Annotated in this window: 101 protein-coding genes, 1 other RNA gene and 1 pseudogene (2 of these 103 only partly in view); 80 read left to right on the top strand and 23 right to left on the bottom strand. The window is 61.4% G+C overall.

Annotation, left to right across the window (positions count from 1 at the left end):
* The 55 genes and pseudogenes from FX982_RS24050 to FX982_RS23780 all read left to right on the top strand — a co-directional run.
* Window positions 1-1,525, top strand: the 3' portion of a protein-coding gene (locus FX982_RS24050; RefSeq protein ID WP_172612877.1) for a flagellar hook-associated protein 3. It extends 80 nt beyond the left edge of the window; only the last 1,525 of its 1,605 coding nucleotides appear in the window; the start codon falls outside the window, past its left edge; its stop codon occupies window positions 1,523-1,525.
* A 123-nt stretch (window positions 1,526-1,648) separates the two neighbouring features.
* A complete protein-coding gene (locus FX982_RS24045) occupies window positions 1,649-5,230 on the top strand; it encodes a glycosyltransferase (protein ID WP_172612876.1) in 3,582 nt (1,193 codons plus the stop codon).
* Between the two features lie 249 nt (window positions 5,231-5,479).
* Window positions 5,480-8,374, top strand: a complete 2,895-nt coding sequence (locus FX982_RS24040; protein WP_367948766.1) for a TIGR00180 family glycosyltransferase — start codon at window positions 5,480-5,482, stop codon at window positions 8,372-8,374.
* Between the two features lie 76 nt (window positions 8,375-8,450).
* Complete coding sequence (gene pseB, locus FX982_RS24035) at window positions 8,451-9,452, top strand: UDP-N-acetylglucosamine 4,6-dehydratase (inverting) (protein WP_172612874.1); 1,002 nt, start codon at window positions 8,451-8,453, stop codon at window positions 9,450-9,452.
* Window positions 9,449-10,627 (top strand): UDP-4-amino-4,6-dideoxy-N-acetyl-beta-L-altrosamine transaminase, encoded by a 1,179-nt coding sequence (gene pseC, locus FX982_RS24030; RefSeq protein ID WP_172612873.1) that lies wholly within the window; start codon window positions 9,449-9,451, stop codon window positions 10,625-10,627. Before pseB ends, pseC begins: the two co-directional genes overlap by 4 nt.
* Window positions 10,628-10,657: 30 nt before the next feature.
* A complete protein-coding gene (pseF, locus tag FX982_RS24025) occupies window positions 10,658-11,356 on the top strand; it encodes a pseudaminic acid cytidylyltransferase (RefSeq protein WP_172612872.1) in 699 nt (232 codons plus the stop codon).
* Complete coding sequence (gene pseG / locus FX982_RS24020) at window positions 11,356-12,444, top strand: UDP-2,4-diacetamido-2,4,6-trideoxy-beta-L-altropyranose hydrolase (RefSeq protein WP_172612871.1); 1,089 nt, start codon at window positions 11,356-11,358, stop codon at window positions 12,442-12,444. The genes pseF and pseG overlap by 1 nt, the downstream gene beginning before the upstream one ends.
* Window positions 12,445-12,514: 70 nt before the next feature.
* Window positions 12,515-13,567: a pseudaminic acid synthase gene (gene pseI / locus FX982_RS24015; protein ID WP_172612870.1), complete on the top strand. Its 1,053-nt coding sequence runs from the start codon at window positions 12,515-12,517 to the stop codon at window positions 13,565-13,567.
* 530 nt (window positions 13,568-14,097) lie between these two features.
* Window positions 14,098-15,030: a ketoacyl-ACP synthase III gene (locus FX982_RS24010; RefSeq protein ID WP_172613172.1), complete on the top strand. Its 933-nt coding sequence runs from the start codon at window positions 14,098-14,100 to the stop codon at window positions 15,028-15,030.
* A gap of 101 nt (window positions 15,031-15,131) precedes the next feature.
* Window positions 15,132-16,427 carry a motility associated factor glycosyltransferase family protein gene (locus FX982_RS24005; RefSeq protein WP_172612869.1) on the top strand — a complete coding sequence of 432 codons (1,296 nt, stop codon included), beginning with the start codon at window positions 15,132-15,134 and terminating at the stop codon, window positions 16,425-16,427.
* Entirely contained in the window at window positions 16,424-16,672 is a 249-nt protein-coding gene (locus tag FX982_RS24000; protein WP_172612868.1) for a hypothetical protein, read from the top strand. The genes FX982_RS24005 and FX982_RS24000 overlap by 4 nt, the downstream gene beginning before the upstream one ends.
* A 287-nt stretch (window positions 16,673-16,959) precedes the next feature.
* On the top strand, window positions 16,960-17,970 hold the full coding sequence (locus FX982_RS24960; RefSeq protein ID WP_122534868.1) for a flagellin: 1,011 nt from the start codon (window positions 16,960-16,962) through the stop codon (window positions 17,968-17,970).
* Window positions 17,971-18,265: 295 nt separating this feature from the next.
* The gene (locus FX982_RS23990; protein ID WP_037011586.1) at window positions 18,266-19,114 is read left to right on the top strand and encodes a flagellin domain-containing protein; all 849 of its coding nucleotides are present in this window, start codon (window positions 18,266-18,268) and stop codon (window positions 19,112-19,114) included.
* A gap of 72 nt (window positions 19,115-19,186) precedes the next feature.
* A complete protein-coding gene (locus tag FX982_RS23985; protein ID WP_172612867.1) occupies window positions 19,187-19,576 on the top strand; it encodes a flagellar protein FlaG in 390 nt (129 codons plus the stop codon).
* Between the two features lie 77 nt (window positions 19,577-19,653).
* Window positions 19,654-21,093, top strand: coding sequence for a flagellar filament capping protein FliD (gene fliD, locus FX982_RS23980; RefSeq protein WP_172612866.1), 1,440 nt, complete (start codon window positions 19,654-19,656; stop codon window positions 21,091-21,093).
* A 121-nt stretch (window positions 21,094-21,214) separates the two neighbouring features.
* A complete protein-coding gene (gene fliS, locus FX982_RS23975) occupies window positions 21,215-21,610 on the top strand; it encodes a flagellar export chaperone FliS (RefSeq protein ID WP_122534871.1) in 396 nt (131 codons plus the stop codon).
* Between the two features lie 11 nt (window positions 21,611-21,621).
* Window positions 21,622-21,918 (top strand): flagellar protein FliT, encoded by a 297-nt coding sequence (gene fliT / locus FX982_RS23970; protein WP_172612865.1) that lies wholly within the window; start codon window positions 21,622-21,624, stop codon window positions 21,916-21,918.
* Between the two features lie 169 nt (window positions 21,919-22,087).
* Window positions 22,088-23,563: a transcriptional regulator FleQ gene (gene fleQ / locus FX982_RS23965; protein ID WP_122534873.1), complete on the top strand. Its 1,476-nt coding sequence runs from the start codon at window positions 22,088-22,090 to the stop codon at window positions 23,561-23,563.
* Between the two features lie 121 nt (window positions 23,564-23,684).
* Window positions 23,685-24,938: a sensor histidine kinase gene (locus FX982_RS23960; RefSeq protein ID WP_172612864.1), complete on the top strand. Its 1,254-nt coding sequence runs from the start codon at window positions 23,685-23,687 to the stop codon at window positions 24,936-24,938.
* Entirely contained in the window at window positions 24,935-26,341 is a 1,407-nt protein-coding gene (locus FX982_RS23955; protein ID WP_172612863.1) for a sigma-54-dependent transcriptional regulator, read from the top strand. Before FX982_RS23960 ends, FX982_RS23955 begins: the two co-directional genes overlap by 4 nt.
* Window positions 26,342-26,658: 317 nt before the next feature.
* A complete protein-coding gene (gene fliE / locus FX982_RS23950) occupies window positions 26,659-26,988 on the top strand; it encodes a flagellar hook-basal body complex protein FliE (protein ID WP_065987290.1) in 330 nt (109 codons plus the stop codon).
* A gap of 14 nt (window positions 26,989-27,002) precedes the next feature.
* The gene (gene fliF / locus FX982_RS23945) at window positions 27,003-28,781 is read left to right on the top strand and encodes a flagellar basal-body MS-ring/collar protein FliF (protein WP_172612862.1); all 1,779 of its coding nucleotides are present in this window, start codon (window positions 27,003-27,005) and stop codon (window positions 28,779-28,781) included.
* Window positions 28,774-29,790: a flagellar motor switch protein FliG gene (gene fliG, locus FX982_RS23940; protein ID WP_122534877.1), complete on the top strand. Its 1,017-nt coding sequence runs from the start codon at window positions 28,774-28,776 to the stop codon at window positions 29,788-29,790. The genes fliF and fliG overlap by 8 nt, the downstream gene beginning before the upstream one ends.
* 15 nt (window positions 29,791-29,805) lie before the next feature.
* Complete coding sequence (gene fliH / locus FX982_RS23935; protein WP_172612861.1) at window positions 29,806-30,621, top strand: flagellar assembly protein FliH; 816 nt, start codon at window positions 29,806-29,808, stop codon at window positions 30,619-30,621.
* Window positions 30,611-31,969, top strand: coding sequence for a flagellar protein export ATPase FliI (fliI, locus tag FX982_RS23930; protein ID WP_122534879.1), 1,359 nt, complete (start codon window positions 30,611-30,613; stop codon window positions 31,967-31,969). The genes fliH and fliI overlap by 11 nt, the downstream gene beginning before the upstream one ends.
* 6 nt (window positions 31,970-31,975) lie before the next feature.
* On the top strand, window positions 31,976-32,425 hold the full coding sequence (gene fliJ / locus FX982_RS23925) for a flagellar export protein FliJ (protein ID WP_122534880.1): 450 nt from the start codon (window positions 31,976-31,978) through the stop codon (window positions 32,423-32,425).
* 899 nt (window positions 32,426-33,324) lie between these two features.
* Window positions 33,325-33,627, top strand: a complete 303-nt coding sequence (locus FX982_RS23920) for an STAS domain-containing protein (RefSeq protein ID WP_172612860.1) — start codon at window positions 33,325-33,327, stop codon at window positions 33,625-33,627.
* 2 nt (window positions 33,628-33,629) lie between these two features.
* The gene (locus FX982_RS23915; RefSeq protein WP_301952924.1) at window positions 33,630-35,336 is read left to right on the top strand and encodes an ATP-binding SpoIIE family protein phosphatase; all 1,707 of its coding nucleotides are present in this window, start codon (window positions 33,630-33,632) and stop codon (window positions 35,334-35,336) included.
* 29 nt (window positions 35,337-35,365) lie between these two features.
* The gene (locus FX982_RS23910; protein ID WP_254074862.1) at window positions 35,366-35,758 is read left to right on the top strand and encodes an Hpt domain-containing protein; all 393 of its coding nucleotides are present in this window, start codon (window positions 35,366-35,368) and stop codon (window positions 35,756-35,758) included.
* 139 nt (window positions 35,759-35,897) lie between these two features.
* A complete protein-coding gene (locus tag FX982_RS23905) occupies window positions 35,898-37,322 on the top strand; it encodes a flagellar hook-length control protein FliK (protein WP_172612858.1) in 1,425 nt (474 codons plus the stop codon).
* A gap of 227 nt (window positions 37,323-37,549) precedes the next feature.
* Window positions 37,550-38,056 carry a flagellar basal body-associated protein FliL gene (gene fliL / locus FX982_RS23900; protein WP_122534884.1) on the top strand — a complete coding sequence of 169 codons (507 nt, stop codon included), beginning with the start codon at window positions 37,550-37,552 and terminating at the stop codon, window positions 38,054-38,056.
* A 9-nt stretch (window positions 38,057-38,065) separates the two neighbouring features.
* The gene (gene fliM, locus FX982_RS23895; RefSeq protein WP_074892976.1) at window positions 38,066-39,034 is read left to right on the top strand and encodes a flagellar motor switch protein FliM; all 969 of its coding nucleotides are present in this window, start codon (window positions 38,066-38,068) and stop codon (window positions 39,032-39,034) included.
* Between the two features lie 62 nt (window positions 39,035-39,096).
* A complete protein-coding gene (gene fliN, locus FX982_RS23890) occupies window positions 39,097-39,555 on the top strand; it encodes a flagellar motor switch protein FliN (RefSeq protein ID WP_122534885.1) in 459 nt (152 codons plus the stop codon).
* Between the two features lie 78 nt (window positions 39,556-39,633).
* Window positions 39,634-40,038: pseudogene (gene fliO / locus FX982_RS23885) on the top strand (flagellar biosynthetic protein FliO); the annotation flags it as partial.
* Between the two features lie 119 nt (window positions 40,039-40,157).
* Window positions 40,158-40,901 (top strand): flagellar type III secretion system pore protein FliP, encoded by a 744-nt coding sequence (gene fliP / locus FX982_RS23880; RefSeq protein ID WP_065987303.1) that lies wholly within the window; start codon window positions 40,158-40,160, stop codon window positions 40,899-40,901.
* Between the two features lie 25 nt (window positions 40,902-40,926).
* Entirely contained in the window at window positions 40,927-41,196 is a 270-nt protein-coding gene (gene fliQ / locus FX982_RS23875; protein ID WP_065987304.1) for a flagellar biosynthesis protein FliQ, read from the top strand.
* Between the two features lie 7 nt (window positions 41,197-41,203).
* Complete coding sequence (gene fliR / locus FX982_RS23870) at window positions 41,204-41,989, top strand: flagellar biosynthetic protein FliR (RefSeq protein ID WP_172612857.1); 786 nt, start codon at window positions 41,204-41,206, stop codon at window positions 41,987-41,989.
* A gap of 1 nt (window position 41,990) precedes the next feature.
* Window positions 41,991-43,130, top strand: coding sequence for a flagellar biosynthesis protein FlhB (gene flhB / locus FX982_RS23865; RefSeq protein ID WP_172612856.1), 1,140 nt, complete (start codon window positions 41,991-41,993; stop codon window positions 43,128-43,130).
* A gap of 602 nt (window positions 43,131-43,732) precedes the next feature.
* On the top strand, window positions 43,733-44,275 hold the full coding sequence (locus FX982_RS23860) for a DUF3455 domain-containing protein (protein WP_172612855.1): 543 nt from the start codon (window positions 43,733-43,735) through the stop codon (window positions 44,273-44,275).
* Between the two features lie 111 nt (window positions 44,276-44,386).
* A complete protein-coding gene (locus FX982_RS23855; RefSeq protein WP_172612854.1) occupies window positions 44,387-44,950 on the top strand; it encodes a sigma-70 family RNA polymerase sigma factor in 564 nt (187 codons plus the stop codon).
* Window positions 44,947-45,678, top strand: a complete 732-nt coding sequence (locus FX982_RS23850) for an anti-sigma factor (protein ID WP_172612853.1) — start codon at window positions 44,947-44,949, stop codon at window positions 45,676-45,678. Before FX982_RS23855 ends, FX982_RS23850 begins: the two co-directional genes overlap by 4 nt.
* A 733-nt stretch (window positions 45,679-46,411) precedes the next feature.
* A complete protein-coding gene (gene flhA, locus FX982_RS23845; protein WP_172612852.1) occupies window positions 46,412-48,541 on the top strand; it encodes a flagellar biosynthesis protein FlhA in 2,130 nt (709 codons plus the stop codon).
* Between the two features lie 11 nt (window positions 48,542-48,552).
* Window positions 48,553-49,896: a flagellar biosynthesis protein FlhF gene (gene flhF / locus FX982_RS23840; protein ID WP_172612851.1), complete on the top strand. Its 1,344-nt coding sequence runs from the start codon at window positions 48,553-48,555 to the stop codon at window positions 49,894-49,896.
* A gap of 118 nt (window positions 49,897-50,014) precedes the next feature.
* Window positions 50,015-50,848 (top strand): flagellar synthesis regulator FleN, encoded by an 834-nt coding sequence (fleN, locus tag FX982_RS23835; protein ID WP_062385964.1) that lies wholly within the window; start codon window positions 50,015-50,017, stop codon window positions 50,846-50,848.
* Complete coding sequence (fliA, locus tag FX982_RS23830) at window positions 50,845-51,588, top strand: RNA polymerase sigma factor FliA (protein ID WP_074892894.1); 744 nt, start codon at window positions 50,845-50,847, stop codon at window positions 51,586-51,588. Before fleN ends, fliA begins: the two co-directional genes overlap by 4 nt.
* A 239-nt stretch (window positions 51,589-51,827) precedes the next feature.
* A complete protein-coding gene (locus FX982_RS23825; protein ID WP_172612850.1) occupies window positions 51,828-52,202 on the top strand; it encodes a chemotaxis response regulator CheY in 375 nt (124 codons plus the stop codon).
* A 19-nt stretch (window positions 52,203-52,221) separates the two neighbouring features.
* Window positions 52,222-53,010 carry a protein phosphatase CheZ gene (locus FX982_RS23820; RefSeq protein WP_172612849.1) on the top strand — a complete coding sequence of 263 codons (789 nt, stop codon included), beginning with the start codon at window positions 52,222-52,224 and terminating at the stop codon, window positions 53,008-53,010.
* A gap of 144 nt (window positions 53,011-53,154) precedes the next feature.
* Window positions 53,155-55,467, top strand: coding sequence for a chemotaxis protein CheA (locus FX982_RS23815; RefSeq protein WP_172612848.1), 2,313 nt, complete (start codon window positions 53,155-53,157; stop codon window positions 55,465-55,467).
* Window positions 55,468-55,906: 439 nt separating this feature from the next.
* Complete coding sequence (locus tag FX982_RS23810; protein ID WP_172612847.1) at window positions 55,907-57,058, top strand: protein-glutamate methylesterase/protein-glutamine glutaminase; 1,152 nt, start codon at window positions 55,907-55,909, stop codon at window positions 57,056-57,058.
* Window positions 57,058-57,798 (top strand): flagellar motor protein, encoded by a 741-nt coding sequence (locus FX982_RS23805; RefSeq protein WP_122536801.1) that lies wholly within the window; start codon window positions 57,058-57,060, stop codon window positions 57,796-57,798. The genes FX982_RS23810 and FX982_RS23805 overlap by 1 nt, the downstream gene beginning before the upstream one ends.
* 7 nt (window positions 57,799-57,805) lie before the next feature.
* Window positions 57,806-58,687, top strand: coding sequence for a flagellar motor protein MotD (gene motD / locus FX982_RS23800; RefSeq protein ID WP_122536802.1), 882 nt, complete (start codon window positions 57,806-57,808; stop codon window positions 58,685-58,687).
* Between the two features lie 37 nt (window positions 58,688-58,724).
* A complete protein-coding gene (locus tag FX982_RS23795; protein ID WP_172612846.1) occupies window positions 58,725-59,513 on the top strand; it encodes a ParA family protein in 789 nt (262 codons plus the stop codon).
* 112 nt (window positions 59,514-59,625) lie between these two features.
* Window positions 59,626-60,570: a CheW domain-containing protein gene (locus FX982_RS23790; protein ID WP_172612845.1), complete on the top strand. Its 945-nt coding sequence runs from the start codon at window positions 59,626-59,628 to the stop codon at window positions 60,568-60,570.
* Between the two features lie 72 nt (window positions 60,571-60,642).
* Window positions 60,643-61,122 carry a chemotaxis protein CheW gene (locus FX982_RS23785; RefSeq protein WP_172612844.1) on the top strand — a complete coding sequence of 160 codons (480 nt, stop codon included), beginning with the start codon at window positions 60,643-60,645 and terminating at the stop codon, window positions 61,120-61,122.
* Complete coding sequence (locus FX982_RS23780) at window positions 61,123-61,527, top strand: DUF2802 domain-containing protein (RefSeq protein WP_172612843.1); 405 nt, start codon at window positions 61,123-61,125, stop codon at window positions 61,525-61,527.
* A gap of 131 nt (window positions 61,528-61,658) precedes the next feature.
* Here the strand turns inward: FX982_RS23780 and FX982_RS23775 are convergent, their stop codons facing one another.
* Window positions 61,659-61,979 carry an EscU/YscU/HrcU family type III secretion system export apparatus switch protein gene (locus tag FX982_RS23775; protein WP_122536808.1) on the bottom strand — a complete coding sequence of 107 codons (321 nt, stop codon included), beginning with the start codon at window positions 61,977-61,979 and terminating at the stop codon, window positions 61,659-61,661.
* Window positions 61,979-63,598 carry a flagellar hook-length control protein FliK gene (fliK, locus tag FX982_RS23770; protein WP_172612842.1) on the bottom strand — a complete coding sequence of 540 codons (1,620 nt, stop codon included), beginning with the start codon at window positions 63,596-63,598 and terminating at the stop codon, window positions 61,979-61,981. Before fliK ends, FX982_RS23775 begins: the two co-directional genes overlap by 1 nt.
* 161 nt (window positions 63,599-63,759) lie before the next feature.
* On the opposite strand from fliK, the gene ccmA reads away from it, so the two are divergent.
* From ccmA to FX982_RS23720, 10 genes are all read left to right on the top strand, one after another.
* On the top strand, window positions 63,760-64,395 hold the full coding sequence (gene ccmA, locus FX982_RS23765; RefSeq protein WP_172612841.1) for a cytochrome c biogenesis heme-transporting ATPase CcmA: 636 nt from the start codon (window positions 63,760-63,762) through the stop codon (window positions 64,393-64,395).
* Window positions 64,392-65,063, top strand: a complete 672-nt coding sequence (gene ccmB, locus FX982_RS23760; RefSeq protein ID WP_122536817.1) for a heme exporter protein CcmB — start codon at window positions 64,392-64,394, stop codon at window positions 65,061-65,063. Before ccmA ends, ccmB begins: the two co-directional genes overlap by 4 nt.
* A gap of 180 nt (window positions 65,064-65,243) precedes the next feature.
* Window positions 65,244-66,023 (top strand): heme ABC transporter permease, encoded by a 780-nt coding sequence (locus tag FX982_RS23755; protein ID WP_172613168.1) that lies wholly within the window; start codon window positions 65,244-65,246, stop codon window positions 66,021-66,023.
* On the top strand, window positions 66,020-66,196 hold the full coding sequence (gene ccmD / locus FX982_RS23750; RefSeq protein ID WP_122536811.1) for a heme exporter protein CcmD: 177 nt from the start codon (window positions 66,020-66,022) through the stop codon (window positions 66,194-66,196). The genes FX982_RS23755 and ccmD overlap by 4 nt, the downstream gene beginning before the upstream one ends.
* Entirely contained in the window at window positions 66,193-66,666 is a 474-nt protein-coding gene (gene ccmE / locus FX982_RS23745; protein WP_172612840.1) for a cytochrome c maturation protein CcmE, read from the top strand. The genes ccmD and ccmE overlap by 4 nt, the downstream gene beginning before the upstream one ends.
* 3 nt (window positions 66,667-66,669) lie before the next feature.
* Window positions 66,670-68,643, top strand: coding sequence for a heme lyase CcmF/NrfE family subunit (locus FX982_RS23740; RefSeq protein ID WP_172612839.1), 1,974 nt, complete (start codon window positions 66,670-66,672; stop codon window positions 68,641-68,643).
* Window positions 68,640-69,176, top strand: coding sequence for a DsbE family thiol:disulfide interchange protein (locus tag FX982_RS23735; RefSeq protein WP_172612838.1), 537 nt, complete (start codon window positions 68,640-68,642; stop codon window positions 69,174-69,176). The genes FX982_RS23740 and FX982_RS23735 overlap by 4 nt, the downstream gene beginning before the upstream one ends.
* 62 nt (window positions 69,177-69,238) lie before the next feature.
* The gene (locus FX982_RS23730; protein WP_254074951.1) at window positions 69,239-69,709 is read left to right on the top strand and encodes a cytochrome c-type biogenesis protein; all 471 of its coding nucleotides are present in this window, start codon (window positions 69,239-69,241) and stop codon (window positions 69,707-69,709) included.
* Window positions 69,706-70,911 (top strand): c-type cytochrome biogenesis protein CcmI, encoded by a 1,206-nt coding sequence (ccmI, locus tag FX982_RS23725; protein ID WP_172612836.1) that lies wholly within the window; start codon window positions 69,706-69,708, stop codon window positions 70,909-70,911. The genes FX982_RS23730 and ccmI overlap by 4 nt, the downstream gene beginning before the upstream one ends.
* A 30-nt stretch (window positions 70,912-70,941) precedes the next feature.
* Window positions 70,942-71,370, top strand: coding sequence for a hypothetical protein (locus FX982_RS23720; protein WP_122622861.1), 429 nt, complete (start codon window positions 70,942-70,944; stop codon window positions 71,368-71,370).
* Window positions 71,371-72,334: 964 nt separating this feature from the next.
* On the opposite strand, the gene FX982_RS23715 is transcribed toward FX982_RS23720, so the two are convergent.
* The 4 genes from FX982_RS23715 to FX982_RS23700 all read right to left on the bottom strand — a co-directional run bounded on the left by FX982_RS23715 (window position 72,335) and on the right by FX982_RS23700 (window position 77,385).
* Complete coding sequence (locus FX982_RS23715) at window positions 72,335-73,336, bottom strand: sulfate ABC transporter substrate-binding protein (protein WP_172612835.1); 1,002 nt, start codon at window positions 73,334-73,336, stop codon at window positions 72,335-72,337.
* A gap of 134 nt (window positions 73,337-73,470) precedes the next feature.
* Window positions 73,471-74,337, bottom strand: a complete 867-nt coding sequence (locus FX982_RS23710; RefSeq protein ID WP_172612834.1) for an ion transporter — start codon at window positions 74,335-74,337, stop codon at window positions 73,471-73,473.
* A gap of 45 nt (window positions 74,338-74,382) precedes the next feature.
* Window positions 74,383-75,264: an urea transporter gene (locus tag FX982_RS23705; protein WP_172612833.1), complete on the bottom strand. Its 882-nt coding sequence runs from the start codon at window positions 75,262-75,264 to the stop codon at window positions 74,383-74,385.
* 489 nt (window positions 75,265-75,753) lie between these two features.
* Window positions 75,754-77,385: a methyl-accepting chemotaxis protein gene (locus tag FX982_RS23700; protein WP_172612832.1), complete on the bottom strand. Its 1,632-nt coding sequence runs from the start codon at window positions 77,383-77,385 to the stop codon at window positions 75,754-75,756.
* 542 nt (window positions 77,386-77,927) lie between these two features.
* Here FX982_RS23700 and FX982_RS23695 point away from each other — a divergent pair.
* Complete coding sequence (locus FX982_RS23695) at window positions 77,928-78,326, top strand: response regulator (protein WP_172612831.1); 399 nt, start codon at window positions 77,928-77,930, stop codon at window positions 78,324-78,326.
* A 2-nt stretch (window positions 78,327-78,328) separates the two neighbouring features.
* Here the strand turns inward: FX982_RS23695 and FX982_RS23690 are convergent, their stop codons facing one another.
* Complete coding sequence (locus FX982_RS23690; RefSeq protein ID WP_172612830.1) at window positions 78,329-78,937, bottom strand: TetR/AcrR family transcriptional regulator; 609 nt, start codon at window positions 78,935-78,937, stop codon at window positions 78,329-78,331.
* 224 nt (window positions 78,938-79,161) lie between these two features.
* Here FX982_RS23690 and FX982_RS23685 point away from each other — a divergent pair, with 224 nt between their 5' ends.
* On the top strand, window positions 79,162-79,386 hold the full coding sequence (locus FX982_RS23685) for a hypothetical protein (protein ID WP_065988731.1): 225 nt from the start codon (window positions 79,162-79,164) through the stop codon (window positions 79,384-79,386).
* Window positions 79,387-79,497: 111 nt separating this feature from the next.
* Here FX982_RS23685 and FX982_RS23680 read toward each other — a convergent pair whose 3' ends face one another.
* From FX982_RS23680 to puuE, 8 genes are all read right to left on the bottom strand, one after another.
* Window positions 79,498-80,256 carry a COG4705 family protein gene (locus FX982_RS23680; protein ID WP_172612829.1) on the bottom strand — a complete coding sequence of 253 codons (759 nt, stop codon included), beginning with the start codon at window positions 80,254-80,256 and terminating at the stop codon, window positions 79,498-79,500.
* Window positions 80,257-80,465: 209 nt separating this feature from the next.
* Entirely contained in the window at window positions 80,466-81,254 is a 789-nt protein-coding gene (locus FX982_RS23675) for a hypothetical protein (RefSeq protein ID WP_172612828.1), read from the bottom strand.
* Window positions 81,255-81,611: 357 nt separating this feature from the next.
* Window positions 81,612-82,967, bottom strand: a complete 1,356-nt coding sequence (locus tag FX982_RS23670) for a nucleobase:cation symporter-2 family protein (RefSeq protein ID WP_172612827.1) — start codon at window positions 82,965-82,967, stop codon at window positions 81,612-81,614.
* Between the two features lie 224 nt (window positions 82,968-83,191).
* Window positions 83,192-84,526 carry a urate hydroxylase PuuD gene (locus FX982_RS23665; RefSeq protein ID WP_172612826.1) on the bottom strand — a complete coding sequence of 445 codons (1,335 nt, stop codon included), beginning with the start codon at window positions 84,524-84,526 and terminating at the stop codon, window positions 83,192-83,194.
* Between the two features lie 47 nt (window positions 84,527-84,573).
* Window positions 84,574-85,077 (bottom strand): ureidoglycolate lyase, encoded by a 504-nt coding sequence (locus FX982_RS23660; RefSeq protein ID WP_122622636.1) that lies wholly within the window; start codon window positions 85,075-85,077, stop codon window positions 84,574-84,576.
* A 169-nt stretch (window positions 85,078-85,246) separates the two neighbouring features.
* Window positions 85,247-86,242, bottom strand: coding sequence for an allantoicase (alc, locus tag FX982_RS23655; RefSeq protein ID WP_172612825.1), 996 nt, complete (start codon window positions 86,240-86,242; stop codon window positions 85,247-85,249).
* Between the two features lie 42 nt (window positions 86,243-86,284).
* Window positions 86,285-86,800 carry a 2-oxo-4-hydroxy-4-carboxy-5-ureidoimidazoline decarboxylase gene (gene uraD, locus FX982_RS23650; protein WP_172612824.1) on the bottom strand — a complete coding sequence of 172 codons (516 nt, stop codon included), beginning with the start codon at window positions 86,798-86,800 and terminating at the stop codon, window positions 86,285-86,287.
* Window positions 86,797-87,723 carry an allantoinase PuuE gene (gene puuE / locus FX982_RS23645; protein ID WP_172612823.1) on the bottom strand — a complete coding sequence of 309 codons (927 nt, stop codon included), beginning with the start codon at window positions 87,721-87,723 and terminating at the stop codon, window positions 86,797-86,799. The genes uraD and puuE overlap by 4 nt, the downstream gene beginning before the upstream one ends.
* A gap of 398 nt (window positions 87,724-88,121) precedes the next feature.
* On the opposite strand from puuE, the gene uraH reads away from it, so the two are divergent.
* On the top strand, window positions 88,122-88,475 hold the full coding sequence (gene uraH / locus FX982_RS23640; protein WP_122622640.1) for a hydroxyisourate hydrolase: 354 nt from the start codon (window positions 88,122-88,124) through the stop codon (window positions 88,473-88,475).
* A 100-nt stretch (window positions 88,476-88,575) separates the two neighbouring features.
* On the opposite strand, the gene FX982_RS23635 is transcribed toward uraH, so the two are convergent.
* Together FX982_RS23635 and FX982_RS23630 are read right to left on the bottom strand one after the other, a co-directional pair.
* Complete coding sequence (locus tag FX982_RS23635) at window positions 88,576-89,202, bottom strand: LysE family translocator (protein ID WP_172612822.1); 627 nt, start codon at window positions 89,200-89,202, stop codon at window positions 88,576-88,578.
* A gap of 110 nt (window positions 89,203-89,312) precedes the next feature.
* Window positions 89,313-90,659: an NCS2 family permease gene (locus FX982_RS23630; RefSeq protein WP_172612821.1), complete on the bottom strand. Its 1,347-nt coding sequence runs from the start codon at window positions 90,657-90,659 to the stop codon at window positions 89,313-89,315.
* Window positions 90,660-91,017: 358 nt separating this feature from the next.
* On the opposite strand from FX982_RS23630, the gene FX982_RS23625 reads away from it, so the two are divergent.
* The gene (locus tag FX982_RS23625) at window positions 91,018-91,782 is read left to right on the top strand and encodes a GntR family transcriptional regulator (protein ID WP_172612820.1); all 765 of its coding nucleotides are present in this window, start codon (window positions 91,018-91,020) and stop codon (window positions 91,780-91,782) included.
* A 260-nt stretch (window positions 91,783-92,042) separates the two neighbouring features.
* Here the strand turns inward: FX982_RS23625 and guaD are convergent, their stop codons facing one another.
* From guaD to xdhA, 4 genes are all read right to left on the bottom strand, one after another.
* The gene (gene guaD, locus FX982_RS23620) at window positions 92,043-93,359 is read right to left on the bottom strand and encodes a guanine deaminase (protein ID WP_172612819.1); all 1,317 of its coding nucleotides are present in this window, start codon (window positions 93,357-93,359) and stop codon (window positions 92,043-92,045) included.
* Window positions 93,360-93,383: 24 nt separating this feature from the next.
* Window positions 93,384-94,223 (bottom strand): xanthine dehydrogenase accessory protein XdhC, encoded by an 840-nt coding sequence (xdhC, locus tag FX982_RS23615; RefSeq protein ID WP_172612818.1) that lies wholly within the window; start codon window positions 94,221-94,223, stop codon window positions 93,384-93,386.
* 70 nt (window positions 94,224-94,293) lie between these two features.
* The gene (gene xdhB, locus FX982_RS23610) at window positions 94,294-96,747 is read right to left on the bottom strand and encodes a xanthine dehydrogenase molybdopterin binding subunit (protein ID WP_254074861.1); all 2,454 of its coding nucleotides are present in this window, start codon (window positions 96,745-96,747) and stop codon (window positions 94,294-94,296) included.
* The gene (gene xdhA / locus FX982_RS23605) at window positions 96,740-98,209 is read right to left on the bottom strand and encodes a xanthine dehydrogenase small subunit (protein WP_172612817.1); all 1,470 of its coding nucleotides are present in this window, start codon (window positions 98,207-98,209) and stop codon (window positions 96,740-96,742) included. Before xdhA ends, xdhB begins: the two co-directional genes overlap by 8 nt.
* 318 nt (window positions 98,210-98,527) lie before the next feature.
* On the opposite strand from xdhA, the gene FX982_RS23600 reads away from it, so the two are divergent.
* From FX982_RS23600 to FX982_RS23575, 6 genes are all read left to right on the top strand, one after another.
* On the top strand, window positions 98,528-99,187 hold the full coding sequence (locus FX982_RS23600) for a GntR family transcriptional regulator (protein WP_122537308.1): 660 nt from the start codon (window positions 98,528-98,530) through the stop codon (window positions 99,185-99,187).
* A 3-nt stretch (window positions 99,188-99,190) separates the two neighbouring features.
* Complete coding sequence (gene smc, locus FX982_RS23595; protein ID WP_172612816.1) at window positions 99,191-102,679, top strand: chromosome segregation protein SMC; 3,489 nt, start codon at window positions 99,191-99,193, stop codon at window positions 102,677-102,679.
* 274 nt (window positions 102,680-102,953) lie between these two features.
* Window positions 102,954-103,805: a cell division protein ZipA gene (gene zipA, locus FX982_RS23590; RefSeq protein ID WP_122537306.1), complete on the top strand. Its 852-nt coding sequence runs from the start codon at window positions 102,954-102,956 to the stop codon at window positions 103,803-103,805.
* A 74-nt stretch (window positions 103,806-103,879) separates the two neighbouring features.
* A complete protein-coding gene (gene ligA / locus FX982_RS23585) occupies window positions 103,880-106,228 on the top strand; it encodes an NAD-dependent DNA ligase LigA (protein WP_172612815.1) in 2,349 nt (782 codons plus the stop codon).
* Between the two features lie 987 nt (window positions 106,229-107,215).
* Window positions 107,216-108,382, top strand: coding sequence for a zinc-binding metallopeptidase family protein (locus tag FX982_RS23580; protein ID WP_172612814.1), 1,167 nt, complete (start codon window positions 107,216-107,218; stop codon window positions 108,380-108,382).
* Window positions 108,383-108,554: 172 nt separating this feature from the next.
* Window positions 108,555-110,360 carry a putative bifunctional diguanylate cyclase/phosphodiesterase gene (locus FX982_RS23575; RefSeq protein ID WP_172612813.1) on the top strand — a complete coding sequence of 602 codons (1,806 nt, stop codon included), beginning with the start codon at window positions 108,555-108,557 and terminating at the stop codon, window positions 110,358-110,360.
* Window positions 110,361-110,363: 3 nt separating this feature from the next.
* Here the strand turns inward: FX982_RS23575 and FX982_RS23570 are convergent, their stop codons facing one another.
* Complete coding sequence (locus tag FX982_RS23570; RefSeq protein ID WP_172612812.1) at window positions 110,364-110,858, bottom strand: GNAT family N-acetyltransferase; 495 nt, start codon at window positions 110,856-110,858, stop codon at window positions 110,364-110,366.
* Between the two features lie 234 nt (window positions 110,859-111,092).
* Between FX982_RS23570 and ffs the strand changes: the two genes are divergently transcribed.
* Window positions 111,093-111,189, top strand: an RNA gene (gene ffs, locus FX982_RS23565) — signal recognition particle sRNA small type.
* Window positions 111,190-111,586: 397 nt separating this feature from the next.
* Window positions 111,587-112,669 carry a type I restriction endonuclease gene (locus FX982_RS23560; RefSeq protein WP_172612811.1) on the top strand — a complete coding sequence of 361 codons (1,083 nt, stop codon included), beginning with the start codon at window positions 111,587-111,589 and terminating at the stop codon, window positions 112,667-112,669.
* 351 nt (window positions 112,670-113,020) lie between these two features.
* On the opposite strand, the gene FX982_RS23555 is transcribed toward FX982_RS23560, so the two are convergent.
* Window positions 113,021-113,236: a hypothetical protein gene (locus FX982_RS23555; protein ID WP_172612810.1), complete on the bottom strand. Its 216-nt coding sequence runs from the start codon at window positions 113,234-113,236 to the stop codon at window positions 113,021-113,023.
* 313 nt (window positions 113,237-113,549) lie between these two features.
* Here FX982_RS23555 and coaA point away from each other — a divergent pair, with 313 nt between their 5' ends.
* From coaA to FX982_RS23540, 3 genes are all read left to right on the top strand, one after another.
* Window positions 113,550-114,476: a type I pantothenate kinase gene (gene coaA / locus FX982_RS23550; RefSeq protein WP_074889248.1), complete on the top strand. Its 927-nt coding sequence runs from the start codon at window positions 113,550-113,552 to the stop codon at window positions 114,474-114,476.
* A complete protein-coding gene (locus tag FX982_RS23545; protein WP_172612809.1) occupies window positions 114,476-114,844 on the top strand; it encodes a Rap1a/Tai family immunity protein in 369 nt (122 codons plus the stop codon). The genes coaA and FX982_RS23545 overlap by 1 nt, the downstream gene beginning before the upstream one ends.
* A gap of 99 nt (window positions 114,845-114,943) precedes the next feature.
* Window positions 114,944-115,343, top strand: partial view of an MFS transporter gene (locus FX982_RS23540; protein WP_172612808.1) — the start only. The gene runs 797 nt beyond the window's last position; 400 of the gene's 1,197 nt are visible here — the first part of the coding sequence; it begins with the start codon at window positions 114,944-114,946; its stop codon lies beyond the right edge, outside the window.

Genomic DNA, 115,343 nt, shown 5'->3' with positions numbered 1-115,343 from the left:
CGATGAAGTGGCCAGTCAGGTCAAGCTCAACACCGCTGGCGATGACCCGGTGGGCGCCGGCCGTGTGCTGCAATTGCAGCAAATGGGCACGATGCTCAATCAGTACAAGTCCAACATCGACACCATCAACACCGGTGTCGTGCAGACCGAAACCGCGCTGACCGCCGTGACATCAGCGATTCAACGGGCGCAGGAACTGGTGCTGGCTGCAGGCAACGCGACGTTTACCGACAAAGACCGTCAGGCCAACGCAGCCGAGCTCAAAGAAGTCCAGACGCAGATTCTGGGCCTGATGAACAGCCAGGACGCCGATGGCACCTATCTGTTCTCCGGCTCCAAGGGCACCACGGCGCCCTACGCCCTCAGCACCGACGGCACCTACAGTTATCAGGGCGATCAGACCCGCAATCAGTTGGCAGTCGGCAGTGGCATCACCATGGCCAGCAACACCACTGGCTGGGATGCATTCGAGCAGGCGATCAACACCACGCGCACCTCAATGACCCTGACCTCACCGGCGGTCAATGACAACGTGATCGCGCTGTCCGGTGGCAGCGTGACCAACTCGGCTGAGTACAACACCAAATTCACCCCTGGCGAGCCCTACAGCATCTCGTTCCAGAGCAGCACTCAGTTCAAGATTCTCGACAAGGACGGCACCGACGTCACGGCAGAAGCCTCGTCGGCGGGCAAGTTCACGTCCACCAGCGCCGCCAACCAGACCGTCGGTTTTCGAGGGCTTCAAATTGACCTGAACGTCAATCTGACCGATGCCCAGTACGGCAACTCGGCCCAGGCCGACACCGCCGTGGCCGGCCACACGTTCACGCTGGCGGTGTCCAACAGCACCGTGAGCACGTCGCGTTTGCCGGGAAACCCGTCGACCACGGTGGTCACCGATTCCAAGGTCACCGACCAGACCAAATTCAACGAGACGTTTCCCTCGGGCGGCGCAATCATTCGCTTCAGCAGCGCCACGGATTTTGCGCTGTACGCGGCGCCCTACGATGCTGCCACCAGCAAGCCGGTGTCGAGCGGCACCCTGACCGGCACGCCGGTGGCCAATCAGGCGGTCGCGTCAGGTGTCACGTTCACCTTCAGCGGATCGCCGGTGGCCCTGGCCAGCGGCGACCAGTTCACTGCGCAGCCAGCGAGCCAGCAGAACCAGAACATCCTCAACACCCTGTCCAGCGTCATCACCGCGCTGAACGGCAAGGTCGACGGTGACCCGGTGGCCAAGCAAAAACTGCAGGCCACGCTGACGTCGACGATCGGCAACCTGACCAGCGCTGCCAACCAGATCAACGACGCGGTCAGCGACGGTGGTGCGCGTGCGAAAACAGCGACCGACCAGAGCGTGACCAACCAGAACCTGCTGGACAACGGCTCCAACGAGTCCAGCAGCATCACCGCCTCTGACCCGGTTGACGCCATTGCCCGCCTGACCCTGCAGAAAACCATGTTGCAAGCGTCACAACTGGTCTTCACCCAGCTGTCAGCGCTGAATCTGTTCAGCAAACTGTGATTGCCCCACTGGACGCGCACGGCGGTTGATCCCGGCGTTCGTGTCCGCTGAGCGTCAACCGTTATTGTCAGCGGTTAGGCCGGACCTTTGCGACAAAGGCCGGCGCCGCTCGTGAGTCTGCCCGTGAATTCAGTTCCCCTCGTCAGTATCGTCATCCCTGCCTACAACCCCCATTTTTTCCAGACGGCCCTGGCCAGCGCCTTGACCCAGAGCTACGAGCGTCTTGAAGTCATCGTTTGCGATGATTCGCGTGGCAACGAAATCAGCGACATCGTCGACAGTCTGAAAGCCCTGACCACGGTCGAACTGCGCTACGTGCGCAACCCGCAGCGCCTGGGTTTCGTCGGCAATCTGTTGCACTGCCTGTCTCAGGCCACGGGCGAGTACGTCAAGTTTCTGTGTGACGATGATCGCCTGTTTCCCGGCTGTATCACGATGCAGGCGCAGGCATTTGATGCCAACGCCGACGTCAATCTGGTGCTGGCCCAGCGCTTTCTGTGGGACGCCGACAGCATTCAGTTGCCATCCCGTCTGGAAAACACTCCGGTTGCGCCCAAGAACTCGCTGTTCCTCGGCACGGACATGCTGGCGATTTTCGAGAATTTCCCGTCCAACTTCCTGGGCAGCTTCAGCAGCGCGATGTTTCGCCGCGCGGACCTTGATGAGCTGCTGCCCGCCCTGACCGGCAGCGGCCAGGGCTTCGTCGCCATGCTGGATCTGGCGCTTTACACCTGCCTGCTGCGTCGCGGCAATCTGATCGTGCTCAATCAAGTCCTGAGCGTCGAGCGTCTGCACCCGGAGCGCCTCAGTCGGCAGCAAGCCATGCGTACGGCGGCCGCCAGCGAGCTGACCTGGCTGGTGGACATGCTCAAGGCCCGCACCAGCGAGCCTCCGCCCGCCCAGGGCTGGGTGCGTTACGTTGAATTGGAACACGCTGACCGGCTCCCGCGAGTCTGGGAAGAACTGGCGCTGAGTCGTACGCTGGGCAGCCAGCAAGCGGTGCTGCCCCTCAAAGTGGGTGTCGACAGCCAGAGCTTTGCCGAACTGTACGCACAGTGGCTGGCGTGCCGGACCTTCACGGATCACCAGAAAGTTCTGCTGCCAGACCGGCTCCGCCGATTGCCGATGCAGCCGAAAATCGTTGCCGTTGTCATCGACGAGCACGGCAGCAGCGCGCGACGCAACCTCACGCTTGACAGCCTGGCCGCGCAGTTCTATCCCCCGGAGCTGACGGTGATGCTCACGGGATCGGTCACCGAGCCTGAGCGGGACGAGCGCCTGTTCAAACTGCCATTGCAGGCCGATTGGGCCGAACAGCTGAATGGCGTGCTGGCGCAACTGGAAGGGGCCGACTGGTTTTACCTGCTGCGTGCCGGTGACCGGCTGGTAGCGCCGGCCCTGCTGACGCTGGCCGATCGGATCGCCACCTCGCCCGAGCTGCGCTGCCTGTACAGCGACGAGGGCGCGTTGCGTGAGGGTGAATCGGCAGAGCCGGTGTTCAAGCCGGCGTTCAACCTGGATTTCCTGCGCAGTTACCCGTACGTCGGCCGAGCCCTTGTATTCGAGCGCCAGCGGTTCATCGCGCTGGGCGGGTTCGATGCCGGATTTGGCGAGCTGGCGCCCCACGATGTGATCTGGCGGCTGGTCGAAAGCGATGGCGCCGAGGTCATCGGGCATGTCGCTGATCTGCTGGTGGAAAGCCAGTTTGCACTGGGTCAGTGGCTCGGCTCGGACGGCGTCATCGAGCAAAACCCGCGGGTGGTGCAGGCGCACTTGCAGCGCTGCGGCATTGCTCACCAGATGCGCCAGGGTAACCAACCGCTGCTCAACCGCATTGATTACCTGCATGGGCAGGCGCCACGGGTGTCCATCATCGTCAGCCATCGCAACCAATTGGCGGTGCTGCAGCGCTGTTTCGAAAGCTTGCTGGAAAAAACCGCGTATGCCCATTACGAGCTGCTGATTGCCGACAACGCCAGCGACAGCCCCGAGGCACTGGCCTGGCTGAAGGGGTTGGCGAGCATGGGCAGCGACAAGGTCCGCGTGCTGTACAGCGCCGAACGTCTCAGTCTGACGGCACTGCGTAACTTCGCAGCCGGTCAGGCGCGCGGCGAGTACCTGCTGATGCTCAATCCCTACGCGGTGGTGACCCAGGGCGACTGGCTGGATGAGTTGTTGACCCACGCACAGCGGCCGGAAGTCGGGGTGGTCGGCGGCAAGCTGTTCGATGCCAATGGCGCCATCGTCCACGCCGGGGTGATCCTTGGTCTGCAGAACTCGGCAGCCACGCCTTTCTACGGTGAGTCTCTGGGTGCGTCGGGCTACATGCAACGGCTGCAAGTGGTTCAGGACTTGAGCGCGGTGGGGGGTGACTGCCTGATGGTGCGCACGTCGGTGTTCAAGCAGGTCGGCGCGCTGGACGCCGACGCGTTCGCCGACTCGTTCAGCGAAGTGGACCTGTGCCTGCGCGTGCGCCAGCACGGTTATCTCGTGGTGTGGACACCGTTCGCGGTCATGGCTCTGGGCACCGCGCCGGTCGCAGCAGCCGACGATCAGGCGCAACAGCGCCAGACCCGCGAGCTGGAAACCCTTTACCTGCGCTGGCTGCCGATCATTGCGCGGGATCCTGCGTACAACCCGAGCCTGACCCTGGACGCTTACAGTTTTCGTCTGGACCCCGGCCTGCGCACCGGCTGGTCGACGTTTTCCGAACGCTCGCTGCCCAGCGTACTGGCCTTGCCGATGAACGCCACGGCCGTCGGCCATTACCGGGTGACCCAGCCGTTCATCGAGCTGTCGGCCGCTGACAGGATCATCGGCCAGATCGCGTATGACGCCCCGACCACGATCGAACTGGAGCGCCGCACGCCCGACGTGATTGTGTTGCAGGGCCGCTATCACGAGGCGTCGATGGAGGACACGGTGCGGCTGAAGACCTTCTCCAATGCCCGGCGCATTTTCGAGCTCGATGACTACGTGATCAGCGTTCCGAAGAAAAACGCCCACGGCCGACACATGCCGACCAACCTGGAGGCCGTGGTCAAGCGCGGCATCAGCCTGTGCGACCGGGTCGTGGTGTCCACCCATGCGCTGGGCAACGCGCTGTCGTCCATGCACCACGACATCCGCGTGGTCCCGAACATGCTGGCACCGCACCTGTGGACCGGCCGCCGGGCCCAGCGCCGGACCTCGTTCAAACCCAGGGTCGGTTGGGGTGGCGGTACCAGCCACGGCGGTGACCTGGAGGTGATCGCCCAGGTCATTCGCGAGCTGGCCGACGAGGTGGACTGGGTGTTCTTCGGCATGTGCCCGCAGGAACTGCGCCCCTATCTCAAGGAGTTTCACGCGGCGGTCAGCCTGGAGGCCTATCCGGCCAAGTTGTCCAGCCTGAATCTGGACCTAGCGCTGGCGCCGCTCGAGTACCACATTTTCAACGACTGCAAGAGCAACCTGCGGCTGCTTGAGTACGGCGCCTGTGGCTATCCGGTCATTTGCACTGATACCGAAGCGTACCGGGGCTATTTGCCCTGCACCCGTCTGACGGCCAACACCACGGAAGAGTGGCTGGAAGCGATCCGCATGCACCTGGCAGACCCGCAGGCCAGCTACCGGATGGGCGACGAGTTGCACGACGTGGTGATGCGCGACTTCATGCTGCGCGGCGACAATCTGCAGTATTGGGTCAACGGCTGGCTGGCCGACTGATAAAAACCTCAGGCGGCACCCGCCGGTGCTGTAGGGGGACGATCGGACTCTCTGCCAAATCAGTGACGCGTGCGCCGGGTCAAGCTGGCGCGTTTCCTGCAATCCCACCTTCCAATCTGCTGTCCGTCGCGCTTTTCAGGCGCGAGGGACGGCGCGTGAGGCCGGTAATACCGACCTCGACTTCTATTTGGGTGGGGAAGGGCAATGTCCGGGGTTACGACTGAAGGATCCAGCGTCAAAAAAACAGCTTTGGCCACCGAACAAAATACGTTGGTGGTGCTCACCCGGAATCAGCCTGATTTTCTACGCCGCACCCTGCAGTACTACCGGGCCTATGCCGGTCCGATTTTGGTCCTCGATGCATCGACCGAGGCGCCTGCCGCTGATGACTCGCCGGCCACGAACGTCACTTATCTGCATGTCCCGCAATTTGCCGACGCAACCACCGCTGACACGTTCGCCCATGCATTGGGCTTGGTGACCACGCCGTTCGTCACCCTCGCCGACGTCAATGGCTTCCTGATGGAAGACGCGCTGGCGCAGAGTGTCAGCTTCTTGCAGGACCACCCCGAATATGGGTTTTGCCACGGCTACTCCCTGAGCTATCGCGCCGTCGACAACCAGGTCGATTATTTCCGCCGCGACAAGAAGGTCCGCGAAGAGATCTCTGCCGAGCGAAGCGAAGACCGGATCCAGCAGGCCATGGCCGCGTTCATCTCCCCCTTGCATGCAGTCACGCGGACCGAGCTATTGCGTCACTGGTACAGCGCCGTTCCGAAAACCGCCGCTGCGGTCTGGCAGGACATCGGCCTGGGTTGGTACCTGGCGGCCAGCGGCAAGGGTCGGCTGTTGCCAGTGCCGTATGCCGTCCGGGAGGTGATCGCCGCGCCGGCCCGTCAAAAAGGTCAGGTGATCGCCGCGCTGAATGATGCCGACGCTGTGTCCCGCGCCGCCCGTGAGTCGTTCGCCGACTTCCTCGTGTCAATGTCACCTTCGCCCCTCGGCCATGATTCAACCGGGGCTCGCGCTCTGGTGCTCGACAGTTTTAACACACTGCTTAAATGCGTGCGGGACGACACCGCGGCTGCCCACGAACGGATCGTCGAGTCCAGCTGGAAAAGTCCCCTGAACGGCCCGGTCCGGCGATTCGGCCCCAACCAGTACGTCGAGATGCCGTTTTATAACCAGCCCTTCTTTGATCGGTTGGCCGAGATCGAATTCCTGATCGGCGCGCTCCCCGCCGGGGCCCTACAGCATGACGAACTGGAAGGGATGTGGGTCTCGCAGCAGGAATTGCTCACGCTCCATGACAACGACACCCCGCAAACCATCACCGAGCGATTGTGGGAAGCGCTGGACATCAACGTATTCAACAAGGCTGTGGTCGCCCAGTTGGCCGAGCGACTCGCTCACCTCAACGAACCCGACGAAGCCCGCGGCATGACTGAGTGGCTGCATCGGCTGGAAGCGGTGGGCGCCCAGGATCGACAGCAACTTTTGCACGCCACCGCCTCCGGCCGCTTGCTGAACTGGCTGGAGCTGCGTCGACCAGACGCGGACGTCGTCGCCAGGGGCAATGCGCGCCTGGCGGCCGAGGGTGCTGGCCCGCAGTTCGGCATTTTTCTGCTGGACCTGGACGATGACCTGCGCAAATTGCAGGGCACCCTCGACAGCCTGATCGAGGGTGCCTGCACATCGTTCAGAATCGTTGTGTTCACCACCGGCGAGCCGCCAGTGGCCACCTCCGTGCAGAACACGCTGCACTTCGTCAAAGTCAGCAGAAGCAACTACGTCGACAAACTCAACCAGATTGCGCGGCAGATCGCCTCCGGCTGGCTGCTGCTGGTGGAGGCGGGTGACCGCTTCCTGCCAGGCGGCCTGTTGCGCGCAGCACTTGAATTACAAGGGGCCGATGATGTTCGTGCCGTGGCGGCCGACGAAATCCATCGCCAGCCCAATGGCACCCTGAAGGATGTCATGCGCCCTGGTTTCAACCTCGACCTCTTGCTGCGCAACCCTGCGCAGATGGCGCGCCACTGGCTGATCCGCAAGGAGGTGTTGCTGGAAGCAGGCGGGTATTCGCCGGACTTTACCGGCGCGCTGGAATTCGAGCTGCTGCTGCGAATCATCGAGAAGGGCGGGCCGTCGTGGCTGGCGCACCTGGACGAGCCACTGCTGATCACTGATGCCTGTGAGCCGGCCGATAACGGCGACGAACGCCTGGCACTGACGCGATACCTGACTGCACTGGGCTACAAGGCTCAGGTCACCTCGGCTCGCCCTGGCACCTGGCAGATCGACTATCGGCACAGCGAGCGTCCATTGGTGACGGTGATCCTTCCCAGCCAGGACAATCTCGAGCCGTTGCAGCGTTGCCTGACGGCGGTCCTGCAACGCACGCGCTACATGCGCTACGAAGTGCTGATCGTCGACAACCAGAGCCAGTCGCCGCAGGTTCATGAATGGCTGGACCGCCAGCAGCAAAACCCTCGCATCCGGATCCTGCGCAGCGACGTAGTGCTCAGCGAAGCCGCGCTGTACAACGCAGCCTCGCAGCAGGCGCAAGGGGAATATCTGGTGCTGCTGTCGGCAGACAGCGAAGTGGTCAACCCTAACTGGATCGACGCCCTGCTCAATCATGGCATGCGTCCCGAGGTCGCCGTGGTCGGGCCTAAACTGGTTGATCGGAATGGCGCGGTGACGAACGCGGGCCTGATTCTGGGCATGAACAGCGGCGTCGGCTCGGCCTTTGTCGGTGAGCCCAAAGACGCCAGTGGCTACCTGCAGCGCCTGGTGCTGGAACACAATTACTCGGCGGTATCCGGCGCCTGCGTGATGGTGCGCAAAGCGCTTTTCGAGTCCGTGGGCGGGCTTGATGAGTCGGACTTCGGCGATGCTTACGCAGTGGTGGATTTTTGCCTGAAGATCGGCCAGAACGGCTATTTGACGGTCTGGACGCCGCAGGTCCAGGTCTACCACTCGGGCAGCACGCCCCAGGCGCCCCAGGCACTGGCACGCCTGCAGGGCAAATGGGCCGGGGCCTTCGCTCATGATCTGGCCTATAACCAGAACCTGAGCCTGTCCGGTCGCGGTTTCACGGTCGACACGCCGTCCACTGCAGACTGGTCGCAACTGATCGCTTAAAGCCGCACCCGGTCCGCGCCGCATCCGGTTCGGACCGTCGCAGGCTCAATGTCGCTCCAGGTCAAAGGACTCCCCCATGTTCAACGGCAAATCAGTGTTCATCTCAGGCGCGACCGGCTCGTTCGGTCGCATGTTCATCCGCACGCTGCTGGCGCGTTATCAGCCCCGGCGCGTGGTGGTGTTCTCCCGGGATGAACTCAAGCAGTACGAAATGCAGCAGGAATTCAACGCCCCGTGCATGCGCTACTTCCTCGGCGACGTGCGCGATGCCGATCGCTTGCAGCAGGGCATGCGCGGCATTGATTACGTGGTCCACGCGGCGGCGCTCAAGCACGTGCCGGCGGCGGAGTACAACCCGACTGAATTCATCCGCACCAACGTCAACGGCGCGGAAAACATCATTTCGGCGGCCATCGCCAACGGCGTGACGAAGGTCGTGGCGCTGTCGACCGACAAGGCCGCCAGCCCGATCAACCTGTACGGCGCCACCAAGCTGTTGTCGGACAAGCTTTTTGTTGCCGCCAACAACATCGGTGGCGAGGAGCAGACGCGTTTTTCCGTCGTGCGCTACGGCAACGTCGCCGGCTCCCGGGGCTCTATCGTGCCGTTCTTCAGCAAGCTGCTGGCCGGGGGAGCGGCTGAACTGCCGATCACCGATCCGCGCATGACCCGCTTCTGGATCACCCTCGACCATGGCGTGGATTTCGTCATGCAGAGCTTTGAGCGCATGCACGGCGGCGAAGTGTTCGTGCCGAAGATTCCGTCGGTGCGCATCGTTGATCTGGCCCAGGCCATGGCCCCGGACCTGCCGCACAAGATCGTCGGCATCCGTCCCGGCGAGAAACTCCACGAGCTGATGGTGCCCCAGGACGACGCGCGCATGACCCTGGAATTCGACGACCACTACACCATCGTGCCGTCGATCCGCTTCAACAACGTCGACACCGATTTTGCAGTCGACGCGACAGGCGCACAGGGCAGGGCGGTCCACGACGAGTTTGAATACCGCTCCGACACCAATCCGGACTTCCTGTCGATCCGCCAGATCGGCGAGCTGCACGCTGACGTCAAGCCATGATTCCGTACGGCAGGCAGAGCGTTGATCAGGCCGACATTGATGCCGTCGTCGAGGTGCTGAAGTCAGATTGGCTGACCCAGGGCCCGACCCTGGAGCGCTTTGAAGCCGCCATGGCCGAGCGCTGCGAAGCGGGTTTCGCGGTGGCGGTGTGCAATGCCACGGCAGCGCTGCACATTGCCTGTCTGGCGGCCGGACTGGGGCAGGGCGATTGGCTGTGGACCAGCCCGAATACCTTTCTGGCCTCGGCCAACTGCGGGCGTTATTGCGGCGCTGATGTGGATTTTGTCGACATCGACCCGCTGACCTGGAACCTCGACACCGATGCCCTCGCGCGCAAGCTTGAAGCCGCCGAATCAACCGGCACGCTGCCCAAGGTACTGGTGGCGGTGGCGTTTTCCGGCCAGAGCTGCGACATGCGCGCCATCGGCGAGCTGGCCCGGCGTTATGGGTTTGTGGTGATCGAAGACGCCTCCCACGCGGTCGGCGCGCATTACGCCGGGCGCCCGGTGGGCTGTGGCGAATTCGCCGACATGACGGTGTTCAGCTTTCATCCGGTGAAGATTGTCACCACCGGCGAAGGCGGCATGGTGCTGACCCGTCGCCCTGAACTGGCCGAACATCTGCGCCGCTTGCGCAGCCACGGCATGACCCGTGACCCCGCTCAGATGGACGAACCGTCCCACGGCCCCTGGTATTACCAGCAAGTCGAACTGGGCTTCAATTACCGCATGACTGACATGCAGGCAGCGCTCGGGCTTTCGCAGTTGGGGAAACTGGACGGTTTTCTGGCCCGGCGGCGCGGGCTGGTAGCGCGCTATCAGACGCTCCTGGCTGACCTGCCGCTGACCTTGCCGACCCTTCAGGCCGAGGCCGAGTCAGCGTGGCACCTGTATGTCGTTCGCGTGCAGACTGACGTGCTCTCGGTGAGCCATCGTCAGGTCTTCGAAGGTTTGCGCGCGGCAGGCATCGGCGTGAACGTGCATTACATTCCGGTTCATCTGCAGCGCTATTACCGCGACCTGGGCTTCAAGCCGGGTGATTTCCCGGAAGCCGAGGCTTATTACACCCAGGCCATCAGCCTGCCGCTGTACCCGGCAATGACCGACGCGCAACAGGATTACGTCGTTGATCAGCTGCGTCGTCTGCTCGGCGAAACGACCCCGGCGGCCACTTGATGCGAACGAACCCATGAGAGGCTCACCAGCATGACCGCTGTAGCCATCATCCCCGCGCGGGGTGGCAGCCAGCGCATCCCGCGCAAGAACATCAAGCTGTTCAACGGCGAGCCGATGATCGCCCATTCCATTCGTGCTGCGCTGGCGAGCGGGGTGTTTGATCAGGTTATCGTCAGCACCGACGATGAAGAAATCGCCAACGTCGCCCGTGCCCATGGCGCTGACGTGCCGTTCATGCGCCCGGCAGAGCTGGCCGATGCGTTTACCGGCACAGCGGCGGTGATCCAGCACGCGATCGGCGCCCTGAATGATCCTTTTGATTACGCATGCTGCATTTACGCCACCGCGCCGCTGTTACAGGCGCGATATCTGTGTCAGGGCGTGCAAGCCCTCGAAGCGGCGCCGGAAAAATCCTATGCGTTTTCGGTGTGCAGCTTCGGCTTCCCGGTGCAGCGCGCCCTCTTGATTGGCGACGACGGCAGCCTGAGCGCCATGCACCCGGAATTTCGCAGCGTGCGTTCTCAGGATCTGCCGGTGGCGTATCAGGACGCCGGCCAGTTCTACTGGGGCCGCAGCGATGCCTGGCGGCGCGGTGACACGGTTTTTTCCGAACTCAGCCTGCCGGTGATTCTCCCCCGGCATCTGGTGCAGGACATCGACAGCCCGGAAGACTGGCTGCGCGCGGAGTATCTATACGCCGCGCTCAAGGCCGGCGGGGAGCTGGACTGATGCGCGTGCTGATTCGCGCCGACGCCTCGGTGACTATCGGCAGCGGCCACATCGCCCGCTGCCTGACGCTCGCCAATGTGCTGCGCCGGGATGGCGCTGACGTGCGCTTTGCCTGCCGCGAGTTGCCTGGGCATTTGCTCCAGCGGCTGGCGGATCACGGCTGTGCCACCTATGCGCTGCCGGCACGCTATGGCGCTGAAGAAGATCAGGACATCGAAGCGGCGTTGCCATGGCAGGCGGACCTGTCTGCCTTTGCCGAAGAGATTGAGCATGAGCCGCCCTTTGACTGGCTGATCGTCGACCATTACGGCCTGGATGCGCGATGGGAAAAGGCGGCGCGCGGTCTCGCCGATCGGGTGATGGCCATTGATGATCTTGCCAATCGGCCCCACGCGGTGGATGTGCTGCTGGACCAGAATTACAGCGCTCAAGCGCTGGATCAGCCTTATGCCGCCTGGGTCGGGCCTGATTGCCAGACCTTTCTGGGGCCGCGATTTGCCCTGCTCCGCGATGAGTTTCAATGCGAGCCCATCGCGATCAAGCCGCGTGTGGAGCGGGTGCTGGTCAACTTCGGTGGCTTCGATGCGGCCGGGCAGGTCTACGCCACGATGCAGGCGCTTCAGGGGTTAGATGACATGCAGGTGGATTTCGTCGCCGGTTTGCATAACCCCCACTGGCAAGCGATGAGCGATCTCGCTGCTTCTAGACCTGAGTGGCGTTTGCACAGCCTGACCGGAGATTTTTTCGCGCGGATGCAGGCGGCTGATCTGTTTATCGGCGCCGGTGGCGGCACCACTTGGGAGCGCGCGGCGCTGGGGTTGCCAACGATCTGTATTTCGGTGGCGAACAACCAGCAGCTCAATGCGCAATTGCTGGCCGAGGCCGGCGTGCATGTGTATCTCGGGCCCCATGTGCAGCTTGAGGCCGGGCGTTTGCGCGCCGCCGTCGAGCAGCTTTGCGGCGATGTACCCTTACGCCGGTCGCTCGCCGAGCAATCGAGGTTGTTGGTCGATGGCCTTGGCGCCCGGCGTATCGCTGATGCATTGGCGAAGGTGGCCCATAACGCGGCAAAGGGGCAGGGCGCATGAGCCGCTGCCCGTTCTTATTTCTAGCGTCGGACCCAGTGCCGGCCGACGTCAATGCAGCGAGTGAGCAACGATGAAGTCTTTCAAGATCGGTTCGCGAACCATCGGCCCCGACGCGCCGCCGTTCATCATTGCCGAGATGAGCGGCAACCATAATCAGTCGCTGGATCAGGCATTGCGTATCGTCGAGGCGGCCGCCAAAGCCGGGGCCCATGCCCTCAAACTGCAAACCTATACCGCCGACACCATGACCCTGGACATCGCCGAGGGCGAGTTCTTCATCAAAGACCCCAACAGCTTGTGGGCCGGGACTTCGCTGTATGCGCTGTACGAGCAGGCGCATACGCCGTGGGAATGGCACGCGCCGATCTTCGCACGGGCTAAAGAGTTGGGGCTGCTGGCGTTCTCCACGCCCTTCGACGAGACCGCCGTGGAATTTCTCGAAAGCCTCGACGTGCCGGCCTACAAGATCGCCAGCTTTGAAAACACCGACATCCCGCTGATCCGCAAAGTCGCGGCCACCGGCAAGCCGATGATCATTTCCACCGGCATGGCCAGCATCGCCGAGCTGGACCACAGCGTGCGCGCGGCCCGGGCCGCGGGCTGCAAGGATCTGGTGCTGCTGAAATGCACCAGCACCTACCCGGCCACACCGGCCAACAGCCACGTCCGCACGATTCCGCATATGGCCGGGTTGTTCGGCTGCCAGGTGGGCTTGTCCGATCACACCATGGGCGTTGGCGTGTCGGTCGCTGCGGTGGCCATGGGCGCGACGGTCATCGAAAAGCACTTCACCCTGGACCGCGCCGACGGCGGGGTCGACGCCAGTTTTTCCCTGGAACCGGCGGAAATGGGCAGCCTGGTCATCGAAACCGAACGCGCATGGCAAGGCATGGGCCATGTGCAGTACGGCGCCACCGAAGCCGAACAGAAATCCCTGCAATACCGCCGCTCGTTGTACGTGGTGCGGGACATCGCCGAGGGCGAGGCCTTCACCCCGGACAACATCCGCGCCATCCGCCCCGGCCTTGGCCTGGCACCCAAACACATCTATGCCGTGCTGGGGCGCAAAGCCCGCCACGCGCTGAAATGCGGGACTGCGTTAAGTTGGGATGGGGTGGGTTAGCACTCGCGCGACCGACTGAGCTTGTGAGAGGGACCATTATGTTCAGCGCACGCAAAATCTGTGGGCGCGAGCTTGCTCGCGAAGGAGCCGGTGCATCCGCCGCAGTGGATCTTAATGTGCGGCCGGCTTTAGCCGGGAAGGCGGCATTCGCCACACCTCAGAATCGCGGGTGCAGATCAGGGCCTCTTCCCGGCTGAAGCCGGTCCCACTTAAGCCACGCGGGTGTTCGCCGACCCGCCACAATCCCGTGACATCTTCATGTCAATTACCTGTCTGAGCGGCGATCTGATGTTGCGCAGCACCCGTCGGTCAGCTAAAAGCTTGTAAAACTTTTGGTGACCTGTGGGTCATAACGGGCATCTTCACTGTATCGTGTTGGCGGGCCGTGACGTCGTCGGGCCGATTCCAGAGCGATTCTGGTATCGCTTTGGCGTGTACGTCGCCTTTTTTCAAGCCGCAAGCCCCGGATTTTCAACGCCCCGCTTAACCGCGCCGGGTGATGTTCAGCAGTTTTTTATTGGGAAGCCATGATGATTGGCATCAAGAGCATAGCGAGTTATGTGCCCACAGCCGGCGTCGACAATTACGCCCAGGGTGCCAAATTCGGAAAGGATGAGGACTTCATCCTTGGCAAGATCGGTTCCGCTTTTCTGCCGCGTAAAGACGACACCCAGGAGACTTCGGACCTGTGCGTCGAAGCGGTCAACCAGCTGTTCGCCAACAACCCCGGTCTCTCGCGGGACGCCATCGATGCACTGATCGTCGTCACCCAGAACGGCGACGAAGAAGGCTTGCCGCACACGGCCGCCATCGTTCAACACAAACTCGGCCTGCCGACCCATGTCGCCGCGTTCGACATTTCCCTGGGTTGCTCGGGTTATGTCTACGGTATCTATGCGCTGAAAGGCTTCATGGAAGCGACCGGGTTGAAAAACGGCCTGCTGGTCACCGCCGACCCGTATTCGAAGATCGTCGACCCGGGAGACCGCAACACCACCATGCTCTTCGGCGACGCCGCCACCGCCACCTGGATGAGCGACGACGCCCCGTGGCAGCTGGGCAAATCCAAGTTCGGCACCGACGGCTCGGGGGCGGAGTTCCTCAAGACCACCGACGGCGCGTTCTACATGAACGGGCGTCAGGTGTTCAACTTCGCGCTGGTCAAAGTGCCTGCGCACCTCAATGAATTGCTTGAAGACTCCGGCCTGCAATCCTCCGACGTTGATGCGTTCTGCATTCACCAAGGCAGCGCGGCCATCGTCGATGCGGTCGCCCGTCGGTTCGAGGACGGCACGTCGCCGGAGAAGTTCGTCAAAGACATGCTCGAGACCGGCAACACGGTGTCTTCCAGCATTCCGCTGCTGCTGGAAAAGCACGTCATGAACGCCACGTGGAAGCGCATCGCGGTCAGTGGTTTCGGCGTGGGCTTGTCGTGGGGCTCGGCGATCCTTTATCGTCCCTGACAGCGAATCACCGGGCTGCCTCCAGCCTGCACAACGGCGACGCTGATAACTCAGGTCGCCGTTTTGCTTTCTGCACCTCCCATCGGAAAAGGACTGCCGTCATGAGCGAGATTCTCCAGCGCAACCTCGCCGTGATCGCACAGCGCTGGCCCGACGTGGCCCAGCGGTTGAGCGCCGAAAACGTCGAATCCATTCCTGCGCAGTTGATCGAAGGTCGACAATCGACCCTCAGCATTGGCGGCATCCAGCTCACCAGCCGCCATGATCGCCTCGGCGAAGCGCAAACCCAGGCAAAAAGTCTCCCCACCGACAGCCCCGCCGTGCACCTTTATGGCACCGGCCTCGGTGATCTGCAGAGGGTTTTGCTAGGCGAACATTCTCTGAAAGCGCTGCACGTCCATATCCTCAATGGCGCGCTGTTCTCATTGGTGCTGCAACTGCTGGAACAGGATGACTGGCTGTCCGACCCCCGCGTGAACCTCGCGTACGCAGATGCCCGCAGCGAGATTCAACTGCCGTTCTTCGCGCTGCCCGCCGAGCTGGTGCTGGCCGACGACAGCAGCGCACGGATCCGCGATCGGCTGGTCAGCGAAGTGCACGTCGGCTTCAACAATCAGGCGTTCGCCGCCGATACCCCCGACAACGCGCGCCTGCTGGAACAGGGCAGGGCGCTGCTGCAAGGGGACACCGACGTCGCTGCACTGTTCGGCACTCAGCCCGGGCGCGACGTGTTCGTTATCGCCACGGGGCCGAGTCTGCAACAGCATTTGCCGCGCCTCTTGATCACGTCAAACAGCACGAACCGCCCGCTGATCATTTGCGTCGACACGGCCTACGTGCCGCTGCGCAATCAGGGCATCACACCGGACGTGGTGGTGAGCATCGACCACCGCATCACCCCGCGGCATCTGCCCGCCGAAGGGTCTGCACACATCGCGCTGGTCTACGTGCCGGGACAGGAGGCCGGAATGCTGGAGGCATGGCAAGGCCCGCGCTACGTTGGCTATTCAACCAGCCCGCTCTACGCCCGGCTGCGTGAAGAAATTCCCAGAGCCACGTTGCATGTGGCCGGCAGCGTCATTCACCCGGCGGTAGACCTCGCGGTCAAAATGGGCGCTTCACGGATCACCCTGTTCGGCGCCGACTTCGCCTTCCCCGGCGGCAAGACCCACACCGGCTGGCAGGACGGCGACCTGGGGCCTGCCCTGAGCGTCGCCAAACACTGGGTCCGCGACGGCCGTGGCAACAAGGTCAAGACCCAGCTCAACTTCCGCAGCTATCTGATCGAACTCGAACGCTTCATTGCCCGCCACCCGCAGGTCACGTTCCTCAACACCAGCCGCGACGGTGCGTTGATCGCCGGCGCCCACTTCGACCCCGACTGGACCGCGCCATGACCTTGCCTGCAGACGTCATAGAAGAAGCCCGCGAATGCGCGAAGCTGTTTCGCCTGGGCCGCGATATCGAAGGTGCGCTGAAGATGGTCGAGCTGATCGACCGGTCTATGCCGCTGATGGAGGGGGTCTGTGCCGAGAGACAGGCTGAGTGGGGGAGGGTGTTGGGCGCGATTCTGGCCTGCCAGGAGCGGCAGGATTGGTTGGGGGTGGCGGATTGGCTGGAAGTGGAGTTTGTTGAGATTTGACCTTTTCCAAATGAAGAAAAGTCAGAGAAAGTTCCTACGTTAGTTTCAGTTCTGTCTGAATTGAGTGGCCCGTAAAGGCCTTTTTTTCAGTTTTTTTAATATTCAGTCCAGAGAATAACTTAGCTGTTTTATTACCCTTCAAGTGTAGTGGTGGTACAGCCTGCGGGAAGTGTTTGTTGTTAAAGCCCATGTGCAGATTGTCGATACCGGGACTGTAGGTTCTCCGGGAGAAATGGACTTCCCCGACATCAGAGAACCCTCCGTTTCTATCAACGAGGGAATTAAAAATGGCTTTAACTGTAAACACCAATATTGCGTCGCTGTCTGTTCAGCGGAATCTGGGCCGCTCTTCCGACTCCCTAAGCACCGCCATGACGAGGCTTTCCTCCGGTTTGCGTATCAACAGTGCAAAGGATGACGCAGCTGGCATGCAGATTGCCACCCGGCTTACCACGCAGATTCGAGGGCTCACCGTCGCAGCGAGAAATGCCAACGATGCAATCTCTGTGATTCAAACAACCGAGGGGGCATTGCAAGAGTCGATTGGTATCTTGCAACGTATGCGTGAACTCGCTGTTCAAGCGAAAAATGGCACCAACAGTTCGAGCGATCGTGCTGCATCCAACAAGGAATTTGACGAGAAAGTTGCCGAGCTCAATCGTCTTGCCGGCAGTACGAAGTTTGGGCAGGACTTGAAGCTGCTGGATGGAAGTGCAGGTATCCTTACCTTCCATGTGGGCGCGAACACAGGTCCTGATGAACAGATTGATATCGCGCTTACAGAAGACTTTTCCGGCAAAGCGCTATTCACTGCAAAAGCAGATATTCCAGCGGTCACCGCAGTGCTCCCAGATCCTGCTACTAACACTGCTTTGGTCGTGGGTAACAGGGATGTAAAAATTGGCAATGACATCACCCCCAAAATTGATGGGACCGGTATTTATGAAGGTATAGCGCGAGCGAACCCATTGCAGCCCACTAAGGCAGAACTTGAGTTGGAGTCGGCTGTAACAGCTAAGAACATCGATGATGCGATCATTCAGATCGACAAGGCATTGGCGACGGTTTCAGCAGCCACTGCTGAATTGGGGGCCAAGCAAAACCGGCTGACATCTACTATTTCCAACATTTCCAATATCGTGGAAAACGTGACGGCGTCACGCGGCCGAATTGAAGACGTCGACTTCGCCGCAGAAACCGCCGAGCTCACCAAACAGCAAACCCTTCAACAAGCCTCCACCGCCATCCTGTCCCAAGCCAACCAGCTACCAGCCGCCGTGCTCAAGCTCCTGCAATAACCCAAGCCTCTCTATAGAGAGGGCTACCACACCGGGCGCGCCTCAAGGGGCGCCCGTCTTTTGAGAACTGGTTAACAAATCGCCGGGTCAGGTTAAAGCTTCCGGGGAGTGCGCCGAAACGTTGTGTATCCCCGGACAACAAAATGCGGGGGTGGCGCTCTGGTGGCAAATAAATTTGAAAAAGCCCTCAAGCTCCTGGCAACCGCGACGATAAACATTACGTAGGTTCTCTAGGCCACACCCGGCGCTTGCCAGGGCCGGATAGCCGCAGCAAACAACTCACGAGGAATTCATCATGGCTTTAGGCGTAAACACCAACGTAGCTTCCCTGGCTGTTCAGAAGAACCTGTCCAAAGCTTCCGATGCACTGTCGACTTCGATGACTCGTCTGTCTTCCGGTCTGAAAATCAACAGCGCTAAAGACGACGCAGCCGGCCTGCAGATCGCAACCCGCGAAACGTCGCAAATCCGCGGCCAGACCGTAGCAATCAAGAACGCCAACGACGGCATCTCGATGGCTCAAACCGCTGAAGGCGCTCTGCAAGAGTCCACCAACATCCTGCAGCGTATGCGTGAACTGGCTGTTCAGTCGCGAAACGACACTAACGGCACGGCTGACCGTACCGCTCTGAACGCTGAATTCGGTCAGATGTCCGACGAACTGACTCGTATCTCGTCTTCGACCAACCTCAACGGCAAAAACCTGCTGGACGGTTCGGCTGGCACCATGACCCTGCAAGTAGGTTCGAGCACTGGCTCGGCTAACCGCATCGACCTGGTTCTGAGCTCCAAGTTCGACGCTACTTCCCTGTCGGTTGCAAGCGGTTCTGTTGCGATCACTGGCACCAGCGCCACCGCCAGCACCAACATCGACAACGCAATCACTGCAATTGACGCTGCTCTGGCAACGATCAACAGCACTCGTGCAAACCTCGGTGCTTCGCAAAGCCGTCTGACCAGCACCATTTCCAACCTGCAAAACGTTAACGAAAACGCCACTGCTGCACTGGGCCGTATTCAAGACACCGACTTCGCCGCTGAAACCGCTAACCTGACCAAACAACAGACTCTGCAACAAGCTTCCACCTCTGTTCTGGCCCAGGCTAACCAGCTGCCATCCGCTGTTCTGAAACTGCTTCAGTAATAACGGTTAGAGTTTGGCGGGGGAGTATGCTTGCGTGCTCTCCCGCTTTTTACGTTCAAGAGGTGAGTGGACATGGAAATAAGTAGCAGGCTCAATTTGTCTTATTCGATGGTCCAGTCGTTGCCCGCGGTGCCTGTGGTTGCTGACAAGCCAGCCGTGGCGCCTCAAGTCGTTTCTGCTCCGGCTGCTTCTGCGCAGTCCGAAACGTCGACAAGTAAAGACTCAGACCCAGGCAAGAAGTCAGAAGAACTGGAAGCGGCCGTCAAGCAAATGGAACAGTTCTTTCAGTCGGTTCATCGCAACCTGGAGTTCTCCATCGACGACAAGTCGGGGAAAGTGGTAGTGAAAGTGATCGCCACGGAAACAGGTGAAGTGGTGCGGCAATTGCCGTCTGCTGAAGCGCTGAAACTCGCCGACAGTCTGAAGAACGCAAACAGCCTGTTATTCGACGCGAAAGTTTAAATGGCATAAAACGTGAACGCTGCCTTTGGGCGTAGCGTGCTCGTCAACATGCTGACTACAACTGAAAGGAGATTCACATGGCTAGTCCAATTACACCTGCTACGGGCCTCGGCTCGGGTTTGGCAATCGGTGAAATCGTGACCGCATTGGTCAATTCCGACAAAACCGCCAAGCAAACCCAGATCACCACCCAGACCAAGCTGGTCACCACCAAGCTGTCGGGCATCGGCACGCTGCAATCGGCGATGTCGGCGTTTCAGGCGCTGGTCAATCCGCCGTCCGGCACCACCAGTAAACTGCAATTCACTGGCTACGCGGCGAAGTCTTCCGACGAAACCAAGATGACCGTGAGCTCGGATAACACCGCAGTACCCGGCACCTATTCGATCAACGTCAAGAACATTGCCACCAGTTCGAGCGTCGCCACGGCTGCATTCGCCGGCGGTGCTACCAGTGCCATTCCGAGTGGGGACCTTACCCTCACTCAAAATGGCATTTCCAAGGCTTACACCATTCCGGAGGGGGCCACCCTGGCCTCGGTCGCGGCGCAGATCAACAAAGATACAAAAACCACCAACATCAGTGCCAACATCATCACAGACGACAAAGGCACGCGCCTGGTTTTCGGCTCGACAGTGACTGGTGCTGATTCCGAGATCACCACCACGAGCAGCATTGCCGGGTTCGCCATTGGCAAGACCGACAAGCTTGATGCGAACTCCGCTTCGTCGGCCGGTTACATTGGCGAGCCGCCAGTCAGCGCTTCTTTGACGATCAATGGACTGCAAGTCACGAGCAAAAGCAACACGGTCGACAAAACCCTTGGTGGGGTGACAATGAACTTGTTGCCCGGCAGTAACGGCACCACCACTACGGTGACGGTAAGCACCAACACCGACAACCTGAAGGCGTCACTGCAGGCCTTTGTCGATTCCTACAACGCGGTGCTCAGTGCCGTGACCACGGTGACGAAAGCTTCGGTCAGTGACACCCCGGACAAAACAACCGGGGCTACGGTCACGCCGGCCTCGCTGACCGGCGACGCAATGCCCCGTGCGATCATTTCGGCGTTGCGCAAAGAGTTGGTCACCACGGGTGCGCCAGGCGAGCTGTCGGTATTGGCTCAGTTGGGCATCACGACCGGTCAGAGCGACGGCAAGCTGACACTGGACGACAAGAAATTCACCGCCGCGATGGATGCGGGGCTGGCGGGTGACGTTCAGCAGTTGTTCACCGGTACCGGAGACGGCAAGAACGGTTTGCTGGCCCGGATGAATGCGGCTGTCACCCCTTACACCCAGACTGGCGGCATTTTCGACACCCGCAAGACCAGCCTGAACAAACAGCAGAGCAACCTTCAGGATCAGCAAGCCGCACTCGATTTGCGCGTCACGACCCTGACGGCCACCCTGACCGCCAAATACAACGCGATGGACTTGCTGGTGGGGCAGTTGAAAGCTTCGGCGACCAATATCACCTCGTTCTTCGATTCGCTTAACGCGCAGAAAAACGCGTAAACGTTGGCGCGCAGAAGATGACCCGGCCCTGGTGCCGGGTTTTTGGCATCTGGCCTTAAAGTTTTTTCAGGCCGTGTCGATACCCTCACTATAGAAACTTCGAGTTTTGCGAGGTAAGACAATGAACCGTATGGCAGCCCTTCGTCAGTATCAGAAGGTCAACTCACATGCCCAGACTGCAGTGGCCACCCCACACCGTCTGGTACAGATGCTGATGGAAGCCGGCCTTGACCGTATCGCCCAGGCCAAGGGCGCCATCGAGCGCAAGGACATCCCCGCCAAAGGGCTGTTGATCGGCAAGGCGATTGAAATCATTGGCGGTCTGCGTGAAGGTCTGGACATGGAAAAGCAGGCGGAAGCCCTGGCCCATGTCGACAATCTGTACGTGTACCTGATGAAGCGTCTGGCAGAAGCGAACATCAAATCCGATCCGAAGATCCTTGATGAAGTCAGCGGCCTGCTGACCACGGTCAAGGAAGGCTGGGACGGGATCGGCGAACAACAGCCCGTGCTCTGAAGGAGACCCCCATGAGCGTTGCACTCAAGCGAATCGAAGAAACCCGTGAAGCCTTGGTCGATGCCCTCGAGCAGCGTGACTGGGAGGCAATCGGCCAGCTCGATATGGCCTGCCGGGCCTGCGTCGACGAAGTCATCAACCAGGCGAGCAGCGATGAGCCTGAATTGCGAACCAATCTGGAAGAGCTGCTAGGCGTCTATCGCAAGCTTATTGACGTAGCTGTGGGTGAACGTCAAGCAATCGTCGACGAAATGTCGCAGATCCAGCGAGCGAAAAGCGCGGCAAAGGTTTACCATCTGTTCGGTTGACACTTGGTCCATAGCCAAAATATGTACGCCAAATAATTGACTGTGTACGGTTTTTTGACTTAACTAGTGAAGTTCACTAATTTCGGTGATTGACACGTCTCAACGGACGAAACGAAAGCCAAGCTTGCCCGTGATCGGGCATCGAGTTGACTAGGGAAGTTGCTATTGCATGTGGCGTGAAATCAAAATCCTGCTGATCGATGACGATAGCCAGCGCCGCCGTGACATGGCGGTGATTCTCAATTTTCTGGGTGATGAGAACCTGTCCTGCTCCAGCACAGACTGGCAGCAAGTCGTGGGTTCGTTGACCTCCACCCGAGAAGTGCTCTGCGTGCTGGTCGGCAGCGTGAACGCCCCGGGCAGCCTTCAGGGCCTGCTCAAAACCGTGGCCGCGTGGGACGAGTTTCTTCCGGTCCTGCTGATGGGCGAGAATTCCTCGACCGAGCTGGCGGACGATCTGCGCCGTCGGGTCCTCTCCACCGTCGAGATGCCGCCCAGCTACAGCAAACTGCTGGACTCCCTTCACCGCGCCCAGGTCTATCGCGAGATGTACGACCAGGCCCGTGAACGTGGGCGTCAGCGCGAACCCAATCTTTTCCGCAGCCTCGTCGGCACCAGCCGTGCGATTCAGCACGTGCGCCAGATGATGCAGCAGGTTGCCGACACCGACGCCAGCGTGCTGATCCTTGGTGAATCCGGGACCGGCAAGGAAGTCGTCGCACGTAATCTGCATTACCACTCCAAGCGCCGCGATGCGCCGTTCGTGCCGGTCAACTGTGGCGCGATTCCGGCCGAGTTGCTTGAAAGCGAACTGTTCGGCCACGAGAAGGGCGCTTTTACCGGCGCCATCACCAGTCGGGCAGGGCGCTTCGAACTGGCCAACGGTGGCACGCTGTTTCTCGATGAGATCGGCGATATGCCGCTGCCGATGCAGGTCAAGCTGCTGCGCGTCCTGCAGGAACGCACCTTCGAGCGCGTGGGCAGCAACAAGACCCAGAGCGTTGACGTGCGGATCATCGCTGCGACGCATAAAAATCTTGAAGACATGATCGTGATCGGCAGTTTCCGCGAGGATCTCTACTACCGTCTGAACGTGTTCCCGATTGAAATGGCGCCGTTGCGTGAGCGTGTGGAAGATATTCCGCTGTTGATGAACGAGCTTATTTCGCGGATGGAACACGAAAAGCGTGGGTCGATCCGCTTTAACTCCGCCGCCATCATGTCCCTGTGCCGTCACGGCTGGCCGGGCAACGTGCGTGAACTCGCCAACCTCGTCGAGCGCATGGCGATCATGCACCCGTACGGCGTCATCGGCGTCTCCGAGCTGCCGAAGAAATTCCGCTACGTCGACGACGAAGACGAGCAATTGGTCGACAGCCTGCGCAGCGATCTCGAAGAGCGCGTGGCCATCAACGGTCATACGCCGAACTTCGCCAGCAGCGCGCTGCTGCCGCCTGAAGGCCTGGACTTGAAGGACTACCTCGGTGGCCTGGAACAGGGCTTGATCCAGCAGGCGCTGGATGACGCGAACGGAATCGTGGCACGGGCCGCCGAACGTCTGCGCATCCGCCGCACCACGCTGGTGGAGAAAATGCGCAAGTACGGCATGAGCCGTCGCGAAGGCGACGAGCAGGTCGAAGACTGACTGTCGATTGACGCGCCAAAAATAAACCGCTGATTTTTCAGCGGTTTTTTTTAGGCACGAGGATTGCTATGTCTCTGGGAACATACCGTTTACTGACGGTTCGCTACCCGAGAGATCAACTATGCCCCAGGCCGCTCAGATGTCTTCCGAACCTGCTTTAGCTATGGGTTCGTTAGTGCAGCAGTCCCCGGAAGTGGCGAGCAGGCAAGGGCTCGAACAGGCCTTCGCATTGTTCAGCCAGATGTCGACTCAGCTGACCGACTCCTACGGCCTGCTGGAAGCACGGGTCACTGAGCTCAAGGGCGAGCTGGCCGTGGTCAGCGACCAGCGCATGCAGGAGCTGGCGGAGAAAGAACGCCTGGCGAACCGCCTGCAGAACCTGCTGGACCTGCTGCCCGGCGGCGTCATTGTCATCGACGGCACCGGTCGGGTCCGCGAGGCCAATCCTGCCGCGCTGGATCTGCTGGGCGAGCCATTGATCGGCATGCTCTGGCGCCACGTCATCGCCCGCTGCTTTGCGCCACGCGAAGATGACGGCCACGAAATCTCCCTGAAGGACGGCCGCCGTCTGTCCATTGCCACTCGTTCCCTGGACGCCGAGCCGGGCCAACTGGTGTTGCTCAACGACCTGACCGAAACCCGCCATCTGCAAAGTCAGCTGGCGCGTCATGAGCGTTTGTCGTCCCTGGGCCGCATGGTCGCGTCCCTGGCCCATCAGATCCGCACGCCGCTCTCGGCAGCGATGATCTACGCCAGCCACCTGGCCGAACAGGCCTTGAACGTCGAAACCCAGCAGCGCTTCGCCGGACGTCTTAAAGAGCGTTTGCACGAGCTCGAGCATCAGGTCCGCGACATGCTGGTGTTTGCCCGTGGCGAGTTGCCACTGACTGACCGGGTGACGCCGGCCGCGCTGGTGGCCGCCCTCGAATCCGCCGCCCAGACCCATGTGCGTGACGTGGCCGTGCGCTGGCAGTGCGACAGCCCGTTGGGTGAGCTGCTGTGCAACCGCGACATGCTGGTCGGCGCGCTGCTCAACCTCATTGAAAACGCGGTCCAGGCCAGTGCCGGCCAGAGTAACGGGCGGCGCCGCATCAAGATTCATGCGTATAACCGCGGCAACACGTTGCGGTTGTGTGTGAGCGACAGTGGCAGCGGCATCGAGCCAGCGGCGCTGGCCCGCATCGGCGAGCCTTTCTTCACCACCAAAACCACGGGCACCGGCCTCGGTCTGGCCGTTGTCACCGCCGTGGCGCGGGCCCATCAGGGGCGTCTGGAATTCCGCTCGCGTCCGGGCCGTGGCACTTGCGCGATCGTGTCGTTGCCCCTCGTGCCTGGGGCGGCTGCGTTGACCAGCTCTTCAGGTGAGCGCTCATGACGATCAAGGTGCTGCTGGTTGAGGACGACCCTTCTCTGCGTGAAGCACTGGGCGAAACCCTTGCCCTCGCTGGCCATGCCTATGAAGCGGTCGGGTCGGCGGAAGAGGCGTTGATAGTCGCTGCCAATTCGTCGTTCAGCCTGGTGGTCAGCGACGTCAATATGCCCGGCATGGACGGCCATCAATTGCTGGGCCAGTTGCGCAGTCGCTACCCGCAGTTGCCGGTGCTGCTGATGACCGCCCACGGCACGGTCGACCGCGCGGTGGAGGCGATGCGTCAGGGCGCGGCCGATTATCTGGTTAAACCTTTCGAGCCGAAGGCCCTGTTGGCACTGGTTGCCCGTCATGCGTTGGGTCGGCTCGGGCCGGCCGATGGCGAGGGGCCGATTGCGGTCGAGCCCGCCAGCGTGCAGTTGCTGAGCCTGGCCAGTCGCGTGGCGAAAAGTGATTCGACGGTATTGATATCAGGCGAGTCCGGCACCGGTAAAGAAGTGCTGGCGCGTTTCATTCATCAGCAATCGCCCCGCGCCGACAAACCGTTCATCGCAATCAATTGCGCGGCGATCCCGGACAACATGCTCGAAGCCACGCTGTTCGGCCACGAGAAGGGTTCCTTCACCGGGGCCATTGCCTCCCAGCCTGGCAAGTTCGAACAGGCTGAAGGCGGCACCCTTCTGCTGGACGAGATTTCCGAAATGCCCATGGGCCTGCAGGCCAAGCTGTTGCGTGTGCTGCAGGAGCGGGAAGTGGAGCGGGTCGGCGCGCGCAAGCCCATCGCCCTGGACATCCGCGTAGTGGCGACGACCAATCGCGACCTGGCCGGTGAAGTGGCGGCAGGGCGTTTCCGCGAGGACCTGTTTTATCGGCTGTCGGTGTTCCCGCTCGCGTGGCAATCCTTGCGTCAGCGTCCCGCCGACATTCTGCCGCTGGCCGAGCGTCTGCTGGCCAAGCACGTCAATAAAATGAAGCACGGGCCGGTGCGGCTGTCGGCCGAGGCGCAGAAGTGCCTGATCAGCTACGCCTGGCCGGGCAATGTCCGAGAGCTGGACAACGCGGTGCAGCGGGCGTTGATTCTGCAACAGGGCGGCGTGATTCAGGCCGAGGACTTCTGTCTTGCCGGGCCGGTGACATTCGCCGCCGCGCCGGTGCCTCAGGTGCCCACAGTCGCAACCGGCGCCATGGAAGCGTCGCCCGAGACCGCCGGCGGGGAAGGGGCCGGCGCCCTCGGTGAAGACCTGCGTCGCCGGGAGTTCCAGATGATCATCGACACCCTGCGGGCCGAGCGCGGCCGCCGCAAAGAGGCCGCCGAACGCCTGGGTATCAGCCCGCGTACGTTGCGCTACAAGCTGGCGCAGATGCGCGACGCGGGCATGGATGTCGAAGGGTTTCTGTTTGCATCCTGAGCAGGCACGCCTGTCGGTGAAATGGATGCCTGCCTGATTGGAGCTGACGACAGATATCCGACAACCCGCTGATCTTTCAGTCAGTGTGATGCCGTCTTCGTGAGCAAGCTCACTGCCACAGGGACTGCGTCTGATAGGGCGTCGCGCGGTGTCAATGCGTGAAGCGCCTCTGCGTTTATGTGTCCGTTCAAATACCCATCCGAAGACTTTCATCAAACGTGGCACATTGCCGCTATTGGTCTGGCACCCTTGTTGCTAATGCTTAGGTAACCGCTGAATCCGTGTCAAAAATTTGCGGCCCTTTTGAGAGAAACGTCATGACCCAAGGTGTTGAATTTAATCGCTTGATGTTGGACATGCGCTCCATGCAGATGGATGCCATGGCTCAGCCAAAGGCAATCGCAGCGCCAGAACAGGCGGGTGCGAGCAGTTTTGCTGACATGCTCGGCATGGCGGTGAACAAGGTAAACGACACCCAGCAGGCGTCGAATCAGTTGTCGACCGCTTTCGAAATGGGCAAGAGCGGCGTAGACCTCACCGACGTGATGATCTCATCGCAGAAAGCCAGCGTTTCGTTTCAAGCGCTGACCCAGGTACGCAACAAGCTGGTTCAGGCGTACCAAGACATCATGCAAATGCCGGTTTGAGGACGATTTAAGTCATGGCCGAAGCCGTCGTCGATAACGTACCCGCCAAAACGGGTACGCCAGGAAGCAAGCCGCCGATGTTCGGGCTGGCCTTCCTGCAAAATCTCTCCGAGATGACCATGCTGCGTCAGGTCGGCCTCATGGTCGGTCTGGCTGCCAGCGTGGCGATTGGTTTCGCCGTGGTGCTTTGGTCGCAACAGCCCGATTACAAGCCGCTCTATGGCAGCCTGTCGGGCGTTGATACCAAGCAGGTGATGGACACGCTGGCCCAGGCCGACATTCCCTACACCGTTGAGCCGAACTCCGGCGCGCTGCTGGTAAAGTCTGAGGACCTGTCCCGCGCCCGCATCAAGCTGGCCGGTGCCGGTATTGCGCAGACCGACGGCAACGTTGGCTTCGAAATCCTCGACAAGGATCAAGGCCTGGGCACCAGTCAGTTCATGGAGGCCACTCGTTATCGTCGTGGCCTGGAAGGCGAACTCGCGCGGACGATCTCCAGCCTCAATAACGTCAAGGGCGCTCGCGTTCACCTGGCGATTCCGAAGAGCTCGGTGTTTGTGCGTGACGATCGCAAGCCCAGCGCTTCCATTCTGGTTGAGCTGTATGCCGGTCGTTCGCTGGAGCCGGGTCAGGTGCTGGCCATCATGAACCTGGTCGCTACCAGTGTTCCTGAGCTGAACAAGTCGCAGATTTCCGTCGTCGATCAGAAGGGCAACCTGCTGTCCGATCAGGCCGAGAATTCCGAGCTGTCCATGGCTGGCAAGCAATTTGATTACACCCGCCGCATGGAAAGCATGCTGACCCAACGTGTGCAGAACATCCTGCAGCCCGTGCTGGGCAATGACCGCTACAAGGCCGAAGTGTCGGCAGACGTTGATTTCAGCGCTGTTGAATCCACCGCCGAAAGCTTCAACCCGGACACGCCTGCTCTGCGCAGCGAGCAGACGGTCAACGAACAACGCTCCAGCGGCAGCGGCCCGCAAGGTGTACCCGGTGCGCTGAGTAACCAGCCGCCAGGCCCGGCAACTGCGCCACAGAACGCCGCCGCGGGTGCTGCCGGTGCCGCAGGCGCCATCGCACCGGGCCAACCGCTGCTGGACGCCAACGGTCAACAGATCATGGACCCGGCGACCGGTCAGCCGATGCTGGCGCCGTACCCGGCCGACAAGCGTAACCAGTCGACCAAGAACTTCGAGCTCGACCGTTCCATCAGCCACACCAAGCAGCAGCAGGGCAAGGTTAATCGCCTGTCGGTTGCGGTGGTGGTCGATGATCAAGTCAAAGTCAACCCGGCCAACGGCGAAACGACGATGGTCCCGTGGACCGCTGATCAACTGGCGCGCTTCACCCGTCTGGTGCAGGACGCCGTCGGCTTCGATGCCAGCCGTGGCGACAGCGTCAGCGTGATCAACGTGCCGTTCTCCACCGATCGCGGCGAAGTGATCCCGGACATTCCGTTCTACTCGCAGCCGTGGTTCTGGGACATCGTCAAACAGGCCATGGGCGTGCTCTTTATCCTGGTACTGGTGTTTGGTGTACTGCGTCCGGTGTTGAAGGGCATCACCAATCCCCAAGGCAAGGCCGGCGACAGCGACTCCGAGCTGGGCGGCATGATCGGGATGGACGGTGAATTGGCAAACGACCGCGTCAGTCTGGGCGGTCCGCAAAGTATTCTGTTGCCGAGCCCTACCGAGGGCTATGACGCACAGCTCAACGCAATCAAGAGCCTTGTGGCCGAGGACCCGGCGCGGGTAGCCCAGGTCGTCAAAGAGTGGATCAACGCTGATGAGTGATAGAGCTGCTGCAGTCAAACTGACCCGCGTGGATAAAGCCGCGATTCTGCTCCTCACCCTGGGTGAGACGGACGCCGCTCAGGTATTGCGCCACATGGGCCCCAAAGAGGTTCAGCGGGTGGGCGTGGCCATGGCGCAGATGCGCAACGTGCACCGCGAGCAGGTCGAGCAGGTGATGAGCGAGTTCGTCGACGTGGTCGGCGATCAGACCGGCGTCGGCATCGGCTCGGACGGCTACATCCGCAAGATGCTCACCCAGGCACTGGGCGAGGACAAGGCCAACGGCCTGATCGACCGGATTCTGCTGGGCGGCAACACCAGCGGTCTCGACAGCCTGAAGTGGATGGAACCGCGCGCGGTGGCCGACGTCATCCGTTTCGAGCACCCGCAGATCCAGGCCATCGTCGTCGCTTACCTGGACGCCGATCAGGCCGGCGAAGTGCTGAGCCATTTCGACCACAAGGTGCGCCTGGACATCATCCTGCGCGTGTCGTCATTGAACACCGTACAGCCGGCGGCGCTGAAAGAATTGAACCAGATTCTCGAGAAGCAGTTCTCGGGCAACGCCAACACGTCGCGTACTACCCTGGGTGGTATCAAGCGTGCGGCGGATATCATGAACTTCCTCGACAGCTCGATCGAAGGCCAGCTCATGGACTCGATCCGCGAAGTGGACGAAGACCTGTCGACGCAGATCGAAGACCTCATGTTTGTCTTCAACAACCTGTCCGATGTCGACGACCGTGGTATCCAGGCCTTGCTGCGCGAAGTCTCCTCCGACGTGCTGGTACTGGCACTGAAGGGCTCGGACGACGCCATCAAAGAGAAGATTTTCAAGAACATGTCCAAACGTGCCGCCGAGCTGCTGCGCGACGACCTGGAAGCCAAAGGCCCGGTTCGCGTCAGCGATGTCGAAGGCGCCCAGAAGGAAATTCTCACCATTGCCCGTCGTATGGCGGAGGCCGGGGAGATCGTTCTTGGCGGCAAAGGTGGCGAGGAAATGATTTAAGCGTAGGTGCCGTTGATGTCCAGCTCCGATAAAGCAGCACCCAGTGAGCTCATCCGGGCACAGGATTTGCGCGGGATTGACGTCTGGGCCTTGCCCAGCTTTGACCCGCACGTGGAAGTGCCCGAGCCGGAACCGGTGGTCGAGGAGGCCGAGCTCGCCGAGAGCGAAGAAGTGCCGCTGGAAGAAGTCCAGCCCATGACCCTGGAAGAGTTGGAAAGCATCCGTCAGGACGCCTACAACGAGGGGTTTGCCATCGGTGAAAAAGAGGGTTTCCACAGCACTCAGCTCAAAGTTCGTCAGGAAGCGGAAGTGGCGCTGGCGGCCAAGCTCGACAGCATGGAAGTCCTGATGGGGCATCTGTTCGAGCCGATCGCCGACCAGGACGCGCAGATCGAGAAATCGATGGTGTCACTGGTCGAACATGTGGTTCGCCAGGTCATCCAGCGCGAATTGAAAACCGACTCCAGCCAGATCGGCACGGTGCTGCGCGAAGCCTTGCGGCTGCTGCCGATGGGCGCGGCCAACGTGCGCATTCTGGTCAACCCGCAGGACTTCGCGCTGGTCAAAGCCATGCGTGAGCGTCACGAGGAAACCTGGCGCATTCTCGAGGACGAAACGCTGCAGCCGGGTGGTTGCCGGGTCGAGAGCGAGCACAGCCGCATCGACGCCACCGTCGAGGCGCGGATCAGTCAGGCCCTTGGCAAAATGTTCGATCAGTTGCACGAGCAGGCCCTGCATCCGGCGCCGGCCGATGTGACCATCGAACTGGAAGAGGCGCTTCAGAGCGCCGAGAAAACCACTTACCCGCTGGGTGCTGTCGATGCGCCTTGAACGCACCAGTTTCGCCAAACGCCTGAGCACCTATCCCGACGCTATCTCGTTGCCGGCGCAGCCGATTGTCGAAGGACGGCTACTGCGCATGGTCGGCCTGACCCTCGAAGCCGAGGGCCTGCGCGCGGCCATGGGCAGCCGTTGCATGGTGATCAACGACGGCAGTCATCACCCGGTCGAGGTTGAAGCCGAGGTCATGGGTTTCTCCGGCGGCAAGGTGTTCCTGATGCCGGTCGGCAGCGTCTCCGGCATCGCGCCGGGCGCCCGGGTCGTGCCACTCCCGGACACCGGCCGCCTGCCGATGGGCATGACCATGCTCGGCCGCGTTCTCGACGGCGCCGGTCGCCCCCTCGACGGCAAGGGCGGCATGAAAGCCGAAGACTGGGTGCCGATGGACGGCCCGACCATCAACCCCCTCAAACGCAACCCGATCAGCCAGCCGCTGGACGTGGGTATTCGTTGCATCAACGGTTTATTGACGGTCGGGCGCGGTCAGCGTCTGGGCCTGTTTGCCGGTACCGGCGTCGGCAAGAGCGTCCTGCTGGGGATGATGACCCGCTTCACCGAGGCCGACATCATTGTCGTCGGGCTGATCGGCGAACGGGGCCGCGAGGTGAAGGAATTCATCGAGCACAGCCTGGGCGAGGAGGGCCTCAAGCGTTCGGTCGTCGTGGCCTCTCCGGCGGACGACGCGCCGTTGATGCGGCTGCGCGCCGCGATGTATTGCACGCGCATCGCCGAGTATTTTCGCGACAAGGGCAAGAACGTCCTGTTGCTGATGGATTCGCTGACGCGTTTCGCCCAGGCTCAGCGGGAAATCGCCCTGGCCATCGGCGAGCCGCCGGCGACCAAGGGTTATCCGCCGTCCGTGTTCGCCAAGCTGCCCAAACTGGTGGAGCGCGCCGGTAATGCCGAGGCGGGCGGTGGCTCGATCACGGCGTTCTACACGGTTTTGTCCGAAGGCGACGACCAGCAGGACCCGATTGCCGACTCGGCCCGGGGCGTGCTCGACGGCCACATCGTGCTGTCGCGGCGACTGGCGGAAGAGGGTCATTATCCGGCCATCGACATCGAAGCGTCGATCAGCCGGGTGATGCCGTCCGTGGTCGATCCGCAGCACATGGTTCAGGCCCAGTATTTCAAACAGTTGTGGTCGCGGTACCAGCAGAGCCGTGATCTGATCAGCGTCGGCGCGTACGTGGCCGGCGGCGATCGCGAGACTGACCTGGCGATTTCGCTGCAGCCGCAGTTGGTCAAGTATCTGCGCCAGGGCTTGCAGGAGAACGAGAGCATGCAGAGCAGCGAGGAGCAGTTGGCGAAGATTTTCAATCCTCAGGCCGGCGGTTAACCGATTATGGCAGTCAGTCGCGCAGCCCGTCTGGCGCCGGTGGTCGAGATGGCCGAGAAGGTCGAGAAGGCCGCGGTGCAGCGCCTGGGGCATTTTCAGGGGCAGGTGCGGCTGGCGGAAACCAAGTTGGGTGAGCTGGATAAGTTTCGGTCGGATTATCAGCAGCAGTGGATCGACAAGGGTGCCCATGGGGTGTCGGGTCAGTGGCTGATGAATTATCAACGCTTTCTCAATCAGTTGGAGACGGCGGTGGCGCAGCAGCGTCAGAGTCTGGCGTGGCATCAGAATAATCTGAACAAGGCGCGCGATGAGTGGCAGAAGGCCTATGCGCGGGTGGAGGGACTGCGCAAGCTGGTGCAGCGGTATATCGATGAGGCGCGTGCGCTGGAAGATAAACGCGAGCAGAAACTGCTGGATGAGTTGGTTCAGCGGTTGCCCCGGACAGAGCAATTTTAAGAGCTTGAGATCAAGATCAAGATCCTTAAGATCAAGAGCGTCTGCCTAAGGGCAGACGTTTCGCCTTCGGCGAGTTACTTGGAAAAGCACCCCAAGTAACCAAGGGTGCCTGCTCCTGGTTTGGCCCGACTTCGTCGGGTTCCCTCGCTCCGGTCTTGCTCCGTGGGCCCGCGCCGAACGGACATCCATGTCCTGACGGCGCTCTCGCCGCATCCATGCGGCTCGGCCCACTGCGCAAAACCTGCGCTCGGCCTGCACCCAAGTCGCGTTCTGAGGTGTCTGGACCTTTTGCGTTTGAAGAGCAAAAGCAAAGGCAAAGGCAACGAAAATGGTGATGACGACTACATAGTGGGACCGGCTTTAGCCGGGAAGGCGTGGGAAGGAACACTGCAAAACTGATGGCGACCAAACCGGCCTCTTCCCGGCTGAAGCCGGTCCCACTAAGGCATCGCATGCATCCCGTGGATTGGTTGTGGCTCTGACCGTAGGACTGGCTTTAGCCGGGAAGCTTTTGATCTTGATCTGCTTTTGATCTTCGTACGCAAAAAGCCCAAACACCGCCAATCGCGACTTGGGTGCAGGCCGAACGCAGACGACGCGCAGTGGGCCGAGCGGCATGGATGCCGCGAGAGCGCCGTCAGGACATGGATGTCCGTTCGGCGCGGGCCCACGGAGCGTCGTCGGAGTGAGGGTATTCCGACGAAGGAGGAACCCAACCAGGAGCAAGCACCCTTGGTTACTTGGGGTGCTTTTCCAAGTAACTCGCCGAAGGCGAAAAATCTGCCGTTAGGCAGATGCTCTTGATCCTGAAAGCCAAGTAAAAGCTAACCATTTGCCATGCCTCACAAGGGCTGCTAAAACTCAAGCGTCTGGCGCTGTTTCATACAAGGAATTTGCCAATGTCAGTAACCTCCGAACGCTCCGCCGATGGCCAAGAACTGACCATCACCATCAAGGGACGCTTCGACTTTTCGACGCACCAGGATTTTCGCGGCGCCTACGAAAAAGAAAACCAGGCCAAACGCTATACGGTTGACCTGAACGGCACGACGTACCTCGACAGTTCAGCGCTCGGTATGCTCCTCCTGCTGCGCGACCATGCCGGCGGCGAGAGAGCCGAAGTCCAGTTGGTCAACTGCAACGCCGACGTCCACAAAATCCTCAGCATCTCCAATTTCTCCAAACTCTTCAAAATCGCCTGATGATGCCATCTGCCTCCGATCGCCTGACGGTGCTCATCGCCGATGACAACGTCAGCGACCGCATGCTCCTGTCCGCCATCGTCAGCCGGCAGGGCCATGACGTTCTGACCGCCAGCGACGGCGCCGAAGCCGTCGGGCTGTTCGACCGGCGGCGGCCGCAACTGGTGCTGATGGACGCCATGATGCCGGTCATGGACGGCTTCGAAGCCGCGCGCCAGATTAAGACCCTCGCCGGTGACGCGCTCGTGCCGATCATCTTCCTGACGTCGCTGACCGAAGGCGAAGACCTCGCCCGTTGCCTCGACGCCGGAGGAGACGACTTCATTGCCAAGCCCTATAACCAAGTGGTGCTGGCCGCCAAGATCAACGCCATGAACCGCCTGCGCGTGCTGCAGGAAACCGTCCTGCACCAACGCGACCTGATCACTCGCCACCATAAATACCTGCTCAACGAGCAACGTGTGGCCAAGGCTGTGTTCGACCAGATCGCCCACTCCGGGTGCCTGAGTTCGCGCAACATCCGTTACCTGCAATCGCCCTACGCGCTGTTCAACGGCGACCTGCTACTGGCCGCGTGGTCGCCATCCGGCAACATGCACTTGCTGCTGGGGGACTTCACCGGCCACGGTTTGCCGGCAGCGGTGGGGGCGATGCCGCTGGCCGAAGTGTTCTACGGCATGACGGCAAAGGGATACGGCTTGCCCGAAACCCTGCGAGAAATGAATGCCAAACTCAAACGCATCCTCCCGGTGGACATGTTCTGCTGCGCGGCGCTGCTGTGCCTGAACTTCAAGCAGCAACTGGTCGAGGTCTGGAACGGCGGCCTGCCGGATGGTTACCTGCTGCATGGTGACGGCCGGCCGCATACGCCGCTGATTTCGTCAAACGTGCCCCTCGGTGTGCTGAGCGCCGGCAGCTTTGACGACAATACCCAGGTGTATCCCTTCGGGCCGGGGGACCGGGTGTTTCTGCTGTCCGACGGCGTGGTTGACAGTACCGGCCAGGACGGCGAACTGTTCGGCGCCCGACGCCTGCAGAACGTGCTGGTGAGCAACCGCAACCCGGCGTTGCTGATCGAAGAAGTGCAGTGGGCCCTGGCGCGGTTTCGCGGGCAGGCGCGGGACGATGTGAGCATGGTCGAAGTGGCCTTCACCGAGCCTGACTTGCTCGGCCCACCCTCGGTCATTTATACCGACAGCGGCGATTCCAGTCCGCTGGATTGGTCCGCTTCGTTCGAGTACCGTGCGGCAACACTCAAGCGCTTCAACCCGCTGCCGTATCTGCTGCAGCTGCTGCAAGAAGTGCACGGCTTGCGCATGCAGAGCAGCGAGCTGTATATCGTGCTCTCGGAGCTGTACAGCAATGCGCTGGAACATGGCGTGCTCGGGCTGGACTCGGCGTTGAAACGCGATGCCGAAGGTTTTGGGCGTTACTACCAGCAACGCGCCGAACGCCTCGATCGTCTCCAGGACGGCTTCATTCGCATTGATTTCCAGATCGTCCCGAATGGCGAGGGCGGTTGCCTGACGGTGCGAGTGCAGGACAGTGGTGCGGGTTTTGATTCCGATCGCGTGCTGGCGCTGCCGCCTGCGGTCACCCAGTTGTCCGGGCGCGGCCTTGCGCTGGTCCGGCAACTCAGCGATCGTTGTCAGTGGACCGATGATGGCCGGACGGCCAGCGTGGAATTTGTCTGGGAGGGTCTGGCATAATCCGCGCGTCTTGATCAAGGAGTGAACAAGTGTCGAATAACCCTGTGGACTTCAACGTGCTCAGCACGCTGCGTGACGTGATGGAAGCTGAATACCCGGCGCTGCTGAAGGTGTTCATTTCCGATTCCACCCTTCGCGTCAACGACATGACCCTGCTGCTGCGCGACCCTTCCTTCACGACGTCCGCCACGGCATCTTTGCAACGCCTTGGCCTGATGGCCCACAGCTTCAAAGGCAGCACCGGCAACATGGGCGCTACACATTTGTCCGAGCTGTGTCTGCAACTTGAAGAGCAGGGGCGCGGGATGGTGGAAGCGGATGACGCGCAGATCCGTTCGTTGGTGTCCCAGATCAGGGACGAGTTTTTCGTGGTCCGGGCGATTTTCGAACGTGAGCTTGAACGCTGCCATGCCAACCACTGAGTTGGCTCCCTGGCTGGGCTCCAGGCCCGACGCCCTGGCCTGCCCGTTGGTCTGAAGCGCGCCCTCAATCCAGCCGCGCCCAGCACTTGGCCCGCCATTTGCTTTGTCTCTCTGTAATTGTGCTCTTGCGGAGATTCACATGGCCCTCGCCACCAACCCCTTATTGACGGCTTTGACAGCGGCCAAAGCCCAGAAAGCCGGGAACAACGCCCCGGCAAAGGCGCCGGACCCCGTCAAGCACAACACTTCCAGCTTCTCCGACGTGTTCGCCAGGCAGGCGCCGTCCAAGTCCCACAGCGCGGATAATCCGGCGCCGAAGCCGGCAAGCGCCAAGAGTTCGGCAGCCGACGACAAGCCCGCCGCCAGCCATACGTCTGCCGCCGCCGACAAGACCGTTGCCGATAACGGCAATGGTTTGCCTGCCAAAGCGGTGAACGGCAAGGCCGATGACGACGCGGGCACGGGCCAGGGTCAGGCTGACGACAAGAATGACGGCACTGACGATGCGCACGACCCGGCGCTGGCCGACTCGCCGCCGGTAGACCCTGTAGCGGACCCGATATTGGCGGTCACCTCGCCTGTGCAAGAGCCCGTGGCTGTGGAACCCGCGGTTGATCCGACGCTGCTCGCGGGCACGCTGCCGTTGCCGGTGATCCCGCCGCCGGCTGTGCAGGCGCCAACGGATGCAACCGACGTTGCAGATGACGGTTTCGATCCTTCCGCGGATCCGCTGGAAGGCTTGACCGCCGTGCAAGTCGCCCTGGAAAACAAGGCGCAGCAGACAGCGCAGAACAACGGCGTGCATGGCGACGGCAAAGACGGCAAGGGTGGCGCCAAGCAGGACCCGAACGCCGATCCTTCGCAGTTGCTGGCCAATAACCTGGCGGCGCTGGGCGACCAGGCTGTGGACAAGAGCACGACCGAAGGCGGCGGCGACAAAGCGTTCAGCGGCCTGCTGGCTGACGGCCTGAAAGACGTGAAAGGTGCCGCCAGCGATACGCGCATGGACAACTTTGCCGATCGTCTGGCTGCGTTGTCACAGGCCGCTCAAGCAAAAAACACCTCGGCTCCGGCCGCGCCGCTGCTCAATCAGCCGCTGGCGATGAATCAGGGAGGGTGGACAGAAGGCGTGGTCAACCGCGTGATGTACCTGTCGAGCCAGAACCTCAAGCAGGCGGATATCCAGCTGGAGCCCGCTGAACTGGGCCGTCTGGACATTCGCGTCAATATGGCGGCGGACCAGCAGACCCAGGTCACGTTCATGAGCGCCCACGTCGGCGTGCGTGAAGCGCTGGAAAGCCAGATGGCGCGCCTGCGTGAGTCCTTCGTTCAGCAGGGCATGGGCCAGGTCGACGTCAACGTCTCCGACCAGTCCCGCGGCTGGCAGCAACAGGCACAACAGCAGTCGGGCGGCGACGGCCAACGCAGCGGCGGCAGCAACGCTGCCAATGGTGTCGGCGGCAGCGACCTCATCGCCGACGGCGCTCCGGTGGACGCCGCCTCGGCCGCCGCCCATGCGCCGCTGACCGTCGTGGGTTCCAGCGCGGTCGACTATTACGCCTGAAAACGCCTGGGCGTTTTCAGTAGCGGCAAGTGGATAGCTGCAAGCGGCAAGTAAAAGCAGGATCAAGAGCGGCAAGTGTGTGGGAGACCCAGGTTTCTCAGGCCTTGCCGCTTTTTGCTTTTACTTGCAGCTGGCCTCTTGCAGCTTGCGGCTGCCGTTCTGGCACAACCCTTGCTCTTCCTCTGTCACGCAACACCGAACCCTTTGGATAGTGACGGATTATTGGCATGGCGAAGAGCGACGACGCAGCAGTGGCGGACCCCGCAAAAAAGGGCAAGTTGAAAGTCATCATCCTTATTGTGGTGGGGCTTCTGCTGGCCATTGGTGTGTCGGTAGGCGCGACCTGGTTCATCATGCACAAGGCCGAGAGCAAGCCGGACCCGGCTGCCGTGGCGGAAGCGGCGAATGCCAAAAAAGAGGCGATCTTCGAACCGCTGACGCCGCCGTTCGTCGTCAATTACAACGTCAATGGCCGTCAGCGCTACATGCAGGTCAGCATCACGTTGCTCGCCCGTGACAAGGCTGATCTTGAGGCGTTGAAAGCGCACATGCCGGTCATCCGTAATAACCTGGTAATGATGTTCTCCGGTCAGCCATTCGATACCATCGCAACGCCGGTGGGCATGGAAATGCTGCGCCAGAAGGCGGCAGCCGTGGTCCAGGAAGTGGGCCAGAAAGAGCTGAGCAAGAGCGTGATCGAACAGGTACTTTTCACTAACTACGTACTGCAGTAGGACCACGACATGGCCGTGCAAGACCTGCTGTCCCAGGATGAGATCGACGCGCTGCTGCATGGCGTCGACGACGGTCTGGTGCAGACCGATAGCGTTGCCGACCCCGGCAGCGTAAAAAGTTATGACCTGACCAGTCAGGATCGCATCGTCCGCGGACGCATGCCGACCCTGGAAATGATCAACGAGCGTTTCGCCCGTTACACCCGCATCAGCATGTTCAACTTGCTGCGCCGCTCGGCCGACGTGGCCGTGGGTGGCGTGCAAGTGATGAAGTTCGGCGAATACGTGCACTCGCTGTACGTGCCGACCAGTCTCAACCTGGTCAAGATCAAGCCCCTGCGCGGCACCGCGCTGTTCATTCTTGACGCCAAGCTGGTGTTCAAGCTGGTGGACAACTTCTTCGGCGGCGACGGCCGTCATGCCAAGATTGAAGGACGGGAATTCACCCCGACCGAGCTGCGCGTGGTGCGCATCGTGCTGGATCAGGCCTTCATTGATTTGAAGGAAGCCTGGCAGGCGATCATGGAAGTCAATTTCGAGTACATCAACTCGGAAGTGAACCCGGCCATGGCCAACATCGTCGGCCCGAGCGAAGCGATCGTGGTGTCCACCTTCCATATCGAACTGGATGGCGGCGGCGGCGATCTTCACGTGACCATGCCGTATTCGATGATCGAGCCGGTGCGCGAAATGCTCGACGCCGGTTTCCAGTCGGATGTCGACGATCAGGACGAGCGCTGGGTCAATGCCCTCAAGCAGGACGTGCTCGATGTGTCGGTGCCGTTGCGCGTCGCAGTCGCCACGCGCCAGCTCAAGCTGCGCGACATCCTGCACATGCAGCCGGGTGACGTGATCCCGGTCGAGCTGCCGGAACACCTGGTCATGCGCGCCAACGGCGTGCCGTCCTTCAAGGTCAAACTGGGTTCGCACAAGGGCAATCTGGCCCTGCAAGTGGTCGAACCCATAGAACGCCGCTGACGCTCCGTCGTCGGCAAACCGAATGTGCTGCGTAAACGAATCAGAGTTCCCCGAGGACAACCATGGCTAATGACAACGAAATGACTTCCGCAGACGACCAGGCGCTGGCCGATGAATGGGCGGCGGCACTGGGTGAATCCGGGGACGGGCAAGCGGACATCGACGCGCTGCTGGCCGCCGACGCGGGCAACGCCGCCAATCGCATGACAATGGAAGAGTTTGGCGGCGTGGCGAAAAGCAACGGCGCGGTCACTCTGGACGGCCCGAACCTGGACGTGATTCTGGATATCCCGGTGTCGATTTCCATGGAAGTGGGCAGCACTGACATCAACATTCGCAACCTGCTGCAGCTCAACCAGGGCTCGGTGATCGAGCTGGACCGTCTGGCTGGCGAGCCGCTGGACGTTTTGGTCAACGGCACCCTGATCGCCCACGGCGAAGTGGTGGTGGTGAACGAAAAGTTCGGCATCCGTCTGACCGACGTGATCAGCCCGAGCGAACGTATCAAGAAGCTGCGTTAAGTGCGCCGCGTGATCAGAACCCTGGCGAGCTTGCTGCTGCTGGCAGTGTCCTGGGCGGTGATGGCGGCCGATCCGGCGATGCCTGCCACGCCAGGCGCAACCACGGCGACGGCGGCTGCCAACACGGCGCCTGCCGTCGCCGCGCCGGTGGCGGGCGCGGTGAATGGCGGGATGGCCGGCCAGTTGCTGCAACTGGTGCTCGGCCTGCTGCTGGTGATCGGGCTGATCTTCGTCCTGGCCTGGCTGATGCGCCGGGTGCAGCGCGCGGGGCCGGCTGGCAATCAGGTCATCAAGCTGGTGGGCTCTCGCGCTTTGGGGACTCGCGATCGGCTGGTGCTGGTGCAGGTCGGCAACGAACAGGTGTTGCTTGGCGTCTCGCCCGGCAGCATCACCGCGCTGCACGTCATGAACGAGCCGGTCGAGGTTCCAGACGCGCAAAACGCGCAGCCGGAATTCGCCAGGCGCCTGCTTGAAGCGCTGGGCAACAAGGGCGCGCCGGGGCAACGCACAGGCCTGAATATTTTCGGTGCGGCAGGGAAGAAGACAGGTACGCCAGGCAAGACGGGTTTGACAGAGACTCCGGATCAGAAGGACACGAACTGATGCGCATTGTTTTGACGCTGCTGCTGTTGCTTGCAGCGCCGCTGGCGTTCGGCGCCGATCCGTTGTCGATCCCCGCGATCACGCTGGGCACCGGCGCCAACGGTCAACAGGAATACTCGGTCAGCCTGCAGATCCTGCTGATCATGACGGCGCTGAGCTTCATCCCGGCGTTCGTCATGCTGATGACCAGTTTCACGCGGATCATCATTGTCTTCTCGATCCTGCGTCAGGCCCTAGGCCTGCAACAGACGCCGTCCAACCAGATTCTCACCGGCATGGCGCTGTTCCTGACCCTGTTCATCATGGCGCCGGTGTTCGACCGGGTGAATAACGATGCCTTGCAGCCCTACCTGGCGGAAAAACTCACCGCCCAGGACGCCGTGGCCAAGGCCGAAGTGCCGATCAAGGATTTCATGCTGGCGCAGACCCGCTCCAGCGACCTTGAACTGTTCATGCGCCTGTCCAAGCGCACCGACATCGCGACCCCTGATGCGGCGCCGCTGACGATTCTGGTGCCGGCGTTCGTCACCTCCGAACTGAAAACAGCGTTCCAGATCGGCTTCATGATTTTCATCCCGTTCCTGATCATCGATCTGGTGGTGGCGAGCATCCTGATGGCCATGGGCATGATGATGCTGTCACCGCTGATCATCTCTTTGCCGTTCAAAATCATGCTGTTCGTGCTGGTGGATGGCTGGGCGCTGATCATCGGCACCCTGGCCGGCAGTTTTGGTGGCGTATGAATTCGTCTGATGTGGAGTGCGCAGCATGACCCCGGAAGTAGCCGTCGACCTGTTTCGCGAAGCGCTGTGGCTGACCACGACCATGGTTGCCATTCTGGTCGTACCGAGTTTGATCGTCGGCCTGATCGTCTCGATGTTCCAGGCCGCGACGCAGATCAACGAACAGACCCTGAGCTTCCTGCCACGCCTGCTGGTCATGCTGGTCACGCTGATCGTGGTCGGCCCGTGGATGGTGCGCACCTTCATGGAGTACATCACCAATCTGTACACCAGCATTCCTCAAGTGATCGGCTGACCCCGCGATGGATCCTGTGCTGGCGTTGACCGATACCCAGATCAGCACCTGGGTGGCGGCGTTCATGCTGCCGCTGTTCCGCATCGGCGCGCTGCTGATGACCATGCCGATCATTGGAACCACGCTGGTGCCCAAGCGGGTGCGGCTGTATTTCGCGCTGGCGATCACGGTCGTCGTCGCGCCGAGCCTGCCACCCATGCCCGCCGTGCAGGCGCTGGACCTCAGCGGGCTGCTGCTGATCGCGCAGCAGATCCTCATCGGCGCCGGAATGGGCCTGTCGTTGCAGTTGTTTTTCCAGGCGTTCGTGATCGCCGGGCAGATCATCGGCATCCAGATGGGCATGGGCTTCGCGTCCATGGTCGACCCGGTCAACGGGGTGTCGGTGGCGACCATCGGGCAGTTCCTGACCATGCTCGTGACCCTGCTGTTCCTGGCCATGAACGCACACTTGCTGGTCTTCGAGATCCTCATCGAGAGCTTCACCACCTTGCCGGTGGGGCAGGGCATCAGTGCGACGGACATCTGGGTGCTGGTGATGCGTCTGGGCTGGGTGCTCGGCGCGGCACTGCTGTTGGTGCTGCCGGCCATCGCTGCGCTGCTGGTGGTGAACATCGCCATGGGCGTGATGACCCGCGCGGCACCGCAGCTGAACATCTTCTCGATCGGTTTTCCGCTGACGCTGGTGCTGGGCATGGTGATTCTGTGGATCACCCTCGGCGACATTCTCAACCAATATCAACCGCTGGCGGTCGACGCCTTGCAGTTGCTCAGAGACCTGGTCAAGGCGCGCTGACATGGCCGAAAGCGAGAGTGGTCAGGACAAGACAGAAGACCCCACGGACAAACGCAAACGCGACGCCAGGGAGAAGGGCGAGATTGCCCGCTCCAAGGAGCTCAACACGGTTGTCGTGATGATCGTGGGTGCTGCGGGATTGCTGGCGTTTGGCGGCTCCATGGCGGAAATGATGATGCAGTTGATGCGCGACAATTTCACCATCACCCGCGAGGCGATTCTCGACGAGCGCAGCATGGCGATCATGTTGATGGCGTCGGGCAAGGCGGCGTTGTTGTCGGTCCAGCCGATCCTGCTGGCGTTGACGGTCGCGGCGTTCGTCGGTCCCATCTCCCTCGGCGGCTGGTTGTTTGCCGCCGGCTCCCTGGCGCCCAAGTTCAGCCGCATGAACCCGGCTGCCGGCATCAAGCGGATGTTCTCGCCCAAGGCGCTGATTGAGCTGCTGAAGTCGTTTGCGAAGTTTCTGATTGTGCTGGCGGTGGCGCTGGTGGTGCTGATGAAGGATCAGGCCGACCTGGTTGCCATCTCTAAGGAGCCGCTGGAGATGGCGGTGGTGCACAGTTTGCAGTTGGTGGGCTGGAGCACGCTGTGGATGGCGATGGGCCTTTTGATCATCGCGGCAATCGATGTGCCGGTGCAGTTGTGGGAGTCTCACAAGAAGCTGCTGATGACCAAGCAGGAGGTGCGCGATGAGCACAAGGACAGTGAAGGGCGGCCGGAGGTCAAGCAGCGGATTCGTCAGTTGCAGCGGGATATGTCGCAGCGGCGGATGATGGCGGCGATTCCGGAGGCCGATGTGATTATCACGAACCCGACGCATTATGCGGTGGCGTTGAAGTATGACGCGGAGCGGGGCGGTGCGCCGATTCTGTTGGCCAAGGGCAGTGATTTCATGGCGTTGAAGATTCGGGAGATTGCGGCGCAGCATGAGATTCTGTTGTTGCAGTCGCCGGCGCTGGCGCGGTCGATTTATTACAGTACGGAGTTGGATCAGGAGATTCCGGCGGGGTTGTATCTGGCGGTGGCGCAGGTGTTGGCGTATGTGTATCAGATTCGGCAGTATCAGGCGGGGCGTGGCAAGCGGCCTGATCCGCTCAGGGATAATCTGCCGATTCCGCCGGATTTGAGGCGGGATTCGTAGGGCTTCTTCAGGATCTTCTAGATCAAAAGCGTCTGCCTGGGGGCAGACTGTTTCGCCTTCGGCGAGTTACTTGATAAAGCCCCAAGTAACCAAGGGCTTGTGCTCCTGGTTGGGCCCCTCCTGCGTCGGGGTTCCTTCACTCCGGTCTCGCTCCGTGGGCCCGCGCCGAACGGACATCCATGTCCTGACGGCGCTCTCGCCGCATCCATGCGGCTCGGCCCACTGCGCGAGACCTGCGTTCAGCCTGCACCCAAGTCGCGATTGGGGGTTACTCAACCTTTTGCGTACGAAGATCAAAAGCAGATCAAGTGCAAGATCAAGTGCAAGATCAAAGGCTTCCCGGCTAAAGCCAGTCCTACGGGTGCGCGCGGTCTGTTAGTGGGACCGGCTTTAGCCGGGAAGAGGCCTGTTCAAGCGCTGACGTTTTTTGCTCATGCCTGATCGTTCCCATGCTCCGCGTGGGCATGCATCCCATGACGCTCCGCGTCGTCTCGCACTTCACTTCGATTATTTTTTCAATCCGCTGCATCCAGTTCGTTCTCCCCTGGGTAGTACAGGTAGTAGCGATGGCTGCTGACCTGTTTATCTAATGGAGTGATGGCATGAACGCTAAAACATTACTGGGCTCGTTCGGTGTTTCGTTGGCAGCCACTTGCCTGTTGGTCACGGCGCCGGCGGCTTATGCGCAGATGGCGTTGCCTGATGCGGTGAAGGTGCCGGACGGTCACAAGATAGCAATGGAGGCAGTGGGCGTCGGCGAGATCACCTATGAGTGCCGCGACAAGCCAAACGCCGCCGGCCAGACCGAATGGACGTTCGTCGGCCCGAAAGCGGTGTTGAATGATCGCAGCGGCAAGCAGGTTGGCACGTACTTCGGGCCGCCGGCGACGTGGCAGGCTGCTGACGGTTCGAAGATCACCGGCACCCAGCTCGCTGTCGCGCCTGCCGGGACGGGCGATATTCCTTATCAGTTGGTCAAAGCCAACCCTGCGGAAGGCAAGGGCGCGATGAGCAATGTCAGTTACATCCAACGCGTGGCGACCAAAGGCGGCATAGCGCCAAAGATGGAGTGCTCGATGGCGACCAAGGGTAAGCAGGAAATTGTGAAATACCAGGCGGACTATATTTTCTGGGCCGCCAAGTAGACCAACGTCCCACGTCCTGCCGCGTCGCTGACGCACAAAGTCATCTACGCTGCACCGACGCAACCCCGGCCTTTGGGTCGGGGTATTTCTTTTCGTTGGCGGTTGAACATTTTGTCCTTACCTGAAGACTGTTTTGACTACGAAGCCTGTCTGGCCGCCTGTGCCAAGGGCGAGCGACGGGCCTTGCACGACCTCTACACCCAGGAAAGCGCACGCCTGCTCGGCGTCGCCAGGCGGATCTCCCGCAGTGACGCGCTGGCAGAGGACATCGTGCATGACGCCTTCATTAAAATCTGGACCCGCGCGGGTAGTTTCGACTCGGAGCGAGGCTCTGCCCGTGGCTGGATTTTCAGCGTGACACGGCACCTGGCGCTGAACTTCATGCGGGATAACGCGAACACCCTTCAGGTCAGCGAGCAGAGCGAAAACGCACTGCTGGCCGAGGCTGCACTGGTGTCCGCAACCCAAGCCGACACCTTCGAATACAGTGCCCGCTCGGGACGTATTTTCGGGTGCCTTGAACAGCTGGAACCGGCGCGGCGCAACTGCATTCTTCATGCGTACGTCGACGGCTACTCGCACTCGGAAATAGCGCAGAAAGTCGGCGCGCCGCTGGGCACCGTAAAGGCCTGGATCAGACGCAGTCTGGTGGCATTGCGGGAGTGCATGGGATGACAGGCTATCCGTCAAAAGACAGCGCCGACGAACTGGACGCACTGGCCAGCGAGTACGTGTTGGGCACACTGCCGGCCGAGCAACGCCTCGATGTCCAACACCGCCTCGGCACGGACGCCGCTTTGCGCGCAGCGGTGGACGCATGGGAAGGGCGCCTGTTGGCCTTGACCGAGCTCGCCAAACCGCAGACGCCAAGCCCGCAGCTGTGGGATCGCATTGCGCGCAGCGTCAGCAGCCATGACCGCCGATCTCCTGTACAGGCGCCGGCCGTGAAGTCGCGTTCATGGTGGGATCTGCTGCCGTTGTGGCGCGGGCTGGCCGGCGCAGGACTCGTCGCGACGCTGCTGCTGGGCTCGATGCTCCTGACCCGAACCGCCCCGGTGAACCCCACAACTTACCTCGTGGTACTGGTCGCCCCACAAAACCAGGCCCCCGGCTGGGTGATCCAGGCCAATAACCCGGAAGAAATCCAGCTGATACCCCTGGGCGCCACCCCAGTCCCCGCCGACAAAGCCCTCCAGTTCTGGACCAAGGCCGACGGCTGGCAGGGGCCCGTGTCCCTTGGCCTGGTCAAACCTGGCCAGACCCTCTCCATCCCCGTAAACCAACTGCCCCCGCTGCAACCCAACCAACTCTTCGAACTCACCCTCGAAAACCCCAACGGCTCTCCGACCGGCAAGCCCACCGGCCCGATTCAATTCATAGGGCGGGCTGTGAAAGTGATCTGAACCGGCTGGACGCGGAGCGTCGGGGGCGGCATTCCCACGCAGAGCGTGGGAACGATCTCAGGCCGGTGCGCGACGCCAGATTTGTGTTGTCGCACCTGACGCCTTCCCGGCTAAAGCCGGTCCCACTAAAACCAGCGCGTGCATTCAGTGAAATGGGTGGTGGTCACACAGGCCTCTTCCCGGCTGAAGCGGGTCCCACAAAAAGCAGCGCGTGCATTCAGTGAAATGGGTGCTGGTCACACTGGCCTCTTCCCGGCTAAAGCCGGTCCTACCAAGCGTAAGCGCGCTTTTGATCTTCATGCACAAAAGGTCCAGACACCACAAATCGCGACTTGGGTGCAGGCCGAACGCAGACGATGCGCAGTGGGCCGAGCCGCAGGGATGCGGCGAGAGCGCCGTCAGGACATGGATGTCCGTTCGGCGCGCGCCCACGGAGCGTCGTCGGAGTGAGGGAATCCCGACGGAGGATGGACCTAGCCAGGAGCAGGCACCCTTGGCTGCTCTTTAAAACCAAGAGGGGGGTGCTTTTCCAAGTAACTCGCCGAAGGCGAAACCGAGGCCGTTAGGCCGACGCTTGTGATTTTGGCGTACTCAGCCACGACCCAGATCTCAAATCTAAATACTGGCACTCTGATATTTTCAACCCACTCCCAAATGTTGGACCCCTTCTTGCAATAACCCCGATACAACGCTTCGGCGTCAAAAGATTGATTTAACGCGCAGGTGCCCATCGGTGGAACGCTCACAACTCATCTCCCACGCCAGAACCGGATTGATCGGCCTGGGCCGTGGACAACTTGGCGTCCCGCTACTGCTCCTCGTCATGCTCGCCATGATGATGCTGCCCATGCCGCCGTTTCTGCTGGACGTCTTCTTCACCTTCAACATCGCCCTGTCCATCGTCGTCCTGCTCGTCTGTATCTACGCCCTGCGGCCCCTCGACTTCTCCGTATTCCCGACCATCCTCCTCGTCGCCACCCTGCTGCGACTGGCCCTCAACGTCGCCTCCACTCGCGTCGTCATGCTCCACGGCCAGGACGGCCACGCCGCCGCCGGTAAAGTCATCCAGGCGTTCGGTGAAGTCGTCATTGGCGGCAACTACGTCGTCGGTATCGTCGTCTTCGCCATCCTCATGATCATCAACTTCGTCGTCGTCACCAAAGGTGCCGGCCGCATCTCCGAAGTGAGCGCACGCTTCACCCTCGACGCCATGCCCGGCAAACAGATGGCCATCGACGCCGACCTCAACGCCGGCCTCATCGACCAGCCCGAAGCCAAACGCCGTCGTCTCGAAGTTGCCCAAGAAGCCGAGTTCTACGGCTCCATGGACGGTGCCAGCAAATTCGTCCGCGGTGACGCCATCGCCGGCCTGCTGATCCTCTTCATCAACCTTATTGGCGGCATGCTGGTGGGCATCTTCCAGCACGGCATGAGCTTTGGCGACGCCGGCAAGGTCTACGCACTCCTGACCATCGGTGACGGTTTGGTGGCGCAGTTGCCTTCCCTGCTGCTGTCCACTGCAGCCGCGATCATGGTGACCCGTGCGTCCGGTTCGGAAGAAATGGGCAAACTGGTCGGCCGCCAGATGTTTGCCTCCCACAAGGCACTCGCTGTCTCCGCCGGGATCATGATCGTCATGGGCCTGGTTCCGGGTATGCCGCACTTCTCCTTCATCAGCCTCGGGCTGGTGGCCGCTGGCGGTGCTTACCTGCTGTGGAAGAAAGAGAACCAAGTCAAGCTCGCCGCGGTGCAAGAGGTCAAGCGTCAACAAGAGCTGCTGCCGTCGCCGACCCGGGCGCAGGAATCCAAGGAACTGGGCTGGGACGACGTCACCCCGATCGACATGATCGGTCTGGAAGTGGGCTACCGCCTGATTCCGCTGGTGGACCGCAATCAGGGTGGTCAGCTGCTGGCGCGGATCAAGGGCGTGCGCAAGAAGCTCTCCCAGGAGCTGGGTTTCCTCATGCCGACCGTGCACATCCGCGACAACCTCGACCTGGCGCCCAGCGCCTATCGCCTGACCCTCATGGGCGTGACCCTGGCCGAAGCCGAGATTTACCCCGACCGCGAACTGGCCATCAACCCCGGTCAGGTATTTGGCAGCCTCAACGGCATCACTGCCAAGGACCCGGCGTTTGGTCTGGAAGCCGTCTGGATTGAAATCAGCCAGCGCGCTCAGGCGCAGTCCCTCGGTTACACCGTGGTGGACGCCAGCACGGTGGTGGCAACCCACTTGAACCAGATTCTCTACAAGCACTCTCATGAATTGATTGGCCACGAGGAAGTCCAGCAATTGATGACCCTGCTGGCCAAGGGATCGCCAAAACTGGCGGAAGAACTGGTGCCGGGCGTGCTGTCCCTGTCGGCCCTGCTGAAGGTGCTCCAGGCGCTGCTCGCCGAACAGGTGCCGGTTCGCGACATCCGCTCCATCGCTGAAGCCATCGCCAACAACGCCGCGCGTAGTCAAGATACCGCCGCGCTGGTGGCTGCGGTACGGGTCGGATTGTCCCGCGCAATCGTCCAAAGCATTGTCGGCATTGAGCCGGAGCTGCCTGTCATCACGCTTGAGCCAAGGTTGGAACAGATCTTGCTAAATAGTCTGCAGAAGGCAGGTCAGGGTCAGGAAGAAGGCGTTCTCCTCGAACCGAGCATGGCTGAGAAACTTCAGCGCTCGTTGATCGAAGCGGCGCAGCGTCAGGAGATGCAGGGGCAGCCGGTTATTTTGTTGGTCGCAGGTCCGGTTCGCGCCATGTTGTCCCGCTTTGGACGGTTGGCTGTACCGAATATGCATGTTTTGGCTTACCAGGAAATTCCTGACAATAAGCAAGTCACCATCGTAGCGACTGTCGGGCCCAACGGCTGAGGTAGTGAGTCATGCAAGTTAAGCGTTTTTTCGCCGCCGATATGCGACAAGCCATGAAACTGGTTCGCGATGAGCTGGGCGCTGAAGCTGCCATCATCGGGAACCGGCGGATCGCCGGCGGCGTGGAACTGACCGCCGCTCTGGATTACAAGTTGTCTGCGTTGGCGCCGCGTGTGCCGAACATCGAACTCGAAGAAGAATTGCGCAAAACCCAGTCGCGCATCGTTACCGCTCAGGCTGAGCTGACCCACCGCAGCGAGCTGGACACTGTCGCCAACCGTCAGTTGTTCGCCGGCCTTGCGATGGATGACAGCAAGCAGATTGAACCGACGCTGGAAGAACCGTTTCGCCCGTCGATCCACGCTGCTGTGGCTGCCGAGCGTGCCGAGCGCAACGCCGAGCCGGCCGTGGGCGACCGCGCCTACGAAGCGATGCGCTCCGAATTGAACGGCCTGCGCGAATTGCTGGAAGTCCAGCTGGGCTCGCTGGCCTGGAACCAGCTGCAAGGCAGCCGTCCACAGCAGGCCAACCTGTGGCGCCGTCTGCAACGCGTCGGCCTCTCCGGCCCGCTGTCCCGCGATCTGCTGGCGATGGTGCCGGACTCGAACGATCAGGCCCACACCTGGCGCATGCTGCTGGCCCATCTGGCCCGCATGATTGCCACGCCCGATGTGGAGCCACTGGAAGAGGGCGGTGTGATTGCCATGGTCGGCCCTGCCGGCATGGGCAAAACCACCACGCTGGCTAAACTGGCAGCCCGATATGTGTTGAAATACGGCGCGCAAAATATCGCGCTGGTGAGCATGGACAGTTTCCGCATTGGCGCTCAGGAACAGCTGAAAACCCTGGGCCGGATCCTCAATGTACCGGTTACCCACGTCGACCCGGGCCAGTCCCTGGCTCAGGCGCTGGAGCCGCTGTTGCGCAAGCGCGTGGTCTTGATCGACACCGCCGGCCTGCAAGCCAGCGATCCGGCCCTGCGTCTGCAACTGGAAACCCTCGCCGGCCGTGGCATCAAGGCGCGCAACTACCTTGTGCTGGCGACAACCAGCCAGAAGCAGGTGCTGTCAGCGGCTTACCACAGTTATAAACGTTGCGGCCTGGCCGGGTGCATCCTGACCAAGCTCGACGAAACGGCCAACCTGGGCGAAGTGCTCAGCCTGGCCGTGACACACGAACTGCCTGTGGCCTATCTGACCGATGGCCCACGGATACCGGATGATCTGCATTTGCCGCGTCGGCACCAGTTGGTGAGCCGGGCTGTCAGTGTGCAGATGCAGGAGGAGCCAAGCGAGGAAGCGATGGCGGATATGTTTGCGGATCTTTATCACAGCACCGGCAAGCGCGCGGGCTAGGTGAAGAAAATGACAGTGGAATTTTCCTGCATCGATGGTCTGCCAGGCATTGTTCAGACACTGAACGTGCAGCCCGACATGTGGCTTAGGTCTAAGCAAGACAAGGTAAACAATTAACATGGGCAGCATGCATCCCGTACAGGTTATCGCGGTGACCGGTGGCAAAGGTGGCGTAGGCAAGACCAACGTTTCAGTGAATCTTTCACTGGCGCTGGCCGAGCTGGGACGTCGCGTCATGTTGCTGGACGCCGATCTGGGTCTGGCCAACGTCGACGTATTGTTGGGGCTGACCCCCAAACGCACCCTGGCTGACGTCATCGAAGGGCGGTGCGAGCTGCGCGATGTCCTGCTGCAGGGCCCGGGCGGCGTCCGCATCGTGCCGGCGGCGTCGGGCACCCAGAGCATGGTCCACCTGACCCCGGCGCAACATGCCGGGCTGATTCAGGCGTTCAGTGACATCGGCGACAACCTCGACGTGCTGGTCATCGATACCGCCGCCGGCATCGGCGAGTCGGTGGTGAGCTTCGTGCGCGCAGCCCAGGAAGTGCTGCTGGTGGTGTGCGACGAGCCCACGTCGATCACGGACGCCTACGCCCTGATCAAACTGCTCAACCGCGATTACGGCATGAACCGCTTCCGCGTCCTGGCCAACATGGCCCAGAGCCCGCAGGAAGGGCGCAACCTCTTCGCCAAGCTGACCAAGGTCACCGACCGCTTTCTCGACGTTGCCCTGCAGTATGTAGGCGCCGTGCCGTACGACGAATGCGTACGCAAGGCCGTGCAGAAACAGCGCGCCGTGTACGAAGCGTTTCCGCGTTCCAAATGTGCGCTGGCGTTCAAGGCCATCGCACAGAAAGTCGACACCTGGCCGCTGCCGGCGAACCCGCGCGGTCACCTGGAATTTTTCGTAGAACGCCTCGTGCATCAAACCAGCGCAGGGCCCGTCTCATGACAGCAAGTGGCTATCGCATGTACAGCAAATCGTCCAAAGACTCCCAGTATGAGCTGATCGAGCGTTATGCCCCGCTGGTCAAACGAATCGCCTACCACTTGCTGGCGCGTCTGCCGGCCAGCGTGCAGGTCGAGGATTTGATCCAGGCGGGCATGATTGGCTTGCTCGAGGTTTCGACCAAATACGACTCCACCAAAGGGGCCAGCTTCGAGACGTACGCGGGTATTCGTATCCGTGGCGCGATGCTCGACGAAGTGCGCAAGGGGGACTGGGCGCCGCGCTCGGTCCACCGCAATACGCGCATGGTCAGTGACGCGATTCGTGCAATCGAAGCAAAAACCGGCCGTGACGCTAAAGATCACGAGGTTGCTGCCGAACTTGAAATGAGTCTCGACGATTATTACGGGATTCTGAACGATACCCTGGGCAGCCGCCTGTTCAGTTTCGACGACCTGTTGCAGGACGGCGAACACGAAGGGCTGCACGAGGACGGCGCGAGCCAGTCCCTGGAACCGTCGCGGGATCTGGAAGACGAGCGCTTCCAGGCTGCGCTGGCCGAGGCCATTGCCAACTTGCCGGAACGTGAACGCCTGGTGTTGTCGCTGTACTACGACGAAGAGCTGAACCTCAAGGAAATCGGTGAGGTTCTGGGGGTCAGCGAGTCGCGGGTCAGCCAGCTGCACAGTCAATGCGCGGCGCGGTTGCGCGGTCGCCTTGGCGAGTGGCGCGCACGTTCCTGAATCAGGCGCGGGCCGCGAGGCCTGCGTGTTGCTTGTAAGACCGGCTGTGCAGGACGTGAGCGGAAGCAAAAGAGACACGGCAGGAGTCGGTCGAACCGGGTCGTGGATGATCCGGTTTCGCTGCGCTCGTCCCGGTCGATTCCACCCCTTTTCATGTTCGGCGCAGCCGGTATTGATTGAATGCGCGTTCAGGTGCTGAACGCGTTAAAGACTGCTTGGAGGTCGAATTGGACAAGAACATGAAAATCCTCATCGTTGATGACTTCTCAACGATGCGGCGGATCATAAAAAACCTGTTGCGTGACCTTGGGTTCACCAACACGGCCGAAGCAGATGACGGACTCACCGCATTGCCGATGCTGCAAAGCGGCGCCTTTGACTTCCTCGTCACTGACTGGAACATGCCGGGCATGTCCGGCATCGACCTGTTGCGGCAGGTGCGTGCCGACGAGCGTCTGCGCAGCCTGCCGGTGCTGATGGTCACTGCCGAAGCCAAGCGCGAGCAGATCATCGAAGCTGCTCAGGCCGGTGTGAACGGCTACGTGGTGAAGCCGTTCACCGCGCAAGTGCTCAAAGAGAAAATCGAAAAGATATTCGAGCGCGTCAATAGCTGATGTCCGCTGCGAGGGCGCTATGGATTCCAAAGATTCGACAATGGGTGACTTTGAGTCAACCCTGAAGAAACACGCACAAGAGCTGGTCGCGAGCCTTGAAAAAGGCAAGTTCGGCGACGCCGTGCAACTGATCCATGAGCTTAACCAGACCCGCGACCGTGGCCTGTATCAGGAAGTCGGCAAATTGACGCGCGAGCTGCACAGCGCGATCGTCAACTTCCAGATCGACCCGAACATGCCGCAGGCCGAGGAGGTCTCCCAGATCACCGACGCCACCGAGCGGCTGTCGTACGTGGTCAGGCTGACCGAAAACGCGGCCAACCGGACGATGGACCTGGTGGAGCTGAGCACGCCGTTGATGAGCGGGCTCAGTGCTGACGCCAAGTCGTTGAGCGAAGATTGGGGACGCTTCATGCGCCGCGAGATCAGCGCCGAAGAGTTTCGTGATCTGGCCCGCCGCGTCGATGTGTTCCTGACCCGCAGCGAGAAGGAGACCGCCGAGGTTTCCGCGCATCTGAACGACATTCTGCTGGCCCAGGATTATCAGGACCTCACCGGTCAGGTGATCAAGCGCGTGACCACGCTGGTCACCGAAGTCGAGCGCAACCTGCTCAAGCTGGTGCTCATGGCGAGCCAGGTGGACCGCTTCGCGGGCATCGAGCACGACCAGGAAGTGTTCCGTCAGCAAAAAGAACAAGAAAAACTTCACTCCAAGGGTGAAGGTCCGCAGATTCATGCCGATAAACGTGAAGACGTTGTATCCGGACAGGATGATGTTGACGATCTGCTATCCAGCCTCGGATTCTGATTCGGTCACTCTGTTTCGGACTTCAGGTTTTCTGTGAAAGTGGCTGCTGGACCCGCGCGCCAATGCTTCGACGAAAGCAATGCGCGCAGGCCGTCAGTGCAGCCTCCGGATCGGTTTGACGGTTAATTTTAGGAGCACCCCCCAATGAGCTTCGGCGCCGATGAAGAAATCCTTCAGGATTTTCTGGTAGAGGCCGGCGAGATTCTCGAGCTGTTGTCAGAGCAGTTGGTCGAGCTGGAAAGCCGGCCAGATGATGCGGACCTGCTCAATGCAATTTTTCGCGGTTTTCACACTGTAAAAGGGGGCGCCGGCTTCCTCCAGCTCAACGAGCTGGTTGAATGCTGTCACATCGCCGAGAACGTGTTCGACATCCTGCGCAAGGGTGAACGTCGCGTTGACTCGGAGCTCATGGACGTGGTGCTCGAAGCACTCGACACCGTCAACAGCATGTTCGGTCAGGTGCGCGAGCGTTCCGCCGTCACCCCGGCCACACCTGAACTGCTGGCCGCGCTGGCACGCCTGGCGGAGCCGGCCTCAGCCGAAGAAATCGCTGCAGCACCGGTGGTTGAAGAACCGGTCGCTGAAGCGCCGTCCGAAGACATCACCGATTTCGAGTTCGAACAGCTTCTGGATTCGCTGAATGCCGTCAAGGCTCAGGCGGCAGGGGCGCCTGCGCCGGCTGCACCTGCACCAGCGGCTCCCGTTGCAGCAGCACCTGCGGCACCGGCTGCCGCGCCAGCCGGTAATGCGGCCAGCGATGAAATCACCGACGCCGAATTCGAATCGCTCCTCGATCAGCTGCATGGCAAAGGCCAGTTCGCCGTCGATGCCGTGCAACCGCCGGCCGCTGTAGCGCCGTCTGCCGCACCGGCCAGTGACGAAATCACTGACGATGAATTCGAGTCGCTGCTGGATCAGTTGCACGGCAAGGGTTCGTTCTCGCCGGATGCCGTGGGTGCAGCTGCTCCCGCTGCGCCTGCTGCCGCTGCACCTGCAACACCGGTTGCGCCAGCTGCAGCGTCGAAAGCCGCAGCATCGGACGAAATCACCGACAACGAATTCGAAGACCTGCTGGATCAGTTGCACGGCAAAGGCAAGTTTGAACCTGCCGTCGCTGCCGCAGCACCCGCTGCTGCACCGGCCACCAAGCCAGACCCCGCTGCCAAAGCTGAACCGGCGAAACCGACGCCTGCTGCCGCCGCTCCGGCGAAAGCGGCTCCTGCCGCTGCGCCTGCCCCGGCTCGCGCTGCCGCTCCCGCGCCCAGCGAAAAACCGCCGTCTGAAGCGGAAACCACCGTGCGCGTCGACACCGCGCGGCTGGACGAAATCATGAACATGGTCGGCGAACTGGTGCTGGTGCGTAACCGCCTCGTGCGTCTGGGCGCCAATAGCGCTGACGAAGCCATGTCCAAGGCCGTGTCCAACCTGGACGTGGTCACCGCTGACTTGCAGACCGCGGTCATGAAGACCCGCATGCAGCCGATCAAGAAAGTGTTCGGCCGCTTCCCGCGACTGGTCCGCGATCTGGCACGTCAGTTGAAGAAAGAAATCAGCCTTGAACTGGTGGGTGAAGAAACCGACCTGGACAAGAACCTCGTCGAGGCTCTGGCCGACCCGTTGGTCCACTTGGTGCGCAACGCTGTCGATCACGGTATCGAGTCGCCGGAAGAGCGGGAAGCATCGGGCAAGCCCCGTAACGGTCGTGTGATTCTGTCGGCCGAACAGGAAGGCGATCACATCCTGTTGTCGATTTCCGATGACGGCAAAGGCATGGACCCTGCGGTCCTGCGTGCCATCGCCGTGAAGCGCGGCGTGATGGACAAGGACGCCGCGGATCGCCTCAGCGACACCGATTGCTACAACCTGATCTTCGCGCCGGGCTTCTCGACCAAAACTGAAATTTCCGATGTGTCCGGGCGTGGCGTGGGCATGGACGTGGTGAAAACCAAGATTGCCCAGCTCAACGGTTCGATCAACATCCATTCGACCAAGGGCCTGGGCTCAAAGATCATCATCAAGGTGCCGCTGACCCTGGCGATCATGCCGACGCTGATGGTCATGCTCGGCAATCAGGCTTTTGCCTTCCCGCTGGTCAACGTCAACGAGATCTTCCATCTGGACCTGTCGACCACCAACGTCGTCGATGGTCAGGAAGTGGTGATCGTCCGCGACAAGGCCCTGCCGCTGTTTTACCTCAAGCGCTGGCTGGTCAGTTCGGCGGCCCACGAGGAGCAACGTGAAGGCCACGTGGTGATCTTGTCGGTCGGCACCCAACGCATCGGCTTTGTGGTCGATCAGTTGGTCGGCCAGGAAGAAGTGGTGATCAAGCCGCTGGGCAAAATGCTGCAAGGCACGCCGGGCATGTCGGGCGCTACCATCACCGGTGACGGCCGCATCGCCCTGATTCTCGATGTGCCAAGCATGCTCAAGCGCTACGCGGCACGCCGGATCGGTTAAGCAGGACTGGCTTGAGTAGGGCGGCTTGCGATGTCTGTAAGGGCCTTGCGATGTTCTGTAGGACCGGCTTCAGCCGGGAAGAGGCCGGTGTGGACACCGTGAATTTTGCGGCGTGACATCCGACGCCTTCCCGCGTAGGACCGGCTTTAGCCGGGAAAGGGCCGGTTTGGACACCATGAATTTTGCGGTGTGGCAACTGACGCGTTCCCAGTAGGACCGGCTTCAGCCGGGAAGAGGCCGGTGGGGACACCCGAAGTTGTGCGGAGTGACATCCGACGCCTTCCCGGCTGAAGCCGGTCCCACAGGTCTAGTTCCTGCAGGTCCTGTTTCAAGCGCGAAAAACGGTCTCACTGGCCTGTCTCGTCTCGCCAATGTGACCCAAGCTACGTGATTCAGGGCGCGCCGACCTTCAGGGTGACGCGCGCTCTTTGGAGTGTTTATGGCAGTCAAGGTTCTCGTCGTGGACGATTCGGGTTTTTTCCGACGTCGTGTCTCGGAAATTCTCTCTTCGGATCCCACGATCCAGGTGGTCGGTACTGCCACCAATGGCAAGGAAGCCATTGAACAAGCCCTGGCCCTCAAGCCCGACGTGATCACCATGGACTACGAAATGCCGATGATGGATGGCATTACCGCGGTCCGTCACATCATGCAGCGCTGCCCGACCCCGGTATTGATGTTTTCCTCCCTGACCCACGAAGGCGCCCGAGTGACCCTCGATGCGCTGGACGCTGGCGCGGTGGATTTCCTGCCGAAAAACTTCGAAGACATCTCGCGCAACCCCGAGAAGGTCAAACAGATGCTGTGCGAGAAAGTCCACAGCATTTCCCGCAGCAACCGTCGTTTCAGCGGTTACGGCAGCGCGCCTTCTGCCACGTCGGCACCGGCGCCATCTGCTGCACCCGCTGCACCGCGCAGTACCTCTGCCGAAACGCGACCGTCGCGTCCGGCACCCGCCCCTGCGCCTGCCCGTGCAGCGGCGCCGACGTCCCATCACCCCGCGCCAACGTCGGGTGCGCCCAAGCGCAAAGCCTACAAACTGGTGGCGATCGGCACGTCCACCGGTGGCCCCGTTGCCTTGCAGCGGGTGCTGACCCAACTGCCCGCCAACTTCCCGGCGCCCATCGTGCTGATCCAGCACATGCCGGCCGCCTTCACCAAAGCCTTCGCCGAGCGTCTCGACAAGCTGTGCCGCATCAGCGTCAAGGAAGCCGAGGACGGCGACATCCTGCGTCCCGGGCTGGCACTGCTGGCACCTGGCGGCAAACAGATGATGGTCGACGGTCGTGGCGCGGTGAAAATCCTGCCCGGTGACGAACGCCTCAATTACAAGCCCTGCGTCGACATTACCTTTGGCTCGGCAGCAAAATCCTACAGCGACAAAGTCCTCGCCGTCGTCCTCACCGGGATGGGCGCTGACGGCCGTGAAGGCGCGCGCCTGCTCAAGCAGAGCGGTAGCCAGATCTGGGCGCAGGACGAAGCCAGTTGCGTGATTTATGGGATGCCCATGGCGATCGTCAAAGCCGAGCTGGCCGACGCCGTTTACAGCCTCGACGATATCGGGCGCCACCTGGTTGAGGCCTGCAGCTGATGGATGTCTTGACGCTTATCGGGATCATTCTGGCGTTCGTCGCGATCATCGGCGGCAACTTCCTTGAAGGCGGGCACCTGGGCGCGCTGCTCAACGGCCCGGCTGCGCTGATCGTGCTCGGCGGTACGCTGGCGGCCTGTCTGGTGCAGACGCCCATGAGCGCGTTCAAGCGGGCAATGCAGATCTTCATCTGGATTCTGTTTCCGCCGCGCATCGATCTCGCCGGTGGCATTGATCGCGTCGTATCCTGGAGCCTCACCGCGCGCAAGGAGGGCCTGCTCGGCCTCGAAGCCGTGGCGGACTCGGAACCCGATGCCTATTCGCGAAAAGGCCTGCAGCTGCTGGTCGACGGCGCTGAGCCGGCGGCCATACGGGGCATCCTGGAAGTCGATTTCCTCACCCAGGAGAGCCGCGATATCCAGGCCGCCAAGGTCTACGAAAGCATGGGTGGCTACGCGCCCACGATCGGCATCATCGGTGCGGTCATGGGCCTGATCCATGTCATGGGCAACCTGGCCGATCCCAATCAGCTGGGCAGCGGTATCGCCGTCGCGTTCATTGCCACCATCTATGGCGTGGCGTCCGCCAACCTGTTTCTTCTGCCCGTGGCGAACAAGCTCAAGGCCGTGGCGATCCGCCAGTCGCGCTACCGGGAGATGCTCCTCGAAGGGCTGCTGTCGATTGCCGAGGGCGAGAACCCGCGCTCGATCGAACTGAAGCTGCAAGGCTTCATGGAGTGATGGACTGATGGCCCGCCGACGTCGCCATGAAGAGCACGAAAATCACGAACGCTGGCTGGTGTCCTACGCGGACTTCATCACCTTGCTGTTTGCGTTTTTCGTGGTCATGTACTCCATCTCGTCGCTGAACGAAGGCAAATACAAGGTGCTGTCCGAAGCGCTGGTCGGGGTGTTCAACGAGCCCGAGCGCAGCATCAAGCCGATCCCCATCGGCGAGCAGAAACCGCAGACCGTGCGGCCTGCCGATCCGCTGGTTCAGGACAGCGAGCAGACCGACGCGGCGCTGGGCCAGGCCGCGGACGACCCGCTGAAGTCGATTGCCGATGACGTCAACGCGGCGTTCGGCGACCTGATCGCTTCCAAGCAAATGACCGTGCGCGGCAACGAGCTGTGGATCGAGATCGAGCTCAATTCCAGCCTGCTGTTCGGCAGCGGCGACGCGATGCCGAGCAATCAGGCCTTCGACTTGATCGACAAGGTCGCGAAGATCATCAAGCCGTTCGATAACCCGATCCACGTCGAAGGCTTCACCGATAACCAGCCGATCAACACCGGCCAATTCCCGACCAACTGGGAACTGTCTTCAGCACGCTCCTCGAGCATCGTGCGGATGCTGGCCATGGACGGGATCAACCCGGCGCGGCTGGCTTCTGTGGGCTACGGCGAATTCCAGCCCCTGGCCTCCAACGCCACCGCCGACGGCCGCGCGCGCAACCGTCGCGTGGTGCTGGTGATCTCGCGCAACCTGGACGTGCGCCGCAGCCTTACCGGCTCAGGCACTACCGCCAACGCAAAACCCGATGCCGCCCTCCGTCGTGCTGGCACACAAACTGCACCAGTCCCCGCCAAGCCGCCGCAAGGCGTCAAATCTTCGTCATCTGCCCCTTAAACCCGGTCGTCGCTTTGGTCGGGGGGAAAACGAGTTCATGAGAGTCTGGGCAGTAGCCAATCAGAAAGGCGGGGTCGGCAAGACCACCACCTCCATCGCTTTAGCCGGCTTGCTGGCAGAGGCGGGCAAGCGCGTGGTCGTGGTGGATCTCGATCCCCATGGCTCGATGACCAGCTATTTCGGGCAAGATCCCGATACGCTGGAACACAGCAGCTTCGACCTGTTCCTCAACAAAGGCGTGGTGCCGGACGGTTTGCCGGGCCAACTGTTGCTGCCCACCAGTGACAAGCGCATTTCGCTGCTGCCATCGAGCACCGCGCTGGCCACCCTAGAGCGCCAGTCGCCAGGGCAGAGCGGCCTGGGGCTGGTGATTGCCAGAAGTCTGGCCCAGCTGTGGCAGGACTTTGATTACGCGATCATCGACAGCCCGCCGTTGCTTGGCGTGCTGATGGTCAATGCCCTGGCGGCGAGCCAGCAACTGGCGATTCCGGTGCAGACTGAATTTCTCGCGGTGAAGGGCCTGGAACGCATGGTCAACACGCTGGCGATGATCAATCGCTCGCGCAAGGTGCCGCTGCCTTACACCATCGTGCCGACGCTGTTTGATCGCCGCACCCAGGCCTCGATGAGCACCCTCAAGCTGCTGCGCGACAGTTACCCGGAACACGTCTGGAATGCCTTCATTCCGGTGGACACGCGACTGCGCGATGCCAGCCGCGCGGGTCTGACCCCTTCACAGTTCGACCACAAGAGCCGTGGCGTGCTGGCGTACCGCGCGTTGCTCAAGCACCTGCTCACCGAACAGCTTGTCGGGCAGGTGGCCTAGTGTCCGCTGATCGTTATTTTTCGAGCGGCGCGCCTGCACGCTCAAGTCCATCGGCTATGCAGCCGATATCTGTATCAGGCGGTAATCGCATCACTACTTTTCGGGCTCCCGTATGAACCGCCCCCTGGACATCGCTTCACGACCACAACTGGCGCTGCAGAACTACCTGGACGCGTTGCTCTATGATGCGACCGAGGAGCTGCAGGTCGTCGAGTCCGTCGATGAATTTCAAGCGGCCGTGCTCGAAGAGCAGGCCCATGACGCACGCATGCGTTCTGCAGTAGCCGCTGCGGTGGCTGCCGCTTTGCCGGTGCCACAGCCCGCGCCGATGAGCCGGCCTGCGCCTGTTTCGCTGGCGTATTCGGCTCAGCCGGAACCTGCCGCCGCGCGGGTGATGGAACGGCCAGTGGTCATGCCGCCGGTGATTCTGCCGCCAGCCATCGTTCCGCTGGTTGAGCCGGTTGTTGAAGCGCCTGTGGTTGAGGCTCTGGTGGTGGAAGAACCGCCAACAGCACTGGTCGAGCCGGTTGTTGACGTGCATCTGTCCGCTCAACGCACGCCAACGCCGCCGCCCACTGGCGACGAGCGCCCGGCCTGGGCGGCCGAGCCGTTCGAATGCCTGCTGTTCGACGTTGCCGGTCTGACCCTCGCGGTGCCGCTGGTGTGCCTGGGTTCGATTTACCCGCTGGCAGGCCATGACTTGACGCCGCTGTTCGGTCAGCCGGACTGGTTCCTCGGGATCCTGCCAAGCCAGGCCGGCAATCTGAAGGTGCTGGACACCGCGCGCTGGATCATGCCGGACCGGTACCGCGACGATTTTCGTCAGGGCCTGCAATACGTGATCTCGGTTCAGGGCTATGAGTGGGGGCTGGCGGTGCATCAGGTCAGCCGCTCGTTGCGCCTGGACCCCAACGAAATCAAATGGCGCACCCATCGTGGTCAGCGGCCCTGGCTTGCCGGGACGGTGATCGAACACATGTGTGCGTTGCTGGACGTTTCCGAGCTGGCCGAGCTGATTGCCAGTGGCGCGGTCAAGCAGATGAAAACGCATCAATAAACATCGTCAGATCAACACAGGGCGGCGTACGAAACGTCGACCGCACCGCACAACACGCAAGGGGTTAGGGGTATGAAGAAGTCGTCAGCACAGGGTTCCGAAGATCCGATTCTGCAATGGGTCACCTTTCGCCTGGACAACGAGTCGTATGGCATCAACGTGATGCAGGTTCAGGAAGTGCTGCGCTACACCGAGATCGCTCCGGTCCCGGGCGCGCCAAGCTACGTGCTGGGGATCATCAACCTGCGCGGTAACGTCGTCACCGTGATCGACACCCGTCAGCGCTTTGGTCTGGACCCGGTTGAAGTCAGCGACAACACCCGAGTGGTGATCATCGAGGCCGACAAGCAAGTGGTCGGTATCCTGGTCGACAGCGTCGCTGAAGTCGTTTACCTGCGTCAGTCGGAAGTCGAAACCGCGCCGAACGTGGGCAACGACGAGTCCGCCAAATTCATCCAGGGCGTCTGCAACAAGAACGGCGAACTGCTGATCCTGGTGGAACTGGACAAGATGATGTCCGAGGAAGAGTGGTCCGAGCTGGAGAGCATCTGATTGATTCTCGATGTGGCGGTTATTTTTCTGGCGGTGTTGTGGGTCGCGAGCGTCGCGATGTTCATGGCCCACACCAAGCGCTTGCGCATCCAGGCCACCCAGCAGCTGGAGGCGGATTCGCTGCGTGATCAGCGCATCCGCGAGCTGGCTCGACGCCTGGAAAATTACCAGAGCGGGACGGTGAGAATGGGTGAGGAACTGCACGAGTTGCGTTCCATCATCGCGCTGCTGCCAGACAAGATCACTGCCCTTGAGCAGCGCGATCCCTCGACCCTGTCCTTCGCCCAGGCCGCCCGCCTGGTCGGCATGGGTGCCAGCATCGACGAACTGACTCAATCCTGCGGCCTGACCCAGGCCGAAGCGCAGCTGATGACCAAGGTGCATGGGCATAATCGGGGCACATGAACCGCGGGAAACCGCGAGTTTTTGTGGTGCTGCGACTGATGTCTTCCCGGCTAAAGCCGGTCCTACCGTGTACGGGGTTTCTGTAGGACCGGCTTTAGCCAGGAAGGCGTCCTGTCATGCGCCCCACATACTCAACGCGGTGTGATATCCCGCTCCACCGGCCCGGCGTCCGGGTCAAACCCTACCGGGAACTTGCCTTTCAGGCGCCAGGCAAAGGCGATGATTTCGGCGATGGTCAGGTACAGCTCCTGGGGGATGCTGTCGCCCAGTTCCAGGCGGGCGAGCATTTTGACCAGTTCGGCGTTTTCGTAGATCGGGACTTTGTACTCTCGGGCGATCGCCAGTATTGCTTCCGCCAGGGCGTCGTCGCCCTTGGCGGTCAGCGTCGGGGCCTGGTGGCCGTCGTAGCTCAGGGCAATGGCCTGACGCGGGTTTTGCTCGGGTGTGCTCATCAGGCGTTCTCGTCGATCCAGCGTTGTTCGAGCACGGTACGTGGGCCCTGGGGCGGCACGCCTCGGTTGCATTCCAGCGCCTTGACGTTCAGACCGCACGCCACCAACCGCGCACGCAGATTATCCAGCTCGCCGGAAATCAACTCAGCGCTGCCTTCGCGTTCCGCCCACAACTGGCTGGCGATGCTGCCGGCCATCAGTTGCGCCTGTACGTGCAGCGGGCCGAGGGGCTCCAGATCGAATGCCAGCTCCACCCGCCAGAGTTTTTCTCGCTCCTTGGTCTCCTGCACTGGCGTGTCGGAATGCTCGTCCCGCTCAGGCGTCTCTTCGCGCTGAACCTTGACCTGCAACGGCACGATGTCGTGGGCGTTGCGCATCGGGATCTCCAGCTGCCATGTGGTGACCTGGGTGCCATCAGCATGGGTGCGCGTCTGCTCCAGCCCGCCCAGCTGATGGCTCTGCAGGCGTGAAATCGCCCCCGCCGCGAGCTTCAACAGCATCTCCAGATCGTCCTTGCTGCCCGGGTGCCCGAGGGTGCGCGGTGGCAATGGAAAGTTGATCGGATCGCTCGGCGGCGCCACCAGCCCCAACGTGCCAAAAGCGCTGCGCAACACGCTGGGCATGGCCCGCGCCAAGGTATTGCCGGCCGCCGCAGCGTCATAACTGACGTTGCCCGGCAGGCCCGGCATGATCTGAGTGACAAGCCGCAGCAGGTTGGCTTTCATGTCCGGCACCAGCGTCGGGTTTTGCCCGGCGAGCAAGCGCGATTCCATGAACAGCCCGCTGGCATTCAGCGCCTGGGCCACGCCTTTGGCGGTAGTCATCTGCGGGACATCCGGCAGATCGGCCAGCAGTTGCTCGATGCTGGCCCGCAGCGACGGCGAAAGATTGTCGCCATCGGCAGCCGGCGGCGGCATGTTTTGCAGGGCGGCGATCAGGCCCTGCAGCGAGCCCTGACGGCTTTGCTGGGTCGATAACTGCTGGGCCAGGGCCAGTTCGTCAAGGCGATTGGGCAAGGCGACGAAATTCAGCGCCTGACTGTTCTGCACCTGGGCGCTGAGCAGACTGCCGACCCGCAGCGGCTGCGGGCTGTCGACGGTCAGGCTGGTTCCGGCGAGGGCCGTGTTGAGCAGGATGACGATGGAACGGTAACTGGTTGGCAGCGCGCTGGCGGAGGACTGGCCGCTTAATTGCGCGACATTCTGCGCCGCCACTTGAGTGGTCAGTACCTTGCCCTGTAGCAGCGTGCCCGCGGGCAATTGCCGCGTGTCGATGCTGGTCAGGCTGTTGGCGGCGGCTTTCTGCAGGTCCTGCACGCTGATGGTCAGGGTATCCGCCGAACCCTGGGCGACATTGACGTTGGTGCCGGGGGTCAGCGGCAGCGAACTGCTGACGGGGAGGGTGGTTTGCCGGCCGTTGTCCATGGTCAGTTTGAGCAGCAGCTGAAAGTCCTGCCCCAGTTGCTTGAGGCTCACCACTTCAGCGCTGGCTACCTGACCCGAGGTCAACAGCCCTTCACGCGGCTCCATCAGCTTGAGCACTTCGCCCGCCGGCACGCCTGCACGGAGCAAGGCCGTGGCCGCTGCTACTGGAGAAAGATTGGGTATATCGCCTGTCATCAGATCCCGACTCGGTAAATTTGCGCTCTGGGTGGCGGGTCCGGGTATGTATAATCCGGCACCGACTGCGTCGGCGGTCCACCGTTAAGCTGCATCAGTATAACGGCCGTCATGATCCCGACTTGAACCGCCGTGCCGCTGCTACTGAAAAGAAGGTCCCCATGCCGATCCCCGTTCTTGAAGCCGTGGCGCTGACTTGCGAGCGTGACTGGCGCCTGCTGTTCGAGCACCTCGAATTGCGGCTGAGCGCAGGCGACATGGTGCAGATCAGCGGCCCCAACGGCAGCGGCAAAACCAGCCTGCTGCGCCTGTTGTGCGGGCTGATGCAGCCCACCGCCGGCAGTGTGCTTCTGGATGGCAAGCCCCTCGCCAGTCAGCGCAGCGAGTTGACCCGGCACCTGCTGTGGATCGGCCACGCCGCCGGCATCAAAGATTTACTCACCCCTCTGGAAAACCTCGCCTGGCTCTGCGCGCTGCACACGCCCGTGGAACACGCCGACATCTGGCGCGCCCTCGAAGCGGTCGGCCTGCGCGGCTTTGAAGACGTGCCGTGCCACACCTTGTCGGCCGGTCAACGGCGTCGCGTGGCACTGGCCCGCCTGTATTTGCCCGGGCCCGGTCTGTGGATGCTCGACGAACCCTTCACGGCGCTGGACAAGCAGGGCGTCGCCCAACTTGAGGCGCATCTGGCGGCCCACTGTGAAAACGGCGGCGCCGTGGTGCTGACCACGCACCACACGCTGAGCTGCACGCCTTCGGGTTATCGCGATCTGGACCTGGGGCAGTGGGCGGCATGAGTCACGTGTTTACCCTGTTGATCGCCCGGGAAGCGCGCCTGCTGTTCCGGCGCCCGGCCGAGCTGCTGAACCCGCTGGTATTTTTCGCCATCGTCATCGCCCTGTTTCCCCTGGCCGTCGGCCCTGACACGCAGCTGCTGCAACGCCTGTCGCCGGGGTTGGTGTGGGTGGCGGCGCTGTTGTCCGTGCTGCTGTCGCTGGACGGCCTGTTCCGCAGCGATTTCGAAGACGGCTCCCTCGAACAATGGGTGCTGTCGTCGCAACCGCTGGCGCTGCTGGTGCTGGCGAAAGTGCTGGCGCACTGGGCGTTTTCCGGGCTGGCACTGGTCTTGCTGTCTCCGCTGCTGGCGCTGATGCTGGGCCTGCCCACCGCGTGTCTGCCGGTGCTGCTGCTGTCGCTGCTGCTGGGCACGCCGGTGCTGAGCCTGCTTGGCGCGGTGGGCGCGGCGTTGACCGTCGGGCTCAAGCGCGGCGGTCTGCTGTTGGCGTTGTTGATCCTGCCGCTGTACATCCCGGTACTTATTCTGGGCAGCGGCGCGTTGCAGGCTGCACTTGAGGGCATGCCCGCGACCGGTTATCTGCTTTGGCTTGGCAGCCTGACCGCACTGGCGGTAACCCTGACGCCTTTTGCAATTGCCGCTGGTTTGAAGATCAGCGTTGGCGAATAATCGCACCCTGACCGAGCGGACAGTTTTTCCGCCGGCAGGTCCTGGACGCTTCAGTCATAAGAAGCGCCTTGCCCTGATAGCGCCTCTGGCGGAGACGCACTGTGATAACGAGCACCGTGATGAAAAGCACCGTGATGAAAAGGCAGCGTGATGAACACAAGCGCCAAGGCTAAAGGCGGCATGAGTTGGGCCTGGTTCCACAAACTCGGTTCGCCCAAATGGTTTTACGGCATCAGCGGCCGTCTGCTGCCGTGGCTGAGCATCGCTGCGGCCCTGTTGATCGGCATCGGCGTGGTCTGGGGCCTGGCGTTCGCGCCGCCCGACTACCAGCAAGGCAACAGCTTTCGCATCATTTATATCCACGTGCCGGCGGCGATGCTGGCGCAGTCCTGCTACGTGATGATGGCCGTGTGCGGCGTGGTCGGGCTGGTCTGGAAAATGAAGATGGCCGACGTCGCCCTGCAATGTGCGGCGCCCGTCGGTGCGTGGATGACCGCCCTGGCGCTGGTCACCGGCGCGATCTGGGGCAAGCCGACGTGGGGCTCGTGGTGGGTCTGGGACGCGCGCCTGACGTCGATGCTGATCCTGCTGTTTCTATACTTCGGCCTGATCGCGCTGGGCAACGCCATTACCAACCGCGACAGCGCCGCCAAGGCCTGCGCCGTGCTGGCTATCGTTGGGGTGATCAACATCCCGATCATCAAATACTCGGTGGAATGGTGGAGCACGCTGCACCAGGGCGCGACCTTCAGCTTGACGGAAAAACCCGCCATGCCTGCCGAAATGTGGCTGCCGCTGCTGTTCACCGTCCTAGGGTTTTACAGCTTCTTCGGTGCGGTGCTGCTGATGCGCATGCGCCTGGAAGTGCTCAAGCGCGAGGCCCGCGCCGGGTGGGTCAAGGATGAGTTGATGAAGCACTCAGGCCGCCCAGCGTCACCTCGCCATGGAGCCGAACGATGAGCTTCGAGTCTTTCAGCGATTTTCTCGCCATGGGCAAGCACGGTCTGTATGTCTGGTCGGCTTATGGCATCTGTTTCACCGTACTGGCGATCAACGTCCTGGCACCGGTTGTCGCGCGTCGGCGTTACCTGCAACAAGAGGCGCGTCGTCTGCGCCGGGAGAGCATTACGTGAATCCGCTGCGAAAAAAGCGCCTGTTGATCATCGTGGCGATCCTCGCCGGGGTCGGCATCGCGGTCAGCCTTGCACTCAGCGCGCTGAAGGAAAACATCAACCTGTTCTACACCCCGACCCAGATCGCCGGCGGCGAAGCGCCCCGTGATACGCGGATTCGCGCCGGTGGCATGGTCGTCCAGGGCTCGCTGCAGCGCTCGCCGGATTCCCTGGACGTAACCTTTGCCGTTACCGATTTCAACAAGTCGGTGCCCATCACCTATCGCGGCATCCTTCCGGACCTGTTTCGCGAAGGGCAGGGCATCGTTGCGCTCGGCAAGCTCAATGCCGACGGCGTGGTCGTCGCCGACGAAGTGCTGGCCAAACACGATGAGAAATACATGCCGCCGGAAGTCGCCAAAGCGCTGAATGACAGCGGCCAGCTCGCGCCCGCCACGACGCCCGCCGCTCTCCCGGACAAACAGGGGTAAACGATGATTCCCGAACTCGGCCATCTGGCCATGATTTTGGCCCTGTGCTTCGCCATCGTGCAGGCCAGCGTGCCGCTGCTGGGCGCCTGGCGCGGCGACCGCCTGTGGATGAGCCTCGCCCAGCCCGCCGCCTGGGGGCAGTTTGCTTTCCTGGTGTTTGCCTTCGGTTGCCTTACCCATTCGTTCATGGTCGACGATTTTTCCGTGGCCTACGTCGCTGAAAACTCAAACAGCGCGTTGCCGTGGTACTACAAATTCAGCGCTGTCTGGGGCGCACACGAAGGGTCGTTGCTGCTCTGGGCGCTCATCCTCGGCGGCTGGACCTTCGCCGTGTCGATCTTTTCCCGGCAATTGCCCCAGGTCATGCTCGCCCGGGTGCTGGCGGTGATGGGCATGATCAGCGTCGGCTTTCTGCTGTTCCTGATCCTCACGTCCAACCCCTTCAGCCGCATCCTGCCGCAGATTCCCCAGGACGGCCGCGACCTGAATCCGTTGCTGCAGGACATCGGCCTGATCGTCCACCCGCCGATGCTGTACATGGGTTATGTCGGGTTCTCGGTGGCGTTCGCCTTCGCCATCGCCGCCTTGCTTGGCGGTCGGCTTGATGCGGCATGGGCGCGCTGGTCGCGTCCATGGACCATCGTTGCCTGGGCCTTCCTCGGCATCGGCATCACCCTGGGTTCGTGGTGGGCCTATTACGAACTCGGCTGGGGCGGCTGGTGGTTCTGGGACCCGGTAGAAAACGCCTCGTTCATGCCATGGCTGGTGGGCACGGCGCTGATTCACTCCCTGGCGGTTACCGAGAAGCGCGGCGTGTTCAAAAGCTGGACCGTGCTTTTGGCCATCGCGGCCTTTTCGTTGAGCCTGCTCGGTACCTTCCTCGTGCGCTCAGGCGTACTGACGTCGGTGCACGCCTTCGCGTCTGATCCGGCCCGTGGTGTGTTCATTCTGATCTTCCTGCTAATGGTGGTCGGTGGCTCACTGACGCTATTTGCCATCCGCGCGCCGGTGGTGAAAAGCCATGTCGGCTTTGGCCTGTGGTCCCGGGAAACCCTGCTGCTGGGCAATAATCTCGTGCTCGTTGTGGCCGCGTCGATGATCCTGCTCGGCACGCTGTACCCGTTGGTGCTGGATGCTTTAAGCGGGGCGAAGATGTCGGTCGGCCCGCCGTATTTCAATGCGTTGTTCGTGCCGCTGATGGGTTTGCTCATGGCGGTCATGGCGGTGGGTGTCCTGGTGCGCTGGAAGGACACGCCGGTCAAGTGGCTGTTGAGCATGCTCGCGCCGGTGTTGGTCGGCAGCGCGATATTGGCGGTCGTCGCCGGTTTTGCCATGGCCGACTTCCATTGGGCGGTGCTTGCCACCTGTTTGCTGGCGGCCTGGGTATTGCTGGCCGGCGTGCGCGACCTGTTCGACAAGACACGCCACAAAGGCCTGCTCAAGGGCGCGCGCTCGCTGACCCGCAGTTACTGGGGTATGCAGGTGGCGCACCTCGGCATTGCGGTGCTGGCGCTGGGCGTGGTGTTGTCGAGCCAGAACAGCGCTGAGCGCGACCTGCGCATGGCCCCCGGCGAGTCGGTAGAACTGGGTGGCTATATGTTTGTGTTCGAGGGCGCCCAGCATTACCAGGGCCCGAACTTTACCTCGGATCGCGGCACCCTTCGCGTGCTGGAAGACGGCAAGGAAATCACCGTGCTGCACCCGGAAAAACGCCTGTACACGGTGCAGCGTTCGATGATGACCGAGGCCGGCATCGACGCCGGTTTTACCCGCGATCTGTACGTGGCGCTGGGCGAACCGCTGGAAAACGGCGCGTGGGCGGTGCGTGTCCACGTCAAGCCGTTCGTGCGCTGGATCTGGTTCGGCGGGCTCATCACCGCGCTGGGCGGTCTGCTGGCAGCGCTGGACAAGCGTTATCGCGTCAAGGTCCGCATGAAGGTGCGTGACGCATTGGGCCTGACGGGAGCGGCGGTATGAAGCGCTGGATGTTGCTCGGTCCGCTGGTGCTGTTCCTTGGCATGGCGGGGTTGCTGTATCGAGGCTTGTATCTGGATCCATCGGAATTGCCGTCGGCGCTGATCGGCAAGCCGTTCCCTGAATTCAGCTTGCCTGCGGTGCAGGATGGCAAGCCCCTGACTCGCGCCGACCTGCTTGGCAAACCGGCGCTGGTCAATGTCTGGGGCACCTGGTGCGTGGCCTGCCGCGTCGAGCACCCGGTGCTGACCAAACTGGCCCAGCAGGGCGTGGTGATCTACGGCGTCAATTACAAGGATGTGAACGCCGAAGCGCAGAAGTGGCTCAAGGACTTTCACGATCCGTATCAGCTGAACATCAATGATGAGGCCGGCAGCCTGGGGCTGAATCTGGGTGTGTATGGCGCGCCTGAGACCTTTCTGATCGATGGGAAGGGCGTCATTCGTTACAAGCATGTGGGCGTGATTGACGAGACCGTCTGGCGCCAGAAGCTGGCAGGGCAGTATCAGGCGCTGGTGGATGAGGGCTCAGAATGATCAGCCGACATGATGTGGCGGCTGTTCGGGCCTCTTCGCGAGCAAGCTCGCTCCTACAGGGGGTGCGGCGGCTGGCGGCTGCTGCGGTATTGGCGTTGGGCTTTGCCGGTGTGGCCCAGGCAGCGATCGATGCCTACACCTTCAAGGACGACGCCGAGCGGGCTCGCTACACCGAACTGACTCGCGAGCTGCGCTGCCCCAAGTGCCAGAATCAGGACATCGCCGATTCCAACGCGCCCATCGCGGCCGACCTGCGCAAAGAAATCTACCGCATGCTTGGCGAAGGCCAAAGCAATCAACAGATCATCGATTTCATGGTTGATCGCTACGGCGAGTTCGTGCGCTACAAGCCCGAGCTCAATGCCCACACCTGGCTGCTCTGGTTCGGTCCGGCCGGGTTGCTGCTGGTCGGCGCGGTGTTGATTGGTGTGATTGTCGTGCGCCGTCGCCGCTCGGACCGCGAAGACGCCGACATGCTTTCCGACGAGGAGCGTCAGCGCCTCGCCCACTTGCTGGATAAAAACCGCGAATGATCGATTTCTGGATGGCCGCCGGCCTGTTGTTGCTGGTGGCCCTGAGTTTCCTGCTGATCCCGGTGTTGCGCGGTCGTCGCGCGCAGACTGAAGAAGATCGCACCGCCCTCAACGTTGCCTTGTATCAGGAACGCATCACCGAGCTGCAAGCACAGCAGGAGGAGGGCGTGCTCTCGGCGGCGCAACTGGACGGCGGCCGTGCCGAGGCTGCCCGTGAATTGCTTGCCGACACCGAAGGCGTGGGTCCCGAGCGGGTGTCTCGCCTGGGCAAGCCGCTGCCGTTGCTCGCCGCGATTCTGGTCCCGGTGTTGGCGTTGGGCCTGTATCTGCACTTCGGCGCGTCGGACAAGGTCGAGCTCACCCGGGAATTTTCCCAGCCACCGGGTTCGCTGGCGCAGATGACCGAGCGCCTGGAGCGCGCGGTCAAGGCGCAGCCGGATTCGGCCGAGAGCGCGTATTTCCTCGCCCGGACTTACATGGCCCAGGATCGCCCGGCCGATGCAGCCCGAATGTTCGGGCGCGCGGCCAAGCTGGCCGGCCGTCAGCCCGAACTGCTGGGGCAATGGGCCCAGGCGCTGTATTTCGCCGGCAACAGGGCCTGGAGCCCGCAGATTCAGGGGATTGCCGAAGAAGCGCTGAAGTTGAATCCCAAGGAGGTCACCAGCCTGGGCCTGATGGGGATCAACGCGTTTGAAAGCCAGCAGTTTGATCAGGCAGTCAGTTACTGGACGCGTTTGCTGGCGGTGTTACCGCCGGACGATCCCTCCCGTGGGGCGCTGGAAGGCGGGATCAAACGCGCCCGTGACAAGCTCGTGCAAAGTGGCGGCGCGCTGGAAGACACCCAGCCGGTGGCGGTGCAGGGCGTGCGTGTGAAAGTGCGTGTCACGCTGTCGGAAGCGTTAAAAGCCAAGGTGCAGCCGGGCGACACGGTGTTTGTGTTTGCCCGCGCGGTGTCAGGCCCGCCGGCGCCGCTGGCGGTCAAGCGCGTGACTGTGGCTGACTTGCCGGTGGAGGTCGAGCTGACTGACGCGGACGCGATGATGCCGCAGCTGAAACTGTCGAACTTCGCCGAAGTCCAACTCGTGGCCCGGGTGTCCCGTGCCGGTCAGCCCACAGCGGGCGAATGGGTCGGTCGCAGCCAGCCATTGCCGAGCAACGTGACGGCGCTGCAGGCCCTGACCATCGACAGCCCCGATCAGTAACCCCGTTAACGCAACGAGTAGAGAGTCCTTATGTATCGCGTCGCCCGTTTTGCCTTGTTGACTCTGGTGGTGGGATTGACCGCAGCCTGTGCGGTGCAGCATCCGGGGTCCCGGAGCTCCGAACAGAGTTCCGAGCCGATCCCGACCATGCCCGGCCCGTCGCCGACCCCGCAGCCCGGCACCCCGCGCACGGCGCCGCAGACACCGCCGTCGACGCCGATCCCGGCGCCGGGCCCGAAAACCTCTTCGCACTTCGCCCCGCCGCCGGGTGGCAACAGCCACTGGGATGCGCGTTTGGGCGTGCATGTGCTGGATAACGTGCCGAATACGTTCTATCGCCAGCGCACCTATTACCGCTGGAACAACGGCTGGACCTGGTCGACCTCGCCCAGCGGTCCCTGGCAGGAGACTGATGCCAGCGGTGTGCCGCCGGGGTTGAGCAAGCAGTTCGGGAACTGATTTAGGCGGCGCGGCTTGCTTTGGCAAGATCAAGATCAAGATCAAGATCAAGGGCGTCTGCCTGGGGGCAGACCGTTTCGCCTTCGGCGAGTTACTTTTGAAAAGCACCAAAAGTAAGCAAAAGTGCCTGCTCCTGGTTGGGCTCCTCCTTCGTCGGAGTACCCTCACTCCGACGACGCTCCGTGGGCCCGCGCCGAACGGACATCCATGTCCTGACGGCGCTCTCGCCGCATCCATGCGGCTCGGCCCACTGCGCGTCGTCTGCGTTCGGCCTGCACCCAAGTCGCGTTTGGCGGTGTTTGAGCCTTTTGCGTATGAAGATCAAAAGCAGATCAAGCGCTTCCCGACTGAAGCCGGTCTTACGGGCGCACGCGGTCTGTTAGTGGGACCGGCTTTAGCCGGGAAGAGGCCGGTGTGAGCACCGAACATCCTGCAGTGTTCTGATCGTTCCCACGCTCCGCGTCCCGCTGACGACGCGCATTCAAGCCGGGTGAGGTGACGCGGAGCGTCACGGGATGCATTCCCACGCGGAGCGTGGGAACGATCAACGATCATCAATTTCGCGGCGTGCCTGCTGATGCTTTCCCGGCTAAAGCCGGTCCTACTGACCGCGCATACTTGTAGGACCGGCTTTAGCCGGGAAGCGGTTGATCTGCTCTTGATCTTGATCTTCAAACACATAACGCCCAGACGACACCCATCGCGACTTGGGTGCAGGCTGAACGCAGGTTTTGCGGAGTGGGTCGAGCGGCATGGATGCCGCGAGAGCGCCGTTGCGGACATGGATGTCCGTTCGGCGCGGGCCCACGGAGCAAGACCGGAGTGAAGGAACCCCGAGGGACGAGGGGCCCAACCAGGAGCAAAAGCCCTTGGTTACTTGGGGCTTTATCAAGTAACTCGCCGAAGGCGAAACAGTCTGCCGTTAGGCAGACGCTCTTGATCCTGGGGTACTAAGCCGAGGGCCTTATTTCGCCGGATAGATCTGATCAAACACCCCGCCATCATTGAAGTGGGTCTTCTGCACAGTGCGCCAGTCGCCGAAGGTTTTTTCCACTGACAGAAAGTCCACTTTCGGGAAGCGGTCGTTGTACTTGGCCAGCACCGCCGGGTCGCGGGGACGCAAGTAATTGGCCGCCGCAATTTCCTGTCCTTCCGGCGACCACAAGTACTTCAGGTACGCCTCGGCCACCGCGCGGGTGCCTTTCTTGTCGACTACTTTGTCCACCACACTCACCGGCGGTTCTGCCTCGGCGGAGACACTCGGGTAGACCACTTCGAACTGATCGCGACCAAACTCGCGGGCGATCATTTCCGCTTCGTTCTCAAAGGTCACCAGCACGTCGCCGATGTGGTTGGTCATGAACGTGGTGGTCGCGCCGCGGCCGCCGGTGTCGAGCACGGGCACGTGACTGAACAGCTCGCCGACGAACTTCTTCGCGGCTGCTTCATCGCCGCCGTTCTTCAGCGTGTAGCCCCAGGCCGAGAGGTAGGTGTAGCGGCCGTTGCCCGAGGTTTTCGGGTTGGGCACCACCACTTCAACGCCATCCTTGACCAGGTCCGGCCAGTCCTTCAGCGCCTTCGGGTTGCCCTTGCGCACGATGAACACCGTGGCCGAGGTGAACGGCGCGCTGTTGTTCGGCAGGCGGGTGACCCAGTCCTTCGGCACCAGCTCGCCGTTGTCGGCCAGCGCGTTGATGTCGGTGGCCATGTTCATGGTGATGACATCGGCAGGCAGGCCATCGATCACCGACCGCGCCTGCTTGCTCGACCCGCCGAAGGACATCTGAATCGTCGCGTTTTCCTGATGCTCGGCGCTCCAGTGCTTCTGGAATGCAGCGTTGTAGTCCTTGTAGAAATCGCGCATCACGTCATACGACACGTTGAGCAACGACGGCGCGGCGGCCTGTGCAGCGCTGCCCAGGGCCAGTCCTGCGGCGAGCAGGGAAGCGGCGAAGATCTTTTTCACTGTGAATTCCTTGTGGCGTTGAGCGGGGGGCGTTTAGTGAGTCGCTCTTGAAAGAGCCGTTGTTATAACCAGGCAAGATGGCGAATTGCTGGCGACTATAACCAAAGTCCCCAGCGGCCCAATAGATCAAAAACTCATGTGCTTATGTCCCGTTGCGCGTCTGCCGGTGCAGGCATCGCGCCGAGCTTGGGAAACAGCGCATTGCCGCAGCGCGAACAGAACGCCGCGTTGGGTTCATGGGCGTTCTTGGCGCAGACCGGGCAGTCGTGCTGCAGTTGATCGCCGCGCATGGCATTGGCCAGTTCGGCGGTGAAAATCCCGGTCGGCACGGCGATGATCGAGTAACCGGTGATCATCACCAGCGACGACAGAATCTGCCCGATCGGGGTCTTCGGCACAATGTCGCCAAAGCCCACCGTGGTCAGCGTGACGATCGCCCAATAGATGCCCTTTGGAATGCTGGTGAAGCCGTGCTCCGGCCCTTCGACGACGTACATCAGCGTGCCGAACACCGTGACCAGCGTCGACACGGTGGCGAGAAACACAATGATCTTCTGTTTGCTGCCCCGCAGGGCCGCCAGCAAATAGTTGGCCTGCTTCAGATAGGGGCTGAGCTTGAGCACGCGGAAGATCCGCAGCATCCGCACTACGCGCACGATCAGCAGGTACTGCGCGTCGCTGTAATAGATCGCCAGGATGCCCGGCACGATCGCCAGCAAATCGATCAGGCCGTAGAAGCTGAACGCGTACTTGAGGGGCTTGGGCGAGCAGTACAGGCGCACCAGGTACTCGACGGCGAAGATGAAGGTGAAAGCCCACTCGACCCAGGCCAGCGGCGTCGCGTAGTTGCGGTGGACGGCTTCGATGCTGTCGATGATCGCCACGAGCAGGCTGCAAAGGATGAGCACCAGCAGGATCTTGTCGAAGCGTCGACCGGGTTTGGTGTCACTCTGAAAAACGATGATGCGTAGCTGTTCGCGCCAACTGATGTTGCTGTCCATGGGGTCGTTCCGCGTGCAAGGTCGGCAGAGCGTGGGACAAAGCGCTCAGGAGCGCAACCTGTCATCGCTGATCACCTTGCGCAGCAGCCGGGTGCTGGCCTGCACCAGCCAGCAGGCCAGAATAAACGGCGCGGTGAGGGTCTCAAGCCCTATGGCTGCAAACCCCGGCTGCAGCAGAATGGACAGCGCGATGGCGCTCGCCGGGAGCCAGGGTTTGTGCCGCGTCTGACTGAAGGCCAGCCCGGCCAGCGCCGGGTTATAGCCGCACAGGCCGGGCAGCGGCAAACCGGGCTGCGACTGCCACAGCACGAAAGCGAGGCCGCTGATGCAACCGACAAAGGCCCAGAGCGCGGCGCGCCGATTGGCGATCAGCAGCCCGACACCGATCAGCAGCCCTGCCAGCGGATGATCGAGCAAGAAGACCTGACCAAACCCCAAGGGCAGGGCGTGGATCGGGCTCATGTCTGCGACGCCGATTGAAGTCGGTTCGACAAACATCAATAACAACCAGCCAAACAGCACGAAGGGCGCGGTGTAGGCGTGGAGGCACGTAGCGCGCGGCGTGCGTTCCAGCCAGGCGTGCATGAGCATCGCGCTGAGTCCGCCGCAGGCAATGGTCAGCAGCGGCACCAGTGGCGACCATTCGACCTGAGAACCGATCAGCAGCCCGAGCAAAATGCCGTTGTAGCTATAGAGCCCGGCTTGGCGCCGGCTTTTCGAGTAGCCGCGACGTTGCGCCGTGAGCAAACCGGCGACGGCACCCAGCAGTGCGCCGCCCAGGGAGGAGGGCGCGCTGATCAGAATCGCCAACAGACAGAAAACCCCGCAGAGGGGGCTGCGTTGCAGGAGCACCTGACTGAACCCGTTGAGCAGGGCTTCGGCCCAGTCGGGGCAATGGTGGGGGGATGCCGTGGGAATGGTTGGCATATATGTATTCAATAGTTGCAGTTATTGTATACATAATGACTTGAGGTACGTAGTTCAGCAAGGTTGTAGGCAAGCTACATCCGCTTCATCGCCACTATCGCTGACACACCGCATCCCTGTAGGACCGGCTTCAGCCAGGAAAGCGTCAGGCGCCACACCGCAAATTTGATGGCGTCGAAACGGGCCTCTTCCCGGCTAAAGCCAGTCCTACGAAAACACCGCGTACCCCCGTGGGACCGGCTTCAGCCGGGAAAGCGCCAGGCGCCACACCGCAAAATTGATGGCGTCAAAACGAGCCTCTTCCCGGCTAAAGCCAGTCCTACGAAAACACCACGTACCCCTGTAGGACCGGCTTCAGCCGGGAAAGCGTCAGGCGCCACACCGCAAAATTGATGGCGTCGAAACGGGCCTCTTCCCGGCTAAAGCCAGTCCTACGAAAACACCGCGGACCCCCGTGGGACCGGCTTTAGCCGGGAAGACGTCAGTTGCTTAAACCCGAAACTGCCGCAACAACCCATTCAGCTGTTCACTCAACCCCTTGAGCTGATGGCTCGCCGCGCTGGACTGTTCCGCCGCCACCGCCGTGCTCTGGGACAACTGCGCCGCCTGAGTGACGTTCTGGTTGATGTCTTCCACCACATGGGATTGCTCAAGGGTCGCGCTGGCGATAGAGGCGTTGAGGCCGTTGAGGTTGCGAAGCGCCTGGCTGATGGAGGTCAGGCTTTGGCCGGCCAGATTGGCCTGCTCGATGGTCAACTGCGACGAACGACTGCTGTCGGCGATGACTTTCACCGCCGCATCCGAATGCGCCTGCAGCCGCTCGATCATCGCCTGGATTTCCGCCGTGGATTTCTGCGTGCGCTGGGCCAGCAGACGTACTTCATCTGCTACGACGGCGAAGCCACGGCCCTGATCACCGGCGCGGGCGGCCTCGATAGCGGCGTTGAGCGCCAGCAGGTTGGTCTGCTCGGCAATCGAACTGATCACCTCCAGCACGCCGCCGATCTGCGTGCTTTCGCTGGCCAGCGTGCGAATCACTTCCACGGCCTGATCGATCGTCCCGGACAGGTGCCCGATCTGCTTCAGGCTGCTGTCGATGTTGGCCTGACCCTGCTGCGCCTGGGACTCGGCGTTGCGCATCTCGCTGGCGGCGTGCTCGGCGTTCTTCGCCACGTCCTGCACGCCATAGGTGACCTCATTGACCGCCGTCGCCACCTGCTCCATCTGCAACGACTGCTGCTGGCTGCGTTCCTGGGCTTGTATCGCGTTGCTGCCCAGCTCACTGGACGCCTGACCAAGGCCGACGGCCGAGGATTGCAACTCGCTGACCACGCCACGCAGCTTGGCGGTAAACGCGTTGAAGTGCCGGGCCAGTTGGGTGACTTCGTCGTTGCCCTGAGTTGCCAGGGTGCGGGTCAGGTCGCTTTCCCCGCTGGCAATGTTGGCCATCGCCTCGACGGTGGCCTTGAGCGGGCCGGCGATGCTGCGCGCGATCAGAATCAACAGCAGCGCCATGACCAGAATGATGCCGGCACTGATCGACAGCGCCTTGACCACCTGCTTGTAGAACTCGGCCTGCACGTCATCGATGTAGACGCCGGAGCCGATGATCCAGCCCCACGGCGCGAACAGCGAAATGTAGGAGGTCTTGCCGACCGCGTCAGTGGCGCCGGGCTTGGGCCAGCGGTAGTTGACCATGCCGGCGCCTTTGGCCTTGGCCAGTGTCACCATCTCGTTGAAGACCTGAAAGCCGTCCGGGTCTTTGATGCCGGACAGGTCCTGGCCCACCAGCTTGGGGTTGGCCGGGTGCATGATCATCACCGGGCGCAGGTCGTTGATCCAGAAGTAGTCGGTCTGGTTGTAGCGCAGCCCGCGAATGGCATCCATCGCCTGCTGCTGCGCTTGTTCGCGGGTGAGGGTCCCGGCGGTTTCCAGGCCATGGTAGAAGTCGAGCAGGCCGCTGGCGGTCTGCACCACGTGCATGGTCTTGATGGTTTTGGCTTCATACAGATCGTCGTGGATCTGCTTGAGCATCGCCGCCGCCAGTGTAAACAGCATCACCACGGCGACGATGAGAATCAGCCACAAACGCCGGCTGATCGAGAGATTGCGCATATTCATGATCGTCACTCCGCTTCTTTATTCTTCTTGTTCGGGCAGGCCGCCCTGTCAGCGCTTGCACGACAGCGCGTTGACCCGCGCCCTTTAACGAAGGGAAGCCACGGTGTCATTAAGCATCTCGGCCTGACCGGTATAAACCTGAGCGTGGACGCAGGCAACTGACACAGGTATAGCGAAAGGCTTACACGACCTGAGGAACTTGGCTCTAGGTTGTAACACGCGCTCGCGGTACATTGGATCCATCAACTGCAGCAACGGACCGCTGCAGGATCAAGGACGATCGACCGTTGCCAGGCATTGGCGGCCAACAGGAAGTTGGACGGTGTTGCACAAACCCGCTTCGGCGGGTTTTTTATTGCCTGCGATTTGGCGAACACCCTTGTGCACCCATTCATTTGCCGAATCTGTACAACGTTTCGACCAAATGTTGCTTCCCGATGGAATTTCCGGCGCTTGCGCCGCTCACAGTACGGACTACACCCGAGTCCAGGACAGGGCCGGCCGGGCAGGCATGGGAAATAATTATTGTGGATGTGGCGCAAATGGCAGCAGACGTACCAAACATGGGACTCATTCTGGTGGTTGAGGACGAGGAAATCATTCGCGAGTTTGTTTGCGAAATCCTCGAGGATGAGGGCTTTACCACCCGTGCGCTGGAGACTGCAGATGAGGCGGCGAAGTACCTCGAAAGCAACGCCGGCGAGGTGGCGCTTCTCCTCACCGATATCCTCATGCCGGGTACCTTGAACGGTGCCGACCTTGCGAATCTGTCAGGCGACAAGTATCCGGACATCCCGATCCTGATCATGTCAGGCCACGAGACGCCCGAAAGCTCTGGCGTCGTCCATCCGGTCGTGTTCATTCGCAAGCCTTGGAGCTTCGGCCAGCTTTTACAAGGCGTGAACAAGGCCCTGGGCTATGACAAAGAAGAAGGCTACTGACTTCAGCGGTCCGGCTCACACCCTTTGAGCACCAGCCGGATGATGGTCTGGGCGGCGGCTTCGTAATCAGCGTCGTCCAGACTTGCTTTGCCCGTCACCGTGGAAATCTGCCAGTCGAAGTCGGCATAGGTCTGGGTGGCGGCCCAAATGCTGAACATCAGGTGATGGGGGTCGATCGGCGCAATCAGACCGTCATCGATCCACCCCTGAATGCATTCGATGTTGTGCCGGGCCTGTCCATTGAGTTGCTCAACTTGTTCGGGTGTCAGATGCGGCGCGCCGTGCATGATCTCGCTGGCGAACACCTTTGAGGCGAAGGGCAGGTCGCGGGAGATGCGGATCTTCGAGCGGATATAACGCGTCAACACGTCAGCCGGCACGCCCTCGCGATTGAACGGCGTCGACGCCTGCATGATCGGCTCGATGATGCTTTCGAGCACCTCGCGATACAGGTTGTCCTTGGACTTGAAGTAGTAATAGACGTTGGGCTTGGGCACACCCGCCTTGGCGGCGATGTCGCTGGTCTTGCTGGCGGCGAACCCCTTGTCGGCAAATTCCTCGCTGGCTGCGCGCAGGATCAGTTCTTTGTTGCGCTCGCGGATGCTGCTCATAAACCGGTCTGTCCTTGCCTGCTCGGCGGTGGCGAATGTTAGCACCGGCCTCCCGGCAGGCTCAACATTGTCACTGCCACCCGACCCCGTCCCTTTGCCGCACCGGCTTGCCACTGTTTCAATGGCGCGCCAGTGGTATTGTGTGGCGGGTTGTACCGGGAGCAGTAGCAGAACTGGCGCCTTATCAAGGCTGAACGCGTATTCGGTGGCGAGGTGTCGGCAGCATGAACAGCCCATTGTTTTCCAGCGTCGTTGCGTATGCCCAGCATTGTGAGCGGCAGTTGGTTGAAATCCTGCACCGCCGGCCGACGCTCGACCGGCAGCAGGTCATGACCTGGGTCGACGAGCAGAGTCATGCGATGAAGGACCGGGATCCCCTCGACCTGTTGCGCTCGCTGAACGCGAGGGTGCGAGCGGGCAAGCCGCTGCCGTGGGAAGGGCATTCCTGAGGGGGTGACCCTGGGCGCGTTTGCCTGTGCCCGTTGAACCTCAGCCTGTGTAGCGAGGGTTGAAGTGCTTCGGTCCCAGGCAAGCGCGCCTTACTTCGATGGAGCGTGTCCTTACTTGTCGCTGATCGCCGCATAAGCCGGCGCGGGCTTGCGGTTGTAATACATGGCGGCGCCCACCAGCAGCATCAGAATACCCAGCAGTACCATCGACGAACCCACCGTGCCGAAATCCAGGCCACCTTTTTCATGGGGTTTGGTCAGCACGTCGCCCAGGGTCGCGCCAAACGGGCGAGTCAGCACGAAGGCGATCCAGAACAACGCCACCGAAGACAACCGGGTCGTGTAGTGAAGCACCACGACCAGGGCAATCGCCGAGCCGATCAGCAACGCCCCGCCCATGAAACCCAATCCCGAGTCATCCGCCAGGAAGTCGCCCAGCGCCGTGCCCAGGGTGTTCGAGAACAGGATGGCGAACCAGTAGAACAGCTCGGCTTTCATTGTGGTGACGCGGCTGACTGACAACGACCGTTCGCTCCAGTACCAGGCCGAGAAGATCGCCAGCAGGATCGCCACTAGAATGGCCGAGCCTGCGGCATAACCGAGGCCCAGCGTGCGGTCCATGAAATCGGACATGGTGGTGCCCGCCGTGCTGGTGGACAGAATGACCAGCCAGTACAGCGCCGGGTTATAGCGTTTGGAGGCCAGTTGGGTGATGAGCGTGACGACAAAGACGCTGATTAAAATAAGGGAGCTGATCAGATAGCCAACGTCGAGGGTCATCGACAGCAAGTCGCCTGCTGTTTCGCCTAACGTGGTGGCACAGATTTTCATGACCCAGAACGCGAGCGTTATCTGCGGAAGTTTGTTCATTGTGATTACCGGGTGGTGCAGACAGGGAGGTTTGAGTGTCTGCCCGACAGTGGCCGACGGTGCCTATCTTCCCGGAGTGGAAGTTAAAAATCGGTCACATGAAAATGAAAAGCGCATTAAATGCCCGGAGCGCAATGCCCCGGACATTCTGCAGTGAACGCCTGCTGCCGGCGGCCCGTGAAGGCGTTTGCCGGCACCGTCCAAAGCGATCAGAAGAACACTTTCACCAGCAAACTCGCGGTGTTCTGGTCGGTGTCGAAAGAGCGCGTGTCGTTGATGCCGTACTTGTTGCTCCAGTAATCGTATTCGACGCCCACATACAACTGCCGATCCGGAAGATTAAGCGCCTTGCCCAGGTCGTATTTGATCTGCGGGTTGAAGTGCAGGTTGGAGTGGTAATCGCCTTTGCTGTTGGACTGCTTATTGTCCACGACCCAATCCATGAAACCGTCGATGAGAATGTCGGACTTGCCCACGGGAATCGTGTAGGACCAGACCGGCGTAATCTGCCAGGCGCCATAGCCTGCGCGGTGGCCGTCGGTGTAACGCTTGTAGAAGTTGAGCTGGAAGTAGTCAAAGCCAGGCACCTTCAAATCAAAACCCGGGCCGATCAGATACGACTCGACATCCCCTTCGCCAAACTCGTACGTCGTCGCCAACAACACGTCAGTGATCGGTCCCAGCTGGAACTTCTGATCGAAGATCTTGCCCAGGGACAGGCGAGGGGAAATCTCCCCGTACGTCGATGCGTTGCCCAGGCTGCCGTCTTTTTTGCCGTTGTAGCTGATGTAATCGAGGAACACGAAGTTATCGCCGTATTTCCAGCCATCGGCATGTTCGTAGGTGAACGTCTGCTGGTTCTCAGGGTTCACGGCGAAGTTCTTGCCGTAAAGGTAAGTCAGGCTGTTGCTCTGCCACTGCAGCAGATCACCCGACATGGCAGGCGCGGCGGCCAGCAGGCTACTGGCGGCCATCAGGCTGGAAAGCGTGCGGTTCATGTAAGACTCCCTTGGATTGACGTCGTGGTTTTTTTTGAACGGACGCTCTGTTATGGCGCCTTGGGTTTAATTAACTAAGTTGTCTGTTTGGTCAGCTTTGAGTGAATAGCAAGAGCTGAGCCAACACCTTGAAAAAAGACAAAAAAGTCCTGCCGGCTGTTTAAAGAACAGTCGATTGGTCGTTTTTTCGATGCCGTTTGGAAGATGCACGGGCTGATCGGAGAGTTGTCCGGTCAGTCAGGTTAGTTGCAGTGTTGTTATTGGGCTGAATTCGAGCGGCGGCGGAGGATACTGACTCGCGCAGCCGTGCTCAAGTGCTCTGTGACAGCGCACTCCCGTCGAAAACAGGGCAACCCCTCAGTGTGAATGCAGCGGCCCGGCCATCGCTGCGCGCTCGGCACCGCCCAGCACGTTGAACAGCAGGTTCAGCAGCACGGCGCTCAATGTCGCCATGGCGATGCCGCTGTGGGTGATCGGCCCCATCCACTGTGGCAACTGGCTGAAGAATTCCGGCCTTACCACCGGGATCAGGCCCATGCCGATGCTCACCGCGACCAGCAGCTGATTACGCCGATCGGCGATGTCCGCCTCCTGAAGGATCTTGATCCCGGTGGCGGCGACCATCCCGAACATGGCGATGGCCGCGCCGCCCAGTACGGCGGGCGGAATCGAGGCCACCAGATAAGCCGCTTTCGGCAGCAGGCTGAGGAGGATGAGAAACCCGCCCGCGACGATGGTCACCGAGCGGCAGCGCACACCGGTCATCTGCACCAGCCCGATGTTCTGCGCAAACGAGGAGTGGGTGAAGGTGTTGAGAAAGCCCGCAAGAAACGAGGCGGCCGCGTCGCACAACAGGCCCCGGCGCAGCATGCTCGGGGTGACTTCGCGGTCGGTGATCTTGCCCAGGGCGAGGAACATTCCTGTGGATTCGACAAAAATAATCACCACCACCAGGCACATCGACAGGATCGGCGCGAGACTGAATTGCGGCATGCCGAAGTGCAGGGGCGTGACCACCTTCAGCCATTCGGCCTGACCCAGTCCACTGAGGTCGACCATGCCGATGAAGCCGGAGAGGATGTAGCCCAGGCCCATACCGATCAGCACCGAGATATTCACCCAGAAGCCGCGCATGAAGCGGTTGATCAGCAGAATCGTCAGCAGCACCAGCGCGGCGACGCCGAGGTAGACCGGGTCGCCGAAGCTCACCGCCTTGCTGCCGCCGCCCGCCCAGTTGACCGCCACCGGAAACAGCGACAGGCCGATGGAGGTGATCACCGTGCCGGTCACCAGCGGCGGAAAGAAGCGCACGATTTTCGACATGAACGGGGCGATCAGCATGCCGAAGAAGCCCGCCGCGATGGTCGCGCCGAAGATCCCCGGCAGGCCGACGCCGTTCATTCCGGCCATCGCCACCATGCTGCCGACGGCGGCGAAGCTGGCGCCCATCATGATTGGCATGCGAATCCCCAGCGGACCGATGCCGAGGGACTGCACCACCGTGGCGATGCCGGCGACCAGCAGGTCGGCGTTGATCAGAAAGGCGATTTCTTCCCGGGAAAGCCCGGCGGCCTGGCCGATGATCAGCGGCACCGCAACGGCACCGCCGTACATCAACAGAACGTGTTGCAGGCCCACCAGGATCAGTTGCAGCAGTGGCAGGGGCTGTCGTGGCGGCGCGGCAGGGATGCGCGCGTGAGTTGACTCGGACATGCAACACCTCATTTGTTCTTATTGTGGGGTTGAAGCTTTGAATCGGTGGAGGCGACAAGCTTCAAGCGGCAAGCCTCAAGCCAAAGCCGATCGCGTACTGCCTTGGCTTGGCGCTTGCTGCTTGAAGCTTTGAATCCATCCAGGCCACAAGCTTCAAGCTACAAGCCAAAGCCGACCGCGTACTGCTTCTAACTTGTGGCTTGCCGCTTGAAGCTTGCAGCTGCTTAGTTCGTCTGCGCCCCTTTATCGATCCATTGCCCCAGCAGGTCGCGTTCCTGTTGGGTCATCTGGGTGATGTTGCCCAGCGGCATGATCTGCGCGGTCACGGCCTGGGCCTGAATGCGCGGGGCGAGTTGCTGGATCTGTTGCGGCGTGTCGAACATGATCCCGGCCGGCGCGCTGCTGAACAGCGGGCTGGTGGGTTTGGCAGAGTGGCAGACGGTGCAGCGTTCCTGAATCACGCTGTGGACCTTCTCGAAATCAACACCGCCGCTGCTGGCTTGCGCCGGTTGGGCTGCGGCCTCTGCGGCAGGTGCCGGGGCGGCGGCAGGGGCTGGCGCTGGTGCGACCTCAGGCTTCGCCTCGTCGGCGCGATGGCCACCGATGGCCGTACCCGGCAGCGGCTGGTACTGAATTTTCTCCGCCACGTCCGGGCCACGGGTCATTTGCGCCGGGGCGGTGACGTAGGCCAGGCAAATCATTCCCAATGCCCCGACCGGCAAGGCCCAGGCGTATTTGTGACTGTTGTGACGGGTGTTGAAGAAGTGACGCACCAGCACCGCACACACCGCGATCCCGGCCAGGATCAGCCAGTTGTACTGACTGCCGTAGGTGCTCGGGAAGTGGTTGCTGATCATGATGAACAGCACGGGCAGGGTGAAGTAGTTGTTGTGCCGTGAACGCAGCAGACCTTTGGCCGGCAGCGACGGGTCCGGCGTGCGGTTCTCGGCGATGGCGGCAACCAGCGCGCGCTGGGCCGGCATGATGATGCGCAGCACGTTGCCGACCATGATCGTGCCGATGATTGCGCCGGTGTGCAGGTAAGCCGCCCGCCCGCTGAACACCTGGCTGAAGCCGAAGCAGGCCGCGATGACCAGCACAAACAGCACCAGGCCCAACAGGGCGGGGCGCTTGCCCAGGGGTGAATCACACAGAATGTCGTAGATCGTCCAGCTGGCGATCAATGAGCCGACGCCGATGGCGATGCCGGCGCCACCGCTCAGCGTGCTGCCGGGCGCCAGCAGGTAAAGGGTGGGGTTGGAATAGAACACGATGCACAGCAGCGCGACGCCCGACATCCAGGTCCAGTAGGCTTCCCATTTGAACCAGTGCAGGTCGTCCGGCATGGTGGGTGGGGCCAGTTTGTACTTTTCCAGGTGGTAGATACCGCCGCCGTGAATCGCCCAGAGGTCGCCTGACAGACCGTCGCGGGGGTTGGCGCGGTTGAGGTTGTTCTCCAGCCAGACGAAATAAAAGGACGCGCCGATCCAGGCGATCCCGACGATCATGTGAATCCAGCGCACGCCCAGATTCAGCCATTCCATCAGATGTGCAGCCACAGTCTTACCCTTTGCCTGCCACCCTTTGGCGGGTGGTCAGACCCTTCTTATAGTTGGGGATCGAGAACCATCTTCTGACTCTCTTCGAAGAAATGCTCATCGCAGTTATTGCCGTTGCCACTGCGATCAACCACCAGGAAGTCATCCCGCTTTTCGATCGTCAGCACCGGGTGGTGCCAGACGCCGCGATGGTAATTAACACCCTGCCTGCCATTGGTGATGAAGGCGCGGGTCAACTCGGGTTCAGGTGCATCGCCAAGTGGCGCGACCACGACCAGAAAAGGATGGCCGAGCAGCGGAATGAAAGCCTGGCTGCCCAGCGGGTGGCGCTCCAGCATGCTGATGGTCAACGGCATGTCCAGCGCCTCGGCGCGGAAAATGCTGATGATCGCCTTGTCATCCGGCGTGGCCGTTTCAACCTCGGCCAGACGGTGAAAGCGCATGGTCGAGCCGTTGTTGATCATGAAATGATCGCTGCCATCGGTTTCGATGACATCGCCGAACGGGGCGAAGGCTGCCTTGGTCAACGGCTCGATGATCAGTGTGCGCATGCGGAGTCTTCTGTTCTCTTGATTGACGAATCATCTGTAGGAGTGAGCTTGCTCGCGATTGCGATATCTGTAACGCCTGTGATGGCTGATCCGACGCTATCGCGAGCAAGCTCACTCCTACAGGTTCATGTGTTGTCCGTTCCCGCATTGCGTGAGAACGGCATCCTCGTTATTTCGCAACCTTGCCCAACACCCGCAACCGGCTCACGCCGCCATCCGGGAACACGTTCAGGCGGATGTGGGTGATCGGTCCCAGTGCCTTGATCTGCTCGACGAAGGTGTGTTCGGCGTGCATTTCCAGCTTCTGGCTCGGCAGCAGTTCGCGCCAGAACAGGCTCTGGGTCTCGATCTGGCTGTCGGTGCCGCCTTTGACGAACGCCGCCTGAATCGAGCAGCTGTCCGGGTAGTTGCCCTTGAAGTGCAGGGTGTCGACGACAATCTGCTCAACCTCGCCGGCATGGCCCAGCGCCACGATCACCCAGTCATTGCCAGGGGTGCGGCGACGGGCGGTTTCCCAGCCGTCGCCCATGTTCACGCCACGGCCGGGGTTGAGGATATTGCTCATGCGCCCGAAATGCTCGTCGGAGCAGGCCAGCGCACGACCACCATTCAGCGCAGCGGCCAGATCGATCTGTTCGTTGTCACCCACCGCCGACCAGTCCCGATGGGGCACGCCGTACACCCGCAGACGGGCCACGCCGCCGTCCGGGTAGATGTTGAAACGCAAATGACTGTAGGCCTTGGCGTCAGCGATCTCGTGGTAGTGGTGGCTGTCACCCTTGAGCTCGACGGCGGGCAGCACTTCGGCCCACTCGGTGTGCTCGTCCGGCTCCCCCGACGCCAGGAAGCACGCTTCCAGCGAGGCCGAGGGCGGGTAGTTGCCGGTGAAGAACGAGGTGTCGATGTCCACGCCCTTGATCGAACCGGCGACGCCCAGACGGATCACTGCACTGTCGTAACCTTCGAAGCGCTTGCGGCGCGACTCCCAGCCGTCCATCCACTTGCCGTTGTCGTCGAACACGCCTTCTTTCCAGACCGCAGGGGTCGGCTGGAACAGGCGGTTGGCGTCGGCGAACCAGTCATCGGTGACGGAAAGGATCTTCGTGCCCAGACGCGCATCGGCCAGGTTGACGAACTTCTCGAAGGGTGCGGCGTAAGCTTTCATTCTTTTTGTCTGCCTTTGATAGGGGGGCGTGGGAACGGTCGGTCAGAGGGCTTGCAGGCGGAACATCGCGATCTTGTTGATCTCGGCGAGGGCGCAGGCAAACTCGGCGTCGGCCGTGTTGTGAATGCGCGTCTCGAAAGCCGCGAGGATCTGATGCCGGTTGCTGCCTTTCACCGCCATGATGAAGGGGAACGCGAACTTAACCTTGTAGGCGTCGTTCAGCTCGGTGAAGCGCTGAAACTCTTCGGCCGTGCATTGGTGGATACCGGCGCCAGCCTGTTCAGAGGTACTGGCTTCGGTCAGTTGGCCTTGCACGGCGGCTTTGCCGGCAAGGTCCGGGTGGGCGTTGATCAGCGCCAGTTGCGCGGCGTGATCGGCACTCAACAGGATGTCGCTCATGCGTGCATGCAGCGTCTCGATGTCATCGAGCTCGTGCAGCTGGCCCCGGTCGTACGCCTGTTCGGCAACCCAGGGCGAGTGTTCGTAGATGTCGGCGAACGCCTGGACGAATTCGTCGCGGCTGAGGGAAGAGGGCGTCAGGGTCTGAAAACGGCTCATTCGGCAGCTCCGTTGAAGGGATGAACTTGGTGCCAGTGCCGCGCGATCTCGACGCGACGGGCGAACCAGACCTGCTCGTGACCTTTGACGTACTGAAGAAAACGCTGCAGCGACGCCAGTCGGGCAGGGCGGCCGATCAACCGGCAGTGCAGGCCGATCGACAGCATCTTCGGCGCCTCGGCGCCTTCAGCGTAGAGCACGTCGAAGGCGTCTTTCAGGTAATCGAAAAAGTCATCGCCCTTGTTGAAACCCTGCACCTGGGTGAAACGCATGTCGTTGGTGTCCAGGGTGTAGGGGATCACCAGATGCGGCTTGCCGGCGGGGGTGTTCGGCTCCCAATAGGGCAGGTCGTCGTCATAGGTGTCGCAGTCGTAGAGAAAACCGCCTTCTTCCATCACCAGCCGCCGGGTGTTCGGGCCGGTGCGCCCGGTGTACCAGCCCAGTGGACGTTCACCGGTGAGTTCGGTGAGGATGCGGATCGCTTCGAGCATGTGCTCGCGCTCCTGGGCCTCGTCCATGTTCTGGTAGTCAATCCAGCGATAGCCGTGGCTGCAGATCTCATGGCCGGCGTCGACCATGGCGCGGATTACGTCCGGATGACGTTGTGCAGCCATGGCCACCGCGAAGACCGTCAGCGGGATGTCGAATTGCTTGAACAGTTTGAGCACGCGCCACACGCCGGCGCGGCTGCCGTATTCGTAGAGCGATTCCATGCTCATGTTGCGCTGGCCCTGCAGCGGTTGCGCGGCGACCATTTCGGAGAGAAACGCTTCGGACTCCTTGTCGCCATGCAGAATGTTGCGCTCGCCGCCTTCCTCGTAATTGAGCACGAACGACAGCGCGATACGGGCATTGCCTGGCCAGCGGGGATGGGGCGGGTTACTGCCGTAACCGATCAGGTCGCGTGGGTAGTCGGCGCTCACTGCAATCTTCCTTATCTAGCCTGTGTTCTGTGGCGGTGGTCGTCAGGGCGATGCAGCAAGGTGCCGCGACGGTCGTTGCGATGGTGAGATTGTATACAACTTTATTTACAACTTGTAACCCTGTTTTTTCACTTCCCGCCACTCCCGGCCTCATGGGATCACTGTGCAAGAAACCTGCCTGAGTGGTCAGATATGGCGCTTGTTATCGCGTATTCATCTGCCTTGTGTCGCTATCCGAGGCAAGGGGCCGCGGCGGGTGATCAGTGAAAATTTAGGTGATTTTAATTGTGTACAATCTGCGCTGAAACTGTCTTAATCCTTCTCATGTCTTACCGCTGATGCCCTTTTCGGGTGCAGGCCATCTCTTACTCTCTCACTGAATGAGGCAACGACACGCCATGGGACGACTCACCACTCACGTGCTGGACGCTGCACATGGCTGCCCCGGCAGCTCCATCCGCGTTGTGCTTTATCGGGTCGAGGGTGACCGGCTGGAGAAAGTCGCCGAGGCGGTCACCAATAGCGACGGCCGCTGCGACGCACCGCTGTTGCAGGGCGATGACTACCGGTCTGGCGTCTATCAATTGCAGTTTCAGGCCGGCGAGTACTTTCGCGGCAAAGGCGTGCAGTCCGGCACGCAGGCGTTTCTCGATGAAGTGGTGCTGCGCTTCGGCATCGACGCCGGGCAAGACCATTACCACGTGCCACTGCTGATTTCGCCTTACAGCTATTCGACCTATCGCGGCAGCTAGATCGCTGCCGTTTGCTGCTCCCCCTGTTCCTCTTGCCCGCCCACACTGCGGGCTTTTTTCTGCCCTTGGTTTCTGCCCCGAGTTTGTGGCTTTTAAGACGTCAGCGGCTGATCAGGGCGACGGTGCCCGCAGTGCCGAACAGGCCGGCGCTGATGCGGTTGAACCAGGTCTGGCCCTTGCCCGTACGCAGATAGCGGGCCGCGCCCTGGGCGCTGAGGCCGTAGAACAATTTGCAGCTCAGGTCGAGCACGGTCCAGGTGGTGATCATGGTGATCAACTGGCCGAAGAACGGCTCATCAGCCTTGAGAAACTGAGGCAGAAAGGCGGCGAAAAACAGGATGTCTTTCGGGTTGCTGCCGCCCAGCACGAAGGCGCGCCAGAACAGCGAGCCAAACGCCGGTTTGCTGGACGCCTCGGGCACTTCGGCGGCGGTGGCGGGCAGGCGCGACTGTTTCCAGCTCTGCCAGGCGAGGTAAAACAGGTACAGGCCGCCGACGATTTTCAAGGCGCTGAACAGTTGCTCGGACGCCAGCAGCAAGGCGCCCAGACCCAGGGCCGAAGCGCTGAGCAGGCAGATCGATGCGCAGACGCCGCCGAGGAAGGCGGGGTAGGAGCGCAGCAGGCCGTAATTCAGGCTGTTGCCGATCATCAGCAGTGACAGCGGCCCCGGAATCAGAATGACCACCAACGCCGCGCCGCTGAACAGCAGCCAGGTCTCCAGTGTCATGGGGTGTTCTCCTTGTTTATTCGAAAGCGCAAACGCCGCGGGCTGCGCGGCGCTTCAGGTCATGAGCGGTTACGACTGCCATCCATCAGCAGTGCGGCAGCCGGACAGCGTTACAAAAACACGAACTTGGCGATGAAAATCGCGCACAGCACCCACAGGCTGATGGAGATTTCCCGGTGGCGGCCTGTGCCGGCCTTAAGCACCACGTAGGTGATGAACCCCAGCGCAATCCCGTCCGCCACCGAAAACGTCAGCGGCATCATGATCGCCGTGACGATCGCGGGAATGCTGTCGGTGGCTTCGTCCCAGTCGATGTGCGCCATGCCGCCCATCATCAGCATCGCCACGTAAATCAATGCACCTGCCGTCGCGTAAGCGGGAATCATGCCAGCCAGCGGGGCGAAGAACATTGCCGCAACGAACAGCACGCCCACGGTCACGGCGGTCAGACCAGTCCGACCCCCGGCCGCCACGCCCGAGGCGCTTTCCACGTAGCTGGTGACCGGCGGCACACCGACCATCGCGCCGAACACGCTGGAGGCGCTGTCCGCCTTCAAGGCCCGCGAGAGGTTCTCGATGCGGCCGTCTTCGCGCACCAAACCGGCGCGCTGTGCCACACCCATGAGCGTGCCGGCGGTGTCGAACATGTGCACGAACAGAAACGCCAGCACCACGCTGATCATGCTGACGTTGAACACGCCCGCCAGGTCCATGGCCATCCAGGTTGGCGCCAGGCTCGGCGGCATGGAGAAGATACCGTTGTAATGCACCAGCCCCAGGCCCCAACCGGCCAGCGTCACCGCGATGATGCTGATGAGGATCGCGCCGAACACCCGGTGATAACTGAGCACGGCAATCATCAGAAAGCAGATGGCGGCGAGCAGCGGACCGGGCTCGCGCAACGAACCCAGTTTGATCAGCGTCGCCGGGCTGTCGACGACGATGCCGGCGGTCTTCAGGCCGATCAGCCCGAGAAACAGACCGACCCCCGCGCCCATGGCGTAACGCAGGCTGACCGGGATGCTGTTGAGCAGCCATTCGCGGATCCGCGACAGGGTCAGGACCATGAAGATCCCGCCCGAGACGAACACCGCGCCCAATGCCGTTTCCCAGCTGTAGCCCATGGTCCCGACGACGGTGTAGGTAAAGAACGCGTTCAGGCCCATCCCCGGCGCCAGGCCCACCGGCCAGTTGGCGTACAGCCCCATCAACAGACAACCCAGCGCGGCGGCGATGCAGGTCGCGACGAACGCCGCGCCATGATCAATGCCGGCGTCGGCCATGATGTTGGGGTTGACGAAGATGATGTAGGCCATGGTGATGAAGGTCGTGAGCCCTGCCAGCAGCTCGGTTCGGACGGTCGTGCCGTGCAGGCTGAGCTTGAACAGGCGTTCAAGCAGGCCTTTGCGCGGCAGCGTGAGATCCAGCGGCGTGGCTTCGGTTTTGCGACTTTCCACAGTGAAATCCTCGGGACGTTTTTGTTGTTATGACTGAGCCGGTTGCGGGCTCCGGGAGGGGTATGGACCTGTCAGGCAGATTTGTTGACTGAAAGGTCAGAAACGTGCACGAACGGATTATGCTTTTGTATACAAATAATGCAAATAATGTTTTCGATCCTGTACAGAATATTTGGCGGATTGTGTGCATAACGCCCCGTCATTTCGGGGCCTGTGCAGACTTTACCGGCTGTGTACAATGCGCCATTACTTTTACTGTGACTTTGCCGGGATATCTGCTATTGGTTGCGCCAACAGTGGTCGTACCCGCCCTGATCACGGCAAGGCCCCGCGCCGGATTCTGTTACCACGAGTGCCCATGAACGATCAGTTGCAACCCCTCAAGAAACACTCACGCACGGCCAAGTCCGGCCGTAGCGGCACCCAGGACGACATCGTCTACGCCCACATTTTCGAGGCGATCCTCGAACAGCGTCTGGCGCCCGGCACCAAGCTGAGCGAAGAAGCCCTCGGTGAAATCTTCGGCGTCAGCCGCACCATCATTCGTCGCGCCTTGTCGCGTCTGGCCCACGAAGGCGTGGTGCTGCTGCGCCCGAATCGCGGCGCAGTGGTGGCCAGCCCGAGCGTCGAAGAGGCACGGCAGGTGTTCTTCGCCCGGCGTCTGGTGGAGAAGGCGATCACTGAACTGGCGGTCGAGCATGCCACGGCGGAACAGCTCGGCGAACTGCGGCAGATGGTCAGCGACGAGCGCGACAGTTTTTCCAAAGGAGATCGCGGAGCGGGGATTCGTCTGTCGGGGGAATTCCATCTGAAGCTGGCGGAAGCGGCGAAGAACGCCCCGCTGATCAGCTTTCAGCGCAGCCTGGTCTCGCAGACCTCGCTGATCATCGCCCAGTACGAAAGCGGCAACCGCTCGCACTGCTCGTACGATGAACACACCCAACTGATCGACGCCATCGAAGCCCGCGACGCTACCCTGGCGGTGAACCTGATGATGCATCACATGGATCACATCGACAGCAAGCTCAACCTCGACGAAGACAGCGCCTCCGACGACCTCCACGCCGTGTTCTCGCACCTGATGCTGCCGAAGAAAAAAGCAGGGCGCAGCACGGCGGTCTAAATGTGGCAGTGACGGGGGTGGCGCTCCACCTTGCTCACGAATGCGGTGGGTCAGCCACATCCAGGCTGACTGACAAAACGCCTTCGCGAGCAAGCTCGCTCCCACAAATGCTTAGCCGTTACCAAGATCAGCGTTGAACGCAAATCTCTTGTAGGAGCAATCGGAGGTTACGACGGTCGCGAAGCGGCGGGCCAGTGACATTAATGGCGGCTGGCACACTGCATTCGCGGGCAAGCGCTTCTACCGTTTGCGGCACTGCCTCAACGCCTATGCACCAACGCCCCCGCCGAATACGTTTCGCTCACGGTCCGGTCATCGCCCAGGGTCATCAACACAAACAGCTGCTCTTCAATGCTCGTCGCCTGACTCATGCGGTAGGCCAGCAACGGCGTGGCGTTGAAATCCAGCACGACAAAGTCCGCTTCGCTGCCCGGCTGCAGATTGCCGATCTTGTCTTCCAGCCGCAGCGCCCGTGCGCCGCCCAGCGTCGCCAGGTACAGCGATTTGAACGGGCTCAACCTGGCGCCTTGCAGCTGCATCACCTTGTACGCCTCGTTCAAGGTGTGCAGCAGCGAGAAGCTCGTCCCGGCGCCGACATCGGTGCCCAGGCCGACATTGACCTTGTGCTTTTCGGCCATCGGCAAGTTGAACAGCCCGCTGCCGAGGAAGAAATTGGACGTCGGGCAGAAGGCGATGGCTGACCCGGTTTCCGCCAGGCGCTCACACTCTTCGTCACACAGATGCACGCCGTGGGCAAACACCGAGCGCTCGCCGAGCAGGTTGAAATGGTCGTACACGTCCAGGTAGTTCTTACGGTCCGGGAACAGCGCCTTGACCCACTCGACCTCCTTCAGGTTTTCACTGATGTGAGTCTGCATGTACAGGTCGGGGTATTCAGTCAGCAACTGCCCGGCGAGGGTCAATTGTTCGGGCGTGCTGGTCGGTGCGAAGCGTGGGGTGACGGCGTAATGCAGGCGGCCCTTGCCGTGCCAGCGCTCGATCAGCGCCTTGCTGTCGACATAGCTGGACTCAGCGGTGTCCACCAGATAATCCGGGGCGTTGCGGTCCATCATCACCTTGCCGGCGATCAGGCGCAGATTGAGTTTCTCGGCGGCACTGAACAGCGCCTCCACCGACTCCTTGTGCCGACTGCCGAACACCAGCGCGGTGGTGGTGCCGTTGCGCAGCAATTCCTTAAGAAAGATGTCAGCCACCTGGGCCGAATGCTCGGGGTCTTCGAACTGCTTCTCGCACGGAAAAACGTAGGTATTCAGCCAGTCGAGTAACTGCTCTCCGTAGGAACCGACCATGCCGGTCTGCGGCAAATGGATGTGAGTGTCGATAAAACCGGCGGTGATCAGGGCGTCCTGATAGCTGACGATTTCGACGTCGGCGGCGAGCGTGCCGAGCAGGTCTTCGGCATTGCCGAGGGCAATGATCTTGCCGTTTTCGACCACCATCAGGCCGTCTTCGAAATACTCGTACGACGCTTCCACCGCCACGTCGGCAGGGTCGGCGATGCTGTGAATGATGGCGGCGCGGTAGGCTTTTTGGGTGGTGCTGATATCAGGGGTCATGTCAGTTGATCGTTCTTCCGGGATTCATTGGGCCTGGCTGCGGCGGGACACCGGCAGCAGCTTGGCGACAGGTTCGGCGATGGTGCTTTGCTCGCCGAAATGAGCGTTGTAGGTGGCGATCACTTCGCCGGCGATGGACACGGCGATTTCCATGGGCAGTTTGCCTTTGACTTCGGTCAGTCCCATGGGACAACGCATGCGCTGCACTGCAGCGGCGTCGAAGCCGCGATCCCGCAGGCGATGCTCGAATTTCACGCGTTTGGTTTTCGAGCCGATCAGGCCGAAATAGCTGAAATCGCCGCGCTTGAGAATCGCCTCGGCAAGCTCCAGATCCAGCTGATGGTTGTGGGTCATGACGATGCAATAGCTGCCAGCGGGGAGGTTGTCGACTTCTTCGATGACGTCCTCGCTGAGGATCTGCGTCACGCCTTCCGGCAACTGCGCAGGAAATTCGGCCTCGCGGGAATCGATCCAGCGCACGCGGCAGGGCAGGCTGGCGAGCAACGGGACCAGCGCCCGACCGACGTGGCCGGCGCCGAAAACGGCGATGTGCGCCTGGGGCTGACCCATGGGTTCGAACAGCAACACATTCACGCCGCCGCAGCACTGACCCAGGCTGGCGCCGAGGCTGAAGCGCTCCAGACGGGTGTGCTGGCTGCCGCTGGCGAGCATGTTCCGGGCGATTTCCATGGCCTTGTATTCCAGATGCCCGCCGCCGATGGTGTCGAAGATCCGCCCGGCGCTGACGACCATTTTCGAACCGGCATTGCGGGGTGTCGAGCCACGCTCCTCGATGATGGTCACCAGCACGCAGGCCTCGCCCTGCTGCTGCAAGTCGGCGAGGGCGCTGATCCAGTTATTCATGTGATTCTCCTCAAGCATCGATCGTACCCACGCTCTGCGTGGGCACGGACCCTCTGACGCTTCGCGTCGCCTAGTCGACGCGAAGCGTCTCGGGCTGCATTCCCACGCGGAGCCCCGGAGCAGGTTCTGAAACGATCTCGGCAGCGTTCTCGGCAACTAATTCCGCATCGCGACGCAACGCCCGCATCTGCTCACACCCCCACAACACCCGTTCCGGGGTCGCCGGCGCGTCGATTTTTGGCTGATGCCTGTAATCACCCAGACTCGCCACCGCATCCTTGATCGCGCACCACGCGGCGATGCCCAGCATGAACGGCGGTTCACCCACGGCTTTGGAATGAAACACCGTGTCTTCGGGGTTCTTGCGGTTCTCCACCAGCTTCACCCGCAGGTCCGCCGGCATGTCGGCCACGGCAGGAATCTTGTAACCGGCCGGGCCGTTGGTCATCAGCTTGCCCTTGTCGTTCCACACCAGTTCCTCGGTCGTCAGCCAGCCCATGCCTTGGATGTAGCCGCCCTCGACCTGGCCGATGTCGATGGCCGGGTTCAGCGAGGCGCCGACGTCGTGAAGGATGTCCGTGCGCAGCATTTTGTACTCGCCGGTCAGGGTGTCGACCAGCACTTCGGTGCAGGCCGCGCCGAAGGCAAAGTAATAGAAGGGCCGGCCCCGCGCCTGGCTGCGGTCGTAGAAGATCTTCGGCGTCTTGTAATAGCCGGTGCTCGACAGCGACACCTGGCCCATCCACGCCTGCTGGGCGAGGGTATCGAAGCTGATGACGTGCTCGCCGACGCGCACGTGGCCGTTGCGAAACTCGACCCGCGACTCATCGCACTGGTAATGCTTGGCCGCGAATTCCACCAGCCGCTGCTTGAGGATTTCTGCAGCGTTCTGCGCCGCCTTGCCATTCAGGTCGGCGCCGCTGGAAGCTGCCGTCGGCGACGTGTTCGGCACCTTGTCGGTGTTGGTCGCGGTGATCTGCACGCGGTCGATATCGACCTGAAACACCTCGGCCACCACTTGAGCCACTTTGACGTTCAGACCCTGGCCCATCTCGGTGCCGCCATGATTGAGGTGGATGCTGCCGTCGGTGTAGATGTGGATCAGCGCGCCGGCCTGATTGAGGAAACTGGCGGTGAAGGAAATGCCGAATTTCACCGGGATCAGGGCCAAGCCTTTCTTCAGAATCGGGCTGTTGGCGTTGTAAGCCTTGATCGCTTTGCGCCGCTCCGCGTAGTTACTGCTTTCCTCCAGCTCGGCGGTCATTTCTTCGAGCATGTTGTGCTCGACCGTCTGGTGGTAATGGGTGACGTTGCGCTCGGTCTTGCCGTAGTAGTTGGCCTTGCGTACTGCCAGCGGGTCCTTGCCCAGATGCCGCGCGATGACGTCCATCACTTCCTCGATGGCGACCATCCCCTGGGGGCCGCCGAAGCCGCGGTATGCCGTGTTGGACGCGGTGTTGGTCTTGCAGCGATGGCCATTGATCGTGGCGTCGCCCAGGTAGTAGGAGTTGTCGGCGTGGAACATCGCGCGGTCGACGATGGACGCCGACAGGTCAGGCGAATACCCGCAGTTGCCTGCCAGTTCCAGCTGAATCCCGTGCAGGCGTCCGTCGTCGTCAAAACCCACGTCGTACTCGACGTAAAACGGGTGGCGCTTGCCGGTCATCATCATGTCTTCCATGCGCGGCAGGCGCATCTTGGTCGGCTGCCCGGTCAGTCGCGCCACCACCGCACACAGGCACGCGGGGCTCGCGGCCTGGGTTTCCTTGCCGCCAAAGCCGCCGCCCATGCGGCGCATGTCGACGACGATCTTGTTCATCGACACATCCAGCACTTCGGCGACGAGCTTCTGCACTTCGGTCGGGTTCTGCGTCGAGCAATAGACGATCATGCCGCCGTCTTCGGTGGGCATCACCGACGAAATCTGCGTTTCCAGGTAGAAGTGTTCCTGACCGCCGATGTGCAGCGTGCCCTGAATCCGGTGGGTCGCGGAGGCCAGCGCCGTTGCCGAATCACCGCGCTGATGGGTGTGGCTGTCGAGCACGAAGTGTTTGTTGCGGTAGGCCTGAACCACGTCGAGCACCGGCTCAAGGTCTTCGTATTCGATGATCGCGGCCATCGCCGCCTTGCGCGCGGTTTCCAGATCCCGGGCGGCCACGGCAATCACCGGTTGACCGACGAATTCGACCGTGTCGATGGCCAGCAACGGGTCGCCGGGCAGCAGCGGGCCGATGTCCTTGAGGCCCGGAATGTCTTCGTGGGTGATGGCGATGCGCACGCCGTCGAAGGCGTAGCAGGGCGACACGTCAACGCGGACGATGCGCGCGTGGGCACGGTCGGACAGCCGCGCATACACGTGCAGCTGATTGGGGAATTCGAGGCGGTCGTCGATGTAGATCGCTTCGCCGGAGACGTGCTTGTCGGCGCTGTCGTGCTTGACGCTGCGGCCCACGCCGGTGGTCAGGTCCTGTTGAAACAGGGCGACCATCTCTTCTTGGGACCTGGCTGAATGATGATTAGACATAAGCTGTCACCCGCGTCTGGATGTGAGGCGTTTGCACTTCAATGAAGTATTTGCGCAGCAGGTTCTGCGCGCTGAGCAGGCGGTATTCCTTGCTCGCGCGGAAGTCCGTCAGCGGGGTGAAATCCTCGGCCAGCGCAGCGCAGGCGCGCTCAATGGTGGCCGACGTCCACGGCTGGCCGATCAGCGCCTGTTCGCAGTGGGCGGCGCGTTTGGGGATTGCCGCCATGCCGCCGAAGGCCGCGCGGGCGTCAACGATGGCGCCGTTTTCGACGTGTACGCGGAACGCCGCGCAGACTGCCGAGATGTCGTCGTCCAGCCGTTTGGACACCTTGTACGCGCGAAACGTCTGCCGGGCAGTGGCGCGGGGCAAGATGATGCGCTCGATGAACTCGCTTTCCTGACGCACCGTCACCCGGTAATCGATGAAGTAATCCTCCAGCGCCAGGGTGCGGGTCTGCTCGCCCTTGCGCAGCACGATCTTCGCGCCCAGCGCGATGAGCAGGGGCGGGGAGTCGCCAATCGGAGAGGCGTTGCCGATGTTGCCGCCGAGGGTGCCCTGATTGCGGATCTGCAGCGATGCAAAACGGTGCAGCAATTCCCCGAAATCAGGGTACTCGCGGCTCAGTGCTTCGTAGCAATCGGTGAGGGCCGTCGCCGCGCCGATCTCGATGCGGTCTTCGAAGTGCTCGATCTTCTTCATCGCCGCGACGTTGCCGACGTAGATCATCACCGGCAGCGGGCGATGGAATTGCGTCACTTCAAGGGCCAGGTCGGTGCCGCCGGCCAGCAGCCGGGCCTGGGGATTGGCCTCGTAGAGTTGGGCCAGATCCGCCACGGTCAGCGGCACCAGGCAGCGCTTGTCGCCGCTGTTCAGCTCGCCGGTTTGGGTTGGCGCGATGGCCTTGAGCCGGGCGATGGTTTGAGCCTTCAGGGCATCGAACTGGTCCGAAGACGGCTGGCTGCAGCTTTGCTCGGCCGCCGCGAGGATCGGTCGATACCCGGTGCAGCGGCACAGATTGCCGGCCAGGGCTTCGTGGGCCTGGGCGTGTTTCGTTTCGGAGGAGGCGGATTCGGCGCTGTTCTTTTGCAGCGCGAACAGCGACATCACAAAGCCCGGCGTGCAGAAACCGCACTGGGAACCGTGGCAGTCGACCATCGCCTGCTGAACGCTGTGCAAGCGGCCCTGATGCTTGAGGTCTTCGACGCTGATCAGCTGCTTGCCGTGCAGTGAGGCCACGAAGGTCAGGCACGAATTGAGGCTGCGATAACTCAATTGCTCCCGGCCCGCCGCGTCGGTGGTCAGCTCGCCGACAACCACGGTGCACGCACCGCAATCGCCGCTGGCGCAGCCTTCTTTAGTGCCGGGTTTGTGCAGGTGCTCGCGCAGATAGTTGAGCACCGTCACATTGGGGTCCAGAGCCTGTTCGGTTTTCAGCTCTTGGTTCAGGAGAAACTGGATCACGGGTCGCGCCTCGTTCTTGTCGTTAAACAGCACTGGTCACAGCTGCCGGCGGATGGGTCATCGAACATGTCGATGAATCTATCAGCTCTGACTATCGGGTCAATTAATTTCTGACTCAAAGGTCAAGAAATTCATTATTTCAAGAAATGGCCGATAACCCACAAGACGATAACGTTTAAAGACTGAGTGCTCGTGAGCAGAACATGTCCGTGTTTCTGCTTAATTCGTGCCAGTTTCCACAGTATGGCCCTGCGCCACAGACCTGCAGTGCGATACACTCCGCCGCTTGTTTGCGACCAAAGAAGTTGAAGGTAAGAAATGACGTTCAAGGCACCTGACAGCCTCGCCGAGCAGATCGCTCACCACCTGGCCGAGCGCATCATCCGCGGCGAGCTCAAGCCAGGGGAGCGGATTCAGGAGCAGAAGGTCACGGCCGCGCTGAACGTGAGCCGAGGCTCGGTGCGCGAGGCCTTGCTGATCCTCGAGCGCCGCCATCTGATCGTGATCCTGCCCCGTCGCGGCGCGCAGGTCTCGGTCCTGACCCCGCACAACATCACCAGCCTCTGCGCCCTCATGAGCGAGATGTACATCCTGCTCGGTCTGGCCGTGGCGCGCAGCTGGAAAGAGCCGGTTGACCTTGCGGCGTTCCAGCAGATTCAGCAGCGGCTTATCGCCAGTTGCGAGCGCCAGGACGTAAAGGGCTTCGTTGAAGAGAGTTTCAACGTGATGCGCGCGGCCTATCCGTTCGCCAACAACCCGTACCTGGAAGAGACCGTCGAGAACCTGCAGCCGTCCATGAGCCGCTTCTACTTCCTTGCCCTGGATCAACGCCAGGCGGAAATGAGCGAGTACCTGACCCTCTTCGGCCAGTTGCTCGAAGCGGTGGTGGCGCGGGATCTGGTGCGGATCCGCGACGTACTGACCTGCTACGCCGAGCGCAGCTGCCAATCGGTTTTGTCTGCCCTGGCGGCCAGCTGATTCATGCGCCTCAAGTGCATCAGGCTGGCGGGGTTCAAATCGTTCGTCGACCCGACGACGGTGAACTTCCCCAGCAACATGGCGGCCGTGGTCGGCCCCAATGGATGCGGCAAATCCAACATCATCGATGCGGTGCGCTGGGTCATGGGCGAAAGCTCGGCCAAGAACCTGCGCGGCGAGTCGATGACCGACGTCATCTTCAACGGCTCCACCAGCCGCAAGCCAGTGAGCCAGGCGAGCATCGAGCTGGTTTTCGACAACTCCGACGGCACCCTGGTCGGCGAATACGCCAGCTACGCGGAAATTTCCATCCGCCGCAAAGTCACCCGCGACAGCCAGAACAGCTATTACCTTAACGGCACCAAATGCCGTCGCCGCGACATCACCGACATCTTTCTCGGCACCGGCCTGGGCCCACGCAGCTACTCGATCATCGAGCAGGGCATGATCTCCAAGCTGATCGAAGCCAAGCCCGAGGACCTGCGCAATTTCATCGAAGAAGCCGCCGGCATCTCCAAGTACAAGGAGCGCCGTCGCGACACCGAAAACCGCATCCGCCGCACCCACGAGAACCTGGCGCGCCTGACCGATTTGCGCGAAGAACTGGGTCGGCAGCTGGAGCGTCTGCAGCGTCAGGCCCAGGCCGCCGAGAAGTATCAGGAATATAAAGCCGAAGAGCGTCAGCTCAAGGCGCAGCTGTCGGCGTTGCGCTGGCAGGCGCTGAACGAGCAGGTGGCGCAGCGCGAATCGGTGATCGGCAATCAGGAGGTCGGCTTTGAGTCATTGGTCGCCGACCAGCGCAGCGCCGACGCCGCCATTGAGCGCCTGCGCGACGGTCATCACGACCTGTCCGAGCGATTCAACCTGGTGCAGGGGCGTTTCTACTCCGTGGGCGGCGACATCGCCCGGGTCGAGCAGAGCATTCAGCACGGTCAGCAACGCTTGCGGCAGTTGCAGGACGACCTGCGCGAAGCCGAGCGTGCGCGCCTGGAAACCGAATCCCACCTGGGTCACGACCGCACGCTGCTGGCGACCCTCGGCGAAGAGCTGGAAATGCTCGAGCCGGAGCAGGAGATCACCCTCGCCGCCGCCGAAGAATCTGCCGCCGCGCTGGAAGACGCCGAAACCGCCATGCATGGCTGGCAGGAACAGTGGGACGCCTTCAACCTCACGTCCGCCGAACCCCGGCGTCAGGCGGAAGTGCAGCAATCGCGCATTCAGCAGCTGGAAACCAGCCTGGAGCGTCTGGCCGAGCGTCAGCGGCGTCTGGGCGAAGAGCGTCAATTGCTCGCGGCGGACCCTGAAGACGCGGCAATTCTCGAACTCAGCGAAGACCTCGCCGCCCGGGAAATGGCTTTCGAAGAGCTGACCGCCGAAGAAGAACACCTGATCGAGCGCCTTGAGCAATTGCGTGTCGATCTGCAACAGGCCACCCAGGCGCAACAGCAGGCCCAAGGCGATCTGCAACGCTTGAACGGCCGCCTCGCGTCGCTGGAAGCCCTGCAACAGGCTGCACTCGACCCTGGCACCGGCACCGCCGAATGGCTGCGTGATCATCAGTTGAGCGAGCGTCCGCGTCTGGCGGAAGGGCTGCGGGTCGAGGCGGGCTGGGAAATGGCCGTCGAGACCGTGCTGGGCGCCGACCTGAATGCGGTGCTGGTGGATGATTTCGCCGGTCTCGATCTGGTCGGATTCAGTCAGGGCGACTTGCGCCTGGTAAGTCCCGGTGCTGACGTGACGCGTATCCCTGGCAGCTTGCTGGACAAGGTCGACACGCAGGTCGATCTGACCCACTGGCTGGGCCAGGTCAAACCCGTTGAAACCCTGGACGATGCGCTGGCGCTGCGCGGGCAACTGGGCGCCGGTGAGAGCTTGATCAGCCGCGACGGCTACTGGGTCGGGCGGGATTTCCTGCGGGTGCGCCGCGCCAGCGAAGCCGAAAGCGGTGTGCTGGCGCGGGGGCAGGAATTGCAGCGTCTGGAAGCCGAGCGCGAAGAGCGGGAAGCGACCCTGGCGGCGCTGGACGAGCAGCTGTCGACCCAGCGCGAGCAGCAACGTATCCAGGAAGACAACCGCGAGCAATTGCGCCGCCACTTGCAGGACGAAGCCCGTCAGCAGAGCGAGCTCAAGGCGCAGCTGTCCGCCGCCAAAGCCAAGGTCGAGCAACTGACCCTGCGCCGCACGCGGCTTGATGAAGAATTGACCGAGCTCGCCGAACAGCGGGCCATGGAGCAGGAAACCCTCGGCGAATCCCGCCTGCAATTGCAGGACGCCCTCGACAGCATGGCGCTGGACACTGAACAGCGCGAGTTGCTGCTGGCACAGCGCGACAGCCTGCGCGAGCGTCTGGACCGGGTGCGTCAGGAAGCCCGCCAGCATAAGGATCACGCCAACCAGTTGGCCGTGCGCCTGGGTTCGTTGCGCGCGCAGCATGATTCCACACGCCAGGCCCTGGAACGTCTGGAGATGCAGTCCGAGCGCCTGACCGAGAAGCGCGAGCAGCTGAGCCTGAATCTGGAGGAGGGCGCCGCGCCGCTCGAAGAACTGCGGATGAAGCTCGAAGAGCTGCTGGAAAAGCGCATGGTGGTCGACGAAGAGATGCGCACCGCCAAGAACGCCCTGGAAGACGCCGACCGCGAACTGCGCGAGGCCGAGAAACGCCGCAACCAGGCCGAGCAGCAATCAGCGCTGTTGCGTGGGCAACTGGAGCAGCAGCGCCTTGAATGGCAATCGCTGACCGTAAGACGCAAGGCGCTTCAGGAGCAACTGCACGAAGACGGCTACGACCTGGATGGCGTATTGGCGACGCTCACCGCCGAGGCGAACGAGAAGGCCGCCGAAGAAGAACTGGAACGCATCGCTGCGCGAATTCAGCGTCTGGGCGCGATCAACCTCGCCGCCATCGACGAGTATCAGCAGCAGTCCGAACGCAAACGCTATCTGGACGCCCAGGACGCCGATCTGGTCGAAGCGCTGGACACGCTGGAAAGCGTGATCCGCAAGATCGACAAGGAAACGCGTAACCGTTTCAAAGAGACCTTTGATCAGATAAACAGCGGAATTCAGGCACTTTTTCCAAAAGTTTTCGGTGGTGGCAGCGCTTACTTGGAACTGACGGGCGAAGATTTACTCGATACAGGGGTGACGATCATGGCGCGTCCTCCCGGCAAGAAAAACAGCACGATCCATTTGCTGTCCGGGGGTGAGAAAGCCTTGACCGCGCTGGCGCTGGTTTTCGCCATCTTCAAACTCAACCCGGCGCCGTTCTGCATGCTCGACGAAGTCGATGCGCCGCTGGACGATGCCAACGTGGGGCGCTACGCCCGGTTGGTCAAAGAGATGTCGCAGACCGTGCAGTTCATCTACATCACCCACAACAAGATCGCCATGGAAATGGCTGACCAGTTGATGGGCGTCACCATGCACGAGCCAGGCTGTTCAAGGCTGGTGGCGGTCGACGTAGAGGAGGCGATGGCGCTGGTGGAGTCGTAGCAGGATGCGCAGTTGATCGCGTGGCGATCATGCAGATTTGCAGGGAAAAGTGGTGCACGGGCGTCCAGTACAGGAACCACCGCCGCAGCGTAACAGATGCTTGTGACCTGCCAGATGTAACAGACGGTGTAAAGTTGCCTTTGGTCGTGCTAGCTTAATGTCCACTTTTCCATTTCGCGTGGGTAAAAGGCCATTCAGAACATAGAGTTGGCTCCACGTTTTAAAGGGGTTTGCGCCCTTAATTTTCAGAATTTCATTAGAGGCACGGGACTACATGGAAATCGGTCTGCGAGAGTGGCTGATCGTCATCGGCATTATTGTCATCGCCGGTATTCTGTTTGACGGCTGGCGCCGGATGCGTGGTGGCAAGGGCAAATTGAAATTCAGGCTGGACCGTAACTTGTCCAACCTGCCGGACGACGACGAACCGACGTCCGCTGAAGTGTTGGGCCCTGCGCGCGTTCTCGACACCCATAAAGAACCGAAACTCGACGAGCATGACCTGCCAACGATGAGTGCAGCGCCCCGCGAGCGCGCCGAACGTGAACCGCGACGCGGCAAGCGCAAGGACGAGCCGCACCAGGGTGATCTGAACCTCGGCGCCAATGGCCCGGACCTGTTCAGCGCTCGGGACGATGATTTCCCGGACGACAAGCCGAACCAGCGCATCACCGAAGACAAGGACCTGCCACCGGTTGAGGAAGTGCTGGTGATCAGCGTGATCTCCCGCGACGAAAGCGGCTTCAAGGGACCGGCGCTGTTGCAGAACATTCTGGAAAGCGGTCTGCGCTTCGGCGAAATGGACATTTTCCACCGTCACGAAAGCATGGCCGGCAACGGCGAAGTGCTGTTCTCGATGGCCAACGCAGTCAAGCCGGGCGTGTTCGATCTGGACGATATCGACCACTTCAGCACCCGCGCCGTGAGCTTCTTCCTGGGTCTGCCAGGGCCGCGTCATCCGAAGCAGGCTTTTGATGTCATGGTCGCAGCGGCTCGCAAGCTGGCCCATGAGTTGAACGGTGAGTTGAAGGATGACCAGCGCAGCGTGATGACCGCGCAGACCATCGAGCATTACCGTCAGCGCATCGTCGAGTTCGAACGTCGCGCCCTGACCCAGCGTCGCTGATTGGCGCTCCCACAGAGTCAAGCATCACCAATTGAGCAGCTTCGGCTGCTCTTTTGCATTTCGAGACCACATTTATGAAAGCCGCCGAAACCCGCATCCTTGAACTGCGCGCTGAGCTGGATCAGCACAACTACCGCTATCACGTCCTCGACGAGCCAAGCATCCCGGACGTCGAGTACGACCGGCTGTTCCACGAGCTGAAGGCGCTGGAGGTAGAGAACCCGCATCTGGTAACCCCGGACTCGCCGACCCAGCGGGTGGGCAGTGCGGCGCTGTCGGCGTTCACCCAGGTGCGCCACGAAATCCCCATGCTCAGCCTTGGCAACGCCTTCGAAGAAACCGACATGCTCGAGTTTGATCGTCGGGTCAACGAAGGCCTGGACCTGCCGGCTGCTTCGAAGAAAGTGGAATACAGCTGCGAGCCGAAACTCGACGGCCTGGCGGTCAGCCTGCTTTACCAGAACGGCGCCCTGGTTCGCGGCGCCACCCGCGGCGACGGCACCACCGGCGAAGACATCAGCGTCAACGTGCGCACCGTGCGCAACATCCCGCTGAAGCTGCACGGCAAAGGCTGGCCGGACACCCTCGAAGTGCGCGGCGAAGTGTTCATGTCCAAGGCCGGCTTCGAGCGTCTGAACGCCAGCCAGCTTGAAGTGGGTGGCAAGACCTTCGCCAACCCGCGCAACGCGGCGGCCGGCAGCCTGCGCCAGCTGGATTCGAAAATCACCGCCAACCGCCCGCTGGAATTCTGCTGCTATGGCATCGGTCAGGTGTCCCATGACATCGCCGACACCCACACCGGCAACCTGCAGCAGTTGAAAGAGTGGGGCATGCCGATCAGCCGCGAGATGAAGATCGCCCACGGCATCGAAGACTGCCTGAAGTACTACCACGACATCGGCGAGAAACGTCTGTCGTTGCCGTACGAAATCGACGGCGTGGTGTTCAAGGTGAACAGCATCGCCGCCCAGCGTGAGCTGGGTTTCCGCGCCCGCGAGCCGCGCTGGGCGATCGCCCACAAATTCCCGGCCATGGAAGAACTCACCGAGCTGCTCGACGTGGAATTCCAGGTCGGCCGCACCGGCGCCGTCACCCCGGTGGCACGTTTGAAACCGGTAAAAGTCGCCGGTGTCACCGTCGCCAACGCAACGCTGCATAACATGGACGAAGTGGCGCGTCTGGGCTTGATGATCGGCGACACCGTGATCATCCGCCGCGCGGGCGACGTGATTCCCCAGGTGGTGCAGGTCGTGCAAGAGCGCCGCCCGACAGACGCCCGCGCCGTCGAGATCCCGCAGACCTGCCCGGTGTGCGGCTCCCTGGTCGAGCGCACGCAGCTGATCAAGCGCAGCAAGGGCAAGGAAACCATCAGCGAAGGCGCGGTGTATCGCTGCGTCGGCCGGCTGGCCTGCGGCGCGCAGCTGAAACAGGCGATCATCCATTACGTCTCGCGGCGGGCGATGGACATCGAAGGCTTAGGCGACAAAACCATCGAGCAACTGGTGGACGAGAAGCTCATCGGCTCGCCGGCCGATCTGTACAAGCTGACGTACGAGCAGATCATCGATCTGGAGGGTTTTGCCGACATCTCCAGCAAGAAGCTGCTCAAGGCCATCGACGACAGCAAGCAGCCGACGCTGGCGCGGTTCATCTATGCGCTGGGTATTCCGGACGTGGGCGAGGAAACGGCGAAGGTGTTGGCGCGCTCGTTGGGTTCGCTGGACCGGGTGATTGTGGCGCTGCCGGAGGTGCTGACGTATCTGCCGGACGTGGGTCTGGAAGTGGCCCATGAGATTCACAGTTTCTTCGAGGACGAGCACAACCAGAACGTGATCGGCGCCTTGCTCGGCGAATGCCAGCTGCAGCTGCAGGACACGGGCGATCTGGGCGCGGAGTTCGCGGCGAGCGCGACCTTGGGCGGCCTGCTGGATAAGTTGAATATTCCGTCGGTGGGGCCGGGTGCGGCGCAGAAGCTGGCGGACAAGTTCGGCATCCTTGAGGCGGTCGTCAAGGCGGACTGGCTGGATATGCGGCAGACCCTGCCGGAGAAGCAGGCGCAGGCGGTGCGGGCGTTTTTCGATGTCCCGGAGCACGCGCAGCGGGCCTTGGCGATCGAGCAGCAGCTGAGGGATTTCGGCATGCACTGGCAGAGCGAGAAGAAGGTGGTAGAGGGGTTGCCGCTGGCCGGGCAGACGTGGGTCCTGACCGGGTCGCTTGAGCTGATGAGCCGGGATGTGGCGAAGGAGAAGCTGGAGGGGCTGGGTGCGAAGGTGTCCGGTTCGGTGTCGGCGAAGACCCGCACGGTGGTGGCTGGGCCGGGGGCGGGCTCGAAGTTGACCAAGGCCAATGAGCTGGGGCTGAAGGTGCTCGACGAAGAGGCGTTTGTGGCGTTCCTGAAGCAACAAGGCGTCGAAGTGGGCTGAGGAATGCGCTTGGGATTGGGGCCATATCCATTATCTGTGTGTGCTGGAATTGTGGTTCCGCCCTTACGGCGGGTCACTTTTTCCAAGAGCCGAAAAAGTAACCAAAAAGGCCCTGCTCCTGGTTAGGCCCTTCCGTCGTCAGGGTTCCTTCACTCCGGCCTGGCTCCGTGGGCCCGCGCCGAACGGACATCCCTGTCCTGACGGCGCTCTCGCTGCATCCATGCGGCTCGGCCCACTGCGCGAGACCTGCGTTCAGCCTGCACCCAAGTCGCGATAGGTGTCGTCTGAGCTATCGCGTAAGAAGATCAAGATCAAAAGCTTCCCGGCTAAAGCCGGTCCTACAGTCGGAGCTGGTCCCACTGACGACATATGGTGTCCTTGTAGGACCGGCTTTAGCCGGGAAGAGGCCAGCTCAGGCACCGACATTTTTGCTGATAGCACCCCCCTCCCTGTGGGAGCGAGCTTGCTCGCGAATGCTTTATCCAACACGCCAGATATCCGATGGATGTACCGGCCCCTTCGTGAGCAAGCTCACTCCCACAAGTCCGTAGCGACTGATCTGCCCTCGATCTGCTCTTGATCTGCCTTGCTTTGCTTTTGATCTTTCCTACGAAGCAAGTCCAGACACCGCCAAACGCGACTTTGGTGCAGGCTGAACGCAGGTCTTGCGGAGTGGGTCGAGCCGCATGGATGCGGCGAGAGCGCCGTCAGGACATGGATGTCCGTTCGGCGCGGGCCCACGGAGCAAGGCCGGAGTGAGGGAACCCTGACGAAGGAAGGGCCAAACCAAGAGCAAGCACCCTTGGTTACTTGGGGTGCTTTTCCAAGTAACTCGCCGAAGGCGAAATGCCCGCCGTTAGGCGGGTCCACGGATCTGGACCCTAGTGAAGGAGTAACGACGGCGGCGCGCTTAAAGAGTAGGAGAATCCCACGGAACCCCGGTCACCCTGAGGAATCTAGTGCTTGCAGCCCCATCAGGATATCGCCATGTTCCAGTTCTTCGAACAACTCAGCACACGGATCGCGGCGCCGTTCGCCGGTGAGAGCAAGCGCAACAGCAAAGTCTGGCAATGCCATTGCGGGCAGTCGGTGTTTTTCCGCAACAGTCAGTGCCTGGCCTGTTCGTCTGCGCTGGGGTATCTCCCGGAGCAGAGCAAGATTGCCGCGCTGGAACCGGGCCCCGAGGCGCAGACCTGGCGTCTCACCGACGAGCCCCAGGCCGGGCTCTACCGTCGTTGCGCCAACCTCGACACAGCAGCCGCCTGCAACTGGGTGTTTCCGGCGCCGAATGCCGGAGATTTCTGCATCGCCTGTAGCCTCAACAAGACCATCCCCGACCTGTCCGTGCCGGAAAACCCCGAGCGCTGGGGCAAGATCGAGACCGCCAAGCGCCGGCTGGTTGCGCAATTGATCACCCTCGGGCTTCAAGTCATCCCGAAAAGCGTGGATGAAGAGCGTGGGCTGGCCTTCGAATTTTTGGGCGTCGACCTGGAAGGCAACCTGCCCACCACTGGGCACGCCAGTGGCCTGGTCACCCTCAACGTCGAAGAAGCCGACGATGCGATTCGCGAGAAGGTTCGCGTGCAGATGCACGAACCCTACCGCACGTTGCTTGGGCATTTCCGTCATGAGGTAGGGCATTACTACTGGGATCGTCTGATCGCCGACACTTACTGGCAAGACGGATTCCGCCACCTGTTCGGCGATGACCGCGCCAGCTACGCCGACGCCCTTGATCACCACTACCAGAACGGCGCACCCGCCGACTGGCAGCAGAATTTCGTCAGCGCTTACGCGACCATGCACCCGTGGGAAGACTGGGCGGAAACCTGGGCGCATTACCTGCACATGATGGACGCCGTCGACACCGCCCTGAGCCTGGGCATGAGCGCCCGGGACATGGACCTCGACTACCAGCCGTTCCCGCTGGAAACCTTGTACGACCCTCAGCATCCGGGCGGGCCGGCGTTTCTATCGTTCGTCAATGCGTGGATCGAGCTGGCCGGCATGCTCAACGAGTTGTCCCGCGCCATGGGCCAGGCGGATTTCTATCCGTTCGTGCTGCCGCCGGCCGTCATCACCAAACTGCATTTCATCCATTTGGTCATACAGGGTGCGGGCGGCAAGGCGGATGAAGTCCTGCACGTGCAATAAATCACCCATGTGGGTGACTGCAAATCGTCCCCTGGTACGAAGCGGTGAAAGGGAATCGCCGCTTGTCCGCGACGCCTGCATCGCACAAAAAGCGGTGGTATTTTCCCTATACATATCGTTTTGATACTACTGGCGAAGCGGTTTGCGAAGCGGTCTAAAAGGGATTTCAGTTATGGCCACCCGTGCTCCATTGCCCAAAAACGAGCGTTCCCGGCTTTCGCGCATTACCCACATGGGGCTCATCGATGCGACGGCCGACGATGTGCTCGATCACATTGTCTCGATGGTGACCCATTATTTCGAGGTGCCCATTGCCCTCGTTTCCATCGTCAGTGAGCACCGCCAGTGGTTTCGGGCACGGGCAGGCCTTGATGAGCGCGAGACGCCTCGCGATATCGCTTTTTGTGCCTACACCATCCTCAGCCATGAGGCGTTTCAGGTTCCTGACGCGATGCTTGACGCGCGCTTCAGCGATAACCCGCTAGTGACCGGGGAGCCCCACATCCGCTTTTATGCCGGCGTGCCCTTGGTGACCGCCGATGGTCTTGCCCTCGGCACGCTGTGCATCATTGACACCACGCCCCGGCCGCAACTTGATCCGCGCGACCAGGCCATGCTGGAAATGTACGGCGAGTTGGTGATGAAGCGCCTTAATAACCTGCGCAGTGCCAGCTTCGTCGATCAGCCCACGGGTTTGTTCAATCGCCTGCGTCTTGAGGAGGATCTGGAGGCGTTGCACGATCGCCGCAAACACGCGCTGGTCGCGCTGGACATGGTCGCACCGGCGTTCCTCGACAGCATCGTCAAGGCGCTGGGCTACAGCTTTGCCCAAGAGCTGGTGCGCTGCATGATCGATAACTGCCGCAGCCAGTTGCCTGCCGACACCGCGCTGTACAAAGTCAGCCCCACGCGCATCGCGCTGATCACCCGTCATGCCCGCCCCGAGCAGGCCGAGAGGGTGTTTCGGCAGTTGCTCGAGCATTTTCGTCAGCCGCTGATCTGCCGCAATATTCCCATTCAGATGGACGTCGGCATCGGTGTGCTGCCATTAGGTTTGGACCGCTGCGATGAGCGCGACTGGATTCGGCTGGTGGTCAGCGCGGCGGACGAAGCCCGGGGCAAATCGACGGGCTGGCGTTGGTACGAGCCCCATCTGGACTTCGCTCAGCAACGAGCCTTTCTACTATTGGCCGCGCTGGCCGAGGCGGTGCGCAGCCCGGATCAACTGTCGCTGGTGTATCAGCCGAGGCTGGAAGTGGCGACCGGCCGCATTGTGACCGTCGAAGCGCTGCTGCGTTGGCAACATCCCATGCTGGGTCCGATCAGCCCGATGGAATTCATTCCCCTGGCGGAAAAGACCGCGCTGATTCGCTCGCTCAGCCTCTGGGTGTTGAGAAAGGCCGTCGCCCAGGCGGTGATCTGGCAGGCGCAGGGTTACGCTTTCAAGGTCGCAATGAACGTGTCGGCCATCGACCTTGCGAATTCATCGTTCAGCGATGCGCTGTTTGAGCAGCTGTCGGTCAGCGGTCTTGATCCGAGCGGCTTCGAACTTGAGTTCACCGAAAGCGCGCTGTGCGACAACCCTGAAGTGACCCGCCTGCAGCTGGAGCGCCTGCGCGGGTTGAACATCGACATCGCCATCGATGACTTCGGCACCGGTTACAGCAACTGGACCTACCTGCGGCAACTGCCGGCCACCACGGTCAAGCTCGACAAGTCACTGGTGGAAAACATCGACAGCAATGACAAGGATCGTGGCTTGGTGGAAGCCATCGTCGATCTGGCCAGGCGCCTTGGCTATCGCGTGGTCGCGGAAGGCGCGGAAACCGAAGGCGTCTACGAAATTCTCTGCGAACTGGGTTGCCACGAAGTGCAAGGCTTCCTGGTCGCACGGCCCATGACCGTCAGCGCCCTCGAACACTGGATGAACGTCGAGCGCAGCGGCAAGGTCCGGCAGTTGCGCTCACTGGCCCATTGAGCGTTACAGCCTGAGAAGCATCAACCGCTCAACGCTGGCGTGATTCGGATCGCTTTCGGGCAATTCCTGCCAACCCAGCGTCAGGTACAGCTGGCGCGCCGGGTGATTGCCGGCCTCCACCGCCAGCATCAATTGCTCGGTGTCTGGCCATAACGCCTGCGTCAATCCGGGCAGCGCGCGCAGGCACTGCTTGCCCAGTCCCAGACCCTGAAACCGTTTATCAATCATCAGCGCGTGCAATGTGGTGGTGATGCGCGGGCGGTCACGTGCCCAGTCCGGCAGCAGCGACCTGCGCTTGAGTACGAAGAAGCCCCGGGGGGTGTCGTCGATCAGCAGCACGAAGCCTTGCCGGTCGGCGACGGGACGGGCGGTCAGCGTGTGCAAACCGCCATGGATGTCGCCGACGTGGCGGATCTGCTCGGGCAGCAGCTCGATCTCCAGCACCTGGCGCTGTTGCGTGGGGGAGAGGGAGTCGTATGGGGTGAGCGCGAAATGCATCGGTGGTTCCTGTGTCTTGCGCCTGGTGGGGTCGGGCAGGGGGAAGCCACTGGCTTGCCGGCGGTGAAAATTCAGGCCCCATTGTGCCGCATCCCGCGGTTTGTTGGCTGCGTCGTGCACACCGCGAGGGCTTGGATACGCTCAAAATCTTAATCTGAAACAAGAGGTTGTAACTTCGCGCGAGACCGGTACAATGGCGCGGCTCGCCACTGGCGAGCGTCGTTATGGTGACCCCATCGGTCCCCCCGCAACGATTACCCGTGAACCTGGTCAGAGCCGGAAGGCAGCAGCCACAGCGGGAACATTGTGTGCCGGGGTGTGGCTGGTGGGGTTGCCTCCATAACGCTCTCCTCTCTAGATTCCGCCGTTTCTTCTGCTTTTAGTAATTCCCACTGCACCGCGCATGATGCGACTGTCTGCGTCATTTGCGTTCCCCCGGCCCACCGTTTTCATTTTTCCGGAATCTTCCTTCCAATCCACTGCAACAGACCTGTTTCATGGTGATCCAGTCTTTGCGCGGGGTTCCATCTGAAGGAATTGCAATGATCACGGCTTGTAAGCCTTTGAGCTTGTTTTGCGCTGAGTTTTAGCCAGCGCTTGATCGCGCTTTGTAGGACTGTGGTGGCGTTCGTGAAAGACGTCTCTGATTCTGAAAATTTCGTTTTGATTTTGAATTGCCGGTATGGGGTCTTGGTACTACTCTGATTTTCCCGAGCAAGGAGCGAGCTATGGAATTTCTAGCGAGAGTCAACGCGTTATCGGCCAAAATCCAGCAGCAATCTGCTGCCATCCAGACTGAGGAAGCAACCAAGACAGCATTTGTGATGCCGTTCATCAATTCTGTGCTTGGATATGATGTATTTGATCCGCTGGAAGTAGTCCCAGAATACATCTGCGATGTTGGAACCAAAAAAGGGGAGAAAATCGATTACGCCATTATGAAAAATGGCGAGGTGCAAATCCTGATCGAGTGCAAAAAAATCGGCGAACCCCTTCATATCAATCATGCCGGTCAATTGTTTCGCTACTTCCACGTCACCAGTGCGCGAATTTCCATACTCACCAACGGCCGGGTCTACCGGTTTTATACCGACCTCGACGCGCCCAATAAAATGGACGACAAGCCGTTTCTGGAGCTGGATCTGCTCGATCTCGACGAACACGCCCTGCCCGAGCTGGAGAAGCTCACAAAATCCGCTTTTGACGTGGACTCCATCATCAGCGCGGCTGGGGAGCTGAAGTACGTAGGCCAGATTAAGAGGGAGATTGCCGCTCAATTCACCAAACCTGACGATGAATTTGTTAAGTTTTTCGCGGCCCGTGTTTACGAAGGAATCATCACCCAGAAAGTTCGTGAGCAATTCGCAGTGTTGACGCGAAAGGCTGCTGCGCAGTTCTTGGGCGATCAAGTCAATGACCGGCTTAAGTCCGCCATCAGTGGTCCGATCCAGCCGACATTCGCGATGGCCCCTGTTGATAGCAATCCAGCGAGTGAAACGGTGGAAGAGACAGAGGACGATCGGGTTCAAACCACGCTCGAAGAACTGGAAGGTTTCCATGTAGTTAAAGCTATCGTGAGATCGGTCGTTGACGCCAAGCGCATTGTGCACCGGGATACGCAGAGCTATTTCGGCATCCTGCTCGACGACAACAATAGGAAACCCATATGCCGGCTACATTTCAATCGGAGTCAAAAGTACATAGGTATTTTTGATCGCGAGAAAAACGAAACCCGGCATGCAATTGATTCGGTCGACGATATATATAGCTTCTCCGATCACCTGAAGGGTGTGATTTCACACTACAGCTAATTCAGTCAGTCGGTACGAGATGCCTGCGCTGGCAAATGCTTAGGTGCGTTTCCAGCGTAGGGGGCGGGCGGACGAGCTAGTGCTATCGCAATGGTGACTCACATAGTCCGCGTTTGGCATCATGCCGCGCCCCACCCAAGAATTGACATGCGCCCAATCTGGTCAGTTTAATCCGACCAGCCCGTTGCCAACCCACGCTGAACCACAGAGTTAAGGCCGTAAAGTTCCTGACGACTGCCGCTAGAATGGTCCCACTCTGGCCGGAAGCAAACGCGGGGCTGGAATCCCAGAAGTCTCATTACAAGCTGTCCTGCAATCATGCTCTCACCTCGCGCTCAGGCCGCTGGACTGTCATTCGTCTGTATATAGGTCGCTCACAACCTCCCGGCCTGATGGCGACAGGCGCACTTCGATGAACTCGTCCCCGTTTTCATCAGAAGCATTCTTACTCACTGCGTATCCCTTGGTGACCAAGTGGCGAAGTGTGTGTACATCCTCACCCTTGACCACAGATTGTCCTGCCTGCAGGGCGAGCAGATGCTTGATTTCAGCTGATAGCAATTGCATACGGTGTTCCCCTCATCAATTGGAAATCTCACCGTACAGCCTAGCCTGAGGTAGGTTTTTCTGGACGAATTAAAGAGGTCTGCGGGCCCTGATGTCAGGTTCTGCGGCAGGGCCGCCATTCAGTTTCTCAGAAGCGGTTTCAGGCGTTTCAGCCAGATTCTGCAAGCCGAACTCGGCACCGTATCGTCTGGCCCTCGACACTTGGCGCAAAGCCAATCGCCCCGACAGACCCAAATAAATCTGCCCTCCATTTGGATCAATACGATAGTCTTCGCACCATTGTCGATACGGACACCTGACTGGAACGCGATTGATGGCCCCTGATGACTATCTGGTAATGAGCAGCGCGGAGTGGGCGGGGCTGCGCGCCAGTACGCCATTGACGTTGTCCGAAGAAGACCTCGCCGCATTGCGAGGCGTGAACGAGGACATCTCGCTGGAGGATGTCGCCAACATCTACCTGCCGTTGTCGCGCCTGATCAATCTGCATGTCAGTGCTGCACGCAACCTCGACAGCATCAAGGACACCTTTCTCGGACGCCCTGCCAAACGTCAGACCTATGTGGTCGCGGTGGCGGGCAGCGTCGCGGTGGGCAAAAGTACCTTCGCCCGGGTGCTGCAGGCGCTGATGGCGCGCTGGCCGGATCATCCCCGGGTCGATCTGATCACCACCGACGGCTTTCTGCACCCCAATGCCCGGCTCGTCGCCGACGGCATCATGCACCGCAAGGGTTTTCCGGAAAGCTACGATCGCAAGCGCATGGTCAAGTTTCTCTCCGACCTCAAGGCCGGCACGCCGGAAATCACCGCTCCGGTCTATTCCCACATCAGCTACGACATCGTCCCGGACCAGTTCTTCAAGGTCAGCCAGCCCGACATCCTGATTTTCGAAGGGCTGAATGTGTTGCAGACCGAGGGCAATGACGGGCAGAAGCCGGGCAGCATCGTCTCGGATTTCTTCGATTTCTCGATCTATCTGGACGCCGAAGAAGGCGACATCGAGCGCTGGTACGTTGAGCGTTTTCTGATGCTACAACGCACCGCGTTTCGCGCGCGAGGCGCGTACTTCCGCGAGCTGGCCGACCTGCCGCCGGAGAAATCCCCGGACGCGGCGCGCAAGATCTGGCACGACATCAACCGTCCCAATCTGCTGGAAAACATCCTGCCGACCCGCGAGCGCGCCAGCCTTGTGGTGCGTAAGGCGTCGGATCATTCGGTGAAGGAACTGTGGCTACGCTGATGAGGAAGTCCATCGCGGCCGCGTCGGCGTTATTCGCGTTGTGCGTCAGCACTGGCGCTCTGGCGGACGGCAACAAGTTGCTGCTTGAATGCCAGGACGGGATCAACAGCATGAGCGGCGCCGTGGCGCAGAACGGCGTGGGTGTCGGCCATTGCGTCGGGGTCCTGCAAGCGACGATGGACACCCTGGACCTGTTCCACGAAGCGGGCGGATTGCCCCGACTGGTGTGCGTGCCCGAAGGCGGTATTCCGATGATTCAGTCGATGCGCATCATTGTGCAGTCCTTGCAGGCGCATCCCGAGAGTCTGCATCTGAATGAGTCCGTGCTGGTTGTCGCGGCGTTGAAAAACGCGTTTCCCTGCCAGTAACCCTCACGTTTTGCGCTAGCCTTTGCTTGATCCAGACGAGATGCTCCGGGTCGACCTGTGCCGCCGCGTCTGCGACGGCCTTCAGCAAGGATGCCGACGATGCGGATCAACGCACTGATTGTGTTACTGCTTACCGGTCTCGTGGCCGCCACATACGGTTTCGGGATCTACCTCTTTGCCCAACTGGTGCCGGACATGCGCGCCAGCCTGGGCTTCGATATCGCCTACGTGGGCACCATCACCGCAGCGGGGCAGGCCGGGTTTCTCGCCAGTGCGTTGCTGGCGGCATGGCTGACGCCTCACGTTGGCGGCGGTTGGGTGATTTTCGGATCGGGCGCCGTGTGTGCGCTGGCCTTGCTGCTTATGCCCTTGGCGCAGAATGTGTTTTTGATTGGCCTGCTGCTGACGATTCTGGCCGGCACGGCAGCAACGGTGTTCGTGCCGATGGTCGACGTGATCGCGAGCGCCGTGCCCTACAAATACCGCGGTATGGCCATGG

It is taken from the genome of Pseudomonas graminis, assembly GCF_013201545.1.
In the GTDB taxonomy this organism is placed as follows: domain Bacteria; phylum Pseudomonadota; class Gammaproteobacteria; order Pseudomonadales; family Pseudomonadaceae; genus Aquipseudomonas.
Note: the sequence above shows the minus strand (reverse complement) of the source record. Positions and strands in the feature narration are given on the sequence as shown.

Excerpts from the sequence above, each read along its gene's own strand:
- FX982_RS23675 (WP_172612828.1), bottom strand. The coding sequence starts at position 81,254 with ATGAACCGCACGCTTTCCAGCCTGATGGCCGCCAGTAGCCTGCTGGCC.
- fliF (WP_172612862.1), top strand. The coding sequence starts at position 27,003 with ATGGCCGAAGCCGTCGTCGATAACGTACCCGCCAAAACGGGTACGCCA.
- FX982_RS23700 (WP_172612832.1), bottom strand. The coding sequence starts at position 77,385 with ATGAATATGCGCAATCTCTCGATCAGCCGGCGTTTGTGGCTGATTCTC.
- flhB (WP_172612856.1), top strand. The coding sequence starts at position 41,991 with ATGGCCGAAAGCGAGAGTGGTCAGGACAAGACAGAAGACCCCACGGAC.
- pseB (WP_172612874.1), top strand. The coding sequence starts at position 8,451 with ATGTTCAACGGCAAATCAGTGTTCATCTCAGGCGCGACCGGCTCGTTC.
- FX982_RS23815 (WP_172612848.1), top strand. The coding sequence starts at position 53,155 with ATGAGCTTCGGCGCCGATGAAGAAATCCTTCAGGATTTTCTGGTAGAG.
- ccmI (WP_172612836.1), top strand. The coding sequence starts at position 69,706 with ATGATCGATTTCTGGATGGCCGCCGGCCTGTTGTTGCTGGTGGCCCTG.
- FX982_RS24005 (WP_172612869.1), top strand. The coding sequence starts at position 15,132 with ATGAGCGAGATTCTCCAGCGCAACCTCGCCGTGATCGCACAGCGCTGG.
- FX982_RS24960 (WP_122534868.1), top strand. The coding sequence starts at position 16,960 with ATGGCTTTAACTGTAAACACCAATATTGCGTCGCTGTCTGTTCAGCGG.
- fliQ (WP_065987304.1), top strand. The coding sequence starts at position 40,927 with ATGACCCCGGAAGTAGCCGTCGACCTGTTTCGCGAAGCGCTGTGGCTG.
- ccmB (WP_122536817.1), top strand. The coding sequence starts at position 64,392 with ATGAGTCACGTGTTTACCCTGTTGATCGCCCGGGAAGCGCGCCTGCTG.
- uraH (WP_122622640.1), top strand. The coding sequence starts at position 88,122 with ATGGGACGACTCACCACTCACGTGCTGGACGCTGCACATGGCTGCCCC.
- pseF (WP_172612872.1), top strand. The coding sequence starts at position 10,658 with ATGACCGCTGTAGCCATCATCCCCGCGCGGGGTGGCAGCCAGCGCATC.
- FX982_RS24010 (WP_172613172.1), top strand. The coding sequence starts at position 14,098 with ATGATTGGCATCAAGAGCATAGCGAGTTATGTGCCCACAGCCGGCGTC.
- FX982_RS23820 (WP_172612849.1), top strand. The coding sequence starts at position 52,222 with ATGGATTCCAAAGATTCGACAATGGGTGACTTTGAGTCAACCCTGAAG.
- FX982_RS23905 (WP_172612858.1), top strand. The coding sequence starts at position 35,898 with ATGGCCCTCGCCACCAACCCCTTATTGACGGCTTTGACAGCGGCCAAA.
- FX982_RS23685 (WP_065988731.1), top strand. The coding sequence starts at position 79,162 with ATGAACAGCCCATTGTTTTCCAGCGTCGTTGCGTATGCCCAGCATTGT.
- FX982_RS23990 (WP_037011586.1), top strand. The coding sequence starts at position 18,266 with ATGGCTTTAGGCGTAAACACCAACGTAGCTTCCCTGGCTGTTCAGAAG.
- FX982_RS23755 (WP_172613168.1), top strand. The coding sequence starts at position 65,244 with ATGAGTTGGGCCTGGTTCCACAAACTCGGTTCGCCCAAATGGTTTTAC.
- FX982_RS23860 (WP_172612855.1), top strand. The coding sequence starts at position 43,733 with ATGAACGCTAAAACATTACTGGGCTCGTTCGGTGTTTCGTTGGCAGCC.
- FX982_RS23775 (WP_122536808.1), bottom strand. The coding sequence starts at position 61,979 with ATGAGCACACCCGAGCAAAACCCGCGTCAGGCCATTGCCCTGAGCTAC.
- FX982_RS23810 (WP_172612847.1), top strand. The coding sequence starts at position 55,907 with ATGGCAGTCAAGGTTCTCGTCGTGGACGATTCGGGTTTTTTCCGACGT.
- FX982_RS23545 (WP_172612809.1), top strand. The coding sequence starts at position 114,476 with ATGAGGAAGTCCATCGCGGCCGCGTCGGCGTTATTCGCGTTGTGCGTC.
- FX982_RS23690 (WP_172612830.1), bottom strand. The coding sequence starts at position 78,937 with ATGAGCAGCATCCGCGAGCGCAACAAAGAACTGATCCTGCGCGCAGCC.
- FX982_RS23705 (WP_172612833.1), bottom strand. The coding sequence starts at position 75,264 with ATGCCAACCATTCCCACGGCATCCCCCCACCATTGCCCCGACTGGGCC.
- FX982_RS23805 (WP_122536801.1), top strand. The coding sequence starts at position 57,058 with ATGGATGTCTTGACGCTTATCGGGATCATTCTGGCGTTCGTCGCGATC.
- fliG (WP_122534877.1), top strand. The coding sequence starts at position 28,774 with ATGAGTGATAGAGCTGCTGCAGTCAAACTGACCCGCGTGGATAAAGCC.
- fliL (WP_122534884.1), top strand. The coding sequence starts at position 37,550 with ATGGCGAAGAGCGACGACGCAGCAGTGGCGGACCCCGCAAAAAAGGGC.
- FX982_RS23790 (WP_172612845.1), top strand. The coding sequence starts at position 59,626 with ATGAACCGCCCCCTGGACATCGCTTCACGACCACAACTGGCGCTGCAG.
- xdhB (WP_254074861.1), bottom strand. The coding sequence starts at position 96,747 with ATGTCTAATCATCATTCAGCCAGGTCCCAAGAAGAGATGGTCGCCCTG.
- FX982_RS23695 (WP_172612831.1), top strand. The coding sequence starts at position 77,928 with ATGGCAGCAGACGTACCAAACATGGGACTCATTCTGGTGGTTGAGGAC.
- fliN (WP_122534885.1), top strand. The coding sequence starts at position 39,097 with ATGGCTAATGACAACGAAATGACTTCCGCAGACGACCAGGCGCTGGCC.
- FX982_RS23660 (WP_122622636.1), bottom strand. The coding sequence starts at position 85,077 with ATGCGCACACTGATCATCGAGCCGTTGACCAAGGCAGCCTTCGCCCCG.
- FX982_RS23920 (WP_172612860.1), top strand. The coding sequence starts at position 33,325 with ATGTCAGTAACCTCCGAACGCTCCGCCGATGGCCAAGAACTGACCATC.
- FX982_RS23600 (WP_122537308.1), top strand. The coding sequence starts at position 98,528 with ATGACGTTCAAGGCACCTGACAGCCTCGCCGAGCAGATCGCTCACCAC.
- fliH (WP_172612861.1), top strand. The coding sequence starts at position 29,806 with ATGTCCAGCTCCGATAAAGCAGCACCCAGTGAGCTCATCCGGGCACAG.
- FX982_RS23960 (WP_172612864.1), top strand. The coding sequence starts at position 23,685 with ATGCCCCAGGCCGCTCAGATGTCTTCCGAACCTGCTTTAGCTATGGGT.
- FX982_RS23825 (WP_172612850.1), top strand. The coding sequence starts at position 51,828 with ATGAAAATCCTCATCGTTGATGACTTCTCAACGATGCGGCGGATCATA.
- fliA (WP_074892894.1), top strand. The coding sequence starts at position 50,845 with ATGACAGCAAGTGGCTATCGCATGTACAGCAAATCGTCCAAAGACTCC.
- flhF (WP_172612851.1), top strand. The coding sequence starts at position 48,553 with ATGCAAGTTAAGCGTTTTTTCGCCGCCGATATGCGACAAGCCATGAAA.
- FX982_RS23580 (WP_172612814.1), top strand. The coding sequence starts at position 107,216 with ATGTTCCAGTTCTTCGAACAACTCAGCACACGGATCGCGGCGCCGTTC.
- pseC (WP_172612873.1), top strand. The coding sequence starts at position 9,449 with ATGATTCCGTACGGCAGGCAGAGCGTTGATCAGGCCGACATTGATGCC.
- FX982_RS23680 (WP_172612829.1), bottom strand. The coding sequence starts at position 80,256 with ATGAACAAACTTCCGCAGATAACGCTCGCGTTCTGGGTCATGAAAATC.
- ligA (WP_172612815.1), top strand. The coding sequence starts at position 103,880 with ATGAAAGCCGCCGAAACCCGCATCCTTGAACTGCGCGCTGAGCTGGAT.
- alc (WP_172612825.1), bottom strand. The coding sequence starts at position 86,242 with ATGAAAGCTTACGCCGCACCCTTCGAGAAGTTCGTCAACCTGGCCGAT.
- FX982_RS23635 (WP_172612822.1), bottom strand. The coding sequence starts at position 89,202 with ATGACACTGGAGACCTGGCTGCTGTTCAGCGGCGCGGCGTTGGTGGTC.
- fleN (WP_062385964.1), top strand. The coding sequence starts at position 50,015 with ATGGGCAGCATGCATCCCGTACAGGTTATCGCGGTGACCGGTGGCAAA.
- FX982_RS23720 (WP_122622861.1), top strand. The coding sequence starts at position 70,942 with ATGTATCGCGTCGCCCGTTTTGCCTTGTTGACTCTGGTGGTGGGATTG.
- FX982_RS23560 (WP_172612811.1), top strand. The coding sequence starts at position 111,587 with ATGGAATTTCTAGCGAGAGTCAACGCGTTATCGGCCAAAATCCAGCAG.
- fliD (WP_172612866.1), top strand. The coding sequence starts at position 19,654 with ATGGCTAGTCCAATTACACCTGCTACGGGCCTCGGCTCGGGTTTGGCA.
- fliS (WP_122534871.1), top strand. The coding sequence starts at position 21,215 with ATGAACCGTATGGCAGCCCTTCGTCAGTATCAGAAGGTCAACTCACAT.
- pseI (WP_172612870.1), top strand. The coding sequence starts at position 12,515 with ATGAAGTCTTTCAAGATCGGTTCGCGAACCATCGGCCCCGACGCGCCG.
- FX982_RS23795 (WP_172612846.1), top strand. The coding sequence starts at position 58,725 with ATGAGAGTCTGGGCAGTAGCCAATCAGAAAGGCGGGGTCGGCAAGACC.
- fliJ (WP_122534880.1), top strand. The coding sequence starts at position 31,976 with ATGGCAGTCAGTCGCGCAGCCCGTCTGGCGCCGGTGGTCGAGATGGCC.
- ccmD (WP_122536811.1), top strand. The coding sequence starts at position 66,020 with ATGAGCTTCGAGTCTTTCAGCGATTTTCTCGCCATGGGCAAGCACGGT.
- pseG (WP_172612871.1), top strand. The coding sequence starts at position 11,356 with ATGCGCGTGCTGATTCGCGCCGACGCCTCGGTGACTATCGGCAGCGGC.
- FX982_RS23670 (WP_172612827.1), bottom strand. The coding sequence starts at position 82,967 with ATGTCCGAGTCAACTCACGCGCGCATCCCTGCCGCGCCGCCACGACAG.
- FX982_RS23955 (WP_172612863.1), top strand. The coding sequence starts at position 24,935 with ATGACGATCAAGGTGCTGCTGGTTGAGGACGACCCTTCTCTGCGTGAA.
- fliR (WP_172612857.1), top strand. The coding sequence starts at position 41,204 with ATGGATCCTGTGCTGGCGTTGACCGATACCCAGATCAGCACCTGGGTG.
- fliT (WP_172612865.1), top strand. The coding sequence starts at position 21,622 with ATGAGCGTTGCACTCAAGCGAATCGAAGAAACCCGTGAAGCCTTGGTC.
- ccmA (WP_172612841.1), top strand. The coding sequence starts at position 63,760 with ATGCCGATCCCCGTTCTTGAAGCCGTGGCGCTGACTTGCGAGCGTGAC.
- fliE (WP_065987290.1), top strand. The coding sequence starts at position 26,659 with ATGACCCAAGGTGTTGAATTTAATCGCTTGATGTTGGACATGCGCTCC.
- FX982_RS23570 (WP_172612812.1), bottom strand. The coding sequence starts at position 110,858 with ATGCATTTCGCGCTCACCCCATACGACTCCCTCTCCCCCACGCAACAG.
- FX982_RS23555 (WP_172612810.1), bottom strand. The coding sequence starts at position 113,236 with ATGCAATTGCTATCAGCTGAAATCAAGCATCTGCTCGCCCTGCAGGCA.
- FX982_RS23985 (WP_172612867.1), top strand. The coding sequence starts at position 19,187 with ATGGAAATAAGTAGCAGGCTCAATTTGTCTTATTCGATGGTCCAGTCG.
- coaA (WP_074889248.1), top strand. The coding sequence starts at position 113,550 with ATGGCCCCTGATGACTATCTGGTAATGAGCAGCGCGGAGTGGGCGGGG.
- fliM (WP_074892976.1), top strand. The coding sequence starts at position 38,066 with ATGGCCGTGCAAGACCTGCTGTCCCAGGATGAGATCGACGCGCTGCTG.
- fliI (WP_122534879.1), top strand. The coding sequence starts at position 30,611 with ATGCGCCTTGAACGCACCAGTTTCGCCAAACGCCTGAGCACCTATCCC.
- FX982_RS23785 (WP_172612844.1), top strand. The coding sequence starts at position 60,643 with ATGAAGAAGTCGTCAGCACAGGGTTCCGAAGATCCGATTCTGCAATGG.
- FX982_RS23625 (WP_172612820.1), top strand. The coding sequence starts at position 91,018 with ATGAACGATCAGTTGCAACCCCTCAAGAAACACTCACGCACGGCCAAG.
- motD (WP_122536802.1), top strand. The coding sequence starts at position 57,806 with ATGGCCCGCCGACGTCGCCATGAAGAGCACGAAAATCACGAACGCTGG.
- smc (WP_172612816.1), top strand. The coding sequence starts at position 99,191 with ATGCGCCTCAAGTGCATCAGGCTGGCGGGGTTCAAATCGTTCGTCGAC.
- FX982_RS23575 (WP_172612813.1), top strand. The coding sequence starts at position 108,555 with ATGGCCACCCGTGCTCCATTGCCCAAAAACGAGCGTTCCCGGCTTTCG.
- FX982_RS24000 (WP_172612868.1), top strand. The coding sequence starts at position 16,424 with ATGACCTTGCCTGCAGACGTCATAGAAGAAGCCCGCGAATGCGCGAAG.
- uraD (WP_172612824.1), bottom strand. The coding sequence starts at position 86,800 with ATGAGCCGTTTTCAGACCCTGACGCCCTCTTCCCTCAGCCGCGACGAA.
- guaD (WP_172612819.1), bottom strand. The coding sequence starts at position 93,359 with ATGACCCCTGATATCAGCACCACCCAAAAAGCCTACCGCGCCGCCATC.
- FX982_RS23735 (WP_172612838.1), top strand. The coding sequence starts at position 68,640 with ATGAAGCGCTGGATGTTGCTCGGTCCGCTGGTGCTGTTCCTTGGCATG.
- xdhC (WP_172612818.1), bottom strand. The coding sequence starts at position 94,223 with ATGAATAACTGGATCAGCGCCCTCGCCGACTTGCAGCAGCAGGGCGAG.
- FX982_RS23850 (WP_172612853.1), top strand. The coding sequence starts at position 44,947 with ATGACAGGCTATCCGTCAAAAGACAGCGCCGACGAACTGGACGCACTG.
- FX982_RS23740 (WP_172612839.1), top strand. The coding sequence starts at position 66,670 with ATGATTCCCGAACTCGGCCATCTGGCCATGATTTTGGCCCTGTGCTTC.
- FX982_RS23710 (WP_172612834.1), bottom strand. The coding sequence starts at position 74,337 with ATGGACAGCAACATCAGTTGGCGCGAACAGCTACGCATCATCGTTTTT.
- fliK (WP_172612842.1), bottom strand. The coding sequence starts at position 63,598 with ATGACAGGCGATATACCCAATCTTTCTCCAGTAGCAGCGGCCACGGCC.
- fleQ (WP_122534873.1), top strand. The coding sequence starts at position 22,088 with ATGTGGCGTGAAATCAAAATCCTGCTGATCGATGACGATAGCCAGCGC.
- zipA (WP_122537306.1), top strand. The coding sequence starts at position 102,954 with ATGGAAATCGGTCTGCGAGAGTGGCTGATCGTCATCGGCATTATTGTC.
- fliP (WP_065987303.1), top strand. The coding sequence starts at position 40,158 with ATGCGCATTGTTTTGACGCTGCTGCTGTTGCTTGCAGCGCCGCTGGCG.
- FX982_RS23915 (WP_301952924.1), top strand. The coding sequence starts at position 33,630 with ATGCCATCTGCCTCCGATCGCCTGACGGTGCTCATCGCCGATGACAAC.